110 protein-coding genes, 1 riboswitch and 1 other annotated feature (1 of these 112 running past the window's edge) are annotated in these 115,343 nt (G+C 30.9%); of the genes, 27 read left to right on the forward strand and 83 right to left on the reverse strand.

Translation table 11 applies throughout. From position 1 onward, the window contains the following. Positions 1-667 precede the first annotated feature (667 nt). The 14 genes from CRN98_RS10220 to CRN98_RS10285 form a co-directional block, all read right to left on the reverse strand. Positions 668-1,165, reverse strand: coding sequence for an ECF transporter S component (locus tag CRN98_RS10220; RefSeq protein WP_097027324.1), 498 nt, complete (start codon positions 1,163-1,165; stop codon positions 668-670). A gap of 127 nt (positions 1,166-1,292) precedes the next feature. Next, entirely contained in the window at positions 1,293-1,688 is a 396-nt protein-coding gene (locus CRN98_RS10225; protein WP_097027325.1) for a hypothetical protein, read from the reverse strand. Between the two features lie 284 nt (positions 1,689-1,972). Next, positions 1,973-2,617: a V-type ATP synthase subunit D gene (locus tag CRN98_RS10230; RefSeq protein WP_097027326.1), complete on the reverse strand. Its 645-nt coding sequence runs from the start codon at positions 2,615-2,617 to the stop codon at positions 1,973-1,975. Between the two features lie 14 nt (positions 2,618-2,631). Then, positions 2,632-4,023: a V-type ATP synthase subunit B gene (locus CRN98_RS10235; protein WP_097027327.1), complete on the reverse strand. Its 1,392-nt coding sequence runs from the start codon at positions 4,021-4,023 to the stop codon at positions 2,632-2,634. Next, the gene (locus tag CRN98_RS10240) at positions 4,016-5,788 is read right to left on the reverse strand and encodes a V-type ATP synthase subunit A (RefSeq protein WP_097027328.1); all 1,773 of its coding nucleotides are present in this window, start codon (positions 5,786-5,788) and stop codon (positions 4,016-4,018) included. The genes CRN98_RS10235 and CRN98_RS10240 overlap by 8 nt, the downstream gene beginning before the upstream one ends. A gap of 18 nt (positions 5,789-5,806) precedes the next feature. Next, positions 5,807-6,115, reverse strand: coding sequence for a V-type ATP synthase subunit F (locus CRN98_RS10245; RefSeq protein WP_097027432.1), 309 nt, complete (start codon positions 6,113-6,115; stop codon positions 5,807-5,809). After that, positions 6,108-7,109 (reverse strand): V-type ATP synthase subunit C, encoded by a 1,002-nt coding sequence (locus CRN98_RS10250; protein WP_097027329.1) that lies wholly within the window; start codon positions 7,107-7,109, stop codon positions 6,108-6,110. Before CRN98_RS10250 ends, CRN98_RS10245 begins: the two co-directional genes overlap by 8 nt. Positions 7,110-7,120: 11 nt before the next feature. Continuing rightward, a complete protein-coding gene (locus CRN98_RS10255; RefSeq protein WP_097027330.1) occupies positions 7,121-7,720 on the reverse strand; it encodes a V-type ATP synthase subunit E in 600 nt (199 codons plus the stop codon). An 89-nt stretch (positions 7,721-7,809) separates the two neighbouring features. Further along, positions 7,810-8,280: a V-type ATP synthase subunit K gene (locus CRN98_RS10260; protein WP_097027433.1), complete on the reverse strand. Its 471-nt coding sequence runs from the start codon at positions 8,278-8,280 to the stop codon at positions 7,810-7,812. Positions 8,281-8,298: 18 nt separating this feature from the next. Beyond that, the gene (locus CRN98_RS10265; protein ID WP_097027331.1) at positions 8,299-10,260 is read right to left on the reverse strand and encodes a V-type ATP synthase subunit I; all 1,962 of its coding nucleotides are present in this window, start codon (positions 10,258-10,260) and stop codon (positions 8,299-8,301) included. Beyond that, entirely contained in the window at positions 10,247-10,573 is a 327-nt protein-coding gene (locus tag CRN98_RS10270) for an ATPase (RefSeq protein ID WP_097027332.1), read from the reverse strand. The genes CRN98_RS10265 and CRN98_RS10270 overlap by 14 nt, the downstream gene beginning before the upstream one ends. A 305-nt stretch (positions 10,574-10,878) precedes the next feature. After that, on the reverse strand, positions 10,879-12,573 hold the full coding sequence (locus CRN98_RS10275) for a B12-binding domain-containing radical SAM protein (RefSeq protein ID WP_097027333.1): 1,695 nt from the start codon (positions 12,571-12,573) through the stop codon (positions 10,879-10,881). Between the two features lie 28 nt (positions 12,574-12,601). After that, positions 12,602-13,102, reverse strand: coding sequence for a hypothetical protein (locus CRN98_RS10280; RefSeq protein ID WP_097027334.1), 501 nt, complete (start codon positions 13,100-13,102; stop codon positions 12,602-12,604). Between the two features lie 117 nt (positions 13,103-13,219). Further along, entirely contained in the window at positions 13,220-13,945 is a 726-nt protein-coding gene (locus CRN98_RS10285; protein ID WP_097027335.1) for a zinc dependent phospholipase C family protein, read from the reverse strand. 311 nt (positions 13,946-14,256) lie between these two features. Between CRN98_RS10285 and CRN98_RS10290 the strand changes: the two genes are divergently transcribed. Both CRN98_RS10290 and spoVB read left to right on the forward strand, forming a co-directional pair. Further along, entirely contained in the window at positions 14,257-15,498 is a 1,242-nt protein-coding gene (locus CRN98_RS10290) for a dicarboxylate/amino acid:cation symporter (protein WP_097027336.1), read from the forward strand. Positions 15,499-15,635: 137 nt separating this feature from the next. Continuing rightward, positions 15,636-17,129, forward strand: a complete 1,494-nt coding sequence (spoVB, locus tag CRN98_RS10295) for a stage V sporulation protein B (protein WP_097027337.1) — start codon at positions 15,636-15,638, stop codon at positions 17,127-17,129. Positions 17,130-17,570: 441 nt separating this feature from the next. On the opposite strand, the gene CRN98_RS10300 is transcribed toward spoVB, so the two are convergent. From CRN98_RS10300 to CRN98_RS10320, 5 genes are all read right to left on the reverse strand, one after another. Then, positions 17,571-17,873, reverse strand: a complete 303-nt coding sequence (locus CRN98_RS10300; RefSeq protein ID WP_097027338.1) for a hypothetical protein — start codon at positions 17,871-17,873, stop codon at positions 17,571-17,573. 544 nt (positions 17,874-18,417) lie between these two features. Then, a complete protein-coding gene (locus tag CRN98_RS10305; RefSeq protein WP_097027339.1) occupies positions 18,418-18,894 on the reverse strand; it encodes a DUF3888 domain-containing protein in 477 nt (158 codons plus the stop codon). Positions 18,895-19,053: 159 nt separating this feature from the next. Then, positions 19,054-19,545 carry a Csac_0668 family 2Fe-2S cluster-binding (seleno)protein gene (locus tag CRN98_RS10310; RefSeq protein ID WP_097027340.1) on the reverse strand — a complete coding sequence of 164 codons (492 nt, stop codon included), beginning with the start codon at positions 19,543-19,545 and terminating at the stop codon, positions 19,054-19,056. Further along, positions 19,523-19,903 carry an ArsR/SmtB family transcription factor gene (locus CRN98_RS10315; protein ID WP_097027341.1) on the reverse strand — a complete coding sequence of 127 codons (381 nt, stop codon included), beginning with the start codon at positions 19,901-19,903 and terminating at the stop codon, positions 19,523-19,525. The genes CRN98_RS10310 and CRN98_RS10315 overlap by 23 nt, the downstream gene beginning before the upstream one ends. A gap of 1,134 nt (positions 19,904-21,037) precedes the next feature. Beyond that, complete coding sequence (locus CRN98_RS10320) at positions 21,038-21,391, reverse strand: acylphosphatase (RefSeq protein WP_097027342.1); 354 nt, start codon at positions 21,389-21,391, stop codon at positions 21,038-21,040. Positions 21,392-21,703: 312 nt separating this feature from the next. Between CRN98_RS10320 and CRN98_RS10325 the strand changes: the two genes are divergently transcribed. Then, on the forward strand, positions 21,704-22,258 hold the full coding sequence (locus tag CRN98_RS10325) for a flavin reductase family protein (protein WP_097027343.1): 555 nt from the start codon (positions 21,704-21,706) through the stop codon (positions 22,256-22,258). A gap of 226 nt (positions 22,259-22,484) precedes the next feature. Here CRN98_RS10325 and CRN98_RS10330 read toward each other — a convergent pair whose 3' ends face one another. The 7 genes from CRN98_RS10330 to CRN98_RS10360 form a co-directional block, all read right to left on the reverse strand. Further along, positions 22,485-23,306, reverse strand: coding sequence for a DUF2785 domain-containing protein (locus CRN98_RS10330; RefSeq protein ID WP_097027344.1), 822 nt, complete (start codon positions 23,304-23,306; stop codon positions 22,485-22,487). 477 nt (positions 23,307-23,783) lie between these two features. Further along, the gene (locus CRN98_RS10335; protein ID WP_097027345.1) at positions 23,784-25,391 is read right to left on the reverse strand and encodes a putative polysaccharide biosynthesis protein; all 1,608 of its coding nucleotides are present in this window, start codon (positions 25,389-25,391) and stop codon (positions 23,784-23,786) included. A gap of 27 nt (positions 25,392-25,418) precedes the next feature. Beyond that, complete coding sequence (locus CRN98_RS10340) at positions 25,419-26,393, reverse strand: RluA family pseudouridine synthase (RefSeq protein WP_097027346.1); 975 nt, start codon at positions 26,391-26,393, stop codon at positions 25,419-25,421. Positions 26,394-26,397: 4 nt separating this feature from the next. Continuing rightward, positions 26,398-27,588, reverse strand: coding sequence for a M20 metallopeptidase family protein (locus tag CRN98_RS10345; protein WP_097027347.1), 1,191 nt, complete (start codon positions 27,586-27,588; stop codon positions 26,398-26,400). Positions 27,589-27,760: 172 nt separating this feature from the next. After that, complete coding sequence (locus CRN98_RS10350) at positions 27,761-28,060, reverse strand: hypothetical protein (RefSeq protein ID WP_097027348.1); 300 nt, start codon at positions 28,058-28,060, stop codon at positions 27,761-27,763. A gap of 294 nt (positions 28,061-28,354) precedes the next feature. Further along, positions 28,355-29,353, reverse strand: a complete 999-nt coding sequence (locus CRN98_RS10355) for a CPBP family intramembrane glutamic endopeptidase (RefSeq protein WP_097027349.1) — start codon at positions 29,351-29,353, stop codon at positions 28,355-28,357. 398 nt (positions 29,354-29,751) lie between these two features. Continuing rightward, the gene (locus tag CRN98_RS10360; RefSeq protein ID WP_179632098.1) at positions 29,752-31,758 is read right to left on the reverse strand and encodes an ATP-dependent helicase; all 2,007 of its coding nucleotides are present in this window, start codon (positions 31,756-31,758) and stop codon (positions 29,752-29,754) included. A gap of 135 nt (positions 31,759-31,893) precedes the next feature. Between CRN98_RS10360 and CRN98_RS10365 the strand changes: the two genes are divergently transcribed. Further along, positions 31,894-33,378, forward strand: a complete 1,485-nt coding sequence (locus CRN98_RS10365; protein WP_097027351.1) for a nicotinate phosphoribosyltransferase — start codon at positions 31,894-31,896, stop codon at positions 33,376-33,378. 72 nt (positions 33,379-33,450) lie between these two features. Here the strand turns inward: CRN98_RS10365 and CRN98_RS10370 are convergent, their stop codons facing one another. Next, positions 33,451-33,675: a hypothetical protein gene (locus CRN98_RS10370; RefSeq protein ID WP_097027352.1), complete on the reverse strand. Its 225-nt coding sequence runs from the start codon at positions 33,673-33,675 to the stop codon at positions 33,451-33,453. 227 nt (positions 33,676-33,902) lie between these two features. Between CRN98_RS10370 and CRN98_RS10375 the strand changes: the two genes are divergently transcribed. After that, positions 33,903-34,247: a hypothetical protein gene (locus CRN98_RS10375; RefSeq protein ID WP_097027353.1), complete on the forward strand. Its 345-nt coding sequence runs from the start codon at positions 33,903-33,905 to the stop codon at positions 34,245-34,247. Positions 34,248-34,499: 252 nt separating this feature from the next. On the opposite strand, the gene CRN98_RS10380 is transcribed toward CRN98_RS10375, so the two are convergent. Then, on the reverse strand, positions 34,500-35,096 hold the full coding sequence (locus CRN98_RS10380) for an NUDIX hydrolase (RefSeq protein ID WP_097027354.1): 597 nt from the start codon (positions 35,094-35,096) through the stop codon (positions 34,500-34,502). 137 nt (positions 35,097-35,233) lie between these two features. Here CRN98_RS10380 and CRN98_RS10385 point away from each other — a divergent pair, with 137 nt between their 5' ends. After that, the gene (locus CRN98_RS10385) at positions 35,234-36,502 is read left to right on the forward strand and encodes a D-alanyl-D-alanine carboxypeptidase family protein (protein ID WP_097027355.1); all 1,269 of its coding nucleotides are present in this window, start codon (positions 35,234-35,236) and stop codon (positions 36,500-36,502) included. A gap of 169 nt (positions 36,503-36,671) precedes the next feature. Here CRN98_RS10385 and CRN98_RS10390 read toward each other — a convergent pair whose 3' ends face one another. Next, positions 36,672-37,811: an aminopeptidase gene (locus tag CRN98_RS10390; RefSeq protein WP_097027356.1), complete on the reverse strand. Its 1,140-nt coding sequence runs from the start codon at positions 37,809-37,811 to the stop codon at positions 36,672-36,674. A gap of 123 nt (positions 37,812-37,934) precedes the next feature. On the opposite strand from CRN98_RS10390, the gene CRN98_RS10395 reads away from it, so the two are divergent. Both CRN98_RS10395 and gltX read left to right on the forward strand, forming a co-directional pair. Beyond that, complete coding sequence (locus tag CRN98_RS10395) at positions 37,935-39,320, forward strand: MBL fold metallo-hydrolase RNA specificity domain-containing protein (RefSeq protein WP_097027357.1); 1,386 nt, start codon at positions 37,935-37,937, stop codon at positions 39,318-39,320. 248 nt (positions 39,321-39,568) lie between these two features. Continuing rightward, the gene (gene gltX, locus CRN98_RS10400; RefSeq protein ID WP_097027358.1) at positions 39,569-41,029 is read left to right on the forward strand and encodes a glutamate--tRNA ligase; all 1,461 of its coding nucleotides are present in this window, start codon (positions 39,569-39,571) and stop codon (positions 41,027-41,029) included. 34 nt (positions 41,030-41,063) lie between these two features. Here the strand turns inward: gltX and CRN98_RS10405 are convergent, their stop codons facing one another. Together CRN98_RS10405 and CRN98_RS10410 are read right to left on the reverse strand one after the other, a co-directional pair. Beyond that, complete coding sequence (locus CRN98_RS10405) at positions 41,064-41,738, reverse strand: ribonuclease H-like domain-containing protein (protein WP_097027359.1); 675 nt, start codon at positions 41,736-41,738, stop codon at positions 41,064-41,066. A gap of 35 nt (positions 41,739-41,773) precedes the next feature. Further along, complete coding sequence (locus CRN98_RS10410) at positions 41,774-42,508, reverse strand: HAD-IB family hydrolase (RefSeq protein ID WP_097027360.1); 735 nt, start codon at positions 42,506-42,508, stop codon at positions 41,774-41,776. 253 nt (positions 42,509-42,761) lie between these two features. Here CRN98_RS10410 and CRN98_RS10415 point away from each other — a divergent pair, with 253 nt between their 5' ends. Genes CRN98_RS10415 through CRN98_RS10425 form a run of 3 tightly spaced genes read left to right on the forward strand, consistent with a single transcriptional unit; the run spans position 42,762 to position 44,919 of the window. Then, positions 42,762-43,028 (forward strand): FeoA family protein, encoded by a 267-nt coding sequence (locus CRN98_RS10415; protein ID WP_097027361.1) that lies wholly within the window; start codon positions 42,762-42,764, stop codon positions 43,026-43,028. Next, a complete protein-coding gene (gene feoB / locus CRN98_RS10420; RefSeq protein ID WP_097027362.1) occupies positions 43,003-44,766 on the forward strand; it encodes a ferrous iron transport protein B in 1,764 nt (587 codons plus the stop codon). The genes CRN98_RS10415 and feoB overlap by 26 nt, the downstream gene beginning before the upstream one ends. Positions 44,767-44,778: 12 nt before the next feature. After that, the gene (locus CRN98_RS10425) at positions 44,779-44,919 is read left to right on the forward strand and encodes a FeoB-associated Cys-rich membrane protein (RefSeq protein ID WP_081957164.1); all 141 of its coding nucleotides are present in this window, start codon (positions 44,779-44,781) and stop codon (positions 44,917-44,919) included. 25 nt (positions 44,920-44,944) lie between these two features. Here CRN98_RS10425 and CRN98_RS10430 read toward each other — a convergent pair whose 3' ends face one another. The 13 genes from CRN98_RS10430 to CRN98_RS10485 all read right to left on the reverse strand — a co-directional run bounded on the left by CRN98_RS10430 (position 44,945) and on the right by CRN98_RS10485 (position 57,351). Continuing rightward, positions 44,945-45,739: a ribonuclease H-like domain-containing protein gene (locus tag CRN98_RS10430; protein ID WP_097027363.1), complete on the reverse strand. Its 795-nt coding sequence runs from the start codon at positions 45,737-45,739 to the stop codon at positions 44,945-44,947. A gap of 95 nt (positions 45,740-45,834) precedes the next feature. Continuing rightward, a complete protein-coding gene (gene argS / locus CRN98_RS10435) occupies positions 45,835-47,526 on the reverse strand; it encodes an arginine--tRNA ligase (protein ID WP_097027364.1) in 1,692 nt (563 codons plus the stop codon). A gap of 85 nt (positions 47,527-47,611) precedes the next feature. Beyond that, positions 47,612-47,827, reverse strand: a binding site (T-box leader). 62 nt (positions 47,828-47,889) lie between these two features. Then, positions 47,890-48,027 carry an OadG-related small transporter subunit gene (locus tag CRN98_RS17750; RefSeq protein WP_179632100.1) on the reverse strand — a complete coding sequence of 46 codons (138 nt, stop codon included), beginning with the start codon at positions 48,025-48,027 and terminating at the stop codon, positions 47,890-47,892. A gap of 23 nt (positions 48,028-48,050) precedes the next feature. After that, positions 48,051-49,175, reverse strand: a complete 1,125-nt coding sequence (locus CRN98_RS10440) for a sodium ion-translocating decarboxylase subunit beta (RefSeq protein WP_097027365.1) — start codon at positions 49,173-49,175, stop codon at positions 48,051-48,053. Positions 49,176-49,201: 26 nt separating this feature from the next. Beyond that, positions 49,202-49,567, reverse strand: a complete 366-nt coding sequence (locus CRN98_RS10445; RefSeq protein WP_097027366.1) for a biotin/lipoyl-containing protein — start codon at positions 49,565-49,567, stop codon at positions 49,202-49,204. A gap of 25 nt (positions 49,568-49,592) precedes the next feature. Beyond that, a complete protein-coding gene (locus tag CRN98_RS10450; protein WP_097027367.1) occupies positions 49,593-49,796 on the reverse strand; it encodes a hypothetical protein in 204 nt (67 codons plus the stop codon). Between the two features lie 69 nt (positions 49,797-49,865). Beyond that, positions 49,866-51,263 (reverse strand): oxaloacetate decarboxylase subunit alpha, encoded by a 1,398-nt coding sequence (locus CRN98_RS10455; RefSeq protein ID WP_097027368.1) that lies wholly within the window; start codon positions 51,261-51,263, stop codon positions 49,866-49,868. Between the two features lie 101 nt (positions 51,264-51,364). After that, positions 51,365-52,897 (reverse strand): citrate lyase subunit alpha, encoded by a 1,533-nt coding sequence (gene citF / locus CRN98_RS10460; RefSeq protein WP_097027369.1) that lies wholly within the window; start codon positions 52,895-52,897, stop codon positions 51,365-51,367. A 1-nt stretch (position 52,898) separates the two neighbouring features. Further along, entirely contained in the window at positions 52,899-53,786 is an 888-nt protein-coding gene (gene citE / locus CRN98_RS10465) for a citrate (pro-3S)-lyase subunit beta (protein WP_097027370.1), read from the reverse strand. Continuing rightward, the gene (gene citD / locus CRN98_RS10470) at positions 53,786-54,085 is read right to left on the reverse strand and encodes a citrate lyase acyl carrier protein (RefSeq protein ID WP_097027371.1); all 300 of its coding nucleotides are present in this window, start codon (positions 54,083-54,085) and stop codon (positions 53,786-53,788) included. Before citD ends, citE begins: the two co-directional genes overlap by 1 nt. Positions 54,086-54,382: 297 nt before the next feature. Then, positions 54,383-55,696 (reverse strand): CitMHS family transporter, encoded by a 1,314-nt coding sequence (locus tag CRN98_RS10475; RefSeq protein WP_097027372.1) that lies wholly within the window; start codon positions 55,694-55,696, stop codon positions 54,383-54,385. A gap of 241 nt (positions 55,697-55,937) precedes the next feature. Continuing rightward, entirely contained in the window at positions 55,938-56,663 is a 726-nt protein-coding gene (locus CRN98_RS10480) for a GntR family transcriptional regulator (protein WP_242960895.1), read from the reverse strand. Positions 56,664-56,700: 37 nt separating this feature from the next. Further along, a complete protein-coding gene (locus tag CRN98_RS10485) occupies positions 56,701-57,351 on the reverse strand; it encodes an AbrB family transcriptional regulator (protein ID WP_097027374.1) in 651 nt (216 codons plus the stop codon). A gap of 264 nt (positions 57,352-57,615) precedes the next feature. Between CRN98_RS10485 and CRN98_RS10490 the strand changes: the two genes are divergently transcribed. Next, positions 57,616-57,972 (forward strand): CidA/LrgA family protein, encoded by a 357-nt coding sequence (locus CRN98_RS10490; RefSeq protein ID WP_097027375.1) that lies wholly within the window; start codon positions 57,616-57,618, stop codon positions 57,970-57,972. Beyond that, on the forward strand, positions 57,965-58,654 hold the full coding sequence (locus tag CRN98_RS10495; RefSeq protein WP_097027376.1) for an LrgB family protein: 690 nt from the start codon (positions 57,965-57,967) through the stop codon (positions 58,652-58,654). The genes CRN98_RS10490 and CRN98_RS10495 overlap by 8 nt, the downstream gene beginning before the upstream one ends. Positions 58,655-59,392: 738 nt before the next feature. On the opposite strand, the gene CRN98_RS10500 is transcribed toward CRN98_RS10495, so the two are convergent. The 3 genes from CRN98_RS10500 to CRN98_RS10510 form a co-directional block, all read right to left on the reverse strand. Further along, on the reverse strand, positions 59,393-60,094 hold the full coding sequence (locus CRN98_RS10500) for a phosphatase PAP2 family protein (protein WP_097027377.1): 702 nt from the start codon (positions 60,092-60,094) through the stop codon (positions 59,393-59,395). Positions 60,095-60,209: 115 nt separating this feature from the next. Next, positions 60,210-60,851: a GntR family transcriptional regulator gene (locus CRN98_RS10505; RefSeq protein ID WP_097027378.1), complete on the reverse strand. Its 642-nt coding sequence runs from the start codon at positions 60,849-60,851 to the stop codon at positions 60,210-60,212. 197 nt (positions 60,852-61,048) lie between these two features. Next, the gene (locus CRN98_RS10510) at positions 61,049-62,170 is read right to left on the reverse strand and encodes an alanine dehydrogenase (RefSeq protein WP_097027379.1); all 1,122 of its coding nucleotides are present in this window, start codon (positions 62,168-62,170) and stop codon (positions 61,049-61,051) included. A 241-nt stretch (positions 62,171-62,411) separates the two neighbouring features. On the opposite strand from CRN98_RS10510, the gene CRN98_RS10515 reads away from it, so the two are divergent. After that, positions 62,412-63,203 (forward strand): polysaccharide deacetylase family protein, encoded by a 792-nt coding sequence (locus CRN98_RS10515; RefSeq protein ID WP_097027380.1) that lies wholly within the window; start codon positions 62,412-62,414, stop codon positions 63,201-63,203. A 22-nt stretch (positions 63,204-63,225) separates the two neighbouring features. Next, complete coding sequence (gene kamA / locus CRN98_RS10520) at positions 63,226-64,503, forward strand: lysine 2,3-aminomutase (protein WP_097027381.1); 1,278 nt, start codon at positions 63,226-63,228, stop codon at positions 64,501-64,503. Between the two features lie 41 nt (positions 64,504-64,544). Here the strand turns inward: kamA and CRN98_RS10525 are convergent, their stop codons facing one another. The 4 genes from CRN98_RS10525 to CRN98_RS10540 all read right to left on the reverse strand — a co-directional run bounded on the left by CRN98_RS10525 (position 64,545) and on the right by CRN98_RS10540 (position 69,346). Then, positions 64,545-66,626 carry a methyl-accepting chemotaxis protein gene (locus CRN98_RS10525; RefSeq protein ID WP_097027382.1) on the reverse strand — a complete coding sequence of 694 codons (2,082 nt, stop codon included), beginning with the start codon at positions 66,624-66,626 and terminating at the stop codon, positions 64,545-64,547. Positions 66,627-66,925: 299 nt separating this feature from the next. Continuing rightward, positions 66,926-67,939 carry a homoserine dehydrogenase gene (locus CRN98_RS10530; protein ID WP_097027383.1) on the reverse strand — a complete coding sequence of 338 codons (1,014 nt, stop codon included), beginning with the start codon at positions 67,937-67,939 and terminating at the stop codon, positions 66,926-66,928. Positions 67,940-68,047: 108 nt separating this feature from the next. After that, positions 68,048-68,491: a PadR family transcriptional regulator gene (locus CRN98_RS10535; protein ID WP_242960896.1), complete on the reverse strand. Its 444-nt coding sequence runs from the start codon at positions 68,489-68,491 to the stop codon at positions 68,048-68,050. Positions 68,492-68,497: 6 nt separating this feature from the next. Further along, positions 68,498-69,346, reverse strand: a complete 849-nt coding sequence (locus CRN98_RS10540; RefSeq protein WP_097027384.1) for a DegV family protein — start codon at positions 69,344-69,346, stop codon at positions 68,498-68,500. A gap of 203 nt (positions 69,347-69,549) precedes the next feature. Between CRN98_RS10540 and CRN98_RS10545 the strand changes: the two genes are divergently transcribed. The 4 genes from CRN98_RS10545 (at position 69,550) to CRN98_RS10560 (ending at position 72,384) form a co-directional block, all read left to right on the forward strand. Next, positions 69,550-69,876, forward strand: a complete 327-nt coding sequence (locus tag CRN98_RS10545; RefSeq protein ID WP_097027385.1) for a thioredoxin family protein — start codon at positions 69,550-69,552, stop codon at positions 69,874-69,876. Positions 69,877-69,914: 38 nt separating this feature from the next. Then, entirely contained in the window at positions 69,915-70,466 is a 552-nt protein-coding gene (locus tag CRN98_RS10550; RefSeq protein WP_097027386.1) for a GDSL-type esterase/lipase family protein, read from the forward strand. A 216-nt stretch (positions 70,467-70,682) separates the two neighbouring features. Then, a complete protein-coding gene (locus CRN98_RS10555) occupies positions 70,683-71,285 on the forward strand; it encodes an ECF transporter S component (protein WP_097027387.1) in 603 nt (200 codons plus the stop codon). Between the two features lie 127 nt (positions 71,286-71,412). Beyond that, the gene (locus CRN98_RS10560) at positions 71,413-72,384 is read left to right on the forward strand and encodes a P1 family peptidase (protein WP_097027388.1); all 972 of its coding nucleotides are present in this window, start codon (positions 71,413-71,415) and stop codon (positions 72,382-72,384) included. A gap of 318 nt (positions 72,385-72,702) precedes the next feature. Here the strand turns inward: CRN98_RS10560 and CRN98_RS10565 are convergent, their stop codons facing one another. After that, the gene (locus tag CRN98_RS10565) at positions 72,703-73,131 is read right to left on the reverse strand and encodes a GNAT family N-acetyltransferase (protein WP_207653584.1); all 429 of its coding nucleotides are present in this window, start codon (positions 73,129-73,131) and stop codon (positions 72,703-72,705) included. A gap of 237 nt (positions 73,132-73,368) precedes the next feature. Between CRN98_RS10565 and CRN98_RS10570 the strand changes: the two genes are divergently transcribed. After that, on the forward strand, positions 73,369-74,019 hold the full coding sequence (locus CRN98_RS10570; RefSeq protein ID WP_097027390.1) for a hypothetical protein: 651 nt from the start codon (positions 73,369-73,371) through the stop codon (positions 74,017-74,019). Between the two features lie 31 nt (positions 74,020-74,050). On the opposite strand, the gene CRN98_RS10575 is transcribed toward CRN98_RS10570, so the two are convergent. Further along, positions 74,051-75,715, reverse strand: a complete 1,665-nt coding sequence (locus CRN98_RS10575; RefSeq protein WP_097027391.1) for a Na/Pi cotransporter family protein — start codon at positions 75,713-75,715, stop codon at positions 74,051-74,053. A gap of 341 nt (positions 75,716-76,056) precedes the next feature. Further along, positions 76,057-76,746, reverse strand: coding sequence for a LiaF transmembrane domain-containing protein (locus tag CRN98_RS10580; protein ID WP_097027392.1), 690 nt, complete (start codon positions 76,744-76,746; stop codon positions 76,057-76,059). A 178-nt stretch (positions 76,747-76,924) separates the two neighbouring features. Between CRN98_RS10580 and CRN98_RS10585 the strand changes: the two genes are divergently transcribed. Beyond that, positions 76,925-77,287: a hypothetical protein gene (locus CRN98_RS10585; RefSeq protein ID WP_097027393.1), complete on the forward strand. Its 363-nt coding sequence runs from the start codon at positions 76,925-76,927 to the stop codon at positions 77,285-77,287. A gap of 146 nt (positions 77,288-77,433) precedes the next feature. Here CRN98_RS10585 and CRN98_RS10590 read toward each other — a convergent pair whose 3' ends face one another. From CRN98_RS10590 to CRN98_RS10610, 5 genes are all read right to left on the reverse strand, one after another. Then, positions 77,434-77,640: a heavy-metal-associated domain-containing protein gene (locus CRN98_RS10590; protein ID WP_097027394.1), complete on the reverse strand. Its 207-nt coding sequence runs from the start codon at positions 77,638-77,640 to the stop codon at positions 77,434-77,436. Positions 77,641-77,680: 40 nt separating this feature from the next. Beyond that, on the reverse strand, positions 77,681-80,110 hold the full coding sequence (locus CRN98_RS10595) for a heavy metal translocating P-type ATPase (RefSeq protein ID WP_143331293.1): 2,430 nt from the start codon (positions 80,108-80,110) through the stop codon (positions 77,681-77,683). A gap of 21 nt (positions 80,111-80,131) precedes the next feature. Next, positions 80,132-80,269: an LDCC motif putative metal-binding protein gene (locus CRN98_RS17755; protein WP_097027395.1), complete on the reverse strand. Its 138-nt coding sequence runs from the start codon at positions 80,267-80,269 to the stop codon at positions 80,132-80,134. Positions 80,270-80,289: 20 nt separating this feature from the next. Next, positions 80,290-80,556 carry a metal-sensing transcriptional repressor gene (locus CRN98_RS10605; RefSeq protein WP_097027396.1) on the reverse strand — a complete coding sequence of 89 codons (267 nt, stop codon included), beginning with the start codon at positions 80,554-80,556 and terminating at the stop codon, positions 80,290-80,292. 165 nt (positions 80,557-80,721) lie between these two features. Then, positions 80,722-81,279: a GNAT family N-acetyltransferase gene (locus CRN98_RS10610; RefSeq protein WP_097027397.1), complete on the reverse strand. Its 558-nt coding sequence runs from the start codon at positions 81,277-81,279 to the stop codon at positions 80,722-80,724. Positions 81,280-81,630: 351 nt separating this feature from the next. Here CRN98_RS10610 and CRN98_RS10615 point away from each other — a divergent pair, with 351 nt between their 5' ends. Further along, complete coding sequence (locus CRN98_RS10615) at positions 81,631-82,839, forward strand: cation:proton antiporter (RefSeq protein WP_097027398.1); 1,209 nt, start codon at positions 81,631-81,633, stop codon at positions 82,837-82,839. Positions 82,840-82,914: 75 nt separating this feature from the next. Here the strand turns inward: CRN98_RS10615 and hpdA are convergent, their stop codons facing one another. The 5 genes from hpdA to CRN98_RS10640 all read right to left on the reverse strand — a co-directional run bounded on the left by hpdA (position 82,915) and on the right by CRN98_RS10640 (position 88,855). After that, positions 82,915-83,856 (reverse strand): 4-hydroxyphenylacetate decarboxylase activase, encoded by a 942-nt coding sequence (gene hpdA / locus CRN98_RS10620; RefSeq protein ID WP_097027399.1) that lies wholly within the window; start codon positions 83,854-83,856, stop codon positions 82,915-82,917. A gap of 93 nt (positions 83,857-83,949) precedes the next feature. Then, entirely contained in the window at positions 83,950-85,221 is a 1,272-nt protein-coding gene (locus tag CRN98_RS10625) for an MFS transporter (RefSeq protein ID WP_097027400.1), read from the reverse strand. A 15-nt stretch (positions 85,222-85,236) separates the two neighbouring features. Then, positions 85,237-85,500, reverse strand: a complete 264-nt coding sequence (gene hpdC / locus CRN98_RS10630; protein WP_097027401.1) for a 4-hydroxyphenylacetate decarboxylase small subunit — start codon at positions 85,498-85,500, stop codon at positions 85,237-85,239. A 4-nt stretch (positions 85,501-85,504) separates the two neighbouring features. Next, positions 85,505-88,222 carry a 4-hydroxyphenylacetate decarboxylase large subunit gene (gene hpdB / locus CRN98_RS10635; protein ID WP_097027402.1) on the reverse strand — a complete coding sequence of 906 codons (2,718 nt, stop codon included), beginning with the start codon at positions 88,220-88,222 and terminating at the stop codon, positions 85,505-85,507. Positions 88,223-88,351: 129 nt separating this feature from the next. Beyond that, positions 88,352-88,855: a D-glycero-alpha-D-manno-heptose-1,7-bisphosphate 7-phosphatase gene (locus tag CRN98_RS10640; RefSeq protein WP_097027403.1), complete on the reverse strand. Its 504-nt coding sequence runs from the start codon at positions 88,853-88,855 to the stop codon at positions 88,352-88,354. 303 nt (positions 88,856-89,158) lie between these two features. Here CRN98_RS10640 and CRN98_RS10645 point away from each other — a divergent pair, with 303 nt between their 5' ends. Together CRN98_RS10645 and CRN98_RS10650 are read left to right on the forward strand one after the other, a co-directional pair. Further along, positions 89,159-91,567: a glycogen/starch/alpha-glucan phosphorylase gene (locus tag CRN98_RS10645; protein ID WP_097027404.1), complete on the forward strand. Its 2,409-nt coding sequence runs from the start codon at positions 89,159-89,161 to the stop codon at positions 91,565-91,567. A gap of 518 nt (positions 91,568-92,085) precedes the next feature. After that, positions 92,086-92,694, forward strand: coding sequence for a hypothetical protein (locus CRN98_RS10650; protein ID WP_097027405.1), 609 nt, complete (start codon positions 92,086-92,088; stop codon positions 92,692-92,694). A gap of 83 nt (positions 92,695-92,777) precedes the next feature. Here CRN98_RS10650 and CRN98_RS10655 read toward each other — a convergent pair whose 3' ends face one another. Both CRN98_RS10655 and CRN98_RS10660 read right to left on the reverse strand, forming a co-directional pair. Beyond that, complete coding sequence (locus tag CRN98_RS10655) at positions 92,778-93,353, reverse strand: HD domain-containing protein (RefSeq protein WP_097027406.1); 576 nt, start codon at positions 93,351-93,353, stop codon at positions 92,778-92,780. A gap of 541 nt (positions 93,354-93,894) precedes the next feature. Next, positions 93,895-94,545, reverse strand: a complete 651-nt coding sequence (locus CRN98_RS10660; RefSeq protein ID WP_097027407.1) for a DUF6483 family protein — start codon at positions 94,543-94,545, stop codon at positions 93,895-93,897. Between the two features lie 221 nt (positions 94,546-94,766). Between CRN98_RS10660 and CRN98_RS10665 the strand changes: the two genes are divergently transcribed. Beyond that, entirely contained in the window at positions 94,767-95,636 is an 870-nt protein-coding gene (locus CRN98_RS10665; RefSeq protein WP_097027408.1) for a radical SAM protein, read from the forward strand. A gap of 664 nt (positions 95,637-96,300) precedes the next feature. Here the strand turns inward: CRN98_RS10665 and CRN98_RS10670 are convergent. From CRN98_RS10670 to CRN98_RS10680, 3 genes are all read right to left on the reverse strand, one after another. Continuing rightward, positions 96,301-97,752 carry a carbon starvation CstA family protein gene (locus CRN98_RS10670; RefSeq protein WP_097027409.1) on the reverse strand — a complete coding sequence of 484 codons (1,452 nt, stop codon included), beginning with the start codon at positions 97,750-97,752 and terminating at the stop codon, positions 96,301-96,303. A gap of 133 nt (positions 97,753-97,885) precedes the next feature. After that, positions 97,886-98,605 carry a LytR/AlgR family response regulator transcription factor gene (locus CRN98_RS10675; RefSeq protein ID WP_097027410.1) on the reverse strand — a complete coding sequence of 240 codons (720 nt, stop codon included), beginning with the start codon at positions 98,603-98,605 and terminating at the stop codon, positions 97,886-97,888. A gap of 4 nt (positions 98,606-98,609) precedes the next feature. Next, positions 98,610-100,283 carry a sensor histidine kinase gene (locus tag CRN98_RS10680; protein ID WP_097027411.1) on the reverse strand — a complete coding sequence of 558 codons (1,674 nt, stop codon included), beginning with the start codon at positions 100,281-100,283 and terminating at the stop codon, positions 98,610-98,612. 207 nt (positions 100,284-100,490) lie between these two features. Next, a riboswitch (Lysine riboswitch) is annotated at positions 100,491-100,669 on the forward strand. Between the two features lie 83 nt (positions 100,670-100,752). On the opposite strand from CRN98_RS10680, the gene CRN98_RS10685 reads away from it, so the two are divergent. Next, positions 100,753-102,165 (forward strand): YfcC family protein, encoded by a 1,413-nt coding sequence (locus CRN98_RS10685; protein ID WP_097027412.1) that lies wholly within the window; start codon positions 100,753-100,755, stop codon positions 102,163-102,165. A 110-nt stretch (positions 102,166-102,275) separates the two neighbouring features. Next, entirely contained in the window at positions 102,276-103,400 is a 1,125-nt protein-coding gene (locus tag CRN98_RS10690) for a M20 metallopeptidase family protein (protein ID WP_097027413.1), read from the forward strand. A gap of 74 nt (positions 103,401-103,474) precedes the next feature. On the opposite strand, the gene CRN98_RS10695 is transcribed toward CRN98_RS10690, so the two are convergent. The 14 genes from CRN98_RS10695 to CRN98_RS10760 all read right to left on the reverse strand — a co-directional run. Continuing rightward, complete coding sequence (locus CRN98_RS10695) at positions 103,475-104,290, reverse strand: MIP/aquaporin family protein (RefSeq protein ID WP_097027414.1); 816 nt, start codon at positions 104,288-104,290, stop codon at positions 103,475-103,477. A 47-nt stretch (positions 104,291-104,337) separates the two neighbouring features. Next, complete coding sequence (locus tag CRN98_RS10700) at positions 104,338-104,886, reverse strand: BMC domain-containing protein (protein ID WP_097027415.1); 549 nt, start codon at positions 104,884-104,886, stop codon at positions 104,338-104,340. Positions 104,887-104,900: 14 nt separating this feature from the next. Further along, on the reverse strand, positions 104,901-106,229 hold the full coding sequence (locus CRN98_RS10705; RefSeq protein ID WP_097027416.1) for a 4Fe-4S dicluster domain-containing protein: 1,329 nt from the start codon (positions 106,227-106,229) through the stop codon (positions 104,901-104,903). A 96-nt stretch (positions 106,230-106,325) separates the two neighbouring features. Then, a complete protein-coding gene (locus CRN98_RS10710; protein WP_097027417.1) occupies positions 106,326-107,735 on the reverse strand; it encodes an aldehyde dehydrogenase family protein in 1,410 nt (469 codons plus the stop codon). Next, a complete protein-coding gene (locus CRN98_RS10715) occupies positions 107,719-108,750 on the reverse strand; it encodes a cob(I)yrinic acid a,c-diamide adenosyltransferase (RefSeq protein ID WP_097027418.1) in 1,032 nt (343 codons plus the stop codon). Before CRN98_RS10715 ends, CRN98_RS10710 begins: the two co-directional genes overlap by 17 nt. A 12-nt stretch (positions 108,751-108,762) precedes the next feature. Beyond that, positions 108,763-109,041, reverse strand: a complete 279-nt coding sequence (locus CRN98_RS10720) for a EutN/CcmL family microcompartment protein (protein WP_097027419.1) — start codon at positions 109,039-109,041, stop codon at positions 108,763-108,765. Between the two features lie 21 nt (positions 109,042-109,062). Further along, entirely contained in the window at positions 109,063-109,842 is a 780-nt protein-coding gene (locus CRN98_RS10725) for a flavoprotein (protein WP_097027420.1), read from the reverse strand. Between the two features lie 13 nt (positions 109,843-109,855). Then, positions 109,856-110,674, reverse strand: a complete 819-nt coding sequence (eutJ, locus tag CRN98_RS10730) for an ethanolamine utilization protein EutJ (RefSeq protein WP_097027421.1) — start codon at positions 110,672-110,674, stop codon at positions 109,856-109,858. 5 nt (positions 110,675-110,679) lie between these two features. Beyond that, positions 110,680-111,333 (reverse strand): phosphate propanoyltransferase, encoded by a 654-nt coding sequence (pduL, locus tag CRN98_RS10735; protein ID WP_097027422.1) that lies wholly within the window; start codon positions 111,331-111,333, stop codon positions 110,680-110,682. A gap of 11 nt (positions 111,334-111,344) precedes the next feature. Next, on the reverse strand, positions 111,345-111,884 hold the full coding sequence (locus tag CRN98_RS18060) for a BMC domain-containing protein (RefSeq protein ID WP_097027423.1): 540 nt from the start codon (positions 111,882-111,884) through the stop codon (positions 111,345-111,347). Then, positions 111,884-112,336, reverse strand: coding sequence for a glycerol dehydratase reactivase beta/small subunit family protein (locus CRN98_RS10745; RefSeq protein ID WP_097027424.1), 453 nt, complete (start codon positions 112,334-112,336; stop codon positions 111,884-111,886). The genes CRN98_RS18060 and CRN98_RS10745 overlap by 1 nt, the downstream gene beginning before the upstream one ends. Further along, the gene (locus CRN98_RS10750) at positions 112,333-114,159 is read right to left on the reverse strand and encodes a diol dehydratase reactivase subunit alpha (RefSeq protein ID WP_097027425.1); all 1,827 of its coding nucleotides are present in this window, start codon (positions 114,157-114,159) and stop codon (positions 112,333-112,335) included. Before CRN98_RS10750 ends, CRN98_RS10745 begins: the two co-directional genes overlap by 4 nt. A 13-nt stretch (positions 114,160-114,172) precedes the next feature. Beyond that, entirely contained in the window at positions 114,173-114,700 is a 528-nt protein-coding gene (locus CRN98_RS10755) for a diol dehydratase small subunit (RefSeq protein WP_097027426.1), read from the reverse strand. A 10-nt stretch (positions 114,701-114,710) separates the two neighbouring features. Then, positions 114,711-115,343, reverse strand: partial view of a propanediol/glycerol family dehydratase medium subunit gene (locus CRN98_RS10760; RefSeq protein ID WP_097027427.1) — the 3' portion only. 36 nt of this gene lie beyond the right edge of the window; 633 of the gene's 669 nt are visible here — the last part of the coding sequence; the start codon falls outside the window, past its right edge; its stop codon occupies positions 114,711-114,713.

Raw genomic sequence — 115,343 nt, forward strand, 5'->3', positions numbered from 1 at the left:
GGCTCAAACAGTAGAAGGCTCTATACGGCACCTTAAAATCAGAAATAAAGAGCTTTTAATTGCTTGCTCAATGCTTTCTACAATGCAAATTCCATACTTGTGTTCAACATTAAAAATATGACTCATGCTAACTGACTGAAGGAAGGAATTTCGCTTTGGCGAAAATTCCTTTTAAATGGATACTTATCAAAGGGCTGGTAGGCCCGCAGACCGATAGGTCGTAAAATACTAATCATTCTATTTTTTATCAAGAATCTTTTATCATATTCCCATATCTTTAATTTATAAGTTAAATTTTTTCATTTATTCCGTACAAGTTCTTGTAACCTCCAGGGCTGCCGCCCTAAAAGATCTTTATGTGCTAAGTTCTAAAATATTTTAGAAATTCAGTTCACTGAATTTCCTCCTTCAGTCGGTGAGTATGAAGACATTTTTAATGCTCTGGGAGCATAGAATTTTCATCGTAGAAGGCATTGAATGAGCCTTAGAACGGCTTTATTTATAAATTTAAAACACCGTTAAGAGCAGCCTACTGTCTGAGCGACAGCGAGTTTAGGCGGCTTAGGGATTTTAAATTTATAAATATCAGCCGTTCTCGGCGAAATGAACGCCTTCCTAGATGAAAATTCTATACGACCCAGAGCATTAAAAACGTCGTAATATCCTTTTAATGAGTTGCTTTTACTGATGAGAAGTTTCCTGCCTTAGATAATATCTTTACTACAGAAAATGCTATTACACCATCTACTATATGATGAAGTATTGTTCCTACTCCTACAACTATAAGTATTTTTTCCATTGTAAATCCAAATGGAATAACTACTAAAGCTTCCAATATTCCATGAACTGGAGCTGTAATTGCTACAACTTTTGTATATGAAACTCCCTTTTTAAGAAGATAAGCTCCAAACATTCCTACAAATGTATGCATAAAAGCTCTGGCTGCTACGACCGCGCCTTTAGTAATCAAAAATCCTATTGCTGACCCTATTCCAACCATAGCCGCTGGCACAGGTCCTAAAAACATAGCCAAAAACATTGGAACATGAGATCCTAGTGTGGCTGAAAATGGTCCTACATTTACAGCAAGTACTCCAAAAGAAATAGGTATTACAATAGCAAGTGCAGTAAGTAGTGCTGCATAAACTAAGTTTTTAAGATTCATATTGATCCCTCCGTTTGTATACTAGTGTATATACATCAGTATACACTAGAGGTTTGTACTTGTAAATATCATCTGTTAAAATTTTTAAAAAACAAATGGTTAGGCGAAAATTCACCTAACCATAATATTACGCATTGCATTCTTCTATACTTTTAACTCCAATATTAAAAAATCTCCAATTACCATCTTCTTCTTCATAACCTTTACAGTATATACAGCCTTCATTAAAATCATAACCTATCCTGTTAAGTTCTTCATGATTTTCACGAGTATTTCTTACATCATGTAAATCTTCAACTTTTATTTTGAGCATATTTCCTTTATTAGTTTTTACCAATGCTTCAAACTGTGGAAGTCTTCCCTCTTCTGTAATGGAGTATATATCAACTATTTTTAAATTCATGCTCTCTTCTATAGTTAACTCCTCTTTATACCTTCCCCATCCTTGAGCTAATGTAGTATGATCTCCTATTTTAAAAATACTTTCCCCTATCATGCATGATTTAACCTTGTCTACAACCATCTGGAATCCCCCCTGTGAATTAATTTATAATGTAATTATATTATACAACTCTTGTTAAATAATTGTCAATAATTTTGTTGAAATTTTCTTAATATTTTTATTAAACTTAAAATTCTAACTTATTTTCGCGTTTAATATTATTATATTCTATAAATATTATTTTAAGAATTTTAAACATCACTTTTATCTTAAATTAATATTTTTGCAACAATATTAAAAAAATCATCATTAAAAAACACACATGATATTCTATAACATGTGTGTTTTTATAAATTGATATTGCATTATAATCCACTTTTTTCTTCCATCATACTCTTTACTTTCATAAGTCTTGTTAAATTACTTCTTTCATTTTCATCAAGTTTCATACGTATATATTTAATGGTTTCATGTAAATCAGGTATAGTTCTATATTCTAGAGCATTAACTCTTCTTCTAGTCTTTTCTATCTCATCTGCCATAAGCTGACATGTTTTTTCTACTTCTGCAAGCTCTAAAAGCTTAGGAAGTATTAAATATAATTTTTCTATAGCTATATCGAGCTCTGCAGATGTATTGGCAAAACCATAAGGATATATACTACCTTCTTGACTTTCCATTTTTCTTTTAAACTTCATTACAGGCACGTTAACACTCATTATATTTTTGCGCTCTATTTCTAAGGAAATACTTTCCATAGGATAAGCTATTGCTTCCTCAAGAAACTCTGAAGACATCACAGCTCTTGCCATCACAAAATTCTTTAGTGATTTTTGAAGTTCTTCTTCTACACTTTTCCTTAACTCATTATTATATTTCACAAGCTCTATAAATCTTCTCATAAGTTCATCTTGCTTATCTTTTAAAAGCTTATGTCCTCTGGTTGCTGTTACCAATCTCTTTTTTAATGTGGTGAGCTCCATTCTAGTAGGATTGACATTTAATCTCATAAGTTATCATTCCTCTATTCTTCTACTTTATTTTCTTTGCTCGGTAAATACTTTTCAAGATATTCATCTCTAATTCTCTTAAGCTCACCTTTTGGAAGTATGGATAACAGCTTCCATCCTAAATTTAATGTTTCCTCTATGGTTCTATTTGCATAAAATCCTTGAGATACATATTCCTTTTCAAATCCATCCGCAAACTTAGCAAATGACTTATCAGTATCTGAAAGTGCTGATTCACCAAGTATTACAGATAATTCCTTTGCTTGCTTACCTTGAGCATATGCAGAGAACAACTGGTTCATTGTGTCTGCATGATCTTCTCTAGTTTTATCTTTTCCAATACCTTTATCCTTTAATCTTGACAGGGATGGAAGTACATCTATTGGAGGCATAACTCCTTTTTTATAAAGTTCACGACTTAATATTATCTGTCCTTCTGTTATATATCCTGTTAAGTCAGGAATTGGATGGGTTTTATCATCTTCAGGCATAGTCAGTATAGGAATTTGCGTTATTGAACCTTCACTGCCTTTTATTCTACCTGCTCTTTCATAAAGTGTTGCTAAGTCTGTATACAAGTATCCTGGATATCCACGTCTTCCTGGTACTTCTTTTCTTGCTGCAGAAACTTCACGAAGAGCCTCACAGTAGTTTGTTATATCTGTCATTATTACAAGTACATGCATACCCTTCTCATAAGCTAAATATTCTGCAGTAGTAAGTGCCATTCTTGGTGTAGCAATTCTTTCAATTGCAGGGTCATTAGCTAGATTCATAAAAAGTACTGATCTATCTATAGCACCTGTCTTTGTAAACTCATCTACAAAGAATTGGGCTTCTTCAAATGTTATACCAATAGCTGCAAACACAACGGCAAACTTAGATTCAGAACCAAGCACCTTTGCCTGTCTTGCTATTTGTGCAGCTAAATCTGAATGTGGAAGTCCAGAAGCTGAAAACACTGGAAGTTTTTGTCCTCTTACTAAAGTGTTTAATCCATCTATAGCAGATATACCAGTTTGAATAAATTCAGATGGATAGTTTCTTGAAACAGGATTTATAGGTATCCCATTTATATCATTTCTTGCATCTGGTATTATTTTAGGACCATTATCTTTAGGTCTTCCAAGTCCGTCAAATACTCTACCTAACATATCTTCAGATACGCCTATTTGAAGAGGCTTTCCTAAAAATCTTACCTTACTTCCCTTTAAGTTTATACCTGAAGAACCTTCAAATAACTGCACCAATGCTTTGTCTTCATTTATTTCAAGTACTTTACCTCTTCTTATTTCTCCTGTATGCATTTGTATTTCCACTAGCTCATCATAAGTAACATTTTCTACACCATCTACCAGCATCAAAGGTCCTACTACTTCTTTTACAGTTCTATATTCTCTAAGCATCTAAAATTCCTCCTTTGCTGATAAGATCATCCATAGCAGAGATTAACTCTTTAGAGATGTCATCAATTTTTCCTATGTTTTCCTCTGTTATATACTTAGATCTTGCTATTTTATCTCTTATTTCAAGATTTAATATATTCTTTAAATACACTCCTGCTTTTAATGCTCTTTGTGCTTCATCACCAAATTGCAGTACTAACTTTAACATCTTATACTGCTTATTTAATGATGCATAAGTATCTGCATCATGGAAAGCGTTTTGCTGAAGATAATCTTCTCTTATAGATCTTGCTGTTTCTAGCTTTAATCTATCGGATTCAGACAGGGCATCTATTCCAACAAGTCTTACTATTTCTTCTAAGCTAGATTCCTCTTGAAGTAGTGACATAGCTTTAGTTCTTAGCTCTGTCCAGTCTTCTGCTACATTTTCATCTAGCCATGTTCCCACTCTATCCATATATAAAGAATAAGAACTTAACCAATTTATAGCTGGGAAATGTCTTCTATATGCTAATTGGGAATCCAATCCCCAAAACACCTTAACTATTCTAAGAGTTGATTGTGTAACAGGTTCTGAAATATCTCCTCCTGGTGGAGATACTGCCCCTATAGCTGTAAGAGCTCCTTCTCTACCGTCTTTACCAAGACAAATAACATTACCTGCTCTTTCGTAGAATTCTGCAAGTCGTGAGCCTAAATAAGCTGGATATCCTTCATCGCCTGGCATTTCCTCAAGTCTTCCTGACATTTCTCTTAAAGCTTCTGCCCATCTAGAAGTTGAGTCTGCCATTAAAGCTATGGAGTATCCCATATCTCTAAAATATTCACCTATAGTTATACCTGTATATATAGAAGCTTCTCTCGCTGCAACAGGCATATTAGATGTATTGGCAATAAGAACTGTTCTTTTCATTAATGGTTCTCCAGTTTTTGGATCTTTTAACTCTGGAAATTCATTTAAAACGTCTGTCATTTCATTTCCACGTTCTCCACATCCTATGTACACAACCATTTGTGCATCTGCCCATTTTGCCAATTGATGCTGTACAACTGTTTTACCACTTCCGAAAGGACCTGGTACACAAGCTGTTCCCCCTTTAGTTACAGGGAAAAAAGTATCTATTACTCTTTGACCTGTTATCATTGGTGCTGAAGGGTTTAATTTTCTAGCATAAGGTCTTCCTCTTCTAACCGGCCATTTTTGCATCATAGTTAAATCTACAACGCCATTTTCTGTTTGGATTTCACCTATTTTATCTATGATAGTATAATCTCCCTCATTTAAGGAAACTATATTACCTTTAATTCCATAAGGCACCATTATTTTATGTTCTATAATAGAAGTTTCCTGTACAACTCCTACTATATCTCCCGCCTCTACTTCATCTCCAATAGTTTTAACAGGGGTAAAATGCCAAACCTTTTTTCTATCCAGTGCAGGCACTTCTACTCCTCTAGCTAAGAATGCTCCTGCTTGTTCTTCTATAGCATTAAGAGGCCTTTGTATTCCATCAAACATTGCTTCTATAAGACCTGGACCTAATTCAACACTTAAAGGAGCTCCTGTAGTAACCACTGGTGCGCCTGGCCCTAATCCTGAAGTTTCTTCATATACCTGAATAGAAGCTTTGTCGCCTCTCATTTCTATTATTTCACCTATAAGACGCTCATTCCCAACTCTAACTACGTCAAATAAGTTTGCTTCTTCCATGCCTTCAGCAAGAACTAAAGGTCCTGAAACTTTTACAACTTTTCCAGTCTTCAAGCCTACCTACCTACTTTCCTATAAAATATTCACTCCCACTGCTTTTTCTACATTATCGCTAATCCTCTGCATCCCAATATTTAAGGTACCCTGATTATTAGGAATAAGGATAATGGCAGGAAGTAATTCTCTATTGTATCTTTCTATAGTCTCATCCAAATCTTTAGCTATCTGCTCTGTTATAAAAATAACTCCATATTTTTTAGCTGCTAATGTATCTACAATTTTTCTAGCTTCATCTGAATCTAATACAGGAAAAACATCTATACCAATAGCCTTAAATGCAAGTATAGAGTCTTTATCTCCTACTACACCTATCTTATACATAAACATCACGCAGCCTTTCTTTTATAATATCTGGTGATATATTATTGAGTTTTGATACCATAATCATTCTTATAATTTTTATTTCTGTTTCTTTAGCTAATATATAAGAAATTATTGGTTCCGCTCCAAAACTTACATACTTACTTTTCTTAAGATAATCAGTAAGGTAATTATCCATAGTCTTTTCTAAGTATCCTAAATTTCCGTTATCAGCAAAAGCATCTATACTTGCTTTAAATACTTTTTCATACCTGGTGCCTAAAAGTTTCGTATATATGTTTTCTATAGAATCATTTAAAGAATTAGTTAATATAGAATTTTCAATATAACCTCCTGAGATAAGGGCTTCTTCTAAAAATTTTCTATCTTGCTTTTGTTTTCTTATTCTTAAAAACATTTTTATATTATTAAAGTCTATTAAGTTTTTTATATAACCTATTATAAAAGATTCCTTTGACTCTTCAGCTTTATATAACATATGTTCAAACATGGACTTATCTAAAATAATATCCATTTGCTGAGGATTATCTTTTGAAAACAAAGCCTCTTCTGCTCTTTCTATTCCTTTTCTCATTATATTATCAAGTTCTCTATAGTCTCCAGTGTCAATATATTGTTTTAGTTTATCTACACTCACAGTGCCTGAGGAAATAGTTAAATTGTCAAAATCTTGTTTCAATGCCTTGGCTTTTAAAAGAACCTTTATATTATGATAATCATACTTTAATGCAAATATATCAATTAATGACTTGCTAGGTGAAATCTCATACATAAGCAAGTAGGCTCTGTCAAGTTCATTGCTAAGTATGATTTCATAATCTTCTACTCTTTTAACTCCCATCATAGAATTTGAATAATCCGTTTCTTGAAGCACTTTGAAAGCAGCTTCAGGAGATGAACTTTCTATCATTCTATCTATTCTTGATTTATCAATGAATCTGGTTTCTAATACTCTAATTCTACCTATTGCATGTGCAAAATCTAAATTATTCACAATAAACCTCCTTAACCAAATAATAGGTTTATTACTTCTTCTTCAAGTTCATCTCTTTTTATACTTACTAAGGCTTCAAAGCTGTTATTTACTTCTACTCCATTTTTAGCAAGTATATATCCGCCTATTATATTTCTCTTTTGTGTACTTAACTTTAAGTTACCATTCCTGCCCATACTGATGAGGTTCATATTTATTTTGTTTATTAATTCTTGAGTTATTATATTTACATCTCTTGAAGATATAATTACTTCCTCATCTCCATATACCGCATACTGAGCAATACTTTTTTCTATAAAACTAACATAATCATTTTTGGGTAAGTTTTTAAGCTTTTCTAATGACTCATTAAAAACTTCATCTATCATATTTTGTTTTGCTTCCAACTTTTTATTTCTTACCTTAAGAGCTCCATTAGAAATAACTCTTTCTGCTCTAGTTTTAGATTCCTCTTGAGCTTTCTGAAGTATTTCAAGCTTTTTTATATTAGCTTCTTCTTCTTTTCTTATAATTGTATCTTGCTCAATTTTATGAGCTTCTTCCAATATAGAATTCTTTTTATTTTCTGCTTCTTTTATTATTTTAGAAGTTAGATTTTCTAGATTAGTCATCCTTTTCACTCCCTTGCAGGATTTATCCAAATCTTTGATTTTCTCATAGATTAATATATGTCACTTTATTTAAAATTCTTTGCTTGAAATTATCTAAGCATTAACACTGACATAACGAATCCTAAAAGTGCATAAGTTTCAACCATAACAGCTAAAACTATACCTTTAGTATTGTGATCAGGCTTTTTAGCGAGTATTGATATACCTGAAGCTGCTACTTTTGCCTGTGAAATAGCTGATTTCCATCCTACAAAAGCTACTGGTAAACATGCAAGTAATATACTAAATCCTGATGCAAGTTCCATTCCTGTAGCAATTTTTCCCATTGCCATAAAAGCTATAACGAATCCATATAAACCCTGAGTTCCTGGTAGTAATTGTAGTATAAGTGCTTTACCAAACTTTTCTGGTTCCTCTGTAAGAAGTCCTGCTGCAGTTTCTCCCACAAGGCCAACTCCTCTTGCAGATCCTATTCCTGGAAGTATAGTAGCAAGTGCTACTCCTAATGCTGCTAATGCAACTCCACCATTTTGTAAAAAGAAACTAAAGAAAGTATTCATGTTCATTATTTTTCCTCCCTATTCTGTCTTGATTTTAATATATTTATTTTTATATTTTAAAGGATCGAAGGAATTTCCTCCTCCTTCATAAAACTTACCGAAATATTCTACATACTGTAATCTGCTAGTGTGCACATAAGCGCCTAGTGCATTTATGAGCAAATTAAATATATGTCCTGCTATAAATATAATAGGTCCAAATATCCAAGCTTTAACTCCTCCACCTAAGAAATCTATTATAAGATTTATAGCTCCTCCTATAAATCCTGTAGCAAGTCCTAATGCCATAAGTCTTGAATAGGAAACAAAATCTCCTATATATCCTGTTATGCCATAAAGTCCATATAATCCTGCTCCAAGTTTTGCTCCAATACTCTTATTCTCCCTGCCTTGAGTAAGAATAAGTCCAATCATTCCTGCAAACATAATGTATTTTATAATATTTAAACTTCCCTGTAATGCCGTAATATTCGCAAAGCTTCCAGCTAAATATACTATTACAGTAGTAAGAGTAATAAACCATAATCCTACATCATAAAATGCATCTAAATATTTCCCATTTCTTATTAGTAAATATCCCTTTATTCCAAGCCCAATATAGACATGTATAAGTCCAAATGCAATTGAAACAAAAAGTATTAAATTAGCATTTTCTTCTGGTTTTAACCATAATGGTGGTATATTTATGGCTCCTGTGAAATAACTGCCATATAGTACTCCCCATAAAATTGTTGGGAAACTCAAATAAAAAAACAGCTTAATCATTTTTCTATTTTCATAATCCTTAGGCAATATTTTCAAGGCCACAGCTGTAACTATGAGCATTAATGCTCCGTACCCTGCATCTGAAAGCATCATTCCAAAGAATAAAAGATAAAATGGCATTAATAGTGGTGTTGGATCTATTTCATTGTATTTTGGAAGACTATACATAGAAGTAATTGATTCAAAAGGTTCCGCCAAACCATTATTTTCGAGTAATATAGGTACATCGTCATCTTCAGAAGGTTCTGTAAACTTTATGTAGTAGTCATTTCCTATGTTAGTTTTTATAACACCTACTAAATCATCTTTCTTTCCCTCTGGCATCCATCCTTCAATGGCTACCATAGTATTCGTTTTAAGAAAATTATTATTTGATTTGATTTTAGCAATCTCATTTTCATAGTATTCATAGGATATATTTAAATCCTCTATAGTTTCTTTATATCCCATTATTTCATCTATTAACTTTCCTCTTTGCAAACTATTTTCTTTAATATTTTTCTCATATTTATCAATTAATTTATATGGAGCTTCATCATAATTTAAATTCACTTTACTAAAACTATATTTTTTCAATATTTCGTTTATTTCTTCTATACTATCGTTTTTAAATATAATTAAGTAGTTTGCATCATTTTTTATTTCACTTAGTTCTTCAATGTAATTTTCTTTTACCTTACTTTCAACTTCTTCTCTTAATTTTTCCTTTAATGCTTTTGGAGCAGAGCCTAATACATATTTAACTGTTTTTAAGGAATCCAATTCCTTGGTAGATATATCTAAATTTCTCCACGGAATTAAATTATCGATATCTGACTGCAGCTTTGAATTTTCATTTATCAGATAATTTATTTTATCTTCCTTTTCTTTTATACTATCATATATCTCTTTCCAGTTTATATCTTTAATTAAATCTTCAAATTCATTATAACTTACTATTCTTTTTTCTTTTATGATATCTTTAAAGCCACCAAATTTTGCTCCATATTTTTGCAAAATCTCTATTGAAAACTTCACCTTTGCCTTTTGACTTTCTAAATGAGATATTTTCTTATTTTCAGAAACTTTAAGAAGGCCTTCCTCAGTATATTCCTCATAATTTTCTTGGAGGTCTATAAATTGAACTTCTGCAAAGTCTTGAATATTTTTTAATAGCTTATCTTTATCCCTTTCAAAAACAAGCAAAGAGAACTTATTCATTTTAACTATTGCCATTAGCCTTCACTATCCTCTCTACTATTAAATTTATTACTTTTTCCTTTTTATCTCGAGAGTTTTGGACAATATTTTCTATATCTTTCATACCTTTTTCTAAAACAATATTACTTTCTGCTTCAGCTTTTGCTATAGCTTCATTTATTATTTTCTTTGCTTCATCATTTGCATCTTTAATAATTTGTTTATATGACTCATTGGCTCTTAACTCAGCATTTTTTATGATTTCAGTACTTTGTAATTGAGCTTCTTTAATAATTCCTTCTGCTTTTGATTCTGCATTTTTTATATCTTTCACAGCTTCTAATGCCAACTAAATCACCTCCTTAAGTTTATAATAAGAGTATATTAAACTAGATTCTAAAAATTTTACTATGTAAAATGTTATTATTAGATATACCCCCTAGGGGAATGTCTAATAATAACATTCTACATCTTTCATTATTTTAGTCAATAGTTTTTACAAATTATTTATAAATTTTACATATAAGGATATTTTATGTACCTGTTTCTTTTTTTTATATAATACCATATAATAAAAAAATAAACTATACCTTTTTAGTATATTTAATAAAATATTTTTACTTTTGTTAAAAATTTGAAATTTATCTTTAAAATTTATAACTCTATTAAAGATGTAACATCCTTAACAAGATTGTTTTTATCATCAAACATTATATATGTTTTTTTATTATATACATTTCCTTCTTCTATGAGTGCCATTATATCAATATAAAATTTTTCAAATCTAATATTATTTATTTCTCTGTTATTACTTATATAATCAGATTCTAGTATTCCTCTTTTAAGTATCTTTTCTTCCTCTTTATCTAAAGTCTTATTTAAAAAATCAGGTATCCATTTCTTTTTAGTATGATATAAAAACTCATATTTAATTATTTCCTTTAATACAAAACTGTCTGAATTTAGTATACTTTCATTATAATAAATCAAAATTTTGTAGTAGTCAACAAATGATATATTTCTGTCAAAGTATCCCTGTAAATAATAAAATTGACTAAGCGAATAATATAAGTCAAAAGGTTTATCGAATTTTGATAAAAGATACTTTATAGATAAATTAAAATTACCTGAATTATAATATCTATCTACCATCTCTTCTACCATCTTAAGTTTAACCAATTCATCATAGGATATATGATTAGTTTTTAAAATTTCGTAGGGAGGAAACGGTGAATATACCATGCCCCATTTATCCGCTTCTGCTCTCATAGAAGATCCTTTTAGAAGTTTTAAAAATCCAAGCTGGATTTCTTCTGGTTCTATAGAATGCAAGTCATTAAATGATTTTTTAAATGAATCAAAATCCTCTTCAGGAAGTCCTGCTATTAAGTCTAAGTGCTGTTGTATGTTTTTAATTTTTAAAAGCTCATTTACCTTTTCTTTTATATCTTCAAAATTTGCAGTTCTATTTATATTTTTAAGTACTTGATTATTGGTGCTTTGAACCCCTACTTCGAATTGAAATCTATTTTTAGGAGCTTTAGATAGTAGCTCTATTTCATCCTTTGTTAATAAATCTGCAGATATTTCAAAATGGAAAGTAGTTTCACTTTCTTCTTCTATTAAGAACTTCCATATTGAATAGGCAAAGGTATGATTACAGTTAAAAGTTCTATCCACAAATTTTACTAATTTAACTTTATTATCTATAAAATATTTTAATTCATTTTTTACTCTTTCAAGATTTAAGAACCTTACTCCATGAATGGTTGAGGACAAACAGTACTTACAGTTAAAAGGACATCCTCTTGATGCTTCATAATACACAATCTTATTTTTTAAATCTTCATCTTTCTCATACGGAAATATTATTTTATTAATATCCATAAGTTCTCTTTTACCTGTATAAACACTTCTTCCTTCATTCTTAAAGTATAATCCTTTTACGTCCATAATCTGTCTATTATTTAATAAGCATTCTATAAACTCCCTATATGTTTCCTCCCCTTCTCCTTCTATTATATAGTCGCAATTATCTTCCTTTACATAGGAAGCCTCTTCATAGGAAACCTCAGGGCCGCCAAATAAGATAGTTATATTTTTATCTATCAGCTTTAATAGCTTAGAAATTCGTAGTACATATTCTATATTCCATATATAACAAGAAAGTCCAACCACATCTGGTTTTTCTCTCATAATATTTTGTACTATTCTTTCTACTCTATCGTTTATCGAATACTCTTGTAAAATGCATTCATAATTTAAATCTTTTGTGTAATTTTTTAAATATCTTATTGCTAAATTACTATGAATATATTTTGAATTTACTGCCGCTAATATTACTTTCATTCTTTACTTTCCTTTCAAACCATTTATATTATTTCTTTTCTGCTTTTATATAATATATATCTTCATCTTCTATTTCTTCTATTATGTTAAAATATTCACTTAAAATCTTTAAAGTGGCCTTTTTATTTGAATTCATAAATATTTTATTATCTTTAAATATGATCTTTTTTTCCTTTGTCTTAGAAGAAATAATTTTTATATTAAAATTCACTAATTTATTATAACCTTTATTTACATCCCATATGTAAATTTTACCCTTTTCTTTTAAATAATTATTAATATTTTTTATAAGCTCCTTTCTGCTACTTTCAAAATAAACTTGACTTAAAGTAAAAAGCATTACACAGTTATCATAATATTTTTCCTCTATTTTATTCTCTTCATATTTTCCATCTATATATTCTATGGTAGGATTAACATTAAACTCCTTAAACATATTATATATTATTCCTGTGTTGGACATCCCAATGTCCAATAAATTGCCATTAAATAATTCATCTTCTAATTGTAAAGTAACATTTTTCTCCATATATCCACCTCCTTCAAAGATGAATACCTCTTACCTCTAAGACTTGTCAATTTTATATATAATACTTCTCTATAAAAATTAAAAATCCTCTAATAGAGGATTTTTAATCTGCCTTTTTTAAATTTCTTTATAATCTTCTTTTATTTTTGATATTTCATCACAAAAATCCAACATAAATCCTGCGGTAGTTCTTTGTGCTTCTTTTAAAGAAATAGCTGCAATATTTCCATATCTTATCTCTCTATCTTTAATATGAATATTTTTTATATATGCGTTGTTAGCAATAAAAGAATTATTTTTTATATAATCTTCTATATATTTATATCTTACTACTCCCTTATCTGCTACAAAGATGAAGTCATTCATAAGTTTACTTATAATCCAGAGCTCAAATTTTCTATGGCTTTTTAAAAGTTTATTATTTACATGCTGCGGAACTGTAGTATCTTGTATTAAATGGCAGGCTGCTCCAAAATAAAACATAGCTCTTTCCATGTTTCCAGACTCAACATATTCTAATGCACTTGAATGATAGCGCCTGCATTCTTCTAAAGCATTAGAGAATCCAAATAGCCCCTTACCCTTCCTGTAATCAAAAAAATGATTGGAGCTTTTAAAGTCCTGATCTGCCCACATAACTCCTTCATTTATGCTACTTATATACTTTTTTAAGAATTCAAACTCTTCTTCATATCCATCATTTTTTAAAATGCTTAATGCCTGTATATTTATAAATTTATGGACAGTACAATAAGTCTTTAGCACCTTTTTTTTCAAAGGATTTACAGCAAAAAATAATCCTTTTAATGCACCGCCATAAGTTTTTTCAATTTTATTTTGCATATAACCTAACTACTCCTTTTATATTATTTGTTCTTTATCTTAATATTAAAGCCCCATGCATAGGATTTCCAAAAGATTTTTAATTAAACCTATAAATTAAAATTTTATCAAAATATTCCATAAGTTTTCTCCTAAATAAAATTATCTTCCATAATATATAATTTGTCAACGCACACTTTTGAAGTTTATACCGTGAAAGCAAATGAACTCACCCTCTATTTTACTTGCATTTTTTCATGCCTTGCTTTAAAATTATGTCGAGACATGTCTTATAATATTAATATGTGTTTATGTATTAGGAGGACTTATAAATGAATACTAAAAAGAAAAGCATCTTTACAAATTTAGGTGCTTTAATAATCATTGCTATGTTTGTAGGAGTATTAACAGGTCTACTTATGGGTAAGAACGCTCATATGTTTGCACCTTTAGGCGATATATTTATGTCGCTTATTAAAATGGTAGTTGTACCATTAGTAGCTTTTTCCATAATAACTGGCGCCGCTTCTATAGGTGATACAAAATCTGCTGGTAAAATAGGAATTGCAACTTTTTCTTACTATATGATTACCACTTTAGTTGCTGTTATTATAGGACTTGTGTTTGGAGAACTATTTAAGCCTGGTGCAGGTATCAATGTATCCTCACTTAGTTCTATGTTCTCTAATGAATTTGAGACTAAGGGGAATCTACCTGGATTTTGGGATACTGTAAAAGGTATCATTCCTGAAAATCCAATTAAAGCCTTAGTAGAAGGAAACATACTCCAAATTATTTTCTTCAGCTTATTTTTAGGTTTTGGAATTTCTTCTTTGGAAAATGAAAAGAAAACATTTATTGTAAAGACATTTACTTATATTAACGATGCTTTAATTTTTATAATTATGAAGGTAATGTATATAGCCCCAATTGGCGTATTTGCATTAATGGCAGATGCCACTGGTACATTCGGTTATAATATATTAAAGAAAATAGTTTATCTATTTTTCGTATATGTATTAGCTTTAATTGTACATAATTACGGAATTTATTCTTTAAACATAAAATTATTTTCTTCAGTACCATTAAAAAAGTTTTGGTCATCCATATACAAGCCTCAATTAGTTGCACTTTCTACAGCTTCCTCTATAGCAACATTGCCTCTAAATATGGAAGTTTGTGAGCAAGAACTCGGAGTATCAAAACAAACTTCTTCCTTTGTATTACCTTTAGGTGCTACTATAAATATGGATGGAAACGCAATTTACTATTCACTGGCTGCTTGTTTCTTTGCCCAAATGTTTAATATTGACCTTGGACCTTCTCAATACATGGCAATAATATTTACAGCTACCATAGGTTCCATAGGACAAGCCGGTGTTCCAGGCCCAACTTTATTAATTGTTGCAGTGCTACTTGCTGCCAACATTCCTGTTGTTGGACTTCCTATACTATTTGGTGTAGACAGAATATTTGATATGCTTAGAACCGCTGTTAATATAACTGGAGATGCTTCTTGTGCCGTAATTGTAGATAGACTTAGAGAATCAGAAAACTTATCCGATGCAAGTTAAGCGTAATTTTTTATACTGTATTATAATTTTTTATAATACAGTATTTTTTATTCCTTAGTAATTATTCCTAAGCATTAAGAATATTTCTTAATGCTTAGGAATAATTATTAATGTTAATAATATTGAGGTTATAAGGAATGAAAAAAGATACTTTTTATAGGGACACCCTAACGCTAACAGCAGCTAATATAGCAACGGGCATACTAGGGTTTACATTTTCCATAATACTATCAAGTAAAATTGGGCCTGAAGGTATGGGGCTTTACGGGCTAATAATGCCTATATATAATTTATTTATATGTATTATTTCAGGTGGTCTAGTAACTGCTATTTCTAAGGTATCTGCAGTATATTACAGTAAACATGACTTCAAAAACCTAAATAAAACCATCGATACCACCCTATCATTTGATAGTTTATGGGCACTTATAGTTGTAAGCATTGTATTTGTTAGCTCAAACTATATAAGTACCTATTTAATAAAGGACAGTCGAAGCTTATATGCCCTAAAGGTGCTTTGTCCTGCAATGCTATTTATCGCAATTTCTTCAATACTTAAAGGATATTTTTATGGTATATCTAAGGTTAAATTTCCTGCATATATAGATGTATTCGAAAAGTTTATAAGAACAGTAGTTATAATAGTTATATTTGGTACCTATGCTTTATCAAGCGATATTTCCAGCAAAGTAACTTTTGCATATGTTGCTTTAGCAATTGGCGAAGGAATAAGCACTGCTTTGCTATATATATGTTATAAAATACATAAAGTAAAGCCTTATCGTAACACTGAGCCTTCAGAAGGAAGAGCTCAACTCCTGTTCAACGTGCTTATTATATCTATCCCATTGTGTTTAAATGCCTTTTTATCTACAGCACTTTCTACTGTTTCTACTTTAATAGTTCCTAGAAGATTAATTGCTGCTGGAATGGATTATAGTACAGCATTGTCCTTAATTGGTAAATTTACAGGAATGAGCTTAAGCATAATATTTTTCCCTATGGTTGTTATAAACTCTGTTTCTACAATACTTATTCCGGACATATCTAAAAGTATTAGCAATAAAGATTATTGGAGTACAGAAACTAGGGTTATGAGTGTACTTAAAGTAGCTCTTTTATTAGGCTTATCTACCTTGATTATATGCAATACTATTCCAAACGAACTGGGAAACTTACTTTTTAGAAGACAAGACTTAGGTAGTTTTATATCCATTTCTGCTTTAATTGCACCCTTAGTCTATGTAAGTACAACCACCTATGGTATATTAAATGGATTAGGAAAACAAGGTATTTTGCTTAGAAACTCCCTTATTATATCTCTTATAGAACTTGTAAGTCTTTACATTTTTGTAGGTATACCTTCTATTAACATATATGGATTTGTAATAACCTTTATTATAACTTCATCTATAGGACTTATAGTTAATATGTATGAAATTAAAAAACATCTAAATATTGAATTTAATAAAAATAATTTTGTTGTAGATATACTTCTCTGCATATTGTTTTATTTTATATTAAATATTTTAAAAAACATTTTACCTGAAACTCTATCTATGAAATATCCAATTATAACTCTTGCAGGTTTTCTGTTAATATTTTTTGATTTTAAACTCTGCAAACAATAAAAGGAAATTACGACATATTGAATCTATCGTATGGGATTTACATTTAGGAAAGCGTTCGTTTCGCAAAAAAGGTCTAATATTTCTGAAATTAAAATATCTAAACCTTCTAAACTCGCTTTGCTCAAACAATAGAAGGTTCTTAACGATATTTTAATTCCAGAAATAAAGACCTTTTAGTGCTTACTCAATGCTTTCTACAATGTAAATCCCATATGATTATTCAATATTCGAAATATTACTCAGGTTTACTGACTGAAGGAAGGGCTGATAAGCCCGCAGACCGGTAGGTCGTAAAACTGTAACCTTTCAAACTTTCACCATAAAAAATTTTATGTATTAATTGTTAAAGCAAAGACATTTTTAGTGTTGAAAATATATCAATTTTTAAGGGAAGCCATCTGGATCCCCTTGTTTCGCTTTATGAGAACATTACGACTTAATTTATTTGTTATAATGTTCCTTTAATAAAATCATGGCATTATCTAAGGCTATCTTTAAATCATGATATGATTTTGCCTCTGCTCTAAGAACAGGATGTTCCCAATCACATTGATTAATTATATACACTATAAATCTTCCTATTCCTGAATACCAACCTACGTCAAGAACTAGGTTTTTTCCAAACTTCACTTGAAGCATATCTTCAGTAAGATTTATATTGTTTTCGTCTAACACCTCAGATTCTTCAATGTCATAATTATTAAAGATAACCTTACCTGGGCTAAAATCATATTCTTTAAACATTTGTTACCTCACATTTCAAATAGCATTACTACACAATATATTACAAGTGTGTACTAAATTATAGTTTACTTGTATGCTAATTATAATATCAGCAATACTAAGAAACCAATTGTTCTTGTTGACATACCGATAGTTTTTGAATATGCAAAATCAAAGACTTAACATTTACTATAATATAACCTCTATTTCCTCCTTTAGCAGATATAGATGATATTTTTAATGTTGAATATAGAATGAGATTTGCATTGTAGAAAGTATTGAACAAGCAAATAGAAGCTCTTTATTTCTGACTTTAAAACACCGTTAAGAATTTTCTACTGTCTGAGCGTCAGCGAGTTTAGAAAATTTAGGTGATTTAAAGTCAGAAATATTAGAGCTTCTTTGTGCAGTGAACCACTTTCCTAAATGCAAATTTCATACTATATATTCAATATTAAAAATATCCTTAAAAATGCTGAAGAAAAATATATCAATTTTTAAGGGAAGCCATCTAGCTTCCCTTGTTTCGCTTTATAAGAAAAATGCGAACATATTAAGGTTTAAATTATGGTAATTTCTTTTTTATAACATTTTGATAGTATGGTGGCAACTCCCAACTTTTTATATGTTCAAATTTCTCCACTTTAACATTATCAATTGGATTTACCCTTAAAGTAATATAATCAGTTCCAACATCAAGGTGTGGCCCTACATATGGATGTAACTCTATTTTTAATCGAAAATCAAATCCTCTATAACCATTCACTCTATCAGCCTTTAATATAGTAACATCATAAGGTGCTACTGTAGGCGATGTAGTTAAGTATTCTTTGTAGTATTTATCTACTTCATCTTGGATATAGGGTAAAAGTAAAGTCATAAAAATGTCTTGATATAATTCTTCTCGTGATTTCTCTGGTGGAATATACGGGTTGCTAACTAAAGGCTTTATCCTATCTGCGCATACATAAGCATAGCCGTTAGATGATAGACTGAAAACTAATACCCCTATCATAAATACTATTATTATTTTTTTCTTCATTAATAACACCCTCCTCAGTAACTTTTATAACAGTATTCCCTTTTTATAAAAATTACTGATTGGCAATTGTTTCATAAAATATTTGCACCTGTTATTAATTCGGCATATTTTTACTCTTGCACTCACAAGATGAGAAAATTGTGAACTACTAAATTTTGTTTACTTCATGGACAATGCTTTGTCTATTGCAGCTTGAATCATTGGATGACAACATTTTCCTAACGGATTTTTCTTTTGACATTGTGATTTGCTCATTGCTCCTGTAATTTTTAAAACATCTTTCATATCAGTTGCACCATCTTTTAGTACTGCATCTATAACCTGACCTTCTGTTACTTTACTACAATAACAGGCATATTTAGGATTTGCATCTTTTTTAAACCATAATGGTACTTTTACTTGCTGTTTATTAAATTTAGTATTAGATTCTGTATTATAATAAGTAACATCACATTCCTCATTCATACATAGGAAATAATCATTGTTGCTAACTTGTTCTGTTAACTCGTCAAGTACCATGTGCTTTACTGTAATATTTTTTACAAATGTACCATTCTCTCCACATACTGGACATAAGCTATTTTTTTCTACCAACCTAGTAGTTTCTATTTTACTTCCGCAACAGGATTTATTTAGAGTTTTCTTTTCCATTAACCTTCTTTGCCTCCTCTGGCTTAATTCCTTCATTTTTTAATATTTCACAAGTACATATCCTATTTGTGTTACCTTCTGCTATGGATTGCCCTAACTGAACAAGAACTATTATTCTTTTATCTGAAATAGAATAATAAATATTTTTTCCTTCTTTAGTTGCTTTTACAAAATTGCACCATTTTAAGCACTTTAGTTGCATTGATATAAGACTTTGAGAGCATCCAGTGTCTTCTACTAATTCACCAACACTTTTTTCTCCATTTATCAATGAAAGAAGAATTTTATATCTTGTAGCATTTGATAATCCATGAAAAAACTTTGTATATATTTCTATTTGTTCGTCATTAGTCTGCATATTTACCTCCTAAATAGAATTGGATATACAATCAGTCCAACAGAAACTATTGTAAAAATCCAGACCATTATTCGAATATTTCTTGAAGCTTTGCTACTTCTAATAATAAAATAATGAGCTAGTCCAAGCATTATTATTGTTCATAAAATAAAAATATTTCTATATGGTGAAACCCTCGATATCAAATCAAAGCCTAGTCCACTCAGACCGAGTAATGTAATAATGCCATGCCCATTCAACATATAGCTACTAAAAAATATGTTACAGTTGATGCAATACAAAGCAATTTCTCTTTGATAAAGTCCTCCTATAGTATATAAACATATCAAAATATTTTGATATGTTTATATTGCCACAATTTAGCCCAAAATACAACTATAGCTAATGATAAAAACTCTTTTAGCTATGATTAATAGGTCGTAATTTTTTACAAGTGTGTACTAAATTATAATTTACTTGTATGCCAATTATAATATCAACAATATAATGAGGACATATTTTCCCCTTGGCAAATATTAATTCTTTGACTTCTTCCGCTACCTAACCTACTTGTGAACCTAATACAAGCATTTCTTCCAAATAGGAAGGCAATTATTCTTGCTGAAATGCCGATAGTTTTTGAATATGCAAAATCAAAGACTTAACATTTACTATAATATAACCTCTATTTCCTCCTTTAGCAGATATAGGTGATATTTTTAATGTTGAATATAGAATGAGATTTGCATTGTAGAAAGCATTGAACAAGCAAATAGAAGCTCTTTATTTCTGACTTTAAAACACCGTTAAGAATTTTCTACTGTCTGAGCGACAGCGAGTTTAGAAAATTTAGGTGATTTAAAGTCAGAAATATTAGAGCTTCCTTTCGCAGTGAACCACTTTCCTAAATGCAAATTTCATACTATATATTCAATATTAAAAATATCACTAAAACTGCTGAAGAAAAATATATCAATTTTTAAGGGAAGCCATCTGGATCCCCTTGTTTCGCTTTATAAGAACATTACGAACTACCGATGTTGAAAGTAAGGCTTGATAAGTAAGATAGTAGAATAGACACAAGGGTTTAGTTAGGTTTACTACTTAATTCAAGCTCGTAACTTTTTGGAATAAGTCGCTTAAACTACATGAACTTTATCTCACTATTTTAAAGTTTTCCTCACCATCACAAATAGACACATCAATCATAGTCATTTTCTTTACAGATGCCCGTTTTAATGCTTGCATGCAATTGACTAGAAAATAAATTTGCGATTCTTCCCCTTGTAATTCTGCTTCCACACTTCCATCTTCTAAGTTTTTCACCCATCCCGTTAATTTCATTCTTTCAGCAATACAATATATTTCCAATCGAAATCCTACTTTTTGTACTCTTCCAGAAAAAGTAACTTTTTTTCTGGTTACACTGCTTGAATTAAATTTAGGAAACTTAATATGGTTTGCATGACTAATTACATAACCGTCTCTTAATTTCTTAAAAACGTTCATTTTTCAACGTACTCCTTTTTCAGATTGACATTCTATTGTTTAAAATATCTTATATTGTATCCTAATCTCTACTAATTGTAAATTTGTTTGTTTTTACAAATAAGAACTGTGGTTTTTTAGTGAACCACTTTCCTAAATGCAAATCTCATGCTATATATTCAACATTAAAAACAAGACAATAAACATATTGACTTGAGGGCATACTATTACAGTAGCATAACTCATTGAAAAGAAAAGTCTATGTTTTTTTGTGAATTACCATTATAATATTAATGCTGTCTGCCATGCAAATTAAGAAATAGAGGTGTTGAATTGAAAAAGATTAAATTACAAAACAGACCTTTTGGTCCGTTTCCTACTATACTTGTAGGAGCCGATGTGAATGGGAAACCTAATTATGTTACTGTAGGTGCATGCGGAGTAGTAAGCCTTAAGCCAGTGCTATATGTATCGCTTAAGGATAGTCACTACACAACTTTAGGTATTAAGGAAAACGGTTACTTCAGTGTCAACATACCTTCTGTTGACTTGGTTCAAAAGACTGATTATTGTGGTATAGTATCTGGGCATAAAACAGACAAATCTAATTTGTTTACATCGTTTTATGATGAACTTGGAAAAGCACCAATGGCTGAAGAATGCACGATGAATTTTCTATGTAAAGTTATCGAAACCATTCCTGTTTTTGATTTTCAAATGTTTTTAGGAGAAATAGAGGCTGTATACATTAATGAGGAATGTCTGACAGATGACAAACCTGACCCATTAAAAATTAACCCACTAATTATGATGGGCTTAAATTATTATGATTTAGGCAAAGACGTAGGTACTTTATTTAAAACAGGTTTAGAAATACTACCTAAATAATTAGATAAGGACTATCCTTATAAGGTAGTCCTTTTGACTTTTATATTTGTTGTCATATATGTGGACAATAATGTCGCATTAAGAAAATAGCACTATTTTAAAGTTATCATGAGTGACATGGCGTAACTCTGTGGTAACTTGGAATTGTTTAGCTTTGTTTTATGCTTATAATCTCACATATAAACTCACAGCTTAACAATAAAAGGGAATGTGATAAATTAATACTTTATAGAGTAGTAATTAAATCCTGAATTTTATCAAGTATGATAAAATCTTGAATAGAACCATTCAAAGTAAAATACAAACTCTTTAAAAAATTCGTAATATTAATTTTTTGATGATAGCATTCGATTGACGAGTTACTCGTAGAGTTGTACTTTTTAAAACTTTCCAACCATAACACTATATCATATTCATCAATTTCGTTTCTTATCAAAATACTTCTCACGGCAACGCTTATCCGGTCAGGTTCTCCATCAATGTATACGTACTTTCCCTGGCATATTTTTAACTGCAATGTCATAAGTAGCTTTTGCAAATCTTCTTTGCAGAGAACAGTACATTGTGCCAATTCATCAATTACGTCAGCGCCATGTGCTGCTGAATGAGCCCACCCCTTATTGTCTATGTACCCTCTTAAATCCATCTCTTTAGTATAGTACTCAATTATGATGTTTTTCGTTTCGACAATTACATTATGAGGTAAAAATTTTTTTTGATTGTGGGAATATAATATCAAAGCTATAATAAGTGCAGAAAATGTACGAGCGAAAACCGTATCATCATTTTCAGCACCAACACACTTCATTAAATGCTGATTATCTATACAGATTGCCAATAAAGTTTGAATCTGTTGAGTAGAAAACCGATTTTGATTAACCCATTTTGCAAAAATATCATAAATTAAATCATCACGCAGGGTTGCATCCGTTGTTCCAATGTGTTTAAGCATATCCAATGCGTAAGAATAATATAAGTTCTCACAGTTAATCACATAATTATCTTTTTTAATTTGTGTTAATTCAAGTTTTAATGTCTCCGCTGTCATTCTCTTCCCCCCTATTTGTGGTTAGATAACTCTGTTTCTATTCTAAAGATATAGATTCATAAAGTTATATAAATAATCTCCACTACAACTTCTGATTTATCTATATTGTATCAAAACTATTTTTGTTTCGCATTAAATTACAAGTGTGCACTAAATTGTAAGTTTACTTGTATGCTAATTATAGTATCAACAATACTAAGAAAGTAATTATTCTTGTTGATGTATCAATTGTTAAAAAATAAAGACATTTTTAATGTTGAATGCAGTATAGGATTTGCATCGTAGAAAGCATTGAATGAGCTTTAAAAGGTCTTTATTTCTGAACTTAAAATATCGCTCGGAACCTTCTATTGTTTGAGCAGAGCGAGTTTAGAAGGTTTAGATATTTTAAGGGCAGAAATATTAGACCTTTTTAGCAAAATGAACGCTTTCCTAGATGCAAATCCTATACACTAGCTTCAACATTAAAAATGTCGTCTACTTTATTTTTTGAAGTAAAACATTAGGTATAAGTTTCAAAGCCTTTCTAGGCAATATATCAAAGTCTTCCTTTGAAATTCCAAATGTAACAATTAATCCAAATAAATAAGAATATGCTCCAATTATTATTGATATTATCGTACTTATTGATACTGCTAAATAATTATTCCCAAATAACTTTAAAATACTATAAAAACTTATGTATACTACAAATACTACAGCACCCATAAATGCAGATGCTACCAATGGTTTTAGAGCTGGTTTTAAAAATTTGAATTTTAATCTTAAGGATTTTTGAAGCATATAATGATTCAATATTATAGGAATTATATATCCAATAATACTTCCATATATTGCCCCTAAAATATTTATGCTTGGTATAGCTATTAAAAAATAGTTTACTAAGACTTTAACTAATATTCCTATAAACGAATATAAAGTAGCTGTATAAAGTTTACCTATACTTTGAAGTATGGTAGTTTGAATTTGCATTATTGACATCAGAACAAGAACCACAGAGCCATAGGCCATTAAATAAGATCCTTGTCCAAATCTAAGCACTTCAAATATTTGACCGCTTAACACAGAAAGTCCAAATGCTGATGGAATAGCTATTAAAAAACACATTTTAAATGCATACTTAATCTTACTTTTTACACCATCTCTATCTTCCACAGCTACTGCTCCAGATAAAGCTGGGAGTATTGCTGCTGCAAGAGATGATATAATAGCTATTGGCACATTTAAAAGCTGCTGATACTTAACTAAGTATCCATATAATGTGGATGCGTAAGCTTCAGAAACTCCGCCAACCATAAGCCTTGCCTTTGTATTTGATAAATCAACTAAATTCCCTGCATAAGTCATTCCTACACATACTGTAATTGGAAGGCCATAATGTATAATCTTCCTAAGTATACTCTTAGAGCTATGTCTCTTTATATTTGTTTCCATATATCCTTTAGGAACCTTTATTTTCTTATGTTTTTCATAATACCACATAAGATAAGCTGCAGAAATAAATGCTCCAAGGGAAGTTCCTATTGTTGCTCCTGCACACCCTGCTTCAATTCCATATTTTACCAAGAACACTGCAAATACTAATGAAAAAATAGTATTTATTATTTGTTCTATGACTTGAGATACCGCTGTAGGTGTCATATTATGTAATCCTTGAAAATACCCTCTATATGCTGAGGCTATTGACGTAAATAATATAGAAGGTGCTAAAGCTATTATTGATAAATAAGCTTTTTCGAAATTTACCAAATCTGCTAACGGCCTTGCTAAAACTATCATTAATACTGCCATTATTATCCCTATTAAAAGTAATATAAATCTTGCTATCTTAAAACTTCTTACTGCATCCCTATAGTTTTTTACCGCAGTAAGTTCAGATATTAGCTTTGATATTGCAACTGGTATACCTGAATTAGTTAAAACAAATATGAATACATATACAGAATAAGCTGCTCCATATACTCCATATCCCTCATCAGTTATTATTACTCTTAAAAAAGGTATGTATAAAAGAGATATTACTTTCACTATCATTCCTGCTGCAGAAAGTATTGCAAAACCCTTAGCAGTAGATTGCTCTTTCATATTTCACTTCTCCTATCCTTACTCTACTTAAAATTTAAATACATCATTTTTTATCTTTTTAAGTACTGGAGGTAGTGTCTCTGCTATAGTTTTATTTTCCATATAAGCTAGCTTATCCTTGCAATTTTTAAATATAACCTTATATGCATAAAGGTATTGATAATTTAATCCATATTTATTAGTGAAGAAACTATTTAGCTTACTATCCTTATTATATTTAACATCTCCAATTATAGGATTACCTAATTCACTTAAATGTGCTCTTAATTGATGGCTTCTTCCTGTTATTAAATCTATTTCTATAAAAGAAAATGTCCCGCAACTTTGCACAGTTTTAACTTCCATAGCTATTTTCTTAGAATTTGGTACCTCTTTTGTAAATACTTTAGATATATTGCTGTCTTCATTTTTTAATATATATCCTTCATATATACCATCTTTTATTCTACCTGCTACCAATGCTTCATAGTATTTTTTTATATCTCTTTGTCTTATCATTTCATTTAAAAGTTTAAGACTTTCATAATTCTTTCCAAATATTACTACACCAGAAGTATTTCTATCCAATCTGTTACATGGAGCCGGTGTAAAAGTAATTTCTTTTTCTGGAATATAATCTCCCTTATCATATAAGTAAGATAATATATAATCTGTTAATGTAGCTTCTCCATTCTTTTTATCAGAATGAACAAGTATACCAGGCCATTTTTCTACAAGTATCATATTTTCATCTTCATAGGTAATCTTTAACTTACTGAATTTAGTAGCTTCTACCTTTTGAAAGTTTAACTTCTTTTTAGTGTCTGCAGAGGATATGTATGTTACTTCTACAATATCTCCTTCTTCCAAAGTATATTTTTCTTTAGCTTTTTTACCATTTACCTTTACGTCACCTTTTCTTATTGCCTTATATATAGCACTTAAAGGTACATCCTTTAACCATTTTCTTAAAAACTTATCCAGTCTTTGTTGCGCCTCATTAGATCCAATTTCTGCTTTCATCTTTTTACTCCTTATCTATTATCTTTAAGAAATCACATGCAAATTTACTTTGAAGAGCAGCACCTAAAGCCAAGCTCTCCTCATCTATATCAAATAAACTTCCATGTGCTGGGTGAATTATTCCCTTTGATTCATTTCTTACACCTAAATTATAGAATATTCCTGGTCTTTCCATTGAAAAATATGCAAAACTTTCTACTCCCATACTTGGTTCGTCTAAGTCTAATATATCCTTCTTATCCATTACTTCTTCAGCACTTTTAAGGAAACTTTTAACCATATCATCATTATTATAAAGACATGGGTAACTTTCTTCAATTTCTATTATACATTCTCCCCTTAGAGATTTAACCATACCTTCTACAATTTCTTTAAATCTTGATCTTACATAATGTCTATGTTCAGTTTTCATGGTTCTTATAGTGCCTTTAAAGTGCACTTCCTCTGGAATTATGTTATTTGCAGTTCCTCCCTGAATACATCCTACAGTTACAACTCCTGGCGAAGTAGGTGGTAATTCTCTGCTTACTATGGATTGTAAATTTACAATAACGCTGCTTGCAATAAATATAGGATCTACAGTTGTATCAGGATGAGCCCCATGGCCTCCCTTACCTATTATCTTTACCTTAAATGAGTCTGAAGCTGCATTTACTACTCCTTTTTTAACTCCTATTTTGCCACAAGGTATCTTTTCATCCACATGAAGCCCTATAACGCCGTCTACATAAGGATTTTCCATTACCCCTTCTCTTATCATGAGTGAAGCTCCTCCAGTTGTTTCTTCTGCAGGTTCAAAAAATAATTTAACATTACCTTGTAGCTTATCTTTTAATTCATTTAATATTAGTGCTGCACCCATAAGAATTGCAGTATGTGCATCATGTCCACAAGCATGCATTTTACCTAAATTTTTTGAAGCATAGATTACTTCTTTTCTATCTTCTAATGGCAAAGCATCCATATCTGCTCTAAGAGCTACAGTTTTACTTCCCTTTCCTCTTATAATTGCGCATAATCCAGCTCTAGCTACTTTTTCATATTCTATACCATTCTTCTCTAAAAATTCTTCTATATATTTAGTAGTATTACAAAGATCATAATCTAGTTCAGGATTCATATGAAAATTTCTTCTCCATTTTATAAGATCTTCTTTAATTTGTTCTGCTCTTTTCAAGAAGCTTATATCTTCCATATTAGCTTTTACACCTACCTTTAGTTTACCTAATACTCTAAAAAATATAATATGTACAATGTTATAATTCCTTAAAATTGCTTATTAGTTTTTTGTGCATTTTAAAAGCTCATATTCATGGAATATGAGCTTAATTAAGATTATATAACATTATTTCCAATTATTCAATAAACTACTCTACTAATCTTATCACATCAGCATTGTCCTTTATATATGGTAAATTTTTCATAACAGCATACACATATTTAAAAGATTCTCTTGACCCATTAAAAATCTGATTTTTAGACATTTCGTTAAAATATAATATGTTACACCATACGTCTATAAAATCATTTTTATTTACAAAACAATTACCTTCTGAATGTTTTACCACAAATCCATCTGTATACTTTTCAACTATTTCTATGTCATCTATTTCTTCTCTTGTTATTAATCCCAATGCATCTTCCCACATAGTTTTAAATGAAATCATAACTTTTCCTCCTAGATATTTTAGAAATATATACTTTGCTAAATATACTATTTACTATAATAGTATAACATATATTGCTTATACGTCAACTAATTGTCTTACTATCATATTATTGATATATCCTAATTTAGGTGACACATCTTAAATTTATACATTTTTATTCTTTATTAGACTTAGTATTCTATTTCCTACTACATTTTTAAAGCAAATATGGTTATTATACAAATTATGCCTATTTTATCTATAGTTAATTCTAAATTATCTTGTGTTGTATTTCTTATTTCTTAAACCATGTTATAAATCATTTGTAAGCTCTATTTCTTTTTCATATTTCTCATATTCTTTACTAAATAGGAAAGGAAAATACACTATAGAAGCACAAAGTAAATTTATTAACACAAATTTTCCGCTATTAGCAATATTAGCTTCTATACTATAGAAAATAAGCCCATTGTTTAAAAAGTGTATTATAGAAACGGTCCATATGTTTTTTGTCTTCATATAAACAAATCCAAAGAATATAGCGTAGGCAATACAAACAATCAGTCGATTTAAAGTAGAATAAAAAGGCGCTTCTGGACTATAGAAGAACAAGTTTAATGGCAAATGCCATATCCCCCAGATAAACCCTAAAAGTATTATGCCCTTTCGTTTACCCAGTCGCTCTTGAAGAGCAGTTTGAAGAAAATATCTCCAGCCATATTCCTCTCCCAAAAACATAGCAAACTGGAATGGAAACAAAAGAAGTAGCATAAATAGTCCCGTAAATGTCTTTGCGCTCAGGAAAATATTAATAAATTCCTTAACATCGCCAAAGATAAATGCACTTAAAAAGGCTGCGCATAAACGTAAAATAACAAATAACACAATATAACGAAGGGATTTCTTTACGTTTTTTCCAAGCTTCAATCCAAAACGATCTATTTTCTCTTTTTCATCTGCAAAATACATAAGAACTAACATAATACTTCCCGGAAACAGTAAGTAATCTGCATACGTACCTGGATCTTTATGAAATATAAATATCTCTACTAAAAGAAAAAAAACCGAAGTAATAGTTAAGAATAAATAGACTCCATAAAATTTCATTGGAAGTTCTTTACGTCTTTCATTGTTTAGCAGTAAAGCTGTCATCACACCTATGGCTGGATAATACATCTGTACCTGAGCAAAGCCATGCATTGAGTATTTAGTATATGTAAATGCCATAATAATGCCCATACCTATGGTAAAACCAAAGGTTACCACGAAAAATATAATAAGCTCTTTGTTAGAAACACTGTATTCAGACATTTTTACCTCGCTTTCTTTTTCTATGATTTTAACTCAATATATTTGTTCCATTTCATAATTACCTATTTTAATCGCTAATTTATGCGAATCAACCCTCTATTTTATGAGGTTTATTGTCACTCACTCTATACATATGATTGTTCAACGTATAAAAAGTCAGTAATTTGCATACTATAAGTTGTTTCAAAATTTAAATTGCACTTATAATATCAACTATTCTGTAAATATTTTAACTCTATTTTCCATTTATGTAAACATCAATAGTGCTTTCCTAAAAGCTTCTGCTAGTTTTTATTCGATGTATAAGTTAAATCACCTACATTTATAATCTTTTTCATTAAATATCACATAAAAAATAAGGACTATGCAGTCCCTAAACAGTAATTTAATATTTCATTTTATACACTTTTATTTTTAATAAGTCTTAATATTTTATTTTCTACTACATTTTTTAAATTAAACTTTCTATTTATATTATTTTCAAATATTACATTTATAAATTCCTCATCTGAAGAATTGACTACTCCTTCTCCTAAATATATATGCTTTACCTTTTCTCCTTTTTTATACATAGAATTATTACACACATTTCTCTGAAGCCCACATTCCCCTATAAATTTTGATGGTGATGAGTATTGTCCTTTGTAAACCTCAGGAATACATAAAGTTAAATACTTCTTTGCTCTAGTGATACCCACATAAAAAATTCTTCTTTCTTCCTCTAAGTTTTCTTCGCTGCTGTTTTTATGTGGTATATTTCCTTCAATGCAGTTTACTATAAACACATGCTCAAATTCCATTCCCTTCACTCCATGGATGCTACTTAAGGTAACAGCATTTGAATTTTTCTTAGGTAATTTATCCTTTCCCTCTATTATATAATTAATAAACTCCTCTATAGTATTAAAATCCTCTGAAAAGCCTTTAAACATCTCTATAACATCCATCAATTCTTCTTTATCTTTCTTAGTTTTTCTAATGTAACCTTCAATGTAATCTTCATAATTTAAAGAATGCATTACATATTCTATAGCATCAGCTGGATTCATGTTTTTCATCTTTTTAAATTTCCTTTGTAAATCTCTTATGATTTTTAATTTAAATGATGGCAATTTATATTCTTCAAGTATTTCAAAACAACTTTCCTTTATAGCAGTTTTGTTTAAATTATGTATATCAACTTTGCTTATATATCTAAGTGGTTTATTTATTATGTTTATAAAGCTTTCTCTGTCACACTGATTCAAAGATAACTTTAGATAAGAAATAATATCTTTGCATATAAAATGGTTAAAAAAATTATAATTTTTATCTAAAAGTTTAAATGGAACGTTCTTTTTAAAAAATGCATCTATTAAACTTAAGCTTTCCTTATTTGTTCTATAAAGTACCGCTATGTCGTTGTATTCTACTTTTTTATCTTTTACAAAATTAAGTATAGAATTAGCTATTTTAAAAGCTTCATCTCTTTCATCTGTGCAGTTAAGTACATCAATTTGTCCTATACTTTTTTTAAAAGCTTCTATTATCTTGTCATTTCTTAATTTATTATTTTTAATAAATGTTCTTGAAAGGTGTACCACATTCAGTACACTTCTATAATTCTTTTGTAAATACACCTTTTTCCCATCTTTAAAATATTTATCAAAATAAACCATACACTGTGGATTTGAACCCCTAAATCCATATATACATTGGTCTTCATCACCTACAGCAAATATAGAGTTTTTTTCATTTAACATTTTTAGTATACTTAATTGAATATTGTCGCAATCCTGAAATTCATCTATAAGTATATACTTAAATTTATTTTTATAATAATTACATAAGGCTGTGTCTTCTTTAAGTAATTTTTTACACATAATCTGTAAATCTTCAAAATCTATTAGCCCATTTTCTCTTTTATATTTTTCATATTCCATGTAGCAATTATAAAAAACTTCCTTATCTCCTTCATACTTAAAATCATCTAAACTTATTTCACTGCTCTTATAAAAATATATACTATTAACTATTCCCTTTAACTTTTCCTCATTGATGTTTTCTGTATACTTTCTTAATGTATAATCTACAATTCTTAAACACTGCTCTCCAGTTATAATTTGAGGATTAGTCAAATGTTTATATAATATCTTATAAAACAAGCTGTGAAAGGTTCCAAAAAACGCAGGCACTTCCCTATTTTTATCCTCCATATATCTTAAATACATATTTTTTGCTGCGGCTTTTGTAAAAGTTATTACAATAATATTTTCTCCCCTTGCCCCTTTAGAATTTATAAGATATTCTATCCTATTTATAATAACAGTAGTTTTTCCTGAACCTGGTGGTGCCACTATAAGCAGATTTCTCATTGTATTTCTCACTGCACCAAGTTGCCACTGATCTAAGTTATAGTTAGACATTATTTTCACCTTCATTTTTATGTAAGCATTTTTCAACAATTTCCTTGTAAAAACATATTTCAAGGTATAAAATAGTAATAATTATTTATATTATTAACAAAAATATTATTTTATAACATATAAGGAGTTAATACTATGGAATACATAAAAAACTTTAACGTTAGAAATGATAGAAACCTTACCATGTTAGTAGACTTCTATGAACTTACCATGGGCAATGCATACTTAGAAAATGATTTAGGAAATAAAATAGCTTACTTTGATATGTTTTTTAGAAGAGTACCTGATGGTGGCGGATATTGTATAATGGCAGGTATTCAACAACTTATTGAGTATCTTACTAATTTGTCTTTTACTCATGACGATATAGAATATTTAAGAAGCAAGGCCATTTTTTCTGAAGAGTTTTTAAACTATCTTGAAAATTTTAAATTTTCTTGCGATGTATGGGCAGTTCCAGAAGGTAATCCAGTATTTCCTAACGAACCTTTGGTAACAGTTCGCGGTCCTATTCTCCAAGCTCAATTTGTAGAGACAATGGTATTACTTTCTATAAATCATCAGACATTAATTGCTAGCAAAGCTAACAGAATATGCAGAGCTGCGGATGGGCGTACAGTTATGGAATTTGGTTCTCGTCGTGCTCAAGGCTATGATGGAGCTATATATGGAGCTCGTGCTGCAATGATTGGCGGGTGTAATTCCACCGCTTGTACAATAGCTGAACAGATGTTTGGAGTTCCCTCTTCTGGAACCATGGCTCATAGCTGGGTGCAACTTTTCCCTACTGAATATGATGCTTTTAAGGCCTGGGCTAAGGTTTATCCAGACAACTGTACATTTTTAGTAGACACCTATAATGTATTAAAATCTGGTATTCCTAATGCAATTAAAGTTTTTGATGAAGTCTTAAAGCCTCAAGGTTTTAGACCAAAGGGAATACGAATAGATAGTGGTGATATAACTTATCTTACTAAAAAATGTAGAGAGGCCCTAGATGAAGCTGGATATAATGATGTAAAAATAATTGTATCTAATTCATTAGATGAATATATAATAGATTCAGTTTTACGCCAAGGTGCTCCTATAGATGGGTTTGGCGTTGGAGAAAGACTTATAACAGCCAAATCTGAACCTGTGTTTGGAGGAGTATATAAGCTTGTAGCAATAGAAGATGGGGATAATATAGTTCCTAGAATTAAAATAAGCGAAAATGAAGAAAAGATAACAAACCCTGGGTTCAAAAAGATATATAGAATATTTGATAAGGATACCGATAAGGCTATTGCTGACCTTATAACTCTTCATGATGAAAACATAGAAAATGAAGAATCCTTAATGTTATTTGATCCTGTTTATACGTGGAAAAAGAAAAAGATTAAAAATTTTTATGCCAAAGAGCTTATGGTTCAAATATTTGATAAAGGAAATCTTGTATATGATTCTCCTACGGTAACTGAAATTAAAAAGATAGTAGATGAAGAAACTGAAAAGTTATGGCATGAAGTATTAAGATTTGAAAATCCTCATAACTATTATGTGGATTTATCTACGAAACTTTGGTCATTAAAACATAATCTTATTAATAAATACTCCAATATATATATGGAGAATAAATAAAATAAAAGGAAGTTGGTTTTATGCCTGCTTCCTTTTATTTTGATATCAATTCGTTATTAATTATTATCTTTACTAAATCATGTATTCTTCTTTCATTTCCCTATAATAATCTTTGATAAAATCCAGCTCTCTTTCTTTAAAAAATACATCATCAAATTCTTCTATTTGCTTTGCTTTGTGATTTGATAACGTTTTAAATGGACATATGCCCTCATTTTCCTTTAAGTTATATAAAACACAATCTTTAAAACATTCTTCTTTATTATCACAAGTTGATAAAAAAGCACATTCCCCCATTTAATTTCCCCCTATTCCCACATTATAATGTAATAAATAAATTCCAATTCATTGGAATTTTCCTTGTTTAAATAGATTATACACCAATTTTTAGAAAATTAAAATAATAAATCACCCAATTTTCAAATTTTCTTATTATTCCATTAAAAAAAATACTTCACTGCACACATAATTTTATAATAATAATATAAACTAATTGTAATACCTAGAATTAAGAGGTGATAATTATGAATTTTTCAACTATATCTTTATCCTATATGTTCTTAGGAATATTTGTTATATCTATTTTATTTTATCTTTATTTTAAATTTATACTTATAAAAAGTTCCCCTAAAAGCCCTGATAAGGATAAAATAATTGGAACTATGAAAAAACCTGAAGTTTGGCAGGAGAGAAATAAAAGAATGAGCTATATTGCTTTATTTTGGTCTATAATTTCATTAGCCATATTTGTATTTTTAAAATTTTTATACAAATCCCCGCTTATACCTAGCTATATGATTTTTATATACTTAGGCGTTATAGCTTTATCCTCAATACTTTTTCTTCCTAGAAAAACACACTCAAAATAATCACTATTCCCTAGTGTCTAATCTCTGTAGTGATATTTTTAATCTTGAATAGAGTATGGGATTTGCATCGTAGAAAGCATTGAATAAGCTTTAAAACGGCTTTATTTCTAAATTTAAAATACCGTATAGAGCCTTCTATTGTTTGAGTGAACCGAGTTTAGAAGGCTTAGGTATTTTAAATTTAAAAATATTAGCCGTTTTTAGCGAAATGAACGCTTTCCTAGATGCAAATCCCATGTGACCTATTTAACATTATCTTATAATATCAATGAAGCTTTTTACTATCAGCGCTGTAAATCCCCAAATCACGTATTCATTGTATTGATAGAAATATTGTTCACGCTTACCTTTTGAAAATTTATAGTTTTTCCCTCCTATTATAAGATGATATGGAAAGTTATCCGGGAACTCTGGAACTGTATTTATATCATATTTGTCAGGTTCATTATTTAAAAAGAAATCTATTGGAACTTTAAATATCTTATGTACTTCATCTTTACTCCATTCAATATCACATTTCTTTAATATTCCTACAAATGGATATATTATTTGATTATAGGGGCTAACAAAATAATCCATAGCACCTATTATCTTTATCTCTTCTTCATTTATATTTAACTCCTCCATAGTTTCTCTAACTGCTGCCTCCATAGGCGATTCTCCTGACTCCATTTTACCTCCAGGTAGGGATACATCTCCTGGCTGAGAAGTTAATGTTAAAGCTCTTACTTCAAATACTATACTTGGTTCTTCCTCCTCTGTAATACATATCATAACTGCATATTTATTATAATCTCCTATTAAATCTACTTCTCTGTTTTTAAATATTGATTCTATATTTGATATCATAATTAAAATCCCTCCCGTTAGCTTACATAGTATTTAATAATATTATATACTAATTTGAGTTTGTCAAATACACCACTCCATGTTATACTTAATGAGTATTATACTTAATAATATGCAGCAATATAACACTATAGAAAATGGAGAGATGTACGTTGAAAAAGAAATTTTCATTTATTCTTTCATGTATTTTATCACTTTCTATAAGCAGTCAGGTTTTTGCAGCTACTAAGGATATGCCTTCAATATACGGTAAAGCTGCTATTACCATGGATGCTGATACTGGAGAGATAATATATGCAAAATCTGCAGATAACAAAATGTATCCAGCAAGTACTACAAAACTTTTGACAGCTTTAATATTAGCTGAACATAAAGATAAAGGTGATAATCTTACATATACTGAATCTGCAAAAATACAACCTGAATATTCCCTTAACAAAAATATGCATCCTATTGCTACTGGTGAAACTATGACCGCAGCCGATGCCATGGATGGACTTCTACTTTATTCGGGAAATGATGTAGCTTACATGATAGCAGATAACGTTGCAGGAAATGCTAAAAATTTTGAAAATATGATGAATGAAGAAGTAAAAAAATTAGGACTTAAAAATACACACTTTGTTACACCTAATGGTCTTCATGACCCAAATCATTACACCACTGCCTATGATTTAACTGTTATAGGAAGAGCTGCTTATAAAAACCCATGGGTTAGAGAATCTATGGGAAAACAAACAAGTACTATTCGTACTTCCGCAGGTACTGTACTTATAATAGAAAATAGAAATAAGAATTTAGGCGTTGATGGTAATGTTGGCGGAAAAACAGGTTATACTTCCCCTGCTGGAAGATGTTTAGTATCTGTTTATGAAAGAGGCGGACGAAAACTTATTGGTGTAGTTATGAACTCAATATATGACAGCCAAGATACCTATGTATTTAAAGATATGAAGAGTATTATTGATTGGAGTTACGAAGCAAAGAAGACTGTTATATATCCTAAAGGAACTACGGTAAAAACAGAAACCATTACATATAAACCTCTTGGCTTCTTTGGTCCAGAGAAAAAGATAGATGTTCCTCTTATCGTAAAAGATGATGTAACTATATATGATAATGAAGTAAACAAAAAGGATAATGAAAAGATACTTAAGTTAAATAAGTTAAATCCTTGGTCTTTAGATGAAAATACTAAACTCGGAACTCTTACTTTAAAAGAAAGAGAAGCTTCAAAAGATTACAGCTTATATACAAATATATCTAAAGGAACTTTATTAAAGCAAAATATTCTTTTATATACTTTTGCCTTGATAAGTGTAATAGCCATTTTAATACTAATTGCTGTTATCATAAAATTAGTTTCAAACAAAAAAAGAAACAAAAAGAAACCTAAATATTATTAGATTTGAAAGAGAGTACAGTTTATGTACTCTCTTAATTTTTATCCGATGGCAACCATCCGTAACACTCCCATCCTCTTAGGTGAGAGATAACGGCTGATACGCCCCTGGATAAGTTCTTCTAAGACTCAGCTGGAGATAAGTATTCTTCATAAGCAAACTCCACCTGAGTCTAAGAATCACTTGATAAATTATATTTTTGGAGTATATCCTCTTTAAATTCTCCATTTTCATAAAACAATTCTCCATCGGCATATATTTTGCCTTCCTTTCTCATATCACAAAGCATATCCCAATGAATAGTTGATTTATTTTTACCACCGGCCTCAGGCATGGAATCCCCTAGTGCCATATGAATGGTTCCACCTATTTTTTCGTCAAAGAGCATATTTCTTGTAAATTGTTTTATACCATAATTTGTTCCTATAGCAACTTCTCCAAAGAAAGAAGCACCTTCATCAGTATTTATAAGTTCTTTTAAAAGTTCTTCTCCTTTTTTAGCTGTTGCGTTAACAACTTTTCCTTCTTCTACTTTAAGTACTATGCCCTCTATTTCCTTTCCAGCATATATACCTGGGAAGCTAAAGGTTATAACTCCATTTATTCCATTTTCAACTGGAGAAGTAAATATCTCACCATCCGGGAAATTGGCCCTGCCATCGCAATTTATCCATTTTCTATTTTCAATGTTTACTTTAATGTCTGTTCCTTCCGATATTATATAAAGTTCCTTTTTAGTATCTAAATATTTAACCCATCTTTCCTGCTCTCTGCTTATTTTCTTCCATTCCTCCACAGGATTGTCATATTCTAAAAGCCCTGCTCCATATACAAACTCCTCATACTCTGAAAGGTTCATGGATGCTTCTTGAGCATCTGCGTGAGTTGGGAATTGTGTTCCACACCATCTAAGTGTTCCATCTCCACATCTTTCTGAATATATTTTTCTCCAGCTGGATGCTCCCTTTGAAGAATGCCTTATTCTTTCTGAAGGAATATTTGAGTTAGCTTTAGTATTTTGAGTTCCCCAAGCAGTTAACCATACATCAGCCTTTTCTATGGCACATTTTTGTATATAATTTTCCTCTTCAAGCTGCTCTTTTGATGCATATTTAAGCTTTATATATTGTGCTTCCTGTGACTCTACTATTGTCTCTACATGAGCTCCTACCTTGGTAGCTTCCTTTACCACTTCTGCCATCCAAGGAGTTGCCACATCTTCACATTGAACTAATACGAAATCTCCTGGCTTTACTTCTGTAGAATAGTTCACCAAAAGTTTTGCCAATTTATTCAATCTTATATCTCCCATATTATTCCCTCCTATTGAAAATATTTCCCTTCTATTTTATCATAAAAAAGATTTTAACACTATAAATAAACAGTATTTAGGAAATACTAAACTTTACAGGAAGTTTTAAGGAGGTTTTATAATTTGAAAATACAATTTTATGGAGCTGCAGGATGTGTTACAGGCTCCTCACATATATTAAATATTAAAGATAAAAAAATATTACTAGATTGCGGTATGTTTCAAGGGAGGGATGGAAAAGAAAGAAGTAACGATACATTTAATTTCAATCCCCAGGATATTGACTTTGTAATACTAAGCCATGCTCATATAGATCACAGCGGCAGAATACCGCTGCTTTATAAAGAAGGCTTTAAAGGAGAAATTATATGCACCGAGGGAACAAAGGATCTATGCAACATAATGCTGCAAGATAGCGGACATATTCAAGAAATGGAAACAGAATGGCTTAATAGAAAGCGTAAACGTAAAGCCCTTCCAGAAGTCACCCCCCTTTATACCTCCATTGATGCTAAAAAGTGTATGGAGATATTTAAAGGATATGGTTATGATGAATGGATTGAACTATTTGATGGGTTAAGAATTAAATTTACCGATGCAGGTCATATTTTAGGCTCTGCCATAACAGAAATGCTTATAAATGAAAATGGCAACCAAGTTAAACTAGTTTACTCTGGAGACCTTGGAAATGTAAATATGCCTATTTTAAAAGATCCTACATACATTGATAATGCAGATTACGTCATTATGGAAACTACCTATGGTGATAAGCTTCATGGAGATTTATCCTATGATTTAAAGGAATTAGTTAATATAATAAATAGCACTGTAAATCGAGGTGGAAATGTTATAATACCTTCCTTTGCCATAGGCAGAACTCAAGAAATAATTTATGCATTAAATAAATATATAGAATCTGGCACATTAAAAGGAATAAAGGTATATGTGGATAGTCCTTTAGCCTCTGAATCCACAGAAGTATTTAAAAAGTATACAAAGTATTTTGATGCAGAAGCCCTAAATTTAGTTAAGTCAGGAGATAATCCATTAGAATTTACTGGTCTTACATTCACTAAATCTCCTCAGGAATCCATGAATATAAATAATATTCAAAGTGGTGCTGTAATTATTTCCTCCAGTGGTATGTGCGATGCGGGAAGAATAAAGCATCATCTTAAACACAATTTATGGCGTGAAGAATGTTCAGTGGTATTTGCGGGCTACCAAGCAGAAGGAACCTTAGGTAAACGTATATTAAATGGAGATGAATTAGTAAAAATACTTGGAGATGAAATTGCAGTAAAAGCACATATATATAATCTGCAAGGGCTTTCAGGCCACGCAGATAAAAATGGACTTTTAACCTGGGTAAGAGCATTTAAAAACAAACCTAAAAATATATTCTTAGTTCATGGAGATGAAGATGCACAAAAAAGCTTCGATAAAGTACTTAAAGAGGAAGGATTTAATTCTCATATAGCTAAATCAGGAGAAGATTTATATGTATAAACTCTCCACATTTTGCCAATAATATTACCACTAAAGTAACTTAATTCTTTATATTTACTTTAATAGTACTTATTAAGGTATTATTATTTCATTAACTTGACAGGGAAATCATAGTATTATATGATAGAATTGACTTAAAATATGTCTCCTTTCGTCCTTACTCTAGATGGATGAAAGGTTTTTGTTTTACTGAATTCTTAAGTCCTTTTTAGGATTAAAATATTTACACAATAGGGAGTTGAAAAACTATGGATGAAAAAAAAGTAAGAACCAGATTTGCTCCAAGTCCAACTGGATACATGCATGTCGGTAATCTTAGAACAGCACTTTATGCTTATCTAATTGCTAAGCATGATGGAGGAAATTTTTTATTAAGAGTTGAGGATACTGATCAAGAAAGACAAGTAGAGGGTGCTTTAGAAGTAATTTATAACACTTTAAACGTAACAGGTCTTCATCATGATGAGGGTCCAGATGTAGGCGGTCCTGTAGGTCCTTACATTCAAAGTGAAAGAAAGCCTATTTATATGGAATATACAAAAAAGCTTATAGATAAGGGTGAAGCTTACTATTGTTTCTGCGATAAAGAAAGAATTGATATGCTTAGAAAAAATGCAGAAGCTTTAAATAGACCTTTTAAATATGACAAACATTGTCTTCATTTATCAAAAGAAGAAATAGAAGAAAAACTAAACTCTGGAGTTCCATTTGTTATAAGACAAAATAATCCTTCAACTGGAACTACTACTTTTGAAGATGAGCTTTACGGAAAGATTACTGTAGAAAATAACGAACTTGATGATATGATACTTATAAAATCTGATGGTTTTCCAACTTATAACTTAGCTAACGTAGTAGATGATCATCTTATGAATATTACTCACGTAGTTAGAGGAACAGAATATCTATCTTCTTCACCAAAATATAATCGTTTATATGATGCTTTTGGATGGGATGTTCCAAAATATATTCACTGCCCTCCAATAATGAGAGATGCTCAGAATAAGTTAAGTAAAAGAAAAGGTGATGCTTCCTTTGAAGATTTACTTGCACTAGGATATTTAAAGGATGCTATATTAAACTATATAGCTCTACTTGGATGGAATCCAGGAACTACTCAGGAAATATTTAATTTAGAAGAACTCATAGAAAAGTTTGACTACACTCATATAAACAAGGCACCTGCTATATTTGACATTGTGAAACTTAGATGGATGAATTCAGAATATATAAAAATGCTTCCTGTAGAAGAATTCCACAAGATGGCTCTTCCATATTACAATCAGGTTATTAAAAAAGACTTAGACTTAATGAAGCTCAGCGAACTTTTACACACTAGAACAGAGGTATTAAGCGAAATACCTGATCAAATTGACTTCTTTGAGGAAATGCCAGATTATTCTCCAGAGCTATATATTCATAAAAAAATGAAAACTAGTTATGAAAATTCCTTAGTAAGCCTTGAAAAAGCTCTTCCTATATTAGAAGGCTTAGAAAACTGGGATTTAACTTCTATTCATGATTCTATGATGGATTTAGTTAAAGAACTAGAAGTTAAAAATGGCGTAGTTCTTTGGCCAATTAGAACTGCAGTTTCAGGAAAACAATTTACTCCTGGTGGAGCTTTCGAAATAGCTGAAATACTTGGCAAAGAAGAATCCTTAAGAAGAATTAGAATAGGTATTGAAAAGTTAAAACAAATGCAATAACATAAAAAGTCTCCTTAATTTTTAAGGAGACTTTTTACTCTTTAGGAGAAACTTCATTAGACACAACAACATATTTCTCCCAAGTAATATACATATAAAATAAACTTACTACATCCTGTTCATTATAAAGAAGTATTTTTTCCTTTTTCTCAGTTGGCATTCTATTTATATAATCTCTGTCCTTTATTACCTTTCCAAAGGTTTTAGCAAGATTTTGTCCGCTTATAAGTTCACTTTCTCTTTCTATATCAAATTCCTTTTCTAACGCCTTAAGCCCTATATTTACACCTTTGCACTTTTCATATTCCTTTTGCAGATCTATGTGGGTAAAATATTCTTCTAAATTGAAATTTAATTTATATTTATTCATAAGATAGTTTATCACAGTAAAATCATTATTTCCTGAAAAAGTAACAATATATCTTTTACCCTTATTTTGATATAAATTTATAAAATAATTCTTTGCCAATCTTAAAATTTCTAAGGCATCAGTTTTATTTTCTATCATATATTGAGTAGTCTTTAAAACCCTCTTTTCTTCATCATAATAGCTGCATCCAAATACTCCAATACATATAGGTTTTTTGTATACGTAATGCTCTAAATCAAAAAATACTGCTTTTTTAAATACTGATTCTTTTGTATTTATTTTTAAAGCTATATCTTCATTTATTTCTTCAACTTTTTGCGTATTTTCTCTTACAATCATAAACTCCACTCTTTCTAGATTACTTATCTTAACTTTTACATATTTAATATATCTAAACAATCAGTATTTATATTATAAACACTGTCTTTTCTTTCAACTATTATCTTTATTTTATTTTTTACTTCTTCATCATTCATAACCTTTTTTAGCAATTCCTTAGTTGGGTTTACACAAATAGGATATCTAATCATTTGAAACATAGAAAAGTCCCCTGCTGTATCTCCATAGGCATAGCTTTCATTTAAATCTATATCATAATGGTCTTTTAGCTCATTTATAGCTCTTTTCTTATTAACGCTATCCCACATAGGTATAACTTCTCCAGTATATATTCCTTCTTCATTTAGTTTATAAATTGTACCTCTATAATCATCAAATCCATGCCTAACACTCATTTCCTTAACAAGTTCAATTGGACTTCCTGAAACCGTTATAACCACATGTCCTTGACTTTTGTGCCATTTTATTCTATCACGAGTAAAGGTATATACTCTATGTCCTTTTTGTTCTATTACATTTCTAGCTATATATTCTACTTGGTATTTAGGAAGACCCTTTACTGCTTCTATATAAATATCCGCCATTTTCAATAAATAATTATCATAGTTTCCTTCTCTTTTATCCCACCTTACGTATTCAGGCTTTACTTCCTTATACCATCTATCTTGAGATATTATTTCATATTTTATTAACTTTTTAAATAGCTCTGTAATTAATCCTTCTCTATAAAGAGTGCCATCTATATCAAAAAATGCTGCTACCTTCTTCATATCCATACCTCCCTGCAATTAATATTTTAGTTATTATAGATAAGTTATTTTACAATAAAAAAGTATATATTTCCAATTTACTTTTTATTATACTCTTTACTAAAGTATTTGTAAAATATATAACTTTTAATACTTGAATACATATTTTTTTATTAAATACTTCCCTTAGCCTAAAATTCCTATTGACATTCACTTCCTGTGGTGGTATATTAATATTGAGAATGATAATAGTTATCAACAAGGAGTGAAGATCATGTGTATTATAGATTTAAAGCCTGGCGAAAAAGCTTATATAGAAAATGTTTGTGGAAATGAAAAATTGGCAAAACGTCTTTTATCATTAGGCTGTATTGAAGGAACAGAGGTTTGTTTGAAAAACAAGGCACCCTTTGGTGATCCTGTAATTATAAATTTAAGAGGTTTTGATTTAGCAATAAGAAAAAGCGATGCAAAAAATATACTTGTAAAAGGAATAGAATATAAGGAGGCAGCTTATGATAAATGCAGCATTGTTGGGTAATCCTAACGTAGGTAAGACTTCCCTCTTTAATGCACTAACCGGTTCTAATCAGTATGTAGGAAATTGGCCTGGAGTAACGGTTGAGAAAAAAGAGGGTTATTTAGATTCTGAGGTTAAAATTGTAGATCTTCCTGGTATATATGCCATGGATACCTATTCTAATGAAGAAAAAGTATCAAAGGAATTTCTTTTAAATGATGATGTGGATGTAATATTAAATATTGTAGATGCTTCTAATTTGCAAAGAAACTTATATCTTACCCTTCAATTAAAAGAATTTAACAAACCTATTATATTAATATTAAATATGATAGATATAGTTAACGAAAGAGGAATAAAAATAGATTATGATGCTTTAGGTAAGGCATTAGGCGTACAAGTAGTTCCAATATCAGCGTCTAAAAATATGGGTATAGATGAGTTGAAATTGCTGCTAAAAAGCGGTACTTTTTTTAAAAACACCAACGATAATGACTATCAGTTTCAGGATGAAACTCAAGCTTATACCTTCATTGAGCAAATACTAGATAAGGCAACAATTACTTCTAAAAATAATAAGAAAAATTTTGGAGAAACTATAGACAAAATAGTTTTAAATAAGTTCTTAGCCTATCCTGTTTTCTTAGGCCTATTATATTTAATATTTGAGTTTACATTTACTTGGGTAGGAAATCCTCTAGCTGATGTGCTCGATGGTCTTTTAAACGATAGATTTGTACCATTTGTAGAACTGGCACTTTCCGGTACAAGCCCTTGGTTCCAATCATTAATAGTTGATGGAATAATTGGTGGCGTTGGTTCAGTAATAGTGTTTTTACCAGTTATATTAGCTCTTTTCTTAGGAATTTCTTTCTTAGAAGACAGCGGATATATGGCTCGTGCAGCTTTTATAATGGACAAATTTATGAGAAAAATGGGACTTTCAGGAAAGGCATTTATTCCTCTTATAGTTGGATTTGGGTGTTCAGTTCCTGCAATAATGACAGCTAGAACTTTAGAAAGTGAAAAGGATAGAAAGGTTACAGCACTACTGGTTCCACTTATGTCCTGTAATGCAAGACTTCCTGTATATGGTCTTTTTGCAGCTGCATTTTTCCCTGGTCATGAAAGTTTATTGGTATTTTCTTTATATCTTTTAGGTATATTCATAGCCTTTATTATAGGTATAATATTTAAAAACACATTATTCAAAAAAGATGAAGAACCATTTATACTTGAATTACCTGAATATAAAATGCCTACACTTAAAAACTTACTTCTACACACTTGGGATAAGGGAAAAGGATTTTTAAGAAAAGCTGGTACTATAATATTTTCAATATCAATTATAGTCTGGGTATTATCTAATTTTAACATGCACGGTATGACTGATATGAATAACAGTTTACTTGCTTCCATTGGTAGATTTTTAAGCCCTATTTTTAGTCCTCTAGGATTTGGCAACTGGGAAGCTTCTGTTTCACTTCTTACAGGTTTTATGGCTAAAGAGGTTATAATTGGTTCCATGGGAGTAATATACGGCGGAGACTTAATGAGCATACTTCCTCAGCACTTTAACTTTATAACTGCTTACACATTTTTAGTATTTGTTCTTCTTTACACTCCATGTGTTTCAGTTATAGCTACAATGAAGAAAGAATACGGAAATAAAATGGCTATGTTCTCCATGGTATATCAATTTGTTTTAGCTTGGGTTATATCTTTTATAACTTATATGATTCTTAACGCTATATTTTAGGTGGTGAAAAACATGATTATTCAATATATAATTACAGCAGCAATCGTCGGCTCTGCTGTGTATATACTTTATAAAAATATAAAAAATAAAGGTCAAGGAAAGTGCGACTGCGGTAGTTGCTCTTCCCACTGCCCTAGTTATAAAAAAAAGTAATAGTGATATTTCACTATTACTTTTTTTAATAACTATTCTTTATTATTGCCATCAGTTCTTCTACATCTATATTTCCCCTTAACAGACAATCAATAACCTTTCCTGCAGATTTTCTTGATATTTTTTCCACATTGCAAGGGATTTCAATATTATTCTTTTTAATCAAATACTGAAGATACTTGTACTGCTTTTCTGTTATAATGTCATCTCTTCTTAAATCACCTTCATCAATTTTAGATACAATTTCAAAGAGCTTGGGCAAATTTAGTACATCTTCAAAGTTATGAAGCATAATTGTTTCTTTTAATTCTTCTCCGGGTTCTTTTAAGTATTTATAATATAGCTCGATGCTTATTCCACCATCAATTAAATCTTCCCTTTGTATACCTATAAATTTTTCAACAGTTTTTAAATTACATCTCTCTATACCAAGCTTTTTATAGTAAGGTCTTATCATTCTATATAAATCCACATGATTATCAGGCATTGTACAATTTATATTATGCTTTGCAAGCTTTATCTTAATAAATGGCTCATCAAAGGCCTTTCCATTATAGGAGCACCATGTATTAAACCCTTCAATGTCTTCCTTAAATTGGATTAGTATACTTTTTTCTTCTTCCAAGCTTTTTGCAAAATATTGCTTTACACAAAAGGTATTTTTTTTAGAAAACCATCCTAAAGAAATAAGCATAATGCAATCCTTTTCTTTGTCAAATCCTGTGGTTTCTATATCAAAGTAAGCCATATTCTCCATATTATATTTATCAAATATATCAGGTTTTAGATCAATTGTTTCTTCCCGAGTTCTTATATACATTACTCTCCTCCAAACCAAAGCAACCCTTACTTATATACAAATGCATGTAGTACCCTTTTTCATAAGATCAAGTACTACATGCACAATATTTATACCTACATTTCTTCTACTACATCTATTCCTAAAAGGTTTAATCCATTTTTTATAACTTGGCAAGTAGCTTCTACTAATTTAATTCTTGCAACTTTAGTTTCCTCATCTTCTGCATTAACAATACTATGTGCATTATAAAATTTATTAAATCCTTTAGCTACATCTATAATATATCTTGTTAAGACAGATGGTTCTAATTTATCTATAGAGTAAAGTATTGCTTCATTAAAAGAAGATAATACTTTTGCAAGCTCAAATTCTTCTTTTGAAGACAATTTCTTATAATCTATATTTCCTTCTATATTTCCTGCTTTTCTTAGTATACTTTTTCCTCTTGCATAACTATATTGAACATATGGTCCTGTTTCTCCATCAAAGCTCAACATTTCTTCCCAGTTAAATACTATATCTCTTTCCCTATTGTTTTTAAGATATGTAAATATAACTGCTCCAATCCCTACCTTTTTAGCTACTTCTTCCTTATTTTCTAAATCAGGATTTTTTTCTTTTATCACTGCTGCTGTCTTTTCTATTGATTCATTTAAAAGCTCTTCAAGGAATATAACTTCTCCCTTTCTAGTTGAAAGCTTTCTATCTGCAAATCTTACCAGCCCAAAACCTACATGTTTGCAATAATCTGCCCATTCCTTACCCATAAGTTTTAAAGTAGTAAATACCTGCTTAAAGTGAAGGGATTGTTCCAATCCAACTACATATATACTCTTATCAAAATCATATGTATTTTTTCTATATACAGCTGCAGCAAGGTCACGAGTAGCATATATAGTTGCTCCATCTGATTTTTTTATTATACATGGAGGCATATTGTACTCTTCAAGCATTACTACCTTTGCTCCATTACTTTCTGTAAGTAGGCCTTTTTTATCGATTTCTTCTACTACAGAATCCATTTTATCTCCATAGAAGCTTTCTCCAGCATAGGAGTCAAATTCTACATTTAACATTTCATATACTTTATTAAACTCTTTAAGACTTAAATCTCTAAATCTCTTCCAAAGTCTTACTTCTTCTTCTGAGCCATCTTCTAACTTTTTAAAGTGCATTCTTCCTTCTTCTCCTAAGGAAGGATCCTTTTCTGCTTCATCATGAAACTTTACATATATTCTAAGCAGCTCTTTAATAGGTTCTTTTTCTAATGCGTCTTCATCTACCCATCTTTTATAAGCAGAAATAAGCTTTCCAAATTGAGTTCCCCAGTCACCTAAGTGATTAATTCTAGTACAATTATATCCTTCAAAGCTCAATATTTTATAAAGTGCGTTTCCTATAGAAGTACTGAATAAATGTCCCACATGGAAAGGCTTTGCTATATTTGGAGATGAATATTCTACTACTACATTTTTACCTTCCCCTGAATTTGTTTGACCATAGTTTTCTTTTTCACTTAATATCTTTTCTAAAGTGTTTTGAGTAAATACTGATTTATCCACAAAGAAATTTAAATATGGTCCCATTGTTTCTATTTTTTCAAATCCTTCTTTGTTTATATTTGTTTTTAACTCTTCAGCTATTAAATTTGGAGCCTTTCTTAACACCTTTGAAAGCTGAAAGCATGGAAATGCATATTCACCCATTTCAGGTCTAGGTGGAATTTCTATTAAAGCTTCTATTTTTTCTTCTGGCATATCTACATGCTCTTTAATTCTTTTTACTAAAATATTTTTATAATCCATATATAAACTACCTCCATTTATTATTATTTTTACCACATATATCATTTATTATAATGCTATATCACAAAAACCCGTCCTGTAAAAAAACAGAGACGGGTAAATTCCGCGGTACCACTCTAATTGACTAATGTCCACTTGAAATTTTAACGCAAGGCTTGCGATTCATCTTACTTTCATAAATAATGATTTTAGATAAACTTCTCCAAGGCTCTCTTCCTTTTTATTTTCTTGTAGACTCTCACCATACTCTACTCGCTTTAAAGAACTTTATAAAAAGTACTTTCCTTTTCATAGAATTTATATTATTTCCTTTTAACTTACATTTTATTATATTATCATTTTTCTTATCTTGTCAATATCATATTAGCTTTTCTCTGGAAATACTTTTATTAGTAACTTTATTATAATAAATATTACTATTATTACTGTGAAAATTCCTATCATTCCATTTATTAAGACATTTAATGATTCCTTAAAATTAATTAATGCTGTATTATTCATGAATACCACCTCTCCTATTCTGCCTAAAATTTGATTAAGTTTAATATTAGTCCACCAGCTACAACGGAAGCTATCTGTCCTGCTACGTTAGCACCTACTGCATGCATTAGTATGAAGTTTTGATTATCTTCCTTTTGAGCCATCTTTTGAATTACTCTAGAAGACATAGGGAAAGCTGATATTCCGGCTGCTCCTACCATCGGATTGATCTTTCTCTTTAAAAAAAGATTTAAAAATTTAGCAAATAATACTCCTCCTATGGTATCGAAAATGAAAGCAAATAATCCAAGTCCAATTATCATAAGTGTTTTTATATTAACAAATTCTTCTGCTCTCATAGTGGATGCAATAGTAATGCCAAGAAGTATTGTTATTATATTTACAAGTTCGTTTTGTGCAGATTTCGCTAATCTATCTAAAACGCCACATTCTCTTATTAAGTTACCAAACATTAAGAATCCTATTAAAGCTACTGAGGTTGGAGCAATAAGTCCTGCAATTACAGTAACTATTATAGGAAATAATATTCTTGTTTTCTTTGATACACTTTCTGCCTTATAAGGCATTCTAATCATTCTCTCTTTTTTAGTAGTAACCAGTTTTATTGCAAATGGCTGAATTACTGGTACAAGTGACATGTATGAGTATGCCGCTACTGCAATTTGTGCTATATAATTACTATTGAAATATGTAGCAACAAATATTGAAGTAGGGCCATCTGCAGCTCCAATTATACCTATAGAAGCTGCATCCTTTAAATCAAAGCCTAAAAGTGTTGCTGCACAAATAGTAATGAATATACCAAATTGAGCTGCTGCTCCAAATAAGAGCATAGAAGGATTTGATAAAAGTGGTCCAAAGTCTATCATAGCTCCTATACCTATAAACAATAAAAGCGGGAACATTTCTGTTGCAATTCCACCTGCAAAAAGAAAATCTAAAATTCCTTCTACAGGAGTTCCATTTATAACTTGGGTAATTGCACCGGAATTTGGTATATTAGCAAGTATTGCTCCAAATCCCATTGGAAGAAGTAATGTAGGCTCATACTCCTTAACAATAGCTAAATAAATTAGTGCTCCTCCAATAATCCACATTACAACTTGTTTAATTGTTATTGCAAAAATTCCATCAAGTAAAAAGTCCATTATATCTATCCTCCTAAGCTATATACTTATCCAATTTGAATAAGTAACTCTCCAGAATTTACTGATTGTCCTGTATCAACTGCAACTAAATTAACTGTCCCATCTACAGGTGATACTATTTCATTTTCCATTTTCATTGCTTCTAACACTAACAATAGTTGTCCATTTTTAACTATATCTCCTGGCTTTACTGCAACCTTTACAATACTTCCTGGCATTGGAGCTTCAATCTTTTGCCCACCCGAAACTTGTGAGGCCCCTCTAGAAGCCTGTGCTGTACTTGCTCCTGATGACTTAACAGCTTCTGCTAAGGTAGCAGCATTTTCAGCCGTTACCTCTTCAATTTCCACTTCATAAACTTTATCATTTAATTTTATAACATACTTTTTCATAGTTATTAATCCTCCTAAAAATGCTTTATTTAATTCTTGTAATTTTTGAAATGTGAAAATGGGAATCCGGCTTGTCTTTGCCTGCCATTATAGAAGCTGCTAATGCCACAACTACTCTTTCTTCCTCATCTATTGGCAATGATGCATTATATTCAGGTGTAATATTTTCATCATTGTTTCCTAACTCTTCTTTATTAACTAGTCTTTTAAATAAATCAAATAACCCCATAGTTTTACTCCTCCCACAATTACTAAGACTTTAATTCACAATTACTTGTAATTTTTCATATAAATTCCATCACATAGTAACATAAATATAGTGAACCTTTTCCTCTCCATTAGAATCACTTAATTTAGGATTTAATCTATCCTCAAAGAACTTTTTAGCAACCTGTGGAAATAAAATATATGAAAGTATATCTTCCATAGATGTAGTTAGATCTTTTATTTCTTCTTTATATTTTTCAATTTCTGGACCTAATAAATCAGCTGGTCTTACAGTAATTACTTCATCATTACCAATAATCTTGTTTTTTATTTCTTCATTTATTGGTGCAGGCGATCTTCCATAAAGTCCCTTAACGTATTCTTTTATTTCCTTTGGAACCATCTTATATCTCTCACCAGATAATACATTAAATACAGCCTGTGTTCCTACCATTTGGCTTAATGGGGTAACCAGCGGTGGGAAGCCTAAATCTTCTCTAACTCTAGGAACTTCTCTTAAAACTTCTTCATACTTGTATTCGGCATTTGCTGATTTTAGCTGAGATAATAGATTTGAAAGCATTCCACCTGGAACCTTATAGATTATAGTTTTGGGTTCAACATCCATAACCTTTGGATTTAATATTCCCTCTTTTCTGAATTTTTCTTTTATAGGTTTAAAGTAATCTGCAATTTCTCCTAGTAGACCCACGTTTATATTTGGAGCACGTTCTCCTTCTTTCAATGTAAGAACCATAGATTCTGTTGCAGGTTGAGATGTTCCCTCTGCAAAAGGTGAAATTGCTGTATCTATTATATCAACTCCAGCTTCAACTGCTTTTAAATATGTCATTGAGCCAATCCCACTTGTGCTATGAGTATGAAGTTCTAATGGAATATTTAATACATCCTTTAACTTTTTTACAAGTCCATAAGCTGAAATTGGTGTTAATATACCTGCCATATCCTTTATACATATTGAATCCGCTCCCAATTTCTCCATGGCTTTAGCAAGTTCAACGAAATAGTCTAAGGTATGTACTTTGCTTGTAGTATAACTTATAGCACATTGGCAGTGGGCTCCTGCCTTCTTTATTGCTTTAACGGAAGTTTCTAAATTTCTTATATCATTTAAAGCATCAAAAACCCTAATTATATCAATACCATTTTCTATGGACTTTTGTATAAATGCTTCTACCACATCATCTGGATAATGTTTGTATCCTAAAAGGTTTTGTCCTCTTAAAAGCATTTGAAGTTTAGTGTTTTTAACCCTGCTTCGAATTTCTCTTAACCTTTCCCAAGGATCTTCATTTAAAAAACGCAGGCAAGCATCAAAGGTCGCTCCTCCCCAAACTTCCATTGAATAATATCCGGCATTATCCATTTTTTCTATGATAGGTAGTATATCTTTTGTTCTAAGCCTTGTAGCAATTAAGGATTGGTGACCATCCCTTAGTGCTGTTTCAGTTATTTTTACCCGGTTCACTTTATGACCTCCTTAAAATAATCTAATTCTAATATACCTTCATCAAATATCTTTTTTATAAGTGAGCTATAAAGTATAGCTCACTTAAATCACTCCAGTCTCTATTTTACTTTTCTAACAACATCAATAATACTTCCATTCCTATATTCAATAACTCCTACCACTCTATCTTCATATTCTATCTTGTCCGGAACCCCTACTGTGTCATAGGCTATTTTTTTAAGTTCTTCAATAGTTGTCAGCGGCAGTTTAGCTTTCTTATATCTTTCAATTAAATCTGTTCTTGCTGGATTTACCGCAATTCCTCTATCTGTAACTAAAACATCTATGCTTTCTCCAGGAGTTACAACTGTGTTTACTTCTTCAACTACACAAGGTATTCTTCCACGAATTAATGGAGTAACAATAACAGTTAATTTTGCGCCAGCTGCTGCATCACAGTGTCCACCTGAAGCTCCTCTTAAAACTCCATCTGAACCCGTCATAACATTAACATTAAAATTTGTATCTATTTCTAGTGCTGATAATATTACAACATCCAGCTTATTTACAATACAACCTTTATTGTGAGGATTTGCATAAAAAGAGGCATCTACTTCATGGTGCATTCCATTCTTTTCAATTGAACTTACAGCAGATACGTCAAAATCTTGTACGTCAAATATATTTTTTACTAATCCTTCCTCAAACATTTCAATTATAGGCTTTGTTATTCCACCTAAAGCAAAGCTTGCTCTAATATCTTGTTTTATCATTTCATCTCTTAAAAATCTACTAACTGCTAATGCCGAACCACCGGAACCTGTCTGGAAGGAATATCCTTCCTTAAAATATCCTGATTTAATTATTGCTTTACTTGCATTTTCAGCTATCAATAACTCCTTTGGATTTTTTGTATATCTGGTAGCCCCAGAAGCTATTCCCTCTGGATTTCCTATGGCATCTATTTTAACAACATAATCTACATAAATTTGATTGATACTTGCAGGCATATTTGGAAAGTCTACTAAGCAGTCTGTTAATATAACTACCTTGTTTGCATATTTGGCATCTACCTTTGCGTAACCTAATGAACCACAATTAGCTTTTCCATTAGTACCTCTTGCATTTCCATATTCATCTGCACTTGAAGCACCTAAAAATGCTACATCTATTTTTATATCACCAGCTTCTATTGCTCTTACTCTTCCGCCATGAGATCTTATAATAACAGGTTCTTTTAATATTCCATTAGAAATTTCTTCAGCTAAATCCCCTCTTAAGCCACTAGTTGTAATCTTTGTTATTACACCATTCTTTATATGCTCAATTAATGGCCTATGGACATTTGATAAAGAACTAGGTGCTAAAGTTATATCTTTTATTCCAAGTTTTGCAATAGCATCTACAACTAAGTTTAAAATATAATCTCCTTCCCTGAAGTGATGGTGAAAAGATATTGTCATACCATCTTTTAGGCCACTTTTTACTATTGCTTCTTCAATACTATTTAATAACTTAATTTCATTAGGTTTAATAGGCTTTATCATTGGAGCTGCCTTTGCAACTTCTTCATCAAAAACAAACTGACCTTCAAAGAGCCTTCTACCCTCTAATATATAGTTTGGAATCTCTCTTCCAATTTTATTTTTCATCCTACTCTGCCTCCTTATACACACCTGCTACTGCAGCCAATTGAAGTATTCTTTCAGCTCTATCTACGATAGGCTTGTCAACCATTTTCCCATTTACAGAAATAACTCCTAAACCATTTTCTTCTGCTTCTTTGGCAGCTCTTATAATATTTATTGATTTGCTTATTTCTTTTTCTGAAGGTGTATATATTTCATGAACAGGTTTTATTTGTCTAGGATTAATAACGGACTTGCCATCAAAACCAAGCTGGTGTATAAGTTCCACTTCTCTTCTAAATCCTTCTTCATTGTTAACATCAGAATAAACTGTATCTAAAGCATTAATTCCAGCTGCCCTTGCTGCAATAAGAATTTGAGTTCTTGCTCCTAAAAGTTCTAAGCCATCTGGGTATCTTTTAGTTTTTAAATTAGTTACATAGTCCTCTGCACCTAATGCAATGCCAATAAGCCTCTTGCTTGCTTTTGCTATCTCATATGCATTAATTACTCCAATAGGACTTTCTATGGCCGCCATCATTTTAGTGCTTCCTACTTCTCTGCCGCATTTTCTTTCTACTTCTTCAATAACAGTTTCAACCTCATGAATATCTTCTTTTCTTTCTGTTTTAGGTAGCCTTATAATATGAACTCCTGCTCTTACAACTGCTTCAATATCATCTCTTCCAAAAGGAGTGTCTAACCCGTTGATTCTTACTACTAATTCCGTATTTCCATAATTTATTGTCTTTAATGCATTATAAATTAAGAATCTGGCTGAATCCTTTTCGCTTAAAGCAACTGCGTCCTCAAGGTCAAACATAAGAGAATCCGCTCCATATATAAAAGCCTCCTTAACCATGCTTGGATTGCTTGCTGGAAGAAACATCATAGTTCTTCTTAAACGTTCCATTATTTTAATCCCTCCCAATCAAACTCATTCTTAATACCTGCTGATCTGTAAACTGCACATTGAACTCTTGCTTTAATTGTACAATCTAAAGCTCCTTTATCATTAGCAATTACTCGTACATCTTCTACTCCTAAATTTTCTAAAGTTTCTTTAATTACAATTCTTATTTGCCTTCCAAACTGCTTTTCTACGCTACTATTTAATTCTATTTCTATTCCATTTTGCTGCTTTGGCTCGATAATCACTTGAATATCACTGGACTCTAAAGTTCCAGCTATAGAATTATTTAAAAGTTTCATCTTTTTCCTCCTATTTTTTATATTTCTTATAATGCTTATCTATAAGACTTTGCCGTTTTCATTTATTAAATTCATTATAATTTACTTCAAATGACTACCCAAGTATTTTGGGTGTTCTTTAGTGTATTTCCTGTGTATTTCCTGTTCTTTACACACCATAGTTTCCTTTAACCCTTTACGTGTCAACAGTTCTAGATATTGTGCTCTTAAATTTAACCTGAACTTTATTTAATAAAAATGCCCCCTAAGAACTTTTCTTAAGGAGCATCTTTATTAAATATTAAAATATATCTCTAATTATAAAGGCATAGCTCCTGTAATAACTGCTGCTAATATAAAAATTATAAATGTTCCAATTGACCACTTAGCAGAATGCCTTTGCCATTCTCCCATATCTACTTCTGTTATTTGTAGCAACAAATATATAAAGGCAACAAGCGGGCTTAATAAATGGAATGCCTGTCCCATTGTTGATGCTATACCAATTTGCATTGGAGTAAATCCATAAGCTGCACCTGTTTGCGCAAGTACAGGAAGCACACCATAATAGAAAGCATCATTCGATAACAGGAATGTACCTGGCACACTTAATATAGCAGTTACTAAAGCCCAATGGTTTCCAAATGATTTTGGTACTATTGAAGCTAAATTAAGAGCTATAGCTTTTGCCATTCCTGACTCTGTAAGAATTCCCATAAATATTCCTGCTGCAAGAACCATTATAACAACTTGTATAGCATTTCCAGCTTGACGCTCTATCATTTCTCTTTGAGCTTTTAATTTTGGATAGTTAATTATTAGTGTTAATGCAACTCCTATCTCAAATATTACAGCTGATGGAAGCTTTCCAAGTACTAGTAAAACCATAACTACAACAGTAACTGCAAAGTTCAACCATATAAGCTTAGGTCTTCTAAGTGCTAATTCTTCAGGATCTGTTACCGCTGCCATTTGTTCTAATGCTTTACTATCAACTTCAATAATTCCAAGTCTCTTACGTTCTTTTAATCCTAAATAGTATGATACGCCTATAACGTAAATTGCAGAAAATATCATTCCTGGAATTAGTTTATTTAACATCTCTCCCCCATCAACATTTAATGCCGACATTATTCTAGCAGTTGGTCCACCCCATGGAAGTAAATTCATTATTGAATTTTGCATAATTACTATAGTTGCTAAATATAATGGCTTAATTTTAAGCCTTTTATATATAGGAAGTAGCGCAGAAGTAACTATCATTGTTGTTGTCGTTCCATCTCCGTCAATTGAAACTACTGCTGATAAAATTGCAGTTCCAACAAGTACTTTTAACGGATCCCCTTTAACAAATTTTACAATTACATTTACAAGGGGATCAAACAATCCAACATTTATCATCATTCCAAAGAAAATTATTGCAAACAAAAGCATAACAGCTGTTGTTGAAACGCTTTTTATACCTGCAAGTGCGAATTGTCCAATTTTAGGTCCAAATCCCCCAATTATAGCGAATATAATTGGAATTACTATTAGTGAAGTAAACGCTGTCATTTTTTTAGTCATGATTAGTACCATAAAAACTATAACTATACTGTATCCAAGTATAGCTAAAGTTGTTTGATAATCCATACGTTAACACCCCCTAATTTTTTTATCCGCCGGATGTGTGAATAGGAATTTGTATAAAATTTAATCGATTGCATCTATACAATATAAGCATACATTTACTTTTATATCCATTCAAGTATTTTAATTGCATTTTTGTGTATTTTTTGTGTATTTCAAATTTTTCAAAAATTAAGAATACTGCCTTAAAATGATAAAACAAAATCATTTTAAGGCAGTATTCTTATACTATCATTAGCCAAATTTACTTTATTTCCTTTTTAACAATATTTAGTGAGTACTCTAGATGATTTTTTATAGCCGTATCAATGCTTTCTTTGTCTTTTTTTGTTATGATATCTAAAATTTCTCTATGTTCTTTAAGAGCCTTTTCTCTACGTGCATCGTCAGAAATAGAGATATTCCTAAACCTTTGTAGGTATTCATTTAATTTGCTAATCATTCCCGCTAGCATCTTCATTCTGCTTGCCTGATATATTTTTAAGTTAAACTCTCCAAATAGTCTTATTACCTCTTTTACATCTCTCTCTTTATTCTTTTGTTCTGTTAAATCAAGTAATATTTTAATTTCCTGTATTTCATCTTCTGTTATATTTTCCATTGCTGCTTCTACAGCTAACACTTCAAGCTTCTGCCTTATCTTATAAATTTCAATTGCATCTTCAACCGATACTCTTTTAACTACAGCACCTACTTTAGGTAAATACTCTATAAGTTCATCTATTTCAAGCATTTTTAAAGCCTCTCTAATAGGGGTTCTGCTTATGTTTAATATCTCTGCATATTCTTTTTCTATTATTCTTTCACCAACAGGAATTATTCCGCTAATAATAGTCTTTCCTAAACCTTCATATACTATATCTCTAATGTTTTTACTCTGATTGAAGTTTGTATTTTTAATTACCTCTTCCATATAATCTAGCATAAGCAACTTCCTTCCTTTTCTATAAATCAATAACTTATTTTTCATAATAAACAAATTAAAGTAAAAACTCTAAACAAAATTTCTATACCATTGTTGATATAAGTTTAACTATTATTGGATAAAATGCTATTATAGATGTAATACCTAAATTTTTATATTTCTCTTTTTTACTTTGAATTGCTTTTATATTTTCATCATCATTCATTTCATCTGCTTCATTTTGATCAAAATCTTTTTTTATGATTGACCGCGATGATATTAATTTAATCATTGAAGGAAATATAATAAGTACTGTTGAAAGCCTAATCATTTGTAATAATGCAACCTTTGAAGAGTCCGCACCCAAGTCGCTACTTATAAGAGACATGTCCACTATTCCTCCAGGTGCACAAGCAAAAAGAGATGTAATCAAGTCTAAATCTGTGGTTTTATACATTATTAGTCCTATAAGTATATCTAGGGTGATCATACTTGGCACCATAATCATGACAGGTTTTATCATTTTTTTTAAGCCAATCACATCTTTTAGTTTGATACCTGCACCAATAAAAGCTCCAGTTGCTATCTGAGTAATAATTTTCACATCTTGCGGCATAAATGCCTTTCCTGTGATTACATTGAACACTGCAGTTATCACCATAGAGCCTATCATAGTTCCTGCGGGGACATTAAGTTTTAACGCTGTAATTCCTCCAATAAGTCCTACAATTATGGTAATAACTAATTCAAGCACATCATATCCCCCTTACTATTCACATGTGGGTAATATTTCCATTATTTTTATTTATAATATTGTATCATATAAAATATAATATCTCTAATTCTTTTATTTTCTAAATACGCATTATTTAAAATTGCATAGCCAATTTTATTACAATTTTCACCAACACTAGCTCGTAATTTGATATTTTTTATAAAAATATAGTTTTTTTTGTAGAAAAGTACTAAAATAAAACTTGTGCATTTTATATAAATTATTAAAGAAAGAGGTGTTCTAGTGAAACTTTTAAGACAACTAGCTATTATTCTTATAATAGGCTATTTGGGAGATCTAATACATACTATTTTTCATTTGACAATCCCTGGCAATGTTATAGGTATGTCAATTTTATTTGTATGTCTTTATACTGGCATTATAAAGGTGACTATGATTGATAAAATCACAGATTTTTTATTAGACCATTTAGCCTTCTTTTTTATACCAGCAGGAGTAGGTATACTTACTTGTCTACCTTTATTAAAAAACAAATGGACAAGTTTTATTGTAATTTGTGTTGTAACTACTATACTAATTATAGTTATTACAGGTTGGACTATTCAATTTTATATAAGGAGGACTGAAAAAGATGACTGAACTTCTAAACTCCCCTATGACTGGAGTACTCATATCAATAATATGCTTTGAGATAGGATTATATATCTACCATAAAACTAAAATTCCATTTTTTAATCCATTATTAATAGCAATTATTTTGGTTATATTTATAATTAAACTTTTTAATATTAGCTTAGATTCCTTTAATAATGGAGGTAATCTCATAAGTTTCTTTTTAGGACCTGCAACAATTGTACTTGCAGTACCTTTATATCATAAACTTGATCTTATTAAAAAATACTTTGCTCCCATACTTTTAGGAATAACAGTTGGATCAATTACAGCTATATTTAGTATATATTATATGTCTAAAATATTTGGTCTTAGCGATGAACTTACATTTTCCTTAGTACCTAAATCCATAACAACACCTATTGGAATAGAAGTTTCCAAAGTAATAGGAGGAATCCCTGCTATTACTGTAGCTGCTATTATATTCACAGGTATTATGGGTGCAGTTATATCTCCGTTAGTTTGTAAAGTATTTAAAATTAAAAATAAAATTGCTGTAGGAATATCCATAGGTACCGCATCTCACGCTATAGGTACTACTAAAGCAATTGAGATGGGAGAAACCGAAGGAGCAATGTCAAGTCTTGCTATTGGAATTGCTGGCATTATAACCTCCATTATAGCTCCAATTATAGCTAGTATGTTGTAGATAATTGCGACATTTTAGTGTAATGTTGAAACTCTCGTATGGGTTCTGCATTTAAGAAAGCGGTTCACTGTGCAAAGAAGCTCTAATTATTTCTGAATTTGAATCACATAAATTTTTTCTAAACTCGCTGTCGCTCAGACAGTAGAAAATTCCGAGCGGTGCTTTAAATTCAGAAATAAAGAGCTTCTAATGCTTGTTCAATGCTTTCTACGATATAAATCCCATACTGTATTCCCCATTAAAAATGTCTTTATTTCAACAATTTAGCACATAAAATTTTTTTGGGCGATAGCCTGATAAGTTACAAGAACTTGCAATAAATAACTGAAATGATTAGAAAAATTTAATTTATAAGTTAAGAATCAGGTAGTATGCTGAAAGTTTCTTAATAAAAATTCAACTCAATAATATTGTATGACCTATCGGTCTGCGGCTTACCAGCCTTTTTATAAGAATATATTTAAAAGAAGCTTTCGCCAAAGCGAAATTCCTTCCTTAAGTTAGTAAGCATGAGTAATATTTTCAATGTTGAACATAAGTATAGAATTTGCATTGTAGAAAGCATTGAACAAGCAATTAAAAGCTCTTTATTTCTGATTTTAAGGTGCCGTATAGAGCCTTCTACTGTTTGAGCGATAGCGAGTTTAGAAGGCTTAGGCGCCTTAAAATCAGAAATATTAGAGCTTTTTTGCGAAGAGAAGCTTTCCTAGATGCAAATTCTATACGACCCGTTCAACATTAAAAATGCTTAGCACTTTTTCTATAATATGAGTACCTATGAAAAACTATATTTAGTGCTGACCAAAATGCGCCAGCTGACCATCCTGCCAGTACATCGCTTAAATAATGTACCCTTAAATATACTCTGCTTAGTCCTATAGCTATAGCTAGCATTATTAACAAAGTGGAAAAAACCCATCTTATAGGCATACCTTTCAAATGAATTAGTATAAGGTAAGAAGCTATTATAGCAAGTGTCATAAATATCATAGCATGCCCACTTGGCAAACTATATCCATGTACTTCTATGATTCTTATATCAGGTCTGTTTCTTTTAAAAAATGCCTTTAAAGCTTCATTTAAAAGCCATACTCCTAAAATATTTAATACTAAAAACAGTGCTTCACTTTTAAGGTTTTTATGAATCAAAAATAAAGCTCCTAGTATTGTAATTATTATTACGGATGAAGAGTTACCAAGTATGGTTATTATATATACTATTTTATTTAATAAAGGTGTTTCTATAGATTTTACAAAATCAATAGCCACTTTATCTATAGCATAATTACCTCCATTTTCAAAATAATCTTCTATTATACTTAAAAATGCAAATAGAGATATAAAGGATACTAAACTCCCCAATACGAGGTATTTCCATCTTTCATCATGTTCCTTATACTTAGAAAATGAGTCTTTAAATCTTATAAAAAAACTTTTCAATTGTTTTCCTCCTCCGAATTACTCTATAAATATAATATAGAAAATGCCATGTTTTTACAACATGGCATTTAAAATTTTTCATTATATAGTTTACAAGAGTTCATGATATATTTCATTAAACATCCACTTCTGAATATTCATTGTATATGAATTCATATACCTTATCATATACATTAGTTGTTCCTATAACCACTATAATATCTTCATCTTCAAATACATAATCAGGTCCTGGAGATACTACTATTTTTCCATTTCTTCTATAAGCTAGCAAAGTAGCACCAGTAGCTTGCCAAAATCTTAATTCATTTATTTTCTTATTTAATACTTTACAATCCTCTTTTATTTCAACTTCAATAAGAGTAAACGGAGTTATATTTTTAAATCTATCTACAAAATCCAATACCTTTTCAAAATTTACTTCTATTTCTTCATCCAATTTTCTTTTTTTATCTATAAGTTCAAATATGTTTTCTTTAACAGTTGATAGATACTCAGTATGCTTATTTTTTTCTATAAATTTTTCAGCTGCTTGGATTGACATTATTTCTACACCGCTGCCCTTAGTAGATAAAACTACATTCATGTCTTCTAATAATGCTATTGCTCTTCTTATAGTTTCTGGAGATACATTATACATACTAGCAAGTGTTGATCTTCCGCTTATCTTTTCAGTAGCTTTAAATTCTCCAAGTACTATTTTATTTGCTATGTCTAGAGCTATATTCTTATATACCGCTCCGCCATGTGGATTCTTCATTTATATTCCTCCAATTTTCATTTGAGATACTTCTACATGATTTATAAAATCTCTGTTTTCGTTATAAATCAGTACATCTCAATTTAATGAGATGCTTCTGCATGATTTATAGAAATATCTGATTTTGTTATAAATCAGTACATCTCAGTTTACTGAGATGCTTCCTTAAATATAATATATCAAAATCCACCAAATTTCTAGTGTTTTTCACATTTTTCAAAGTACTCTATAGTTCCTCTATAAGTTGCTCTTACAAAATAATCATCACTATTTTCATTAAATTCTTCTCTATTTAGTCTTATAAGCTTTTGAATTATAGGAAATAGTTGAACTCCATAAAGTCTCATACACTCTTCAGGCTTTATACCTGGCCATGCATTACAGCTTACAACTGTCCTTCTAATTAAAGCACTTACTTGTTCAGGAATATTTTTGTATATTCCATCATTCTGGTATATAACTGGTTTATCTAGTGTTCCTGTAGGTATTCCCTCTATAGCTTTTACCTGAATAGGATTTATATCAGTTAAATATGGATCAGCAGTCAAATCTAGTATAACAGCATGAGGTTTTAAATATCCTATAAGTTCATTATCTACGATATATTTTGAAGGATTATCTCTAGTTGATGCATCAACCAATATGTCTGTATCCTTAAGTATTTTTATAAGCTCTTCTCTGTCATTTGTTATACTTCTAGGAAGCATACTTACTATTACTCCCTTAGCATTTAGTTTGTCCATCTTTTTATTTAACTCTATATTACCATACTTTCCTGCTGCCTTGGCTGCATAAAGTCCTACCATTCCCATACCTATTATAGATACATTTATACATTCTCTATTTGGAGAATAGAAATTTGGCATTATCTTTGCAAGTTCATTAAATGCCATTTCTATACCATTTCCAGAAGTACCATTGTAATTTACTACTATTCTTTCCAAAAAATCATTTCTTAACGAGTCCATAGAGATTCCAAATATATTTTTTTCCTTAAGCTTTTTTACTCTTGTATCCCTAGTAGGATAATGAAGCATACTTACTAAGGCTGAATTATCATTCATAATATCTATTTCACTAAATTCTGGGGACCTTAAAACCACTACTATATCCTTTTTATAACATTCTTCATTACTTACAAATCTTATATTTGGATTTACTTTTAAATATTCTTCTTCTGCTATTCCCATTTTAGCACCATATCCATCTTCTAAATAAAACACACATTCTTCATTTTTTAACATATTAAAAATTTCTGGTAAGAAATCTCTCTTCTCATTTTCCTCTTTATGCATTCTTGGAAATCCTAAAGTTATCATATTTATCACCCTTTTCAAATTTTTTTTAAAAACATACGCTGAAAATTTTTGACAACCTAACACTTGTATTATATAATTAAGTTGTCAATATATACAACTTAATTATACTTGCCAAGTTGTAATTTTTCAATACATTTATTTACATAGTGTGAAATTTATATTGTTTATAGTCTGAATTTTGTGTAAATTATTGAAAAAGATAGATATTTATAAATCAATAATTAGTTTAGGGGGTATTTATATGAGCCACATAAGAAACTTTTTTAAAAAAGATGGATTTGATTTCGCCTTATCCATAGACTCAGAAGGGACAAACTTTGATAAAAACTTAGAAAATAACGTTAAAAACTTAGAAAGATTACTTAAATTAAATACAGATAATGATATATACACCATTCTTTTTATCACACCTTATTTTGCAGATATGCTGTATAAACTTAATTTAGTTCACGTAATAAAAAAATATAAAGTAATTTTTGGTCTTCATATTCATCCAGATAATTTGCCTGAAGAAATAAGTATGCACTGCTCATTTTTAAAGAAAGATGAGGAACTTTTAACTTCTTATAATTATGACGAGCAAAAGACTCTAATAAAATTATGTTTAGACTATTTACATTCCAAAGAGATTGCTCCTATTGAAATATTTAGAGGTGGATATTTCTCCATGGACGATAATACCTCTAAAGCATTAATGGAAGTAACAGATATAAAATACGAATCTCATAATATTTATCGTAAGCAGTATAAGGTTACAAAAAACCTTTTAACCCCTATTCCTGTTTATGCATATGATGATGCTGAAGAGCTTAGATTAGAATACTTTAACTTAGAAAAATTGAGTGAGATTTTAGTTGATGCCATAGAAAATAATAAAAAGGCTTTAGCTATTACCCATAGCTATCTTTTAGATCCTCAAGATTTTCACTATAAGAGAGATAATATAGCTCCAGATATATATACTCGTTTAAATAATTTACTAAAAATAATAAAAATCTATAGACAAACCATAGAACCAATTGAAAGTTTTTAAACTTAATAGGAGGATGGATTATATGATAAATTATAAAGATATAGAATTATGGAAAGATGTAACAGAAGAGCAGTGGAATGATTGGAAATGGCAAGTAAAAAATAGAATTACCTCAGTTGAACAGTTAAAAAAGGTTATAAATATTCTTCCCGAAGAAGAAAATGCTATAGATAAGTGTTTAAAAACTTTGAGAATGGGAATATCCCCCTATTATGCAACTTTAATAAATCCACAGGATCCTCAAGATCCTGTGAGAAAACAAGCTGTTCCCACTATACATGAATTAAATTTTTCAACAGCAGATATGAACGATCCTCTCCATGAAGATGCTTCTTCACCAGTACCAGGACTTACTCATGCTTATCCAGACAGAGTACTACTTCTAGTAACTGATATGTGTTCTATGTATTGTAGACATTGCACAAGAAGAAGATTTGCAGGACATAAGGATGATTCTATGCCTCAAGATAGAATAGATAAAGCTATAGAATATATAAGAAATACTCCAGTAGTTAGAGATGTTTTACTTTCTGGCGGAGATGCTCTTATGATAAGTGATGAAAAACTTGAATATATATTAAAGAAACTCAGAGAAATTCCTCATGTAGAAATCATAAGACTTGGTACACGAACTCCTGTGGTTAATCCTATGAGAATCACTGATGATTTGGTTAATATATTAAAAAAATATCATCCTATTTGGATTAATACTCACTTCAACCATCCAAATGAAATAACAAAAAATTCAATAGAAGCCTGTGAAAAACTAGCTAATGTTGGAATTCCTCTAGGAAATCAAACAGTACTTTTAAGAGGTATAAATGATTGTATTCATATTCAAAAAGACTTAGTTCATAAACTTGTAAAAATGAGGGTTAGACCTTATTATCTTTATCAATGCGATTTATCTCAAGGTATAGAACATTTTAGAACTAAAGTTTCTAAAGGAATAGAAATTATCGAAGGATTACGAGGTCATACCTCTGGCTATGCTGTTCCTACATTTGTAGTAGATGCTCCAGGTGGCGGCGGTAAAATACCTGTAATGCCTCAATACTTAATAAGTCAATCACCAAATAAAATTGTGCTTAGAAATTATGAAGGTGTCATAACTACTTATACTGAGCCAAAGCATGCAGAAGACTCTACTTGTCATTGTCCTGTATGCACTACTGACGAAACAAATAATGATACTGGTGTATCTTCTTTATTCCATGGAAAGAAAATTAATTTAGAACCTAAATCCTTAGATAGAAAAAAGAGAATTACTGAATATAAAAAACATTCCTCTCATATTTAAAATAAAAAAAGCCCTATCCTTTGAAGATAGAGCTTCTTTTATTATTCTATTTTAAATCTCTTTATTTCAGTTGCAAGCTTTTGAGCCATTCTATTAAGTTCTTCTGATAGTGCACTTACTTCTTCCATTTCAGCATTTTGTTCTTCTGTTACTCCACATACACTTTGTGTTGCATCTGCTATATTACTTGACATTACTGAAACATCTTCTACTACCTTAACAACTTTATTTCTGCTAACATCTACGTTTTTTAAGCTTTCAGTTATATTATTTATCTTTTGAACTACATTTTCTATTGCTGTATTTATTTCTTTAAAAGTTTCCTTTGTGTTTTTAACTGCATGGTCTTGCTCTGAAACTACTGCTTCCGCATGTTTCATAGTGCTCTTCGCACGCTCAATATCTTTTTGTATATTGTTTATTATATTTTTTACATTACCTGTTGACTGGGCAGTATTTTCAGATAACTTTCTTACTTCTTCTGCAACTACGGAGAATCCTCTTCCAGCTTCCCCTGCTCTTGCAGCTTCAATTGCCGCATTTAAAGCAAGTAAGTTTGTCTGTTCTGAAATTGAAGTTATTGTTTCTACAATGCTTCCTATGCTATTTGCTTTATCACTAAGTGAATTTATAACTTCTACTATTTCCAAAGATACTTCGTTGTTTTCTTTATTTTTTTCCTCGAGCTTTCCAATAGTTTCAAATCCCTTATTAGATATCTCATATACTCTATTTGAAGAACCTCTACTATCTTCTATATGCTCTACTACCTCATCTAATTCTGCTGATAGCTCATTAGCTGCTTCTACACCTTCTTGCGCATTTTCTGCTCCCTTATCAATACTAACTGTAACATCGCTAATTGTTTTTGCTACTTCTGTAATAGATGTAGTGGTTTGTTGGGTTGATGCAAGTAGTGACTCCGAAGAATTAGATACAACTTGTGAAGCTTCGTGTATATCTTGTATAAGACCTTGCATATTTCCTATCATTAAGTTAAAGCTATTACTTAAAACTCCAAATTCATCCTTTGATTTATAGGTACTTTTAACTGTTAAATCTCCCTCTGATGCTTTTTTAATTAAATCAACTAAGTATATAAGAGGTTTAGCAAATTTATTTGAAAAAATATAAGTAGCCACTATTATAATTAATAGTATTATTGCACCTGCAAATATATTTTTATTTCTTATACTTGTTATCATTGCTAAGGCATCTGATTCTTTTTCTACAGTAATAACCGCCCAGTTATCTGAATTTCCTGGAAGTTTTATTGTTTCATAAGCACTAATTACCTTATTTCCGTCCTTATCTTTATATGATTTAATTCCTGAATTTCCTTGTAATGCTTGTAATGTTATTTCTTTAAGTTCTTCAGGTACTTCTATCTCTTCTTGATTAGTTTTAGGAGCACCGTTGGCATCCTTTACTACTTTTCCAGAAGCGTCCTTTACTTTTACAGTTCTAGTTAAATTCTTATAATTATAAATTTCTTGAACTTGTTCCCTGTCTGGATGCGCTATAACAGCGCCTTCTCCATCTATTACATAAGCATAAGCTTTATTAGTACTATATTTTTCTACCATCTTTTGAAGCTCGTCCAGCTTCAAATCTGCATCCATGACTCCCATCATCTTACCTTTATCATCTAGTATAGGAAATATGATAGAGTTAATTGCTTCACTATCGTCATTTACAGTTAAATAAGATTTACTTACAAATGGCTTTTGAGCAGAAACTGATTGTTTGAACCACCATCTATCCGCTCTATTAGCAAGATTTCCTTTAGTTCTAGAAGTTTGATCTCCCTTCATGTCTTGTATACAGAGCAAGTCAAAGTAAGGATTTCTCTTCATTGTATCCTTTATGGCCTTTGTCTGGGCCGGTCCGTCAAATCCTTTTATTATGTCGCTGCTAATAACTTCTTCAGTAAGCACATAGGCCTTATTCATGTAATCCGTAACTCCATTAGCAATGGTTTTGCCAAGAGTTGAATGATCCTCATATACATGTTCTTGTAAACTTCTTTGCATGGAAATGTTAAAAATCAAATTAGATACTAGCAAAGGAATTGCAGCTATTAGCACTGCCATAAGTATTAATTTTTGCTTTATTGATTTCATTTGTTCCCCCTCTTCCTTGAATAATTTATAAAAACCCTTAATTTTATTACAAATTAGCACATCTCAATTTTATTGAGATGTTTCCTAATAAATTAGTACTTTTTAAATTCTATATAAGTGTATAATATATGAAAATTTAGCAAAATTCAATAATTTTTAACAAATTTCACTAAAATTTTATAATTTTCTCCAAGTACACACTTTACCACATGCTGAATTCATCCTATTTGAAATATTGTATGAATTTTATAAATCCTTTAAATACATTTTCGTCAAAGTTTTCCAAAACTTTAGTCTATTTATCTTGATAAGTTTATTATATCTTTTAATCCAGCTGCCGCAGCTCCTAGAGGATTAGAAGCTCCTCCTAATACATATATTTCTCCCATAGTATCCGTGCTAAATACTACTCCTTTGTTTGTATCTTCTACGCAAGATAATATATCATTTGGGTAAACTTCCATAGGTTTTACTTCAATAGAAACCTTATCATTATCTCTATAAGCATGGGCTAAAAGTTTTATCTTAGCATTTTTATTTTTGGCTCTTTTTATATCTTCTTTTTTAATATCCTCTATGCCTTTTATATTTATGTCACTTATTCTATATTCTGAATTCATAAGACTATTAGCTAAAATCAATATCTTAGTTGCACTGTCTATACCCTCTATGTCCAATTTTGGTTCTTTTTCTGCTATTCCTTTTCTCTGTGCTTCTAGCAAGGCTTCACTAAAAGAAATATCACTTTGATGCATTTTACTTAAAATATAATTAGTAGTTCCATTTAAAATACCTTTAATAGAGTTAATTTTACATCCTGCTAAACTATAGTATCCTATATCCATGGTTGGAAGTGCAGCAGCAGTAGCGCCACTATACTTTATATTTACATCCTTTTCCTTTACCTTTTTCATTATAAGAGAAAAGTTTGAAACCATTGCTCCTTTAGAAAGAAGCACTATATCCATTCCAAAATTTATTGCATTTATTGTATGCTCTAAACCTACTCCTCCATTTACATCACTTGGGGTGCAATCTACAAATATATCTCCTTCATATATTGAATAGTTGTAAAAGGAATCAATGTTTTTTTCTCCATATTCTATAAGTCCTTCAGAGCCTGTGGTGCATTCTAAAAGCATATCCAAATTTAATCCATTATACTCAAATATACAGCCCCTACTTCCTATAACTCCACTTAAAATTAAATTAATGTTATATTGTTCATGTATTTCTGCATGCTTGTCTTTAATAAGCTTTATCAAATTTCCCCCAACATTTCCATATCCGCATACTATTATCCTTTTGTCCATTAATATAATCACCCCTCATAGAATACTAAATTATTATAATTATACCACAATTTTGACATTTATATAGAAAAAATAACAGTAAATAAGCTAATCAAAGCTCATTTACTGTCATTTATAAAGATCCTTATATATAATTTTAAATACCTCTAATGCTTCTTCAATTTTAACCTTTAAAAGTTCTTTTTTATCACCAAATTCTACATATCCTTCTTCTGTAAGTGTATATATCTTTTGTATTCTATTTTGAGAATCATCCCACTTACCTTCTATAAATTTTTGTTTTTCAAGTTTTTTTAAAAGGGGATATATACCTCCAGTACTTGGTATCCATAATCCTCTTGTTCTTTCCCCTATTTGATGCGCAATATCATTTCCATTAGTAGGCCCTAAGCTGAGTATATAAAGAACATATAGCGGAAGCAATCCTTTAGTAAATACCTGTCCTACTGCTTCCCTTTCCTTTTCTACTTTCTTCAATTCTAATAACTTTTTTTTATATTCTTCATATAGCCTTTTTTCTTCAAGCTTAGAATCCTCGCCCATATTAGACATATGCTATTACTCCTCTATTAAAATCAAGCCAACCAGCCCTGGTCCACTATGCACTCCTGCTACAGGACTTATTTGCCCTCCAAAAAATCCTTCTACTACGTTTTCGTGTGTTGAGATCACATCATATACCTTTTTTGATTCTTCTAAGGCATCTCCATGAACTATATATAACTTACACTTTGTTTTGTCTAAGATTTCTTTTGCAAGCTCTAAAAGCCTATTTAATGATTGCTTTCTTCCTCTTACCTTATCATAAGTATAATACTTTCCATCATTTTTATCTACACCTATTATTGGTTTAATATTAAGAAGTTCTGCAATAGTCCCAGACACTTTTCCAATTCTACCGCCTCTTTTTAAGTATTCTAATGTACCCACTACAAAAAATAAGTGTACTTTATTCCTAATCCTTGGTATCTCATTTGTTATATCATCAAAACTCATTCCCTTAGCTATCATCTCTCCACATTTTTGGACTAAAATACCTTCTCCCATGGAAATTGAATGTGAATCGTATACATGTATATTTAGATTAGGATGATTTTCACTTACTAACTTAACACTATTATATATACCTGAAAGTCCTGAAGAAAGTGTAATTATAATAGCATGAGTGTATCCTTCCTTTTCTAGCTTACTTAGCACATCTTCTGTATCTTGCATGGAAGGTAGCGAAGATGTTGGTACTTCTATCTTAAAATTATCATAAACCTCTTGTGGGGTTATTTCTAATTTGTCTTTATATTCTCTATCACTATATATAATTCTAAAGGGTAAAATTTCTATATTATATTTTTTTATGATATCTTCATGTAAATCAGCAGCTGTATCCGTAATTAAAGCTATTTTTTCCAATCAATATTCCTCCCTATCAATATATTTTTAACTAGTATTTCACATATTATATAAATTATATCATCTTTTAAGTAATTATCAATAGTGATATATATCACTATTGATAGTAGTCACCATTGATACTTATTCTTATTGATGATAGCTTATAATTTATATTTATTTTTATTAAATATTTAGCTATACTAATACCGAGGTGTTGATAAATGGAAAATATAAATAATTTAAACGAACTACATACTTTTATAAATAACAATACTTTTGCATTTTTATATGTATCTTCTAAAACCTGTAGTGTTTGCACTCCTCTTTCATATAAAGTGGAAGAAATGTTATCAGGATTCCCAAATATTAGTTTAAAGAAAATGGATTTAGATGAGCTCCCCGAAGTAGGTTCTACTTTATCCTTATTTACTGTTCCTATGCTAATACTATTTGTTGAAGGACGTGAAACATTTAGAGAATCTAGATTTGTGAAAATAAATGAGTTTAAAGAAAATATAAAGAGAATTTATGAGATTTATTATAGCTAAATTATACTATTACAACATTTTATCTTAGGAGGAACATAATGAAGATAGTTTGCATTGGTGATAGCTTAACCTATGGGTATGGTGTACCTAATGAAAATAGCTGGATACACTTAGCTTCTCAAATATCAGATAATACCTTTATAAATTCAGGTTTAAATGGTGATACAACCTCAGGTATGCTCTTTAGACTTCAAGAGGACTTAATAAACCTAAAACCTGACAAGGCCTTTATAATGGGTGGAACCAATGACTTTTTAATGGGGTATAAATTACAAAACACGATTGAAAATATAAATCTTATAATTAGTGAATGTATAAGTAATAACATAACTCCTTATTTAGGTATACAAATGAAAGTAGATAAAAACTTAGCTGAACTTTATTGGAGTTCTTATATGAATTATGATGAAGTCAACTTAAAAATTGAAAATTATAGAAATCATTTAATAAAAAAATGTACAAATGAAAATTTAATTTACTTTGATTTTTATAGTATATTTGAAAGTAATATTACAAAAAAACTTTATTCAGATGGAATTCATCCGAATACCGATGGTCATAAATTAATGCTTTCATTAATAAACTTTTAATACATAAAAATGTAAAAACTTTATTAAAAAAGTTAAAATATTTCAAAAATAAAAACTTTAATATTTTTTTGATAATTTTTTAACATATATATTTTACTTCTTATGAAAACGTGATAAAATATTTTCGTCGGTATTCTTATGAAACTGAACAGGTAAGTTTAATAAGAAAGTTCCGAATTATATCCTTATTAAGGAATAAGAACGGAGGTAAGATTTATGGAAAAAAATCTAAGAACCACTAATCACATCAACACTAGGCAACTTGCCGTAGTTGGTATGTTGTCCGCTATTTCCATCATACTTGGAGCTACTGGATTAGGATTTATCCCTATTCCCCCTGCAAAGGCAACCATAATGCATGTACCTGTAATTATAGGCGCTATTCTTGAGGGGCCTATAGTGGGTGCCTTAATTGGACTTATGTTTGGTGTATTTAGCGTAATACAATCCATTATAAGCCCAACACCATTATCACCTATATTTATGAATCCTTTGGTTTCAGTATTACCAAGAGTTTTAATAGGTATAGTATCTTATTATTGTTATGTATCTATTAAAAATATCCCTTTTATAAAAAAATCAAATGCAGTTAAAATAGGAATTACTGCTGCTGTAGGTACTCTCACTAATACTATAGGTGTACTTGGCATGATGTATATCTTATATGTAGAGAAATATGCTCAAATTTTACATATAAGCTCCTCTGCAGCTAAGAAAGGTATAATTGCCATAGGTGCCACAAATGGGTTACCTGAAATAACAGTATCCATACTTATAACTATACCTGTAGTAATGGCAGTAAAGAAACTTAAAAAGTAATTTGTACTCCCGATTTTTTAATCGGGAGTTTTTTGAATGTAAGTGTATTTTTATATAATACTATTTTGTTATATAATTTAAATTATGGCTTAAAACAAATGTAAAACATAAAAGTGAGGTTTTAAAGATGGAAAAAATAAAATTTATAGATATTGATGGTATTAATGTAGGCCATGCAGATGATAATGAAGGCGCTACAGGCTGTTCTGTTGTAATATGCAAAGATGGGGCTACAGCCGGAGTAGATGTACGTGGTGGTGCACCAGGCACTCGTGAAACAGATCTTTTAAATCCTATGAATCTTGTAGATAAAATACATGCTGTGGTTTTATCCGGAGGAAGTGCTTTTGGTCTTGAAGCATCTAATGGTGTTATGCAATATCTAGAAGAACAAGATATAGGATTTGATGTAACCGTAGCTAAAGTTCCAATAGTTTGCTCTGCAGTTCTTTTTGACTTAGTTATTGGAAATCCTAAAGTACGTCCTGATAAGGTTATGGGCTACAAAGCTTGTTTAGATTCTGAAAAAAACAATAAAGATGTTCAAGGAAATGTAGGAGCCGGGACTGGAGCATCAGTTGGAAAAATATTAGGCCCAGAGCATTCTATGAAAGGTGGATTAGGTTCCTATGCAATTCAGGTTGGTGACCTTCAGGTAGGAGCATTAATAGCTGTTAATTGTCTAGGTGATGTAGTAAACCCTGAAAACGGTAAAATAATGGCTGGAGCCATTGACGATAACTTAAACTTTCTTAACACCGAAAATATAATGATCTCTCAGTATAGCGAAAAGAAAAATTTATTTTCAGGAAATACCACTATTGGAGTTGTGGTAACTAATGCTAAGCTTACAAAAGCTCAAGCAAACAAGGTGGCTTCCATGGCACACAATGGATATGGAAGAACCATGCGTCCTGCTCACTCTATGGCTGATGGAGATACTATATTCACCATGGCAACAGGAACAATTGATGCAGATATAAATGTAGTTGGGCTTTTAGCTGCACGAGTTGTAGAAAAAGCTGTTATAAATGCTATAACTCATGCCGAGTCACAGTATGGACTTATGGCGTGGAACGATCTTCCTCATGGGGTTTAACAACATTTTAATGCTGCATCTGTAGTATTTGAGTTGGGAAACATCTCAGCAAACTGAGATGTGCTGATTTATAACAAAATCAAAGATTTCTATAAATCATGCAAGCCGTTCACTTCGCAAAAAAGCTCTAATATTTCTGCCTTCAAAACTCCTAAGCCTTCTAAACTCACTACTGCTCAGACAATAGAAGGCTCTTAACGGTGTTTTAAATGCAGAAATAAGAGCTTTTAATGCTTGTTCAATGCTTTCTACAATGGAAATCTAATACTATATTCGACATTATCTTAAAATGAAGTAAATTCTAATTTAACCTTCTTCCTATCTACGTAGTATCATGCTTACATGAGGAATGCCTCCTTCATAAAACAGTTCTCCATAAGGTGTAAAATTAAGCATCTCATAAAACCTTTCTGCATGTTTTTGTGCATGAATATGTATTTCATCAGCTCCTAGCTCAAAGGACTTTTCTACTAAGTTTTCTACCAGCATTTTACCTATATTTTTACCTCTATATTCCTTTAGCACTGCAATTCTTCCAAGTGAGCAATTGCTATGCTCTTTAAAAACTATTCTCCCTGTAGCTACGGGCAGCTCATCATTATAGATTAGAACATGAGCTGAACGTATATCTAATTTATCTCTTTCAATTTCCTTTGGAACACTTTGCTCTTCAATAAATACCTTTTTTCGTATTTCATATGCATCCTTTAAATCATCACTTCCTGCTTTCCATATGACTGTAAACATTTTCACATCCCCCTTCATAGTTTTATTATATAATAATTTTTTAAATAATCTAATATAAAAATCATATTTCTGCCAGTAAATTGATTACAAATTATATATGATTTTTTAAAAAACTTATCTATCCATTTATTGATAAAATATACTAAGTATAAAAAATCTTAAAAAGAGTAAATTAATTTATATATATTATATTATTTAATAAAACTACTTACTAAAGTAAATAAAGGAGGAATAACAATGAGAATGCATAAAAAAAATGGATATGTATTAGGTGCTGCTATGGTAGCTACTGCAGCTGGTATAGGTACTCTAATATACAAAACAGTTAATAAAAAGTCCGATGATAACCAATATGAAGATAAAGCAGGAACAATAGAAATTGAAGAATTTGAAGATCTTCCAGGCAATGGAGAAATCTATGGAAACTTTAATAAAGCTAACAACATGAATACTTTTACAAATACTTCTACAGATACAAATACTCCTGTAAACACTTTTGCAAACATAAATTACGGTGAAGATAATGAAATGAAAAATAATATAAACATAGATCAAAATGTAAGTAAAAATTTTCAGGAAGAAGCTAAAAAAGATAGAGAGAATTTAACTAATTTATGGAAACGAGATTTTGATGCAACACTCAAAGGGGCTCCTAAAAATCCTGAAAAAGAATCTAACACTTTAGGTACAAATAATACATTTACAAATACCACTACTGAAAATGCCACCACAGTGAATTCTTCACCAACTTTAAGTTATACTGTAGGCGAAGCAATGCATGATGCACTTAATAATAGCGTTAATTCAAATAATGATAATGATGATTCCTTTAATAAAAAAAATGCTGAGGCAACTAAAAATTATTATGATCAATATAAGAGAAATTAAAGGGATGCCATTTAGCATCCCTTTTAATTTTCTAGTTTTCCCCAAGTATTTGATTTACCATAGCACTTTCGTTTAACTTATTCAAGTGATTTATATCAAGTACTGCTTCTGCTATATTTAATGAATGGTCTCCTATTCTTTCAAAGTTACTTAATATATCAAGATATATTGCACTTACTCTTGCTTCACAAGTAGCCCTACTAAGTCTCTTTATATCATTGTCTCTTAATAATTCTTGAACTTTATCTATCTTCTCTTCTACCTCATATACAGACTTTGCAAGTTGTATATTGTTATTTTCAAAACTTCCAGTGGCTCTAGTAAGAGCATCTAAAGTATATCCATATAATGATTGAAGTTCTTCCATAGCTTCCTCTGAAAATATAAGTCTTTTATTTAGCTTTTCTCTAGATAAATCTGATACGTTTTTAGCATGGTCTCCTATACGCTCTATATCCTTTACCACATGGAACATAGAAGTAACTATATCAACCTGTTGTTTTGAAAGGTCTTCATTAGATAGTTTTACTAAAAACTTAGTTATCTCTTCTTCTAATAAATCTATAAAGTCTTCAGTTTCTCCAACTTTTTTAATTAATTCCTCATCACCATTTTTTAGTGATTCAACTGCCATTTCAAGGCACCCTTTAGCTTTCTGAGCCATATGTACTATTTCTTTTTCACATTGTCCTACCGCTATAACAGGAGTTTCAAGTAATCTATCATCTATATATTGTACACCTAACTTTTCTTCTATTTCTTCTCCTGGAATAACTTTATTTGCAAAGGCTACTAAATACTTTATAAACCAAATTTGTATTAAAACATTAGCTATATTAAAGAAAGTATGTGCATTTGCAATTTGTGCTGCTACATTATCTGGTGTTAATGCTGTAATAAAATAATTTACAGGTTTTAATAAGAACATAAATATAATTGTACCCATAATATTAAAACTTAAATGTATAACAGCTGCTTTTCTAGCATTTTTGTTTGTTCCTATACTTGATAAAAGTGCAGTTGCACAAGTTCCTATATTATCTCCAAAGAGTACAGGTAATGCTACCGTTAAAGGCAGTACTCCATTTTGTGCTAACGCCATAAGTATTCCTATAGTAGCTGCTGAACTTTGCACTACCGCTGTAAGTCCTAGTCCAACTAATACTCCTAAAAATGGATTAAAGGATAATGTAGCTACAAGGCTCTTAAATCCCTCAGATTTAGCAAGTGGTTCCATTGAACCGGACATAGATTTCATACCTAAGAATAGTATACCTATTCCTAATATTATACTTCCTATTTCTTTTACTTTGCCGCCCTTAGAAAAAATAACTATAAGTGCACCTATTCCTACAAATAAAGGAGCTATTTCAGTTAAGTTTAAAGCAACCAACTGTCCTGTAATGGTTGTCCCAATATTAGCACCCATTATAACTCCTGCGGCTTGATATAAATTCATAATTCCTGCATTAACAAAACCAACTACCATAACAGTTGTTGCACTACTACTTTGGATTACTGCAGTTACAACTGCTCCTGTAAATACAGCTTTTACTGGATTAGATGCAATTTTACCAAAAAATAATTTTAATTTTTCTCCTGCTGCATTTTCTAGGCCATCTCCCATTACTTTCATTCCATAAAGAAATAACCCTAGTCCTCCAAACAATCCAATCAACATTGATCCAATATTCATTTTCATGCTCCTTCCAAATTAATTATAAACAGATACAAATCGATTATCTTAAGTATTTATATGCACGACTTATAGATATATTTAACTTTACTATAAATCTTATGCTTCCATTTTATCGAGATGTTCCCCTAATAAATAATATATTAAATTTAACTAAAATAAATAATTCTTAACTTTATTTAACATAGATTTAACAAAACCACCCCATTTAATTGTTCAAATGGATCTAATTTACATTATAATTAGATGCATTGTTAATTTTGGACGAATTTTGTAAAATCTAATTATGGTAAAAATTAAGCCATAATATAATTATATTATGGCTTTAAATTGCTTAAAATTTATTTATAGTTTTTAATATCTATTCCCCCAAAAGCTGCAATACATCTCACCTTTAAAACGGGCCTATCATTTAACAAATTTTCTTCATACCCTTTAGTTTTGTTGCTCCAGCCTCCAAATATAGGAATTCCTGTAACAATTACCTTCCAATCTTCTGGCACTAGTATATTTATCCCTCCAAATGCTGCTGTTAAACCAAGCGCCGCTCCTTCTCTTGCTAATTCACTTTTTCTCAAATCTATATCTGCTCCTCCAAAAATTGCAGTTACTTTTCCTCCCTTAAAGTTTTTAGATACGTTTTTATTTTCTATTCCTGAAAATAACGTAAAGTAATCTATATATTCATCTGAAACTTCCTTTATTTCCCTACCTAGAAAGTTCTTATTTGAACGAGAAAAAATTATCTTTATTCCTATTATTATAAATACTATAGGCCATAATAACGATCCTAAACTTTGGGTTATAATCCCTAGTTCTCTTAATTGAAAAAAAGCTCCTATTCCTATTATTATAAGTCCACTTGTATTAGAAATTGATTTATTTGTAATTTGTATCAATCCAATAAAAATTATTATTAATGGCCACCAAAGAGAGATTATATCTCCAAAATCCCATATTCCAAGTTGATTAAACAAAGTTCCAATTCCTATAAATATAAATATTAATCCTAAGACCGATTTTTGTTTCATTTTTTCTATCCTCACTTAATTTATTATTTTCTAAATTAATTATATACTACTTTCTTACTAATAGAAGTCATTTTTATTATATTCCTATAAACATTCCATAATATTATTATAATTTTTATTTTAAATAAGGACAAAATAAAGATGTACTTAAAAATAAACTTTGAATGGAGGGTTTTAAATGGATAATAAACAGTGTAGAGATAAGGAAACTGAAAACAGAATAGAAGAATTAGTAAATGTAGTAGAAAATCATACACGTACTGAAAGACACTTAGAGCAGCATTCAGATATTTCTTCACCTGAGCAGTTGTCTAATGCACAAAACATTCAACAAATTAGAGAAGATAATATAAATAGTTTAAAAAATAAAATAGTATATAATGACGGTGGTCCAACAGAAGAAAAAGAAAATATTAAAAAAAATATAGAGTTTACTAATGGATATATCAGACATAACAAAGACCATATGAATGAAAATCAACTTGAAAACATGTTAGAAAAACAGGAAAATCGTCACGAAAAACTAAACGAACTTCAATAAAAAATGAGAAACATTTTTTAGTTACTATTATAAAGGTACAAGAGATTAGGACTTAGAAGAAACTTTATATAATAAAATTTCTACGTTCCCTAGTTTCTTGTACCAATTTTTAAAACCTTAAATAGGAAATTTACTTTCCAATTTGATTATTCTATAGTTATTACTTCATATCCTGCTTCTGCAACTACTCTTTTTATTTCATCATTACTTACTTCATCATCAAATCTTCCTACAAGTGTTTTACTTTCAAGATTTCCCTCTAAATTTTCTCCACCTAATTCAAGTAATGCATTTTTAACGTGACTAAGGCAATGCATGCAAGTCATTCCTTCAACTATAATTTTTTTTCTCATTTTTATTTCTCCTTTCTTTCTTAGGCTTTTTATTATATTGTTATAGCTTTAAGGTTTTTAACCTTAATGCGTTTAGCAGCACGGAAACTGAACTTAAGCTCATTGCAGCTCCTGCAATCATAGGATTTAATAGTGGACCTCCGAACACATGAAGTATACCCATTGCTACTGGTATTCCTATAGTATTATACCCAAATGCCCAAAATAAATTTTGCTTTATATTTATTATTGTCTTCTTACTTAAAAGAATAGCTCTTGGTACATCCATGAGATCACTTCTCATAAGAACTATGTCAGCAGATTCTATTGCCACATCTGTGCCTGACCCAATAGCAATACCTATATCTGCCTGTGCTAAAGCCGGAGCATCATTTATTCCATCCCCTACCATTGCTACTTTTTCACCTTCCTTTTGAAGCTTTTTCACTTCATTTGCCTTATCTTGAGGTAATACTTCAGATAGCACTCTATCTATTCCTACCTGCCTCGCAATAGCTTCTGCAGTTCTTTTATTATCTCCAGTAATCATTGCTACTTCTATTCCAAGTTTATGCATTTCTTCTACTGCCATTTTACTTGTTTCCTTTAATTTATCTGCCACTGCAATTATGCCTATTATTCTTTCAGATAAAGCTACATACATAGGAGTTTTTCCATCTTCCGCAAGCCTTTCAGATACTTTTTCTATTTCCTTTGTTAAAAGATTTTTTTCATCCATTAACTTTTTATTACCTAAGAAAATATCTTTCCCATCTATTTTAACTTCTATTCCTTTTCCTGGAACTGCCTTAAATTCGCCAGTCTCCTTAAATTTAACACTTCTTTCTTCTGCATTTTTTACTATGGCTTCTCCTAATGGATGTTCTGAATTTTTTTCTCCACTAGCTGCCAGTATCAATAATTCTTCTTCATTAAAATTAAAAGTAATTATATCTGTAACTTCAGGTTTACCTTGAGTTATAGTTCCTGTCTTATCTAAAACTACTGTTTTTATATGATGAGCACTTTCTAAAGCTTCTCCACTCTTTATAAGTATTCCGTATTCCGCCCCCTTGCCTGTACCTACCATTATAGCTGTAGGAGTTGCCAATCCAAGGGCACAAGGACATGCTATTACAAGTACTGATATAAATATAGTTAATGCAAATGTATTAGTTTCACCATATAGTTTCCACCCTACAGAAGAAAGTATTGCAAGCATTATTACTATAGGTACAAAATATCCAGATATAATATCTGCAAGTCTTGCTATAGGCGCCTTGCTTCCTTGAGCTTCCTCAACTAATTTTATAATTTGGGATAGTACTGTATCCTTTCCTACTTTAGTAGCTTCATATTTTACAGATCCATTTTTATTTATACTTCCACCTATTACTCTATCTCCCTTTGTTTTTTCCACTGGAATACTTTCTCCAGTAAGCATTGATTCATCTATAGAAGTAATACCGTCTACTATTACACCATCTACAGGAATCTTTTCTCCTGGTCTTACCATAACTATATTCCCTACTTCTACTTCATCTATAGATATTTCAGACTCTACTCCATCTTTTATAACTCGAGCTGTTTTAGGTGCAAGACCCATGAGTTTTTTAATTGCTTCAGATGTTCTCCCTTTACTTCTTGCTTCTAAATATTTGCCTAAAGTTATTAATGTAAGAATAACTGCCGCTGATTCAAAATAAAGATTATGTGCTGCATGATGACTTCCCATAAATATTTTATACATAGAATATAAGCTATATACAAATGCAGCCAAAGTACCTATTGCTATAAGCGAGTCCATATTAGGCTCTTTTCTTATTAATGTTTTAAATCCTACCCTGTAAAACTTAGCCCCTAAAACCATAACAGGTATAGTTAAAGCAAGCTGAATTACTGCAAATACTTTAGGATTTATGTCAGGACTTATAAAATCTGGCACAGGAATTCCTATCATAGGTCCCATAGCTATATATAGAAGAGGAACTGTAAGTATGGCAGATAGTATAAATCTCTTCCACAAATCGTCCATTTCCTTTTCCTTTTTTTCTTGATGAACATCCTTAGTTTCTTCTTCTATCAATTTGTATCCTGATTTTTCTACAGCTTTTTTAATTTCACTTATACTAGCTATTTCGGGATCATAGGTAACTGTTAATTTTTCTAAGGCTAAATTTACATTCGCCTCTACAATACCTTCTACTCTTTTACAAGCTCTTTCTACCGCTTTAGAACAAGATGCACATGTCATCCCTTCCACTGAAAACATTTTAGTTTGAGTTTCTGTAAAAGCCTTATATCCTGCTTTTTCAATAAAGGCTTTAACTTCTTCTAAATTTACCTTTTCATCTTCAAAATCTATCATAAGTTTTTCTGTCGCAAAATTTACATTAGCTTCTTTTATTCCATCGACTTTTTTCGCAGCTCTTTCTACCGCCTTTGCGCAAGCCGAACAAGTCATTCCTTCTATTTTAAGAATTTTCCTCAAATTCCCCCACCTCTCTTATAATTATTTATTTTTATTATTATCTTTCTTATTTTTATCATTATTGCTATTTAATCCACAGCAATCCAATTTATTAGTTCCAAAAGTTTTATTATTTTGTTCTGCAATCCTTCTTATAAACTTTTTTAAGAATTTTTTCATAATTATATCTCCTTTAATTATTACTTTTGAATAAGCTTTTCTAAAACTCCTATAATCTCATCCACCTTTTCTTCTCCATTATTATTCACAAAGGCATGTTTTACACAATGATTTAAATGTTGCTTTAGTATAAGCATATTTGCTCTTTTTAATAGAGCTTGTGAGGCTATTATTTGATTAGATATATCTATACAATATCTACCATCTTCTAACATTTTTATTATTCCATCTATTTGGCCCTTACAGGTTTTTAAGGATTGCATTGCTTTTTTTTGTTCTTCATTCAATTTTCAATTCCTCCCTCCCCCCCCAGTGGGGGTGATATTTGATTTTATTATATACTCATTAAGTATATTTTTCAAGTATAAATTTTATCTTTTTTTAAATTTTGTAATACATCTATTACAATCAATCCTTTTATCAAATTATAAGAAGCAGATAAACTTAAAAGTTTATCTGCTTCTTATTTTTCCCCATTCACTATCTAATATCCCGTATACATACATGTCATACCATATTCCATCTCTTTTAATAGTTTCTCTTAATATCCCTTCTCTTTTAAATCCAAGTTTTTCATATAATCTTATAGCTTCTTCATTATAACTTATTGTTTCAAGTTGAAGTCTATGTAAATTTAATTCTCTAAATGCAAAGTCTATTATAAGAGATAATCCTTCGGTACCATATCCCTTTCCACGATAATTACTGTTTCCTATTCCCAGTCCAAGCCATCCAAATCTATTATTCCAATTTATTCTATCTATTTCTATATACCCTATAAATTCACTTTCTTCTTTGGTGCGAAGTGCAAAAAAATAGTTATTTGGATTATTTACTTCTCCTAAAAGCCATTCTTTTATTCTTCCTTTATACATTGGTGCAGCAGCATTAAAATCAAATTTTCTTAAAAACTCGGTATCCTCATACCATTCCACAATTATGTCTATATCTTCTTCTTTTAATGATGTTATTTTTAATTTTTCACTTTTTAGCAAGTTATTTTCTAGCATTCATTATTCCTCCCATAAATACTTTTCTAATATCTATATAATTATAATCCATATATATAATTGCATCAATTACCCTTATTCATGGATAATTTCATACATATAATTTTTAAAACGGCTAAATTTAATCAATTTTATAAATATTAACATTTTGTTAAATTAATTAAATTTTCTGTGTATTTGTGAAAATATTGTTTCTACTTCTCAATTATGATAAACTTAAATTGTTGAATTTTTAACATATCTATTATGCAATTTATTCACTTATTATAAAATTATCAAATATACAAATTCCATGCAAAATTGTCAAATATACAAATTTCACATAAATTTGTCGAACAAGGAGGAAATAGTATGTCAATAGAATTTTTAATGGATATAGTAATTATCCTATTGAGCACTAAATTATTTGGGCTATTAGCTAAACGATTTCAAATGCCTCAAGTAGTTGGCGCACTTTTGGCTGGACTTATAATAGGACCTGCACTTTTAGGATTAGTTCATTCCAGTGATTTCTTATCTAAACTTTCTAAATTAGGTGTACTTCTTTTGATGTTTACAGCTGGTCTTGAAACCGATTTAGATGAACTTAAAAAGAGCGGTAAAGCTTCATTTATTATTGCTATTGCTGGTGTAGTAGTACCTTTGGTAGGTGGACTTGCAGTGGCTGGTTTCTTTAACAATGATGGAAAGCCTTTTAGCGGAGATTTACAAACTCTTCTTCAAAATATATTTATAGGTATAGTACTAACAGCTACATCTGTTAGTATTACGGTAGAAACTCTTCAAGAAATGGGAAAATTAAAAACTCCTTCTGGTACAGCAATCCTTGGAGCAGCCATAATAGACGACATTTTAGGTATTGTACTTTTAACTATTGTTACAAGTGTTTCTAATCCATCCGTAGATATTAAAGTAGTTTTATTTAAAATTGCAGCTTTCTTTGTTGTTTCAGCAGTTGTAGGAGTATTATTTTATCGTGGATTTAATAAATTATCTTCTATAACACAAGATAAGAAAGACCTATCTATATTTGCTTTAATATTTTGCTTTACAATGTCCTTTGGTGCTGAACACTTCTTTGGGGTAGCAGATATTACTGGTGCATATATTGCAGGTTTAGTTTTATCTAAAACAAAAGAAGCTCATAGCACAATGGCAACTGTAGAAACTATATCAACTACATTCTTATCTCCAATGTTCTTTGCAAATATTGGTATAGGCACTGTAATAACTGGTATGAATACGAAAATGGTAATATTCACCGCCCTACTCCTAGTAGTAGCTATATTAAGTAAAGTAGTTGGCTGTAACTTAGGTGCTAGAGCTTGTGGATACTCTAAAGAGGAATCTCTTCAAATCGGTACTGGAATGATATCTAGAGGAGAAGTTGCTTTAATAGTTGCAAATATTGGTGTATCAATGAATCTTATGAAAGAAGAATATTTTGCACCACTTATTTTAGTAGTTATAGTTACAACAATTATAACTCCAATACTATTAAAAGTTGTTTATGCTGATAAGAAAGAATCTGAAAAAGATGCTATCTTAGAAACTGCATAAAATATATTTTAAATGCAAAGAATCCGGCCAATTATGCCGGATTCTTTATTATATACTTGAAACTAATTTCTCATATTAAAAATTAGTTTCATCTCCTATATAACAAGCAATTTCCCTATTTAAAAATAAATCTTGAATATGATCCATTTTATCCCGCGGAGTACCCTCCTCATTTTTATAAGCATATATCTTTCCTAGCTGATTCCATTTAGAGTCTCCAAGTCTATGAAATGGTAATATGTTAATTTCATACAACCCTAGAGAATTCATAAACTCAGCAGTTTTTATTATATTTTCATCACTATCATTAAAATTTCTAATTACCGGCATTCTTAAAACTAGTCTTCCATTCCAATTTGACTTCGTAAGCTCTTCTATATTTTTTAATATTAAGTCATTATATACTCCTGTTTTTTCCTTATGCTTTTTTCCATCCATATGTTTTACATCTATAAATGCAAAATTTATATATTTCATCACATCTAAAAAAGTCTTTGTATCCTTATAAGCTGTGGTTTCTATTGCAGTGTGTATATATTTTTCTTTGCATTTTTTCAAAACCTCAATTAAAAAATCCGATTGTAATAGCGGTTCTCCTCCACTAAAGGTAACTCCCCCTGTATCTCCCCAATATTGTCTATCCCTGTTTAATATATTTATAAGCGAATCTATATCATACCATTTTCCACAAAGCTTTAAAGCTTCATAATAACACGCTTTAGTACATTCAAAAGTATCACAGCTTCTGCATTTTTCCCAATGAATATTTAAAGATTTATCCTGATTTAAATTTATTGATTTTTGAGGACAAACATTTATGCACATTTCACATCCATTATTAGATTTACATTTACTTTGTGCAAACATTAATTTTTCCCCATAATACCAACCTTCAGGATTAGCACACCACTCACATTTAAGAGGGCATCCAGACATAAAACAAATAGTTCTACATCCAGGTCCATCATGCACTGAATAACTTTGTATATCAAAAATTAACCCTTTACTTTCTTGCACTTTCTCCCCTACTTTCCCCATTAATCAAAGACTTTGCTCTGAAAAATTATTAATCTTTAACTTTTCAAAGCAAAGCCCTTTAAATAATCTTACTTATTTAGCCACTTCATTTTTATTATTTATAGACAGCGGTAACGATAAAGCAGCTATTATAGATACTGCAAATGAACAAGTTGCAAATATTATAGAGTAAAGATAGCTTCCAGATTTATCAAATAAAAATCCTCCCATAAAGCTTCCAAGGGCTGGCCCTATGCCCATAACAACTAAAGTTGCTGTTCCCCAAATCTTACCTAGTGTTTTCCCTCCATAAATAGTACCTGCATATCCTGCAACTCCGCCTGGCTCAATTGCCCAGTAAATAGCAAATAATATACATGCAATTCCGCCTAGTATAATTGAATCTTTACTCATTAAAAGAAGTATACAAGCAACTACTCCCATAACCGGTGCAAAAATAAGCATTATTTTTCTTCCTTTTGTTTCATTTCCAACTTTTACAACAACCTTATCTGCCACAACTCCCATTAAAGGCATGGTGATTATTCCTGCAATACCTATCATTACATACAAATTGGTAGCTGTGTCTAAAGATAATTTAACATCTGTAGTCCAATAGGTAACAATTTGAGTCCAGATCAAAAATTCTGCCACCATACTAGTTAAAAAAGCAACTATTGCTCCCCAAATAGGGAATGTAGCAAAGGCTTCTTTAACTGTCCACACATGTTCATTACCAGCTGCCTTTTTACCAGGAGCAGTTCCAAATGCTTCTAGTCCGTAATCCTGAGGATTTTTCTTTGCTACAATTGCTGCAATTAAAAGAGCAATTAGTACTACTACAGCAAGTCCTCTCATTGCTAGTCTCCAGTCCATAGTAAGCAAAACCTTCTTAACTCCTAAACTTAAAGCAACTTGAGCTACCGGCGCTCCCATAAAAGCAATACCCCACATGGTAGCATAGGATTTTCCTATATACCATTTACGAACAGATACTGTAGAAGAAACCCAAAGCATACCTGTACCTATACCTGCAAAAATTGCATAAGGAATTAAATATCCAAAATATGTTTGAGCAAAACTTGTTACATAAAATCCTAAAGCGGCACATACAGAACCAATAGCATAGGCAGGCTTAGTTCCCCACTTATCTATTATCATACCACTGAAAAATGCTGTTAATGCATATACCATCATCATGATTGAATATCCAAGTGAAACCTTAGATACGCTCCATCCAAGGTCTTTAGTCATTGGTCCTAAGAGTACAGAAAAGGTAGATCTGTATCCAAATAGACAAAACACTGCCAGCCAAGAAGCAAGTACAACCATGTGGCCTAATTTACTTGCTCTTCTATCTTCCATAGACTTTCCCCCTAATTATCTTTTTTCATATCCTTCACAAGTTACTCCCATAAGCTCTCCATAGGTCCAATACTCTTTCTTAAGCCCAGTACATGTTCCCATATTATCTGCATTTGGATTTTTAAACTTGCTACAATTCTTACATTTTGGCACTTCGTTAAAATCTCCACACGCTGCGGAATCTATAAATATAATAGAATTTGTTTTTCTACATATACCTTTAGCTACGTCTATAGAAGCAAAATTTAAACAATCATTGTGTTTATTGTTATTTTCCATAATATTACACCCCTTCATATTCTGTTCTTGCAACTACTTCATCTTGAATTGGCTTTCCTATTTCACACCAATATTGAGTAAATCCAGCTACTCTTACCATCAAATCTCTATAATTTTCAGGCTTTTCTTGAGCATCTTTTAAAACCTTAGAGTCTACTATATTATATTGAATATGATATCCACCTTTTCTCATATAAGCTCTTGTAAGATCAAGAAGCTTCTTAGCCCCTTCTTCTCCTTTTATAGCACTTGGATGAATCTTTAAGTTCATTTGAGAGTTTTGTGATTTAGTATGATCCCAAATAGTTGCAGAATTAAACAACGCATAAGCTCCATTTTTATCTGTTCCAGGATATGCAGACATAGATCCATCTGAATAAGTTGTTCCTGATAGTCTTCCATCTGGAGTTGCAAGTGTTGCTGCTCCTTGAGCACCGTGGGTTGATACAGAAATCTGGCATGCATACATTTTCTTACCAAAAAGTGATTCATAGTTATGAGTCATTTCACAGAACCAATCTTCATATTCCTTTAAAATGCTGTCTACATATGCATCATCATTTCCGTATTTAGGTGCAAGTAGGCAATCTCCATATATCTTGTCATACCTACTTCCATCTTCTCTCTTTTCCTGATCTGCCAAAGAGTAACTTCCTACTTCTGATGCAGTTTTAAATCCAAAATTATTAAGCATTGCCTCTTTTATTTCTTCTAAAGTATATTTCTTATCGTCATATACTAATTTTTTAATTGCTGCTAAGGAGTTAACCATATTTATAGTTCCACAGCTTTCAACATTATAAGTGGCATTATATCTATATCCCATATTGCCAATGTGCTGTCCTTTATCTAGACAATCTGGCTTCAGCATTGAGCTAAATACTGCCATGTTATTTTTTCTCCAAATGTCATGTTGAATGTTATTTGTTCTAGCAAGACAATCACATGTTGCATCATAATATTCTTTATAGATATTCCAAAGCTCTTCGAAGGTTTCAAGTTTTTTATTATGTGGAGGATATACTTGAATATCTGTTCTATGATCCTTCCCATTTGTTATTACCAATTCTAAAATTTTTGGATTTGCAATAAAATGTACCCCTACGCTTGTTGGCTGTCCTGCTCCTCCTGGAATAAAGTATTTCTTACCATTCAAAGTAAGCTCTTTCCATGCACAAGGTGATGTCTCTAAACATCCTCCTATGGCAAATGATCTAGCTTCTTCTACTGTCATACCTTCTTCTGCATATTGATTTAATATAAATTGCATACCACCTTGATTATTCATCCATGCTGGATACCCCGCTCCAGTTTTATCACATTCAATACATTTCAATAAGAATTCTTCTGGAAGCTTTTCATCATATAAAACTGATAATGTTGGTTGAGGTGATCCGCAAGTAATTCCGGCTTCAACTATTAACATTTCTAGTTCATTAGCTGCAGATTCACCATACTTAGTAAGACCACCTAAACTTAAATTATTAAATGTGTTTCCTGAAAGCACTCCTCCTACAACTCCTGTAGATGCAAAGCAATCTATACATGTAAATTTAACTCTATGAAGTTCTAATAATTCTAAAGCTTCATTTTTAGTAAGTCTGCCTGCTTCTAAATCCTGCTTAAACCAAGGATAAAGCACCTGTCCTACTCTTCCTGGTGAAAGCCCTGAAATTGCATCTTCATTTAAACAAGCAATGTGAATAGTATAAGTAAGCTGAAGAGCTTCTCTAAAAGTTCTTGGCTGATTGTGAGCTATCCATTCTAAACAATTTGCTATTTCTTCATATTCTTCTTTTTGAACTTTATCCTCTGTTACACTAATAAGTCTTTTAGCTTCCTTCACATAGTTTAAAATCCAGTTTTGTATTCCTTCTACTACTAATTTTACAGCTTCATAGAAGTATAATCTGTCCATTCCTATTATTCCATCGCCATCAGCATTTCCAGCCACTTCTTTTTTGCATTCTTCAGCCATTTTTATTAAACCATCAAATCCATATTGGAGAGGATAATAATAATTTATAACTTCTCTTCCTTGTGGAAGTGTAAATCCAGAGTCGAACATACATATTAAGCTCTTCATTATATTTTCTTTGATTTCATAACTTGGAACTATTTGCTCATACTTATGTCCTAAGTCTTCTACAGATTTTCCTACCCATTCCTTTGCTAGTGTCACTAAAGCAGGAACTTCTTCTTTTCTAATTCCAAATTTTCCAGCTATAGATACTATATTTCCAAAACTATTAGTAACATTTCCTCCGCCAGTACCAAATTTACTTAACTCACCAGCACTTGCACTTCCTCTTTTCAAAGCTTCTTTATAAAGCTCATCTTCCTTTGCTACAAAAAATCCTTCTGAAAGCCAAGGCATTGGAAAAGAACCCCTATAGTAATTAGTTTTTTGCATTACAAGCTTTTCCCCTGGGAAAATAGTTGGAGTTAAATGTGAAAATGCGCATTTCAATGCTTCAGCTCTTCTAACTACATTAATTTCTCCTTCTAATTCATTCCATCTTCTTGTATACCAATATGGAAATTCCGTATTAGTGGAAGATAATGTATTATAATATATATCCCTTAATTTTTTTGCTCTCTCTGAAGGCTCTTTTTTTACTTCCCTATCTACTAGCTCTTCCGGCGCAGTTCCACCCGCTTGAAAATTAATAGGTAATCCCTTGCCTGCTAATATGTCTGCTAGTTTTTTCTTTACTGACATTTTCATCTCCTCCTAACGTCTTTAAAATTGTTTTACAACCTATAGATATGTTTTTACAGATTTTTTTATTACTTTACAAAAAGCTCAAAAACTGCAGTAATAACTACTGCAGTTTCAAATTATCTATTTTTATTCATATATTAATATTTTCTTTATAACTTCCAACAAGTTGCTTCCATTTACGTTAGCCTTATCACAAAGCACTCCAATCTTACCCGTTTTACATCCTGCCTTTATTCCTGCTTCCACATCGGTATTTCTATCTCCTATCATCCAACTTTCTTTAACATTTATATTATATTTTTCTATAAGTTCAAGTAACATTGTTGGATTAGGTTTTCTACAAGAAGCATTTCTATCATAATACGGACAGTATACTATTTCCTTTATTTCTCCATAAGGTTTTACTTCCTCTATAAGCTTTTGATGTATCTTTTTAAGTTCATCTTCTGTTAATGTTCCTACTTCTATTCCTCCCTGATTTGTTACTACAAATATACTATAGCCGGCCTCTGCTGCAATTTTAATTGCTTCCTTTGCATCTTCAAATATTATTAAGTCTTCAGGAGTACATACATATTCTTTAAAATCATTTATTACTCCGTCTCTATCTAAAAATAATGCTTTATTCAAATACGCCAACCTCCTATTTAAGAATTCATTATTACATTAAACAAGTAAAGAATAATTCTTATTATATAATAAATAAATTCACGAAAAATTTTCATAATAAATATCAATACTAAATTTATAATTGTGTGCATAATAAACTATTTTGAATAATATAAATTATAGTTTATATAATAATTTTACCATAATTATATAGTTAATCTATAAAATTGTTGAATATGTTAAACTTTAGCACATTATTTATTGACTAATAGCTAATAAAAATATATCATATGGAAATACAGTAAATAAAGAGGAGGGTTTTCCTTGAATATAGATAAAGAAAAAATTAAAAGTGACTTTTTGCAAAATCTTATTAATTTATATTCCGTGGATATTAATGAAGCTTCTTTACTTCAAAAGTACTTTGCTTTAGGCTCCTTAGTAAGATCCTATGCTGCAGAAAACTGGTTAGAAACCAACAAAAAATATACTAATAATACTGATAAACAGATATATTACTTTTCCATGGAATTTTTAATTGGACGGCTCCTTGGAAATAATATGATGAATTTGGGTATTTACAATACATGTAACGAAGCATTAAAAGAACTTAATATAAATATAAATGAACTTGAAGAAATCGAAAGCGATGCTGGTCTTGGCAATGGTGGTCTTGGAAGACTTGCTGCTTGCTTTTTAGATTCCATGGCATCTCTTAATATTCCTGGTCATGGCAATGGAATAAGATATAATTACGGACTTTTTGAACAAAAGATAATTGATGGATATCAAATAGAGGTACCTGATAAATGGTTAAAGGAAGGTAATGTTTGGGAAACTAGAAAAGCAAATAAGTCTGTTACTGTTAATTTTTATGGAACGGTAAAACATATATCCGAAAACGGGAAAACAAGATTTATACAAGAAAACACAGAAACAATACTTGCTGTGCCTTATGATACTCCCGTTATAGGATATAATAATAAAACAGTAAATACTCTAAGACTTTGGAGCGCTGAGCCAATAGATAAGGATTTTGACTTAAATTTATTTAGCCAAGGAGAATATTCTAAAGCAGTTGAATATAAGTCCTCTATTGAGTCTATAACTAAGGTGCTTTACCCAGATGACTCCACAGAAAAAGGAAGACTTCTTAGATTAAAACAGCAGTATTTCTTTGTAAGTGCTGGTCTTCAAAGTATAATCAGAAGATATAAAAAACTTAATAAATCTATGACTGAATTTCACAAGTATGTAGCAATACAAATAAATGATACTCATCCTGCTGTTGCAGTACCTGAGCTTATGAGATTATTAATAGATGTAGAAGGACTTCACTGGGATGAGGCATGGAATGTGACTACTAATACTTTGGCTTACACTAATCATACAATTCTTGCTGAAGCAATGGAAAAATGGCCTGTAGATATGTTTAAAAATCTTTTACCAAGGATTTATATGCTTATAGAAGAGATAAACAGAAGATTTTCTATTGAAGTCATAGATAAATTTAATGACTCAAACAAACTAAAAGAGATGTCCATAATACAAGACGGCTATATTAGAATGGCTTATCTTGCTATTGTTGGAAGCCACTCTGTAAATGGTGTAGCAAAACTTCATACAGATCTTTTAAAAAAGCAGGAGCTATCTAATTTTAATGAATTCTATCCTGGCAAATTTAATAATAAAACTAATGGTATAACTCACAGACGATGGCTTTTAAAAGCTAATCCAAACTTAAGTAACCTTATAACTAAAAATATTGGAGAAAGCTTTATATATGAGCCTCTAGACCTTATAAAACTAAAACCTTTTGCATATGATAGTGGATTTAGAGAAGAATTTCATAAGATAAAACTTAATAACAAAATTGAATTTTGTAAGTTTGCTAAAGATAAATTCAATATGGATATAGACCCTAATTCTATATTTGATGTTCAAGTTAAGAGATTACATGCTTATAAAAGGCAAGTTTTAAATTTGTTTAATATAATGGATTTATACTTTAGACTTAAAGATAATCCTGAAATTGATATTATACCTCGAACTTTTTTCTTTGGTGCTAAAGCTGCCCCCTCCTATCATCTTGCAAAACAAACTATAAAACTTATTAATACTGTAGGAGATATAATAAACAATGCGCCTTGTGTGAAAGGAAGAATAAAAGTATATTTCCTTCCTAACTATTCTGTATCCTTAGCGGAAAAAATAATTCCTTGTGCTAATGTAAGCGAACAAATTTCTACAGCTACCAAGGAAGCCTCTGGTACTGGAAACATGAAATTTATGATGAATGGAGCAATTACCTTAGCCACCTTAGATGGAGCTAATATCGAAATAAAGGATGCCGTAAGTGAAGAAAATATAGTTATATTTGGATTAAATAAAGAGGAAGTTTTAAGTTATCAAAAAAATCATAACTATAATTCCTATGAACTTTATAATTCTGACATGAGAATAAAAAGAATATTAGACTCACTTATAGATGGATCCTTAAGCCCTAATAAAAATGAATTTAAGGATATATATGATTCTCTTTTAAATGGAAATGACGAATACTTTGTTTTAAAAGATTTTGCAGCCTATGTAGATGCACAAAACAAAATAGATACTCTTTATAGAGATAAAGATCTTTGGAACAAAATGTGTGTTATAAATATCGCCCATTCAGGAAGATTTTCTTCAGATAACACCATCAAGAGGTATTGGGAAGACATTTGGAGCGTATAGTTGAAATTTTAAGGTAATGTTGAATCTAACGTATGGGATTTGCATAATTGATGAAACATCTCAGCAAACTGAGATGTGCTAATTTATAAAGAAATCATAGATTTCTATAAATTATGCAACCGATTCACTGCACAAAGAAGCTCTAATATTTGTGCCTTTAAACCACCTAAATTTTCTAAACTCGCTGTCGCTCAGACAGTAGAAAATTCTTTACGGTGTTTTAAAGTCAGAAATAAAGGGCTTCTAGTTGCTTGTTCAATGCTTTCTACAATGCAAATCTCATACTATATATTCAACATTAAAAATATCACTAAAACTGCTGGAAGGAAGTAATTTGGCTTTAGCCAAATTGCTTTTAAATTGATACTTATCAAAGGGCTGGTAAGTCCGCAGACCGGTAAGTTGTAAAATATTAGATGCTCTATTTTTTATTAAGCATTTTTTATACTATTATCTTATCTTTAACTTATAAATTTAATAACAAAGCAACAATATTTAAAGAAAGGATTTTGTATATAATGAAAGCAAAATTTCTAAAGAAAGAGTTTATTCTTGTTATTTTATCCTTATTATTTTCAAATATATTAATTGGTTGCTCTATTGATAAATCTACAACTGCTTCTTACAATAAAAAAAACTCTTCAATATCACAGGGAGAAAAAAAAGAAATATCAAAAGATTCTTCTAAAGAAGTAAATTCAACCGAAAAATTAGGTGAAGATGAAAATTATAAAAATAATATCTCTCCAGAAACAGTTAAAGTAAGCGGTAAGGTTAAATTATATGAAGGCACCTATTTTGATGACAGGCGTTTTGGAGATAATATTTTGGAAAGTTCTTATGAAGTTGTCATCTCCAATGTGAGGGATACTTCTTTTGATTTTACCATCTGTCAATTAGATGCAGAAACAGGAGAGAGAAAAGTTATTTTCCTTACAAATACAGCCGTTTTTATAGGAGATGGGACAAAGGCTGCTTTTTACGGAAAGAATTACACCCTTAATTTTACATTTCCAAATAATCACGGTGCATATCCTGTTGTAACAGACATGAAGGTATCTGGATTTCAGCCATTGGAAGGTAAAACTTACGTTAATAATGGAATACCAGGGCATGAATTTGGCTAGAAGAATAGTGTTGATAATATAACATTTTTTAAGGGAACATCCAAAAGAGTTCCCTTAATTCACATTTTAATAATTTTCCGGATTTATGATACTGATTCTTTTGAACGCTGTATTTTATCTATAGTATCCTCATTTATAGTTTGTTTTAATTCTTTCATATATTTTGAAAACTCCACTTCTTTTTCTCCATATGTCAGATTTAATTCATACTCAAGAGGAATCCATGTTGATATATCAGCCTCATTGTGTTGAATTAGTGTCTCCATCTTGTCAAGTGCCTTGTAAATCTTGGATTCGATAGTTTTTTGTGAATTCATTTCCAAAAATAGCATAGAAAGTTCTTTTTTATATGGTTCTGGCAGATCGTTAATCAACTGGTGAACTTCTCTATTTTCTACAATCTCATCGCTTTTAGTTTTGTTAAATGAAGGTATATCACCTGTGATTGCTTCACCTAAATCATGACAAATACACATTAATATTACTTTGTTAATATCAACATCGGTAAATTCATCCTTCACCAAGTATGCCATTAAAGATAATCGCCAACTATGCTCTGCTACACTTTCATGGCGATTAGAAGAAGTCCATGAGTGTCTTGTATTATTCTTTAATTTTTCTGCAATAGACATAATTTCTATGAATTTTTTTATGTTCATTTTCCCCACACCTCCAGTTACATTATCAAATTGTCTTGTTTTAGCATAACATAACATAAACAAGAATATTACGCTTACTATAATGCAAATTATGAATCAAATTATACAACTTCATTAGCTTGCTATGTAAAGCGTTAATGTGCTGTATATGATATATACCTTTTATTTATTGCTATATGTTTATGTAACCTCTCAGGCTTTGGCCCTTAAAGATTTTTATGTACCAATTGTTAAAATAGAGATATTTTTAATGCTGAGAGGAGTATAGAATTTTCATCGTAGAAGGCATTGAATGAGCTTTAAAACGGCTTTATTTATAAATTTGAAAATCGTATAAAGCCTCCTACTGCCTGAGCGACAGCGAGTTTAGGAGGCTTAGGTATTTTAGATTTATAAATATTAGCCGTTTTTAGCGAAATGAACGTCTGACTGCATGATTTATAGAAATCTTTGATTTCGTTATAAATCAGCACATCTCAGTTCGCTGAGATGTTTCCTAACTCAAATGCGACCATCTCAACATTAAAAATATCCTTTATACTTACTGACTGACAGAATTTCTTGCTTCGAGGATTTCTTCTCTTGATAAATTGCCTTTTTCTAAAGCAGCATCATCTAATTTAACCAAAGAATCATAAAATTCTACTGCAAAGGCTATAGATTCTGTATTCTTCTCTGTAACATCTAAAAGTTCATATAAATAGTCCTCTGCTGATGCAAAATTTCCTACTTCTTTGTAGTAATTTATAATTCTTCTTAAAGTTTCTTCAGAAAGTACATAACCTGAAGTCTTTTCTATTATACTTGGTATATCTTCAAAATACCTATCAAGATCAGTATCTTTATCACATAAGAAAGCTTCAATGAACAAATTTAAGGCCTTTATGTATATGTAAAAACTTTCATTTTCTTTTCCTTGAATACTTAATATATAAGCTCTTTGCTCTAATAACTTTGATATTATGATGGCCTTATCTTTTTCAATTTCACCACCAACTTTTAATATGTCAATTAAGTTATCATTACTCATAGAATTAAAGAATAAGGAGTTAAGTCTAAATAAATTACTAAATGTTTCATCAATAAGTTGTAAAGCTCTATCGTAGTTTTTGTCTTCTGTTAAACTAAGAACTTCCTCAAAACTTTCTTGAAATTGGTTTGTAAGTCTTTTAGAAAAGTTACTCTTAAGCATAAAACTATTCCTCCATTTTTAGTTAAATGATAGTAAGATACTAACAGCTACATTATAACATAACTTAGGATTCCATAATACTCCATTAGATTTCTGCATTATTAGTTTTATTGCCTATATGTTATAATTTACATACATTATGAGTTTAAATGTGAAATATATATAAGTGTTCAATAATTTAAATAAAGCAAACAAAAATTAAAGAAAGGTAGTGAACAAGAATGAGATATGAGGGAGTAGTATATAGACCTCCAAGTGAAGCGTATAGTTTGATAATACAAGCAACCGTTGGGTGTGCTCATAATAAATGCACATTTTGCAGTATGTACAAAGACAAAAAGTTTAAAATTAGATCTCTCGAAGATATATTTATAGATTTAGAAATGGGACGTTCATACTATAAAAGAGTAGACAAAATTTTTTTAGCAGATGGCGATGCCTTAGTGCTTAAAACAGAAAATTTGAAGTCTATTCTTAGAAAGATAAGAGAGTTATTTCCAGAATGCGCACGAGTTGGAATTTATGGAACACCAGGAGATATTTTAAGAAAAAGCGTAGATGAATTACAAGAACTTAAAAGTGAAGGTTTAGGAATTGTATATCTAGGAGTAGAAAGCGGAAGTAACACAATACTTCAAAATATCCAAAAAGGTGTTACTGCTGAAGAAATTATACAAGCAGGCAAAAAAATAAAAGAAAGCGGATTAACTTTATCTGTAACTCTTATTTCAGGTTTAGGCGGAAAAGAAAATTTAGAAGAACATGCTAAAGAGTCTGCAAAAGTTATAAGTGAAATCGATCCTGATTATCTAGGACTTCTAACTCTTATGTTTGAGTCCGAAACCCCTCTATATAAAGAAGTTCAAGAAGGAAAATTTAAGCTTTTACAACCAAGTGAAATAATGATGGAAACAAAGCTCTTAATAGAAAATTTAAAAGTTACAAATTGTGTATTTAGAAGTAATCATGCATCAAATTATGTATCACTTAAAGGTACTTTACCGGAAGATAGAGAAAATCTTTTAAATAAAATAAACTCTGTTCTTCAAGGAAATCAAAGTTATAAAAGTGAAGCCTTTAGAGCATTGTAAAATGACATTATGACATTTTTAATGGTGAATCTTCCGTATGGGATTTATATCTAGGAAAGCGTTCATTTCGCTAAAAACGGCTAATATTTATAAATTTAAAATATCTAAGCCTTCTAAACTCGCTTTAGCTCAGACAATAGAAGTCTCTTAACGATATTTTAAATTTATAAATAAATCCGTTTTAAAGCTCATTCAATGCTTTCTACGATATAAATTTCATACTGCATTCACCATTAAAAATGTCTTTATTTCAAGATTTATCATATAGAATCTTTTAGGGCGGCAGCCTGAGAAGTTATAAGAGCTTATAAGCAATAAGCAGAGAGTTAGATAAATAATATTTTAGAACTTATCATTCCTTTGATAAATATACATTCAAAAGGAGCCTTCTTCAAAGCGAAATTCTTTCCTTAAGTCGGTAAGTCTGAATGACATTTTTAATGTTGGACATAAGTATGGAATTTGCATTGTAGAAAGCATTGAACAAGCAAATAGAAGCTCTTTATTTCTGAATTTAAGACACCGTTAAGAATTTTCTACTGTCTGAGCGACAGCGAGTTTAGAAAATTTAGGTGACTTAAAGTCAGAAATATTAGAGCTTCTTTGCGCAGTGAACCGCTTTCCTAAATGCAAATTCCATACGATACGTTCAACATTAAAAATATTATACTTTTGCACCTGCTTCATTTACACTTGCCTTAGCTGTAACCTTTTTGGCTGCCATTAGGAAGCATACTAAAGCTAAAATTGCTCCTATTATTCCTGCTGGTAGTCCAATTCCCATTGATAATTTAAATCCTTCTGGCGCAACTATAATATAAGTTATACATACAGCAGTCATAAATATAGCTGGTACTGTTGCCATCCAATGGCTTCTTCCTCTATAAACTAAATACATTGCTGATGTCCAAAGAACTATTGTAGCTAATGTTTGATTTGACCATCCAAAGTATCTCCATACTATTGCAAAGTCAATTTGTGTTAAAATAAATCCTACTATAAACAATGGTATACTAATCATTAATCTATTTTTCATAGATTCCTGCTTAAAGTTTATAGAGTCAGCTATTGTAAGTCTAGCACTTCTAAAAGCTGTGTCCCCTGAAGTTATAGGACATGCTACAACCCCAAGTATTGCAAGTATTCCACCAACTTTTCCAAGTAAACTGTTACATATTAAATTTACTACTGCACCTGCATTGTTACCGTTTTCTGCGATAAATTTAGCAAGACCATCTACTCCCCCAAAGAAAGTCATTGATGCTGCTGCCCATACTAGTGCAATTATTCCTTCAGCTATCATTGAACCATAAAATATTCTTCTGCCTTGTCTTTCACTTGTAATACATCTAGCCATTAGTGGTGATTGTGTTGAATGGAATCCTGAAATAGCTCCACAAGCAATTGTTATAAATAGCATTGGGAATAAAGGATAACTTTCTGGATTAGCATGTAAATTCTTAAGATTTCCCGCAATTTCTGGTATATTATATCCTTTTACTATTAAAGCTCCACCTACTCCTACACACATTATTAATAAACATAATCCAAATAAAGGATATATTTTTCCTATTAGCTTGTCTATTGGAACAAGAGTAGCTATTATATAATATGCAAATATTATATATAAGAATGTTTGTAGTCCCACTGAAGGTATCAATCCATTTAATATTCCTGCTGGTCCACTTACAAATACAACTCCTGTAAGCACAAGTAATATAACTGAGAATACTCTCATAAATTTTTTGAAACCATTACCTAAATATTCTCCAACAACTTCAGGTATACTTGCTCCATCATGTCTTACTGATAACATACCTGAAAAATAGTCATGTACTCCTCCTGCGAAAATACATCCAAATACAATCCATAAAAATGCAGATGGTCCCCACATTGCTCCAGCAATAGCCCCAAATATAGGACCAAGCCCTGCTATGTTTAAAAATTGAATTAAAAATATTTTCCATTCAGGCATTGGTACAAAGTCAACACCATCTTCAAGTCGTATTGCTGGTGTTTTTATTTTGTCATCTGCTCCGAAAAGCTTTTCAACAACTTTACCATAAACAAAGTAACCAACTATTAGTGCGATAATTGAAAGTATAAATGATATCATGCTTATCCCCCCATTTAAATTAAGTTTTAAGTTTCTTTAACTCAAAGCCAATCTTATGACTAGATTATAATAAAATTTAATAGAATATTTTCATTTATTACACCAAATAACAAAAAAAGCACATAAAGTGCATTTATATGCCCATTAAGTGCTTAAAAGCATTTATATTGTTTCTACTTACCGGTATTTCTTCTTCTATTCCTTTTAATTTAATCATATAAGTATTATTAAACCAAGGTATAATTTCAACTACTTTTTCTAAGTTTACTATATAAGACCTGTGGGTCTTAAAAAATATATCTTGAGGAAGCCTTTTATAAAACTCCGATATACTACAATTTTCCATATAGTTATCATTTGCAGTATAAATTAATGTTTCCCTTTCTCTTGCTTCACAATAGCAAACATCACAAATATTTATCACTTTCAATTTGCTATTCTTCTTTAATGTAATCTTATTACCTATACATCGTGCATTTTGTTTTTGTTCTACATCTTTCAAAGCTTCTAATTGCCTCAGTGTCCTTACAATTCGCTCTTCTGAATAAGGCTTTAAAATATAATCAAAAGCTTTTATCTCAAAAGCATCTACTGCATGTTCCTTATATGCTGTTATGAAAACAACAAAGCTTTTTTTTTCAAAGTTATTAATTATGCGTCCCAAAGCAACGCCATCTAATTTGGGCATGTTTATATCTAAAAATATTATATCTGGTTTATTTTTTTCAATGTACTCCAGTGCTTCTATAGAATCTCCAAATTCACCGTCAATATCTATATTGCTAAATCCACGTATAAAGTACTTCAACTCTTCCCTTGCTGGATATTCGTCATCTATAACTATACAATTCATAAAATCATCCTTTCAGTGTTTCCACTATAAAAGTAGTTCTAGTTCCTTTATCAAGCCTTTCTATTTGAAGTCCCTTCCCATAAAGATATTTTAGCCTATTATTTACATTAGATATTCCTATTTTATTTTCCTGCATATTATCATCATATACTTTTTCTATAACTTTCTCTGAAATTCCTACTCCATCATCTTCAATAATGATTTTAGCTTTATTATCTGCTATCTTTTTTACGTAAATTTTAACTGTACCTTTTTTGTCTCCTGCTAAAATCCCATGCTTTACAGAATTTTCAACTATAGGTTGTATTATTAGACTTGGTATCTTTATATTTATATCTTCGTCTATATCATAAACTACATTTAATTTATCTCCGAATCTCGCCTTTTCCACTTCTATATACGCCTTTACTTGTTCTAACTCTTTATAAATATCTACCAAATTATCCCCTATCTCTAAATTATATCTTAAATAAGTAGATAAATTAATAATAAGTTCTCTTGCTTTATCAGGATTTATACGTACAAATGAAATAATAGTATTTAAAGCATTAAATAAAAAATGAGGATTTATTTGAGTTTGTAGTGCTTTTATTTCAGCCTTAGTTGCCATTTCCTTAAGCTTGCCAAGCTTACTTATTTCTAGTTGCGTAGATATAATTTGTGAAAGTCCTATGGCTAAATTTGTATTTCTAAAGGATATAGCATCTTCCTTTCCATAATATATTTTTAAGGTTCCTATTATTTCATCTCCCTCCTTTAATGGTGCAATAATAGCCGATTTTAAAGGACACCCATCACATGAACAATCTATTTGCTCTGCATTTGTTAAAACTAATATTTCTCCCTTTTCTATAACTTTTTCCGTAGCTCCAGTTAAAATATCATTCCCCTTAATATGATGGTCTTCCCCCATGCCAACATGAGCTAGAACGTATTTTTTATCCGTTATAGCTACTGCATCTGCATCTATAGAATTTTTTATAATTTCACAAATCTTTTCAAAGGAATTATTATCAATTTCCCTAAAGTATGGTAATGTTTTATTTGCTATCTCTAAAGCTATTTTAGCTTGCTTTGCTGCAATTTGCTCTTTTTCTTCAAAAATATTTTGTATTAATAAAATTAATATTGATATACCTATAGCATTTGTAAATACCATAGGAATATATATATTTTTAACTATATTTAAAGCTGTAGAAAATGGCCTTGACATAATAAGAATTAAAAGCATCTCTAAGCTTTGCATGAGAGCGCCTCCAATAAGACCATAAATCCACTTATTGTTATTATTTGAGTATTTATAAAAAACACTGGTTATAATTCCTGAAACGATTGTTGCAATGGCACATGGAACAGCTGTGATAGTTCCTATATTTATTACTAATCTATGCAGCCCTGCAATAACTCCAGATACAATTCCTACAAAGGGTCCACAAAGTAGTCCTCCAGCTACAACTCCAATAATTCTTGTATTGGCTATAGCACCATTTATATCTGTTCCTATATAAGTTCCTAGCATACCAAAGCCACCAAATATTATAGAAAGGATAATCAAATCCTTTTTTTTAAATTCATCTTTTTGTATTATATTTTTAAAACTAGTGGATCTAGATACAATAAATCCTACTAAAATCACATAACCCATATTATTGGTAAGATTTTTTATTAACTCTACCATTGCTTACATCTCCTATGCTTAAATTAAAAAATAATATCTTTTTCCTGACTATCTTACTTTGTATATACTAGCATTTCCCTTATAATATATACAATTATAACATACCCAATTAAATTTTATTTTAGAGAAATTCTGTAAAACTATTGCATAATTATAAATCACGTGCTATACTAACATCAATTTAAACTAAAGTTAAATATTGCCAAAACACTCCGTAGAGGTGCTGTAATTAATAGTAATTATTTGGAGCTTACCAAAGCATTGAAAAATAATAAAAGGAATTACAGCCGAAGAAAGTATATTGGGTAGGTTACTTTCTGGCTTTGTATAGAATATATGCAGGGCTGTCACTTTGTTTTTATATAAAGTGGAGCGCTATAGAGGTATACAAATTTTGCTTATTTATGCAGCAGAGGTGTATCCTTTGCTGCATTTTTATTTATTTTAAAAAGGGGGCCTATTGTATAAAATGTTACAGTTAAATCAAAAAAAGAAAGAATTTAATGTTCCTCATACCTTTGTAATTATATTTACAATCTTAATTTTAGTTATAATTGCTACTTGGCTTATTCCTGGTGGCGAATATGAAAGAGCTAAAAATGCTGCTGGTAGAACTATAGCTGTTTCAGATTCATTTAAATTTGTAGAAAACACACCTGCTAATTTAAAAAAGCTTTTGACTGCTCCGTTAAAAGGTTTTACATCAAAAGCTGATGTTGCAGGATTTATATTAATTGTTGGTGGTGCTTTTGCAGTTATTCAAAAAACCAATGCTATTGATACTGGAATACTTGGAGTCGTTAGGAAACTAAAAGGAAAGGAATTTTTAATAATCCCTCTTATAATGACGTTATTTTCAGTAGGTGGTGCAGTTTTTGGGATGGCAGAAGAAACCATACCCTTTGCTGCAATATTTGTTCCACTGGCATTAGCTTTAGGATATGATTCTATAACTGGAATGTGCTTAGCCTTTGTTGGTGCTACTGTAGGTTTTTCTAGTGCAATGTTAAATCCATTTACTGTAGGTATAGCGAAAGGAATTGCAGAAACTCCTATGAAGGCTGGTATAATTTATAGGACTACAGCATGGGCTATATTTACAATTGCTGCCATTGTTTATGTGATGATATATGCAAATAAAGTTAAGAAAAATCCTCACTATAGTATAATGTATGAAGAAGACACTTTAAGGAAAAATGACTCTTCAAGCGAAATGAGCTTAAATACTGAATTTACTACTTCTCATAAATTAATAATACTTACCTTATTTGTGGGAATAGCTTTAATAGTTTATGGAGTGCTGAAATGGGAATGGTACTTAGAAGAAATTACTGCAGTATTTTTAGCTATGGCAATTATTTCAGGCTTTATAGGGAAGTTAAATTTCAATGTAGTTGCTGATACTTTTATAGCTGGAGCTAAGGACGTGCTTGGCGCAGCATTAGTAGTAGGACTTGCTAATGCAATAGTTATAGTTGCTACAGATGCTAAAATAATGGATACAATATTATATAGCCTAGCAAAAGCAATAGAGCCTCTTCCAAGACTTTTCTCTGGTTATGCAATGCTTATAATTCAGTCTATTATAAACTTCTTTGTTGGATCTGGTACAGGCCAAGCTGCCTTAACTATTCCAATAATGTATCCATTAGGTGAACTTGTTGGAATAAGCAGAGAAACCTCTATACTTATATACCAATTTGGTAATGGATTTACAGATCTTGTATTCCCAACCTCTGGTGTGTTAATGGGTACACTTGCTCTTGCAAAAATACCTTATGAAAAATGGTTTAAGTGGGTATTAAAAGCTTTAGTATTTTTATCAATACTTCAATTGCTTTTAATAACTCCAGCTATATTGTTCCCAGGACTGCTTCAATAGCCATTATGCTAGTAATCATAGTTATGTATGTTTTAATAACTTAAATTTAATATATATCAAGTTATAATTACTAAAAATTTGCTTGCTATTTTTAAAGGAGATGTATTTAAATGAATGTAAAAGATATTATCTTAAATAAGCTTCCTGAAATTAAGTCCTTAAGAAAAACTCTGCATGAAAATGCAGAACTTGCTCATAAAGAATTTAAAACTCAAAAAATAATAATGGAAACCCTTGAAAGTTTAAATATAAAATATAATTCTTGTGCTGGAACAGGCGTTGTAGGAGTACTAAATAATGATGAGATTTCTATAGGTGTTAGAGCTGACATAGATGCTCTTCCTATAGATGGAGTATTTCATGGTTGTGGACATGACTATCACACAGCTATAGCACTCGGAACTGCTATGGTATTAAAGGAAATGGGCTTTGAGAAATGTGTTAAGTTTTTATTTCAACCTGCTGAGGAACTAGATGGGGGAGCTTATCCTATGATTCAGGAAGGAGCTTTAAAAAATCCTGAAGTTAAATATATGATAGGTTTTCATGTTTGGCCTAACTTACAAGTTGGGAAAATAGAAGCTCCAGAAGGTCCTACTATGGCTTCTGTAGATGACTTTTCTGTAACCTTTAAGGGCGTTGGAGGTCATGCTGCGATGCCTCATTTATGCAAAAACCCCGTTTACCCTGCTATAGATTTTATACAAACTATGAATAATAAAACCAAGATGGAAATAAGTCCTTTAAACCCTCATGTATTAACTTTTTCATCAATTAATGCAAATAATACTGCTTCTAATGTAATACCAGAAAAAATAGAGGTACTTGGAACTTTAAGAACTTTTGATACAACTCTTGTTGATAAAATTAAAAAAGATTTATATGATACCTGTGCTCTTTCAGCTAAAAAATATGATTGTGAATGTGAATTAAGCTTTGCAGTTGCATATCCTCCTTTAATTAATGATAAGAAATTATGTGACAAATTTTATAAAATTGCTGTGAATACTTTAGGTGAAGAAAATGTACTAACTGCAGAAAGAACCTTTGGTGCAGAAGATTTTGCTTTCTTTTCTCAAGAAGTACCTTCAGTGCATTTCAGAGTAGGTATAAGTGATGATACACAGGGTTTACACCCACTTCACTCTCCTATGTTTGATGCCAATGATGATGCAATTTTTTATGCTATTCACACTATAGTAAACTTCATATTAGAAATAAGTGATGAAATTTAGAAATTTTATACGGTTAAAAAACAGAAAGAGCCCATATAGTATTTAGCAAATACTATATGGGCTCTTGTGGAAATTTATATTGATGTGCTTTTGCCTGATATTTTCTTATTTATTAAGTTTGGTAGATAAGGTACAACTAACTTTTCATATATACCTCCACCTAAAATTGCTCCTACAATTGGTGCAAATATTGGTACAATCAATCCATAATTATTAGGTCCAATAACTGTTGATCCCCATCCTGCTAGCAAAGCCACAAGCCTTGGTCCAAAGTCACGAGCTGGATTCATTGCAAAACCAGTTAAAGGTCCATAGGAAGCCCCAATAAATGCTACAGTTAATCCAATAGCTACTGCTGGTATTCCTGCCTTAGGAGATCCCTCATTATTTCCATCTGTTACTGCAAAAATAACCAATAGCAAAACTGCTGTGATACACACTTCAATCATGAATGCATTAACCATAGATATATTTGCTGCTGGGAATGTGCTAAATATTCCAGCTGTAGCCCACCCATCTTTTGATGCCCTTACTATGTTTTTACTATTTTCAAAGGCTGTAATAGTTGTTCCGTATAGTCCATAAGTTAATGCTGCTCCTAAAAAAGCTCCAATCACTTGAGAAATAATATAAGGAATAACCTTCTTTTTATCAAATCCCTTCCATACTGCAAGGGTTATTGTAACTGCTGGATTTAACTGCGCTCCTGAAATTGAACCTACTATATATACTGCCATAGTTATTGCAAGTCCCCATACTAAACTTAGCTCCCAAAATGTTATGTTAGTTCCAGCTGTAACTAGTGACGCAACAACTCCTGTTCCTATGAAAATAAAAAGAAATGTACCTATAAGTTCTGCCAAACATTCCCCAAATAAATTATTTTTCATATAATCTCCCCCTATAATTTTATCATTATAGATATTTAAATAAAATTTTATAACAAGTGTTGTAGCAATTCTTTACTAGGTCCCGATATTACAGCTTTATTTACAAGCATTCCACTTTCAAGTGCAGTGTTTGCTCCTACTGTTACTGCGTTGTTAACAGAACTAATTTCCCCAGTAAAAGTTACAAAAGCTTTTCCTCCTATTCCAACTCCCAATCTGATTTCTATTAATTCTATATTTGCTGACTTAACCGCAGCATCAGCTGCAACAATAGCTGCAGCAATACTAAAGAACTCCAACACTCCTAAGTCTTTTAATTCTTCAACATTGCCTGATGCATTTATGGCTGGGATTACCTGTGGATGAACATTGGGTAAAAGTAATTTATTTACTACATAATTTTCTCCTAAAATCATACCATGATTAATAGCTGTTTCTACAGCCCCTACATTTCCTGTGATTAAAATTACATATTTACCTGGGCAAACACTTTTTGCAAAGATTAAATTTACTTCTGCAGCCTTTAGCATTTCATCTGCAACTTGAATTCCTCTGGCTATACTATTTAACTCAATCATACCTATAGTTCTTATCATTTTATCACCTCAGCTTAAATAGCTTTTATTGCTATACTATCACTTATTTCAGAAATTACGCCTCTAATAGTTGCATGAACATTTGACCCCATTTTTCCTTCTTCTACTCTAGCTATAACTTGGCCTATCTCTACAGTATCCCCTACTTCAACTACTGGAATTGCTCCAGCACCTATGCCTTGTCTTAAAGGGATTTTTACTTCTGTTGGTTTTACTTCTCCTCCCTCTTGAAGCTTTTGTTTTTTATACTTATCTAAATGTAATCTTGCTATTAATCTATTTGTAGGTACTTTTCTATACTCTCTCATTATATTGGCTGTAAAACTATTGGTTTTATTTTCCCACTTTTGCCCACTTTCTCTTAACTTACCTTTTAAATAAATATTTATTCTCTTAGGTGATAATCCCATAGGGCAAGCATACATTTCACATATTCCACATTCACAGCATATAATTGCCTGTTTTATAGCTTCATTATTTAAATCATTTAATGCAATGCTTCTCATAATTTTATGTGGATTTAATGGATGTCCAATTAAATTTCTAGGACACATATCTGTACAAAAGCGGCATTGTATACAAGCTGATTTAGCTTGATTTTTCATATGCTCAATAGTTACCTTTTCTCTTTCAATTAAATAATGGTTTTCAGAAATTACAATAATTGCTCCATCTGTTTTTGTTATAACTCTATCCTCTATTTGATCCTTTGAAATTTTTCTTCCCATCATTGGTCCACCCATAATTAATGAATAATCCTTTATAAGTGTTCCACCACACTTATCTAAAACATCTTTTACCTTAGTTCCTATGGGTACTTTAACAATTGAAGGCATTAATATTTCACCTATAACTGTAACAAACTTATATGTAACTTTTTTTTCTTCAAGTGCTTCAAAAATATTAAAAACAGTACCTACATTTGACACCACAGCTCCAACATTTAGTGGAATTCCTCCTGGTTGTATTGTTCTTCCTGTCACCTCATAAACTAATATTTGTTCATCTCCAGCTGGATAAAACACCCTGCTTAAATGTAGCTTCACCTTGGAGTTAAATTTTTTTATAGAAGCCTTTAGTGCTTCTATTTCTTCATGGTATTCTTCTTTGAGTCCAATAATTATATGCTCTGCTTCAATAGCTCTTCCTATTTCTTCTACTGCCTGTATTATTTCATCACTCTTATTTCTCATGATATACTTATCTGATTGAAGTAATGGCTCACATTCTAATCCATTTATTATAAAATATTCAACATTACAATTTAATTTAAGATGAGTAGGAAATCCCGCTCCACCAGCACCTATAACCCCAGCATCCTTTATTTCTTCAAGTAAATTCAAAATTCACCCCTCCTTTTTGGATGAGAGTTATGAATTAAGAGTTAGGAAAACTATATATTGCCTTTTTACTCCTTACTCTTAACTCTTATTTAATTTCTATACTATTCTAAATGCCTCAACCATTGTACATCTTCTCTTTCTTGTAAAACTTAATGCATTGGTGAGCCCTTCCCCTGTTGGCCCTGCTATGGTAAAGGTTGTATGTCCTTCTCCACCAAATCCAATTCCTGCGTAAGATGGTGCATTTTTAACAAATATTGTAGTATCTATAGCCCTAGCCATTTTAGTTAAATTATCTACGTTTTTAGAATGCATAATAGCTGTATGCCTATTTCCATGTTCATCTTCTACCGCAAGTTCTAGAGCTTCCTTAAAGTTTTTAGCCTTAACTATTGGAAGAATAGGCATCATAAGTTCTTCCTGAACAAAGGGATGGCTGTTTTCTGCTCTGTATATTAAACATTCAATTCCATTTGATGCATCTTTTCCAATACTTTGCAGTAAATACTTAGCATCTTTTCCTACAAACTTCTTATTTGCAGAATACATATCTTTTTCCTTATCATAAATTAAAACTATATTAGCTAATTTCATTGCTTCTTCATCATTTAGCTCGTATACTGTTTTATTATTTTTCATTTCTTTTATAAGTTCTTCATAAACATCCTGAACCACAATTGCTTCTTTTTCAGCTATACATGGTAAATTATTGTCAAAGCTGCATCCAGCAATTATATCTCTTGCTGCTTTTTTAATATCTGCAGTTTCATCAACTACTACTGGAGGATTTCCTGCACCAGCCCCTATAGCCTTCTTTCCTGTGGAAAGGGCCATTTTTACTATAGCTGGTCCTCCTGTTGCAACTATCATCTTTATCCTTTTATGATTTAATAATATATCAGTATTCTCTAATAGCGGTTTTTTAACTGCTGTTATTAAATTATTTGGTCCACCTGCATCTTTTATAGCTTTGTTCAATGCCTTAATCATAGTTAGTGATGCATTGAAAGCCCCTGGATGAGGTGAAAATACTACAGTATTTCCTCCTGCAAGCATTCCTATTGCATTACAAGCAACTGTAGCCGCTGGATTTGTAGATGGTGTAATTGATCCTATAACACCAAAAGCACCATTCTCCACAAGTGTAAGTCCTTTATCACCTGAATAGGCAGCGGTATTTAAGACTTCAGTTCCTGGTGTTTTCTCTGCTGTTAGTTTTAATTTTAAATATTTATGATCAATCCTTCCCATGCCTGATTCATTAACACAAAGGGTTGCAATATTCATGGCATTATCAATTATTGCTTTTCTCATAGCAGCTATTAATTTTTCTCGCTGTTCAATTGAGTACTCGGAATACTTTTTATGCGCCTCATACGCTGCCTCTATAGCTTCTTCCATGGTATCAAATATTCCATCACTTACATCAATTTTAATGTCTCTTTTGCTCATTTCCTTTAAGACTTTTTCTATTATAAGCGATAATTCGTTACTTCCTAATTCCACTTTCTACTACCTCCTCAAAAGCACTTAACCCATGTTTTGCAATCAGCATATCTTGCTCAACTGTACCTCCGCTAACTCCTATTGCACCAACTATTTCTCCATTTATTCTTAGAGGAAATCCACCCCCAAAGACAATTATTTTCTCATCATTATTAATTCCATAAAGCTCCCCTGTTGGTAATGACAGTTTTCTCAATTCATGTGTTGAAGCTTTAAGCACTGCAGCTGTATATGCTTTTTTTGTAGCTATTTCTATACTGGCTAAAAGAGAATTATCCATACGGGTAAGCAATACAATACTTCCATTAAAATCTGTTACACAAATAACCATGGGTACCCCCACTTCATATGACTTTTGTATACATTTTTTAGTTACATATTCAGCAGCTTCTCTATTAATCGCAGTTTTACTTATGGTAACTTTATTGCCCTTTTGTACCTCTAGATTATTTGATATTTGATTATTTTGTGAAAATTTTTTTATATTTTCTTCTGTTTTTTTCATTATATCTTTATAATCAAAATATCTAGCTATAGTATAAATAGCATCAGATAATCTGTTCACGTATTTCATTAAATTTTCATTAACATCATAATGATTTGTAAGCTCTGCTATATATCTCTCAGCTCGTCTTACATCCGTTCTTGCAACATCAAGATGAGCTGATTCTACAGTTCCACCAGGAACTATAAATCCAGTTTGTGAAGGCTTAAGTTCATTCATATTATCTATAGTTTCTTCAAGAAATCTTATATCTTCATCACTTACTCTTGTTTTGAAATAATCTGTTCCTATAGAAGCAAGTTCAGCACCAACTTCAAATAAGGTCTTTTGAATCTTTAAAAGTTTATCTAAAATATCTTTTTCTTTAATGTGAATTTTTGCCATGCCAATAGATGAATTTGCTTCATCTATACTTCCATAAGCCCAAACTCTTAGGTCATGTTTTTTTGTTCTATCTCCACCTACGAGACTAGTACTTCCTTTGTCTCCAGTTTTGGTGTATATTTTCATTCTTCCACCACCCTAATAACCTGAATCCCACTCAATAGAGTCGACAATCCCTATGATAGATGCATCAGCTGGTATTACCTTATCTGAGATATCTGTATATCTTGCACCGCTTCCAGTAACTACAATTACAATATCATTTATTCCTCCACCTACTGTATCTATTGCAACTATAGGGTCTCCTGTTGTTTTTTCACTTTCATCTATATGTTTAACTATCAAAAGCTTACTTCCAATAAACTTTGGATCTTTTTGCGTTGATACAACCTTTCCAACAACCTTTGCTAAAAACATATCTACGCTCCTTTATTTTAGTTAACAGTAGTTAACATTAATTTCGTTATTATATATATAGTCCTTTGCTAGTGGAGTTAATAAAGAACCTTCTTTGACCCAAATTTCTTTTGAATCATTAGTAGCTAATATAATATCTTCTATTGTTAAAATCCCTGATAATCTTTTTATATTACAAGCTTCTTCTTTGTTTATAACAGTATTTTTTATTGCATTCTCATGGTATAAATCTTCAGCAGCATTACTCATGATACTAAGCCTTGCATTTATAGTGCGTTTTATGTCAGTGGAGTTTATAAACTTTACTCCAAAGCTTATTAATTTATCTTCATAATATAAAATGAATTTATTATATGCAGCATTTTTACTAAATCCTAAAGCTATGTTTACAGAATTTTGAGGATCAAAGCTATCTTTAACAATAATAACTTCTTTGTTCATCATAATAGCCTCAGCTATTCCAGTCGCTACTAAGTTATCCTGAATACCTGCAGCACATTTAGATAATGTATTTCTGGTCATTACTGGCACTAAAATCAAGTCATCTTCTCTTATAGCTTTGGTTAGCTCTGATTTACTATCTATTAATCTAAAATTCAAATTATCAATATAATCCTGAGGTATAATTTTTCTTGAAGACTCTGTCATTACTATGTCATATTGGAGCATTTTCATAGAAGACAGTGACTCAAAAATATCCTTTAAATTTACAGCACCACCTGATATAAATAAAAGTACTCTTTTATTCATCATATTTACTATTTGAGTAATCATAGGTCTTAGTAAATCTTCAATATTCATTTACTCACCTCACTTAATTGACACTATTCATAGCAATTCCTATAGGCGTCACTAACAGTGGATTATATGGTTTTATAGTTCTAATTCCTGTATATTTTTCAACTATCTTTTCCATATCTTTAAGACAGCAAGTTCCTCCTACAAGATAAATATTATCTACATCATAACCCCTCGTATGCTTTAAAATTATATCAGCCATCTTTTCTATCACTGGTCTAACTAAAGGAAACACCGTACTATAGTTGCTATAGTCGACTTTAAATTTTTCTGCCTCTTCATATTCTATTCCTAAACTTCCAGCTAAAACTAAACTTAAATGATGGCCTCCTGTAGGCTCATCATCTGTATAAATCACTTTGCCATTTTTTAATATGGATATTCCTGTAGTACCGCCACCTATATCCACCACTGCACCATTTTTTATATTTAAAACCGAAGATGCTGCAGTAGGTTCATCTATCACATTGATTACATTAAAATCAGCTGCTTCTACTACATTACTTATAACTTTTATATTGCCTTTACTTATTCCTGGTGGTATTGCTGTAGCGGCATAATTTAAGGTTCTATTTAATTTTTTCTCTAATCTTTCCTTTAACTCTCTTACTATAGTTACAGCCTTTAAATATTCAACCACTATACCGTCTTTAACAACACTTGCTGGATATATTTCTCCAGCTATTGGAATATTATTTTTGTCTAATACTGTTATAACTATATTAGATGTACCCAAATCCACACCTACCTTAAGATCTTCTTTTTCAGAAATTTTAGTTTGATTTAAGATACTATCTTCCATTTGCTTGATTAAAGCATTAGTTTCATTTAACATAACTATCACCTGCTCTTACCTAATATCCTGACAAATTCATTATTCCTTACCTCACAAGCATTAGCCTCATCTGTATCCAGATGAATTTCAAGGGCTGATTTAGTATCAACTCTAATAAGAACATTTTTAAGTATTATCCCTTTATCTCCAGGGGTTTCTACATCTACTAGTTCTCCACATTTCACACCATAATTTTCTGCTAATTCTGGAGTCATATGAATATGCCTTTTAGCACAGATAACTTTACTTTTGAAAATTAATATGCCTTTTGGTCCAATAACAGAAAGGCTTTCTGAATCCTCAACCTCTCCTGAGTTTCTAACAGGTGGTTTTATTCCTAAAGCAAAAGCATCTGTTCTAGATATCTCAATTTGGCTGTATTTTCTTACAGGACCTAAAATTCTTACATTTTGAAAAGAACTTTTAGGTCCTGCAATAGTTACTGTTTCATTGGCTGCAAACTGTCCTGGCTGCTTTACAGCATTTTTTATTGTCAGCTGATATCCTTTGCCAAATAAGCATTCTAAATCTTCTTGTGTAACATGAATATGTCTATTTGATATACCTATAGGTATTGAGAAGTCTTTATTTTTTATCTCAGCTTTTCTTAAAACATCTGATATAATATCCTTTATCAAGATATCATTCATATCTATCATATATATCACCTTCAAATCTGTTCATAATGAATACATAAACTTCTTGATTGTCCTTTTCTTCTTAAGCATTTTGGATCATGACATATATTACATATATCCTCATTCCCCTCATCTTCCACATGTTCAAGTTCTTCCTTATTATCATCAAATGAGATAACATCAACTTGCTTCACACTTTCATTATCGCATTCCTGAGTATCTTCAATGTTATTCTCAATACTATCTTTCACATTTTCTTTCATTTCGCTTTTATTAGATTCAATACCTATAGTCATACTAGATTCAATAATACTCTCTAAACTCTCAGCTGGCCTTGGTATAATAAGTGATGCATATACCTTATTAACTTTACCAGAACTAATCTTTGCTGCTTCAAGTGCCGCTTTAACTGCTCCCACGTTTCCCCTTATCTTAATAGTTACAAGTCCAGAACCCTTTGTTAGCTCGTATCCGATCAATTCTACATTTGCTGATTTTACGCAAGTATCAGCTGCCTCTATTGCCGCAGCCATTCCAATAACTTCAATAACGCCGAGGGCTTCTCCATTCATTAAAATCCCTCCCTATGAATTTCTATATCTAAATTTTTTAAAACAGATATTACTGTTTCTGTAATTTTCTCTGTAAGTTCATCATCTAGATTATTTATGTTTTTAAGAGGCATTACTTTATAAAGTCTTGCTGCATTGGATCCTATTGTTCGTGCCTTTTCTTTTTTATTGTAAAAATTTAAAGTTATATCTATAAGTGGTTTCTCTTGTTTTAATTTATTATGGTGAAGTATTATTCTATTATTTATAATTGCAACAGCTATCCCCATTCTGGATTTTTGAGATGCTTCGTGTAAATATCTAAGTACATTGCTTTCATTGAAGGTTATATTTTTTACATCATAAGGAATGCCTTCTTCTTCTATCCCTGCGAGAAGCTCTTTTAAAATTAGTTTTTCAGCATTATTTGTTATTACAAAAATAGCAGGCTTTTCTACATTACTCATTATCATATTTTATTACCCCTCAAACTATTGTAATATGAAATTACAAGTCCAGTGGCAACAGCATTTCTAGGACCTTCAATTCCTCTTATATTGCCTCCTCCACAAACAACTCCATAATGAGATAATTCATCTGATATCATTTCTGGGATCTCAAAATCTAATGCAGATCCTCCTACTAGTACAACAAAGTCAATACTTCTCAAATCATGATTAGGTGCAATATCCTTTAATGCTCTGATAGCATTTGTTACAAAAACCTTTCTTTTTGCTTCCCTTCTTACCATTCTTATCTTTTCTATGGCATGTTTAGTAGGGATAGAAATCATTTCATCTTTTTTTACTACTATGTTTCTTGCAAATAAATTTGAGTCTAAGGGCTGCTGAAAGAAACATACACTTCCATCTTCATATCTTATATTGAAAAGGGTTTCTACTTTTGCAAGGGGAAATTTTTTTATATCTTCTGCTAAATTATAGTCCTCAAGACCTAATTCAGACTTTATAAGCATTGTAACCATTTCTCCTGCACCAGCATGATGAATAGATTTAACATTATGATTTTTATCAATATAAGCTGAATCTGTGGAGCCTCCCCCCATATCTAATATAACAAGAGGTTTATCGGTTCCAGGGGTAGTTAAAGCTCCTAGTACTGCCATACCCGCTTCAACTCCACCTATTAAAACTTTTACCTTAGTTTCACTTTCCAATTTTTCAGCTATATTCTCCATAGGAAGCTTACTTGTTTTTACCATAGCTGCAAGAGCTACAGCATTTTCTAAAGCAAATTCTTCTGCTAATCCTCCTTGAACCTTTTGTGGTATAAATGTATCCACAGCTAAAACATCTTGGATTTTAATTTCTTCTATTTCCTGATTTGTAAGTTCACTCATTACTTGTCTTACTCTCTCTATCATTCCACCTACATTAGTACCAGACTCTCCACTTACATCTTCTAAAGGCCATACCTTATCTAGGCTGCTCATTATGGCAGCGGCCCCTTCTTCTATGCTAACCTTACTTTGTTTGGTTCCCATAAAAATAAGTTTACCTGCAGGTATAACTCTTTCCTTTACATCCCCCTCAGGGGTTCTTATAACAACAGCTGACCTGTTGCCAATAAGAGCCCTTGAAATTGGGATTATATGTTTTGTTTCTTCAGGTGAAAGTTTAAAGACAGTGGCAAGTCCATAAGGATTAGACAAAACCTTTATAGTCCTTCCTGGTGCTGCTACTTCTACTGCTGCAATCATTCCCATAGGAACTTTATCAATGTAGGCTACTTCATCAACAATAGGAATTTGCTTAAGAAGTCTATTTGATATTATTACCCCATCGTCTCCCTGTGCTACTGCAGCAGTAATTTGTATGTTTTTATTAAACGCTTCGTTTAATTTCCTAGCTGCTATTTCAAAATTTGTTAATTTTGGAATTATAGAAATTACATCTTCGTTACTATGAAGATATTCTAATTCATCAAGAAAAACCGTTCTTCCTATTCCTACTCCTATACCTCCTGGAGTATCTGGATTATGTCCAATCATTGTAGATTCTGTAATTATAGTTTCAGTTATAGTCTCCATAGCTACATCACCAATAACTGGAGTTGCTTCATTAATGCAAATAACATCTAAGCTTTCTAGTTGAATATTCATATTTTTGCATGCTTCTTTTAGTCCTAAAAGCACACCAGCAACATTGTCTGTTGTTCCTTTAATTCCAGTAGTTTTAACTATACTGCTTGTAATGAAATTTAACTTATCACTAATATCTGCAATAGCAACTTCTGTAGTTGAATTTCCTATGTCTACTCCTGCCACAAGCTTCACTTGTCCCACCTACCTAAACTTTTAATCTACCTCTCTTTTCATATATCTCTGCTGCTTCTTTAACCAAATTTGCATTCATTTTTGCATTATATTTGTTTTCTAACTCATCTGCTATATCAAGCAATTCTTGTTTTGTGGATCTATAAGGCCTTAGTGCATTATAAATTTCAAGAACTCTTGCATCTGGAACCGATGTTAACTCTGCAGCTCTTCTTAGATTTGTTGCAAATTGATTTCTTCCTACAGATTCTGCAATTTCAGCTTGATATAATAATACCTCTGGAGTTATTTTTATATCTTCTGGAGTCACATTTCCATTTAACACTTCTTCAATAGTTATATTTTCTAACTTTTTCCCAGTCTTTGTTTTTATAAGATCCTTTCTCTTTTTTCCTAAAGGATAATCATTTTGAGTAAGCTTCTTTTGGTTGCTGATTTCTTCTACTATAGGTTTAGCTTCTACTACTGGCTTGTCCTTACAACTTGCCATAGTTTTTAGTACCTGGTTTACTATTTCCTCTATTAAAACATTATTATCCATAACTTCACCCCTATTCGAAAACTACTTTTAATTCTATAGGTTTAGCATTTGCCACTACATGTTCAGTTTCTTTTATATGCAATACTGCTGCTTTAGCTTGATATTTTGGTCTTGCCATTTGATCATTTTTAACAGGCACTGGATCTGGAGATTCACCTTTAGCATACTTAGCTGCATTTTTACCTATAGCTCTAAAAGTTTCCCTATCTATTAAAGGAGCCTGTGAAAATAACTCAAGATTATTTAATGGTTCTAGGTCCTTTTGGTGTATAACTGTAGTTCCCTTTGACTGTATGCCTATACCAATTCCTGATCCACTTATTTTTGCGGCATCATGGCTCATAAACGCCACATCAGAAGTACGTAAAACTCTTATTACTCTTGGAGTAATTCCTTCTTCTTCGATACCAGCCATAACTTCTCTTAAAACATCATCATGGGGGATCCCAACTATCGTTTCTGTTTGATACATTCCAAAAGCAGGTGCAAGTGCTATAACAACTTCGTCACTTCTCTTTCCATATTCTGCAGTTCCTACTTGTTGTAAGCTCATCTTTCCAACTTTTGAAGCAGAATTACTGCTTTTTACATTTTCACAACTATTATTTTTTGCTAATTGATTTAAAACCTGTTTGGTTATTAG

This window comes from Clostridium peptidivorans, from assembly GCF_900205925.1.
Taxonomy (GTDB): domain Bacteria; phylum Bacillota; class Clostridia; order Clostridiales; family Clostridiaceae; genus Clostridium_AK; species Clostridium_AK peptidivorans.

Excerpts from the sequence above, each read along its gene's own strand:
- CRN98_RS10660 (WP_097027407.1), bottom strand. The coding sequence starts at position 94,545 with ATGCTTAAGAGTAACTTTTCTAAAAGACTTACAAACCAATTTCAAGAA.
- CRN98_RS10650 (WP_097027405.1), top strand. The coding sequence starts at position 92,086 with ATGAAAGCAAAATTTCTAAAGAAAGAGTTTATTCTTGTTATTTTATCC.
- CRN98_RS10365 (WP_097027351.1), top strand. The coding sequence starts at position 31,894 with ATGGAATACATAAAAAACTTTAACGTTAGAAATGATAGAAACCTTACC.
- CRN98_RS10300 (WP_097027338.1), bottom strand. The coding sequence starts at position 17,873 with ATGTTTAAAGAATATGATTTTAGCCCAGGTAAGGTTATCTTTAATAAT.
- CRN98_RS10305 (WP_097027339.1), bottom strand. The coding sequence starts at position 18,894 with ATGAAGAAAAAAATAATAATAGTATTTATGATAGGGGTATTAGTTTTC.
- CRN98_RS10755 (WP_097027426.1), bottom strand. The coding sequence starts at position 114,700 with ATGGATAATAATGTTTTAATAGAGGAAATAGTAAACCAGGTACTAAAA.
- citD (WP_097027371.1), bottom strand. The coding sequence starts at position 54,085 with ATGAAACTTTTAAATAATTCTATAGCTGGAACTTTAGAGTCCAGTGAT.
- gltX (WP_097027358.1), top strand. The coding sequence starts at position 39,569 with ATGGATGAAAAAAAAGTAAGAACCAGATTTGCTCCAAGTCCAACTGGA.
- CRN98_RS10555 (WP_097027387.1), top strand. The coding sequence starts at position 70,683 with ATGGAAAAAAATCTAAGAACCACTAATCACATCAACACTAGGCAACTT.
- CRN98_RS10505 (WP_097027378.1), bottom strand. The coding sequence starts at position 60,851 with ATGAAGAATCCACATGGCGGAGCGGTATATAAGAATATAGCTCTAGAC.
- CRN98_RS10720 (WP_097027419.1), bottom strand. The coding sequence starts at position 109,041 with ATGTTTTTAGCAAAGGTTGTTGGAAAGGTTGTATCAACGCAAAAAGAT.
- spoVB (WP_097027337.1), top strand. The coding sequence starts at position 15,636 with ATGAAAAAAGATACTTTTTATAGGGACACCCTAACGCTAACAGCAGCT.
- CRN98_RS10225 (WP_097027325.1), bottom strand. The coding sequence starts at position 1,688 with ATGGTTGTAGACAAGGTTAAATCATGCATGATAGGGGAAAGTATTTTT.
- CRN98_RS10550 (WP_097027386.1), top strand. The coding sequence starts at position 69,915 with ATGAAGATAGTTTGCATTGGTGATAGCTTAACCTATGGGTATGGTGTA.
- CRN98_RS10445 (WP_097027366.1), bottom strand. The coding sequence starts at position 49,567 with ATGAAAAAGTATGTTATAAAATTAAATGATAAAGTTTATGAAGTGGAA.
- CRN98_RS10355 (WP_097027349.1), bottom strand. The coding sequence starts at position 29,353 with ATGTCTGAATACAGTGTTTCTAACAAAGAGCTTATTATATTTTTCGTG.
- CRN98_RS10415 (WP_097027361.1), top strand. The coding sequence starts at position 42,762 with ATGTGTATTATAGATTTAAAGCCTGGCGAAAAAGCTTATATAGAAAAT.
- CRN98_RS10410 (WP_097027360.1), bottom strand. The coding sequence starts at position 42,508 with ATGAAGAAGGTAGCAGCATTTTTTGATATAGATGGCACTCTTTATAGA.
- CRN98_RS10260 (WP_097027433.1), bottom strand. The coding sequence starts at position 8,280 with ATGAATACTTTCTTTAGTTTCTTTTTACAAAATGGTGGAGTTGCATTA.
- CRN98_RS10590 (WP_097027394.1), bottom strand. The coding sequence starts at position 77,640 with ATGAGAAAAAAAATTATAGTTGAAGGAATGACTTGCATGCATTGCCTT.
- CRN98_RS10480 (WP_242960895.1), bottom strand. The coding sequence starts at position 56,663 with ATGAAAAATAAGTTATTGATTTATAGAAAAGGAAGGAAGTTGCTTATG.
- CRN98_RS10345 (WP_097027347.1), bottom strand. The coding sequence starts at position 27,588 with ATGGAAGATATAAGCTTCTTGAAAAGAGCAGAACAAATTAAAGAAGAT.
- CRN98_RS10310 (WP_097027340.1), bottom strand. The coding sequence starts at position 19,545 with ATGGAAAAGAAAACTCTAAATAAATCCTGTTGCGGAAGTAAAATAGAA.
- CRN98_RS10570 (WP_097027390.1), top strand. The coding sequence starts at position 73,369 with ATGAGAATGCATAAAAAAAATGGATATGTATTAGGTGCTGCTATGGTA.
- CRN98_RS10330 (WP_097027344.1), bottom strand. The coding sequence starts at position 23,306 with ATGACAGCGGAGACATTAAAACTTGAATTAACACAAATTAAAAAAGAT.
- CRN98_RS10515 (WP_097027380.1), top strand. The coding sequence starts at position 62,412 with ATGAGCCACATAAGAAACTTTTTTAAAAAAGATGGATTTGATTTCGCC.
- CRN98_RS10685 (WP_097027412.1), top strand. The coding sequence starts at position 100,753 with ATGTTACAGTTAAATCAAAAAAAGAAAGAATTTAATGTTCCTCATACC.
- CRN98_RS10255 (WP_097027330.1), bottom strand. The coding sequence starts at position 7,720 with ATGACTAATCTAGAAAATCTAACTTCTAAAATAATAAAAGAAGCAGAA.
- CRN98_RS10610 (WP_097027397.1), bottom strand. The coding sequence starts at position 81,279 with ATGCTAGAAAATAACTTGCTAAAAAGTGAAAAATTAAAAATAACATCA.
- feoB (WP_097027362.1), top strand. The coding sequence starts at position 43,003 with ATGATAAATGCAGCATTGTTGGGTAATCCTAACGTAGGTAAGACTTCC.
- CRN98_RS10360 (WP_179632098.1), bottom strand. The coding sequence starts at position 31,758 with ATGTCTAACTATAACTTAGATCAGTGGCAACTTGGTGCAGTGAGAAAT.
- CRN98_RS10525 (WP_097027382.1), bottom strand. The coding sequence starts at position 66,626 with ATGAAATCAATAAAGCAAAAATTAATACTTATGGCAGTGCTAATAGCT.
- CRN98_RS10725 (WP_097027420.1), bottom strand. The coding sequence starts at position 109,842 with ATGAATATTGAAGATTTACTAAGACCTATGATTACTCAAATAGTAAAT.
- CRN98_RS10290 (WP_097027336.1), top strand. The coding sequence starts at position 14,257 with ATGAATACTAAAAAGAAAAGCATCTTTACAAATTTAGGTGCTTTAATA.
- CRN98_RS10425 (WP_081957164.1), top strand. The coding sequence starts at position 44,779 with ATGATTATTCAATATATAATTACAGCAGCAATCGTCGGCTCTGCTGTG.
- CRN98_RS10380 (WP_097027354.1), bottom strand. The coding sequence starts at position 35,096 with ATGATATCAAATATAGAATCAATATTTAAAAACAGAGAAGTAGATTTA.
- CRN98_RS10430 (WP_097027363.1), bottom strand. The coding sequence starts at position 45,739 with ATGTATATAAGAACTCGGGAAGAAACAATTGATCTAAAACCTGATATA.
- CRN98_RS17755 (WP_097027395.1), bottom strand. The coding sequence starts at position 80,269 with ATGAAAAAATTCTTAAAAAAGTTTATAAGAAGGATTGCAGAACAAAAT.
- CRN98_RS10280 (WP_097027334.1), bottom strand. The coding sequence starts at position 13,102 with ATGGAGAAAAATGTTACTTTACAATTAGAAGATGAATTATTTAATGGC.
- CRN98_RS10530 (WP_097027383.1), bottom strand. The coding sequence starts at position 67,939 with ATGGACAAAAGGATAATAGTATGCGGATATGGAAATGTTGGGGGAAAT.
- CRN98_RS10675 (WP_097027410.1), bottom strand. The coding sequence starts at position 98,605 with ATGAATTGTATAGTTATAGATGACGAATATCCAGCAAGGGAAGAGTTG.
- CRN98_RS10440 (WP_097027365.1), bottom strand. The coding sequence starts at position 49,175 with ATGGACTTTTTACTTGATGGAATTTTTGCAATAACAATTAAACAAGTT.
- CRN98_RS10340 (WP_097027346.1), bottom strand. The coding sequence starts at position 26,393 with ATGAAAGCAGAAATTGGATCTAATGAGGCGCAACAAAGACTGGATAAG.
- CRN98_RS10235 (WP_097027327.1), bottom strand. The coding sequence starts at position 4,023 with ATGCTTAGAGAATATAGAACTGTAAAAGAAGTAGTAGGACCTTTGATG.
- CRN98_RS10220 (WP_097027324.1), bottom strand. The coding sequence starts at position 1,165 with ATGAATCTTAAAAACTTAGTTTATGCAGCACTACTTACTGCACTTGCT.
- CRN98_RS10575 (WP_097027391.1), bottom strand. The coding sequence starts at position 75,715 with ATGAATATTGGATCAATGTTGATTGGATTGTTTGGAGGACTAGGGTTA.
- kamA (WP_097027381.1), top strand. The coding sequence starts at position 63,226 with ATGATAAATTATAAAGATATAGAATTATGGAAAGATGTAACAGAAGAG.
- CRN98_RS18060 (WP_097027423.1), bottom strand. The coding sequence starts at position 111,884 with ATGAATGGAGAAGCCCTCGGCGTTATTGAAGTTATTGGAATGGCTGCG.
- CRN98_RS10320 (WP_097027342.1), bottom strand. The coding sequence starts at position 21,391 with ATGAACGTTTTTAAGAAATTAAGAGACGGTTATGTAATTAGTCATGCA.
- CRN98_RS10695 (WP_097027414.1), bottom strand. The coding sequence starts at position 104,290 with ATGAAAAATAATTTATTTGGGGAATGTTTGGCAGAACTTATAGGTACA.
- CRN98_RS10275 (WP_097027333.1), bottom strand. The coding sequence starts at position 12,573 with ATGAAAGTAATATTAGCGGCAGTAAATTCAAAATATATTCATAGTAAT.
- hpdC (WP_097027401.1), bottom strand. The coding sequence starts at position 85,500 with ATGGAAAATAACAATAAACACAATGATTGTTTAAATTTTGCTTCTATA.
- eutJ (WP_097027421.1), bottom strand. The coding sequence starts at position 110,674 with ATGTTAAATGAAACTAATGCTTTAATCAAGCAAATGGAAGATAGTATC.
- CRN98_RS10665 (WP_097027408.1), top strand. The coding sequence starts at position 94,767 with ATGAGATATGAGGGAGTAGTATATAGACCTCCAAGTGAAGCGTATAGT.
- CRN98_RS10545 (WP_097027385.1), top strand. The coding sequence starts at position 69,550 with ATGGAAAATATAAATAATTTAAACGAACTACATACTTTTATAAATAAC.
- hpdB (WP_097027402.1), bottom strand. The coding sequence starts at position 88,222 with ATGTCAGTAAAGAAAAAACTAGCAGACATATTAGCAGGCAAGGGATTA.
- CRN98_RS10625 (WP_097027400.1), bottom strand. The coding sequence starts at position 85,221 with ATGGAAGATAGAAGAGCAAGTAAATTAGGCCACATGGTTGTACTTGCT.
- CRN98_RS10565 (WP_207653584.1), bottom strand. The coding sequence starts at position 73,131 with ATGTTTACAGTCATATGGAAAGCAGGAAGTGATGATTTAAAGGATGCA.
- CRN98_RS10375 (WP_097027353.1), top strand. The coding sequence starts at position 33,903 with ATGAATTTTTCAACTATATCTTTATCCTATATGTTCTTAGGAATATTT.
- CRN98_RS10670 (WP_097027409.1), bottom strand. The coding sequence starts at position 97,752 with ATGATATCATTTATACTTTCAATTATCGCACTAATAGTTGGTTACTTT.
- CRN98_RS10230 (WP_097027326.1), bottom strand. The coding sequence starts at position 2,617 with ATGAGATTAAATGTCAATCCTACTAGAATGGAGCTCACCACATTAAAA.
- CRN98_RS10580 (WP_097027392.1), bottom strand. The coding sequence starts at position 76,746 with ATGAAACAAAAATCGGTCTTAGGATTAATATTTATATTTATAGGAATT.
- CRN98_RS10475 (WP_097027372.1), bottom strand. The coding sequence starts at position 55,696 with ATGGATTATCAAACAACTTTAGCTATACTTGGATACAGTATAGTTATA.
- CRN98_RS10450 (WP_097027367.1), bottom strand. The coding sequence starts at position 49,796 with ATGGGGTTATTTGATTTATTTAAAAGACTAGTTAATAAAGAAGAGTTA.
- CRN98_RS10335 (WP_097027345.1), bottom strand. The coding sequence starts at position 25,391 with ATGAAAGAGCAATCTACTGCTAAGGGTTTTGCAATACTTTCTGCAGCA.
- CRN98_RS10655 (WP_097027406.1), bottom strand. The coding sequence starts at position 93,353 with ATGAACATAAAAAAATTCATAGAAATTATGTCTATTGCAGAAAAATTA.
- CRN98_RS10390 (WP_097027356.1), bottom strand. The coding sequence starts at position 37,811 with ATGGGAGATATAAGATTGAATAAATTGGCAAAACTTTTGGTGAACTAT.
- CRN98_RS10585 (WP_097027393.1), top strand. The coding sequence starts at position 76,925 with ATGGATAATAAACAGTGTAGAGATAAGGAAACTGAAAACAGAATAGAA.
- CRN98_RS10265 (WP_097027331.1), bottom strand. The coding sequence starts at position 10,260 with ATGGCAATAGTTAAAATGAATAAGTTCTCTTTGCTTGTTTTTGAAAGG.
- CRN98_RS10385 (WP_097027355.1), top strand. The coding sequence starts at position 35,234 with ATGGAGAGATGTACGTTGAAAAAGAAATTTTCATTTATTCTTTCATGT.
- CRN98_RS10370 (WP_097027352.1), bottom strand. The coding sequence starts at position 33,675 with ATGGGGGAATGTGCTTTTTTATCAACTTGTGATAATAAAGAAGAATGT.
- CRN98_RS10715 (WP_097027418.1), bottom strand. The coding sequence starts at position 108,750 with ATGAAAATATACACCAAAACTGGAGACAAAGGAAGTACTAGTCTCGTA.
- CRN98_RS10350 (WP_097027348.1), bottom strand. The coding sequence starts at position 28,060 with ATGATTTCATTTAAAACTATGTGGGAAGATGCATTGGGATTAATAACA.
- CRN98_RS17750 (WP_179632100.1), bottom strand. The coding sequence starts at position 48,027 with ATGAATAATACAGCATTAATTAATTTTAAGGAATCATTAAATGTCTTA.
- CRN98_RS10690 (WP_097027413.1), top strand. The coding sequence starts at position 102,276 with ATGAATGTAAAAGATATTATCTTAAATAAGCTTCCTGAAATTAAGTCC.
- pduL (WP_097027422.1), bottom strand. The coding sequence starts at position 111,333 with ATGATAGATATGAATGATATCTTGATAAAGGATATTATATCAGATGTT.
- argS (WP_097027364.1), bottom strand. The coding sequence starts at position 47,526 with ATGGATTATAAAAATATTTTAGTAAAAAGAATTAAAGAGCATGTAGAT.
- CRN98_RS10535 (WP_242960896.1), bottom strand. The coding sequence starts at position 68,491 with ATGTCTAATATGGGCGAGGATTCTAAGCTTGAAGAAAAAAGGCTATAT.
- citF (WP_097027369.1), bottom strand. The coding sequence starts at position 52,897 with ATGAAAAATAAAATTGGAAGAGAGATTCCAAACTATATATTAGAGGGT.
- CRN98_RS10285 (WP_097027335.1), bottom strand. The coding sequence starts at position 13,945 with ATGCAAAATAAAATTGAAAAAACTTATGGCGGTGCATTAAAAGGATTA.
- CRN98_RS10560 (WP_097027388.1), top strand. The coding sequence starts at position 71,413 with ATGGAAAAAATAAAATTTATAGATATTGATGGTATTAATGTAGGCCAT.
- CRN98_RS10680 (WP_097027411.1), bottom strand. The coding sequence starts at position 100,283 with ATGGTAGAGTTAATAAAAAATCTTACCAATAATATGGGTTATGTGATT.
- CRN98_RS10495 (WP_097027376.1), top strand. The coding sequence starts at position 57,965 with ATGACTGAACTTCTAAACTCCCCTATGACTGGAGTACTCATATCAATA.
- CRN98_RS10315 (WP_097027341.1), bottom strand. The coding sequence starts at position 19,903 with ATGCAGACTAATGACGAACAAATAGAAATATATACAAAGTTTTTTCAT.
- CRN98_RS10615 (WP_097027398.1), top strand. The coding sequence starts at position 81,631 with ATGTCAATAGAATTTTTAATGGATATAGTAATTATCCTATTGAGCACT.
- citE (WP_097027370.1), bottom strand. The coding sequence starts at position 53,786 with ATGGAACGTTTAAGAAGAACTATGATGTTTCTTCCAGCAAGCAATCCA.
- CRN98_RS10745 (WP_097027424.1), bottom strand. The coding sequence starts at position 112,336 with ATGATAATGAGTAATGTAGAAAAGCCTGCTATTTTTGTAATAACAAAT.
- CRN98_RS10245 (WP_097027432.1), bottom strand. The coding sequence starts at position 6,115 with ATGTATAAGATAGGTGTAGTAGGAGATAAAGACTCTATACTTGCATTT.
- CRN98_RS10510 (WP_097027379.1), bottom strand. The coding sequence starts at position 62,170 with ATGATAACTTTAGGATTTCCAAGAATGCATAAAGAGGAAAATGAGAAG.
- CRN98_RS10405 (WP_097027359.1), bottom strand. The coding sequence starts at position 41,738 with ATGATTGTAAGAGAAAATACGCAAAAAGTTGAAGAAATAAATGAAGAT.
- CRN98_RS10700 (WP_097027415.1), bottom strand. The coding sequence starts at position 104,886 with ATGATAAGAACTATAGGTATGATTGAGTTAAATAGTATAGCCAGAGGA.